Genomic DNA, 112,543 nt, shown 5'->3' on the forward strand with positions numbered 1-112,543 from the left:
ATCCTCGAAGCGCGCGACGATGGCTTCGACCTGACGGTCGTACGGCGCGCCGAACAGGGCGGCGTGCACCAGCAGCGGGTAGAGCTGATAGAGGGCGCGGCGCGTCTCGGCGAAGCCCGGCGGCGGCGGTGCGATCTCGAAATAGCGTCGCAGGAACGAGGGCGGGAAGCCGCCGAAGAGCTGCGTGAAGGCGAGCTCGATCTCGGGATGGCCATAGGCGATCGCCGGGTCGATCAGCGCCACGGCGCGGCCGCCGCGGCAGAGCACGTTGCCGATCCACAGATCGCCGTGCAGCAGCGCCGGCCGCGGCGGCTCGTGCAGCCAGTCGCGCAGGCGCTCGCCCAGGCGCCACAGGCGCTCGTTGAGCTCGGGCGCGATGTGTCCGGCGCGCATCGCCAGCCAGGACGCCACGTCGAGCCGCTTCCAGCGGAAGAAGTCGACCCAGCTCGCGAAACGCTCGTTGATCTGCGGCAGTCCGCCGATCATCACGTCGTAGCCGTGGCCATAGTCCGTCGCGGTGTTGGCGTGCAGCGCGGCCAACGTCTCGGCCAGCGCGCGGCCGCCCTCGTCGGAGAGGCCGAGGCTGTCGGTCTCGATGTAGTCCATGACCACGAGCCGGTCGTCGCCGTAGTGGAGCTGCGGTACCGGTGCGCCCGCCGCGGCGAGGTCGGCCAGCATGCGGCTTTCGCTCAGGAGATACGCCGGCGCTGTCTTGGCGACCAGCCGCTCGCCGCCGACATCGAGGCGCCAGACGGTGGCGCCGTGGCCTCCGGCGATGCGGGTGAGGCGGTCGGGGCGGCGGCCCAGCGCCGACTCGAGGCGATCGGCGAGGTTGTCGGCGCTCACGCCGTCAGCGACGTGGCGCGCAACTGCTCGAACAGGGCGGCGCAGCCGGCCTCGATCACGTCGAGGGCGCGCTCATAGTCGGCGGCATCGCCCATCCACGGATCGGCGACCTCGCGCAGGCCCAGATGCGGCGCGTAGTCGAGGAACAGGCGCGGCTTGGCGGTCAGGCCCTTGGGCGCCAGGCGGCGCAAGGCGGCCAGATGCGTGCGGTCCATGCCCAGCACGTGGTCGAAGCCGACGATGTCCTCGGCTGTCACGGGCCGCGCCCGCAGCCCGGAAAGGTCATAGCCGCGGCGCTTGGCGATGATCATCGCCGGGCCGCTCGGAGGCTCGCCGGCATGGCCGCTGTAGGTGCCGGCGGAATCGATGCGGAAGGCGCCGTCCATGCCGTCGCGCTCGACCATGGTGCGGAAGACCCCCTCGGCCGTGGGTGAGCGGCAGATATTGCCGGTACAGACGAACAGCACGCCGATCATATCGTCCGATCTCCGCGAGGGGGGCTTCCGCAGGGCGGGCGGGTACCGTACACCGGCCGCCGCGGACCGGGTATGGTTGTCGCCTCCACGAGTCAAGCGCGATGCACCAGGAATTCGGCCATCCTCCGATCGTCATCCTGACCGGCGCCGGCATTTCCAAGGAATCCGGCATCGACACCTTCCGCGATATCGGTGGGTTGTGGAGCCGCGTCAACCTGGAGGAGGTCGCCACCATCGAGGCCTGGCACCGCGACCCGGCCAAGGTGCTGGACTTCCACAACGCCGGCCGCGCCTTCTTCGCCGGCCGCAACATCACGCCCAACGCCGCGCATCGCGCGCTGGCCCGGCTGGAGCGGGAATGGCCGGCCGAGGTGCTGGTGGTGACCCAGAACATCGACCTGCTGCACGAGGGCGCCGGCTCGCGGAACGTCCTGCACATGCACGGCCAGGCCGGCAAGCTGCGCTGCATGGCCTGCGAGAGCGTCACCGACTCCGACGCCGAGCTGTCGGTGAAGACCGTCTGCGTCGCCTGCGGCGCGATCGGCCAGACGCGGCCGCATGTCGTGTGGTTCGGCGAGATGCCGCTTTCCATGGACGAGATCATGGCCGCCCTCGATGCCTGCGGCCTGTTCATCTCCATCGGCACATCGGGGGCGGTCTATCCCGCCGCCGGCTTTGTGCAGCATGTCCGCCGGCGGCGGCGTGCGCATACCGTCGAGCTCAACATGGAACGCTCCGACGGCTACCAGATGTTCCATGACGGGATATACGGGCCGGCCACCGAGGTCGTGCCGGCCTTTGTCGACAGACTGCTGAATGGAAGGACACAACATGCCTGACGACAGCGCCCGCTGGCGGCTCGAGGCGGCCAAGCCCTTCGGCGCGCGCCACATCGCGCCCGACTGCCGCGGCCAGAACTTCTATCGCGTCGATTCCTCGTTCCGCGACCTGCTGTCACTCTACATGGACGAGGACTGGCGTCAGCGCATCGAACCGCATTTCGACCGCATGGGCGAGATCGCCGGCGGCAGGCTCGACGAGCTGGCGGATGTCGCCGACAAGCACGGCCCGGTGCTGCACCCGCGCGACCGCTTTGGCCGCGACGAGGAATGGATCGAATATCACCCGAGCTATCGCGCCATGGAGCAGATCGCCTTCGGCGATTTCGGCATGCACGCGATGAGCCATCGCGCCGGCGTGCTCGGCATGCCAGAGCGGGCGCCGCCGCTGGTGAAGTACGGCTTCACCTATCTCTTCGTGCAGGGCGAGTTCGGGCTGATGTGCCCGATCTCCGTCTCCGATACCTCGAACTTCATCATCAGGAAGTACGGCTCGGCCGCCCTGAAGGCCAGGCTGCTCGACCGCCTGCTGTCGACCGACTTCGCGACGATGCTCAAGGGCACGCAGTTCATGACCGAGAAGGCCGGTGGCTCCGATGTCGGCGCGCTGGAGACCGAGGCCGAGTCGCTGGGCATGGGCGCCGACGGTGTCGAGCGCTGGAAGCTGCACGGCGACAAATGGTTCTGCAGCCACGCCGACGCCGATGTCGCCGTCATGCTGGCGCGGCCCCGCGGCGCGGCGTCCGGCACCAGGGGGCTTGGCCTCTTCGCCCTGCCGCGTCATCTCGATGACGGTTCGCGCAACGCGTATCGCATCGTGCGCCTGAAGGACAAGCTCGGCACGCGCTCGATGGCTTCGGGCGAGATCGTGCTCAACGGCGCCACGGCGTACCTGATCGGCGACGTGCGCGCCGGCTTCAAGCAGATGATGGAGCAGGTGAACCTCTCGCGCCTGTCGCACGGCGTGCGCGCCGCGGCGATGATGCGCCGATGCCTCAACGAGGCGCTGATGGTGGCACGCCATCGCCGCGCCTTCGGCAGCACCATCGATGCCTTTCCGCTGATGCGCCGGCAGCTGATGAAGATCATGCTGCCGACCGAGCAGGCGCTGTCCATGGCGATGTGGTCGGCCGCCGCCATGGGCCGCGCCGACAAGGGCGATCGCGGCGCCGCCGAGCTGGTGCGCATCCTCACGCCGGTGTTCAAGTACCGCGCCTGCCGCGACAACATCCGCGTCGCCAGCCATGCGCTCGAGGTGCGCGGCGGCGTCGGCTACATCGAAGAATGGGTCAACGCCCGGCTGGTGCGCGACGCGCAGATCGGCACGATCTGGGAGGGTACCAGCAGCATCAACGCGCTCGACGTGGTCAGCCGTGCCGTCGGCAAGTCCAGGGGCCATCGCGCGCTGCAGGAGGCGCTGGGCGACATGCTGGGCAAGGCCACGGCACTGCCCGGCCAGTTCCGCGGCACGCTCAACGCCGCCATCGGCCGTGCCGCCGACTTCGCCGAGCGCGTCGCCGCCGACCCGGCGCTGGAGAACCGCAGCCGGCTCGCCGCCGGCGGGCTCTATCACGCGGCGACCGCGGCGCTGCTGGCGGCCGAAGGCGCGGCCCTGGGCGCACGCGGCGGCGATGCGCGCCGCCTGCTGCTGGCGCGGCTGGTGATGGAGCATCGCCTGACGGCGCAGGATCCCTTCTCGCTGGCGATGAACGAGTGGGAGGAACAGGCCACCGACCTCCTGCTGTCGGATCGACCGGTGGCGCTGACGCAGGCGCAGGCGCTGGTTGCCTGATGGTGGTCGTGATAGCGTCTCGACGTCACTGACCGTCTCGGGGGGAGATCGACATGGCCATGAGCGATGCGAGGCCAAGCGGCTTCGATTGGAGCGTCGGTTCGGTCATCGGCACCGCGTTCAGCACCGTGTTCGGCAATTTCGTGCCCTTCGTCGGCCTTGCCCTGCTGATCGGCCTGCCCAGCCTGCTGCTCACCCTGATCGGCGTCCCCGAGCTCGTGAAGACCATCGTCGACCTGGTGATGGGTCAGGTGGTCACCATCACCCTGATCTACGGTACGGTGCAATCGTTGCGCGGCAACAAGGTCGGCATCTCGGAGTGCCTGAGCCAGGGCCTCAGCCGCCTGCCGGCGGCCATCGGCGTGGCCATCCTGGCCGGTCTCGGCATCGGCCTGGGCCTGATCCTGCTGATCGTCCCCGGCCTGTTCCTGATGACCATGTGGGCCGTCGCGATTCCCGCCGCCGTGATCGAGAAGACCGGTGTCGGTGCATCCTTCACGCGCAGCTCGACGCTCACCGAAGGCCGCCGCTGGCGCGTCTTCGGCGCGATCGTGGTGTCGTGGATCGTCGTCATGGCGATCACCATGGCCATCGCCTTCGCGCTGGTGGGCGCGGCCGGCGCCGGCAGCCTGTCGTTCGTGTTCGTCGTGATGTGGGTGGTCGGTGCCGTCCTGCAATCCTACATGTCGGCGCTGTCGGGCGTGCTCTACTACTTCCTGCGCCGCGACAAGGAAGGCGCCGACATCGAGAGCATCGCCTCGGTGTTCGATTGATCTTCCATTTACCTTCCCCCGGAGGGGGAAGGTGCCCGAAGGGCGGATGGGGGATGTCGAAGACGAACGCAGGAGTCCGTCATCGACATCCCCCTTCCGTCGCTGCGCGCCACCTTCCCCCTCCGGCGGAAGGGAAGACTCACCGATCGAACTTGTCGCGCTTGCGGCGGCCGAAGGCGAGATCGGTCTCGAGCCGGCCGCGCTGGGCGGCGTAGAACGCCTCGAGGAAGCGCGTGGCGTCGAAGCTGCGCTGGTCCGGCACCTCGTAGCCGATGCGCCGGATGATGCGCTGGGCCACGTCGCGGCGCGCGGCCGACACATCGGCATGCGTCGCGCGCAGCAATTCCTCCAGGACCTGCAATTCCTTGACGCCGTAGACCGCGAGCTGCGCCGGGGTGAAGCCATGGGGCTGCTCCGCCGTCGCGACGCCGCCGGTCATGCGCGCCAGATCGGGCAGCAGCGCCGGCCGCGGCTCGACGATCACCCAGGTGCCCGCCACCATGTCGCCGGCGCGCAGGCGGTCGCGGTTGAACAGCGGCAGACAGGCCAGGGCGGCGACCCAGACGAAGGCGGCGACCATCTCGAGGCGGCCGGTGGCGAAGGCTTGCGGCGTGGCGATGGCGAGCGAGATCGGCGCGAACAGCTCGACCTCGCGCATCAGGTTGCGGGCGATCACCGCCGAAGGCGCCAACGCGCCGCCGCGCCGGTTGACCACGCGCAGCCGCGTGGCGCGCTTGCCGAGCGTCCGGCCGTTCCACGCCAGCTCGAACAGCGTGAAGTAGAAGCAGCGCAGCAGGAACAGGATCAGCGTGGCGAAGGCGATGCCGAGATGGCCGCCGCCCAGCACCACCAGCGCCACCATCACGATGAAGGCCACGATCAGCACGGCGATATCGACCGCCAGCGCGCCCAGCCGCTCGCCGATGCTTGCCAGCTTGACATGCACCTGCACGCCCTCGGGCGTGGTCAGCTCGCGCCGCCGCGGATCGGGCGCCTGGGGATCGAGGATCAGCGCGTCGGTCATCGCGGCCTCTGCCGCCCGGCCGTCAGGATATAGGCGAGCAGCGCGGCGAAGACGCCCCAGCCCACGACGTAGCGCGATGCCGTGTCGACGATCAGCTGCCGGCCGAAGCCTTCGAGGATGCCGGCGAGCAGGAACAGCACGATCGCGCCCATCATCACCAGCGCCGCCGCGCGCCCCTCGCGCGCCAGCCGGACCAGCCTGGGCTCGCGCCCGGCGAAGATCACCGCGCCGGCCAGGCGCAATCCGGCGGCGGCGCTGAGGATCAGGGCGGCGAACTCGGTCGGGCCATGGATCGACAGCCAGCCGCCGGCCTCGACCAGCAGGCCGTGACTGTCGAACAGCGCCACGAAGGCGCCCAGCATGGTGCCGTTGTGCAGCATCAGCACGATGGTCGGCGCGCCGACGACGAAGCCCAGGGCGAAGCTCAGCATGCCGATCTGGGCATTGTGCGAGAACAGCCGCGCGGCGAAGGCCGCCAGCGCGTCGCCGCCGCCGCCGCCCTGCAGGGTGGCGCGCAGCGCCTCGCTCGAGGCGCCGGGCGAGCGGCCCTGCTGCAGCCCCGGCGGCACGAAGGCGTGGTAGTAGGCCGGATCGGCCATGGTCAGCAGATAGGCCGCCAGCGCGCCGCCGAAGACGACGAGCGAGACGATGGCGATCTGCTTCCAGCTTGCTCGCACCGCCTGTGGCAGCTGGCGCGCGAAGAAATGCGCGAACAGCCCGCCGGGATCCTCGCGCACGCCGTAGACGCAGAGATAGGCGCGCGCGCAGAGCGCCTCGAGATAGGCCAAAAGGTTGCGGTCGAGCGAGGTGGCGCGCGCCACCGAGAGGCCCGAGAGCGTGGCGCGGTAGAGCACCGGCAGGCGCGCCAGCGCGCGGCCGTCGAGCGAGCCGATGCCGCCCTTGTCGACGCGATCGATCAGCTCCTCGAGCTCGCGCCAGGCGGCCTCGCGTTCGCGGCGGAACTGCGCGCTTCTCAGCTCCAGCGCCATCTCACAAGAGCTCCCGTCGCTTGATCTCGAGGTAGCGGTTGACCAGCTCGATGCTCAGCTTCGCAGGCTCGGTCTCGAGGCACTGGATGCCCAGCCGCCGCAGGCGCTGCAGCACGATCTCGCGTTCGCCCATCAGGTCCTGCGCCAGCACGGCGCGGGCCAGCACCGGGAAGCTGTCGGGCCGCGCGTCGGCCAGCCCGGTCAGCGCGCGGTCGCGCAGGGCGACGAAGAGCACGAGGTGGCGGCCCGAGAGCCGGCCGAGATTGTCGATCATCAGCTCGGCGGTGACCGAATCGACGAAGTCGGTCATCACGACGATCAGGCTGCGGCGCTTGAGCCGGCCCATCAGGTCCATCAGCGCCAGCGTGTAGTTGCTCTCCTCGGCGCGATACTCCAGCCGCGCCATCTGGCGCTGGATATGGGCGAAATTGGCGACGTTGCCGACCGGCTCGGCATAGTGGCGAACGCGCGCGTCGAAGCCGAACACGCCCACCCGGTCGCCGGCGCGCAGCGACATGTAGGCCATCTGCAGGCCGGCGTTGATGGCGTGGTCGAGCCGCGGCACGCCGCCGAGCGGCTGGCTCATCAGATGGCCGGTGTCGAAGGCGAAGACGACCTGCTGGTTGCGCTCGGTATAGAACTCCTTGCACATCAGCTTGCGGTGCTTGGCCGAGGTCTTCCAGTCCATGGCGCGATGGTCGAAGCCCGGCATGTACTCGCGCAGCGCCCGGTACTCGCTGCCGTCGCCCTGCTGGCGCATCGGCTTCTGCCCGAAGAAGGCGTCGCGCTGCGCGAATTTCAGCGCCAGCTGGCGCACCGCGGCGATGTCGGGCACCGCGGCGATGACGCGGCCGACCTCGACGCGGTGATGGATCGCCATCAGCCCCAGGGGCCCGGTCCACAGCAACCAGATGCGCTCCAGCCGGCCCTCGCCGCGCCGCGTCGCCGACAGCTTCCAGTCGACCGCCGCCTCGGCATCGGCGCTCCACTCGACGATCGCCGCCGAGAGGTCGCGCAGCGGTCCCGACGTCTCGGGCAGCACGGTGCAGCGTCCGCCGCCGACATTGCCGGCCGGCGCGGCGACGCGCACCGACAATGGTCCGTCGGTGCCGACATAGAGCAGCTCGGGTGTGCTGGCCTCGACCCGCACGCCGCGCGTCGCCGGGGCGAGCGCCGCGTCGAGCGCCAGCGCCAGCAAGGCGGTGAGGGGCAATGCCAGCGCGGTCTCCCACCACGCCTCGAGGATCAGCGCCCACGGCAGCGCGATCGCCGCCGCGATGGCGACAATCGTGAGCGCGCGCGAGGTCGGACGCATCAGCAGGCCAATCGCTGAGGGATAAGCAGAGTCCCCTTCTCCCCGCGAAGGCGGGGAGAAGGTGCCCGAAGGGCGGATGAGGGGCTTCGCGGAAGTTCAGCAATGACGGCCTTCGTTGCTCGGCGAGGAAGCCCCTCATCCGCCTCGCTGACGCTCGGCACCTTCTCCCCGCCTTCGCGGGGAGAAGGAGTGAACGCCATATGCGATGGCCTCGGGCGCATCAGCGCGGCGCCGCCTGGCGCTCGATGATCTGGCCGAGCACGCCGTCGACGTTCTGGCCCTCGATCTCGGCGCTGGGCGACAGCACCAGGCGATGGCGCAACGCCGGCCGCGCCAGGCGCTTCACGTCGTCGGGAATCACGAAGTCGCGGCCCTCGAAGGCTGCCAGCGCGCGCGCCGAGGAGGCCAACATCGCCGCGGCGCGCGGCGAGGCGCCGAACTGAAGCGTCGGTTGCTGGCGCGTGGCGCGCACCAGGTCGACGACATAGGCGACGATGTCGTCGTTCAGCCGTACGCCGTCGACCAGCGCGCCCAGCGTCTGCAGCCCCGCCGTGTCGATCACCGGGCTGACGCCCAGGTTCCTGGGGTCGGCCATCGCCGCGCCCGATCCGTGGCGCGCCACCACGGCCAGCTCGTCCTCGCGCGAGGGATAGTCCAGCGTGTGTTTGAACAGGAAGCGATCGAGCTGCGCCTCGGGCAGCGGATAGGTGCCCTGCTGCTCGATCGGGTTCTGCGTCGCGATCACCATGAAGGGCGGGCCCAGCCCGTGGCCGCGGCCATCGATGGTGACCGAGCGCTCCTGCATCGCCTCGAGCAGGGCGGCCTGGGTCTTGGGCGGCGTGCGGTTGATCTCGTCGGCCAGCAGCAGCTGGGTGAAGATCGGCCCGTGGGTGAGCACGAAGGCGTTGGTCTGGAAGTTGAAGATGTTGGCGCCGATCACGTCGCCGGGCATCAGGTCGGGCGTGAACTGCACGCGGCTGAACTTCAGCGACAGGCAGGCGGCGAAGCTGCGCGCCAGCAGCGTCTTGGCGACGCCGGGCACGCCTTCCAGCAGGATGTGACCGTCGGCCATCAGCGCCACCAGCATCAGGTCGATCGCCTCGCGCTGGCCGACCACGACCTTGCCGATCTCCTCCGTCACCCGGGTGCGCAGGCTGACGAGCGGTTCAACGTCCATGCAGGGAATCCTCCCACCAACGGAACAGGCGGCCGGCCACCCCGACGATGGCGGTCGAATCGGGCTTCGGCGCGCGATCGACCTGGTCGACCTGGCGCATCAGCTCGGCGTAGCCCGGCCCCGGGGCGCGGCGGCGGCGCGACGCGTCGAGCCAGGTGCCGATCTCGGCCGGGCTGGTCGTGGCGCGCGGCGCGTGCAGGCGGCGGCCGAGGTCGAGCGCCTGCAGCTCGGCGTAGCGGCGCAGCACGCGTCCGCCATGGCTGCGCGCGTGCAGCAGCCCGGCCCCGACATCGATCAGGGTGAAGATGCCGGCCGGCGGACCTTCGGTCTCCCTGGCCGGCGGACCGAAGCGCAGCGCCGCCATCCACAGCGCCACGGCGGCCGCGATCGCGAACGCGATGGTGATGGCGAGGAAGGGCGGCGTGAGCATGAGCTTCCAGATGCTGCGCGACGCCGCGGCGGCGGCGGCATCCGACTCCAGCGCGAGGATCTGCCCGCCCGAGCCTCGGATGCGATCGATCATGCTCATCGCCACGCTGGCGTTCTGCCCGCGCCACAAGCCGTGGTTGGCGAGCAGATCGGGGTCGGCGAGCACGATCACGTCGGGACGCGCGCAGAGCCGGCCGATCAGGATCCCTTCCGGGCTCGACAGCAGCGGGCAGAGCAGGCGCGAGCGCACGAGCTGCGGCTGGCCGAGCTCGGGCGCGCCGCGGATCTCCGAGGCGCGCCACGCCGTGACCGACGGGGGCCGCACGATCTCGATGTCGCCGGCGACTTCGCGCGCCAGCTGGCGCACCGACTCCGGGGCCAGCAGCCGCGCGGCGCGCACGCGGTCGGAAAGCCCGTCGCGCCGGGTGCGCCATTTCGGCAGCACGATCAGCGCCGGTCCGGCGCGCGTGGCGACCACGTAGCGCACCTCGGGCGGGTCGGCCGGCGCCAGCAGCAGGCGCAGCGCGGCGCGGCTGTCGCTGCGCGACAGGCGAGAGGCGACCGCGGGCTCGAACTGGCGCAACAGCTCGATGAAGGCGCGGTAGCCGACGGCGGAGCGCGAGGCGCTGGTCGTGCCGGCGGACTCGTTGCCGGCGCGCGGCGCGTCGTCGTCGATGGCGAGATAGGCCATGGCGACGAAGGCGGCCGCCGCGACGCCCAGCAGCACCAGCAGGGTGCGCCGCCGGAAGGGGTGGGTCTGCGTCCCGCTCACGCCGCCGCCTGCGGAGCGATCTGCCACAGCCGCTCGTAGTGCATGCGCACGCGCGCGTAGAGCGCGCCGTCGGCCGACCGGCCGCCGAAATGGCACAGCTCGGCGGCACCGACCAGGGCGGCGAGATCGCCGCGCGCCTGGTCGGGAAGCCTCATGTGGTGGATCAGCTCGCGCGCGGTGAGCGCCACCGGCACGCCCTGGCCGGTCAGCCTGCGCAGCCGCTCGATGCTGGTCAGCAGCAGGATATGGATGGCCCTGGCCCAGTCGCCGTCGGCCGCCGCCTGGTCGGCGTCGTCGAGGCGGGCGATGACCTCGACTTGCTGGCGGGTATGGGCCGCGCCCGGCGCCTCGCCCGCATCCGCACGGTCGGCCGGCGCCGATAGCCGCCAGCCGCCGCCCAGCAGGCGCACGGCGATCATCGCCAGCACGATCACCAGCGCGCCGGCCAGCAGGAAGGTCACGATGCCGTTGCCGGCAGGAACGCTCACCTCATCGGGCGGACGACGCGGCGGCGGCAGCGGCGCCGCCTGCACGTCGGGCAACTCGCGCTGGTAGCTCGAGGCGCCGTAGATCCGTTCGACGGCGCGCTGGATCGTCTCGCCGGACGGCGCGGGCGCCGCCGCCGCGCCGCAGGCGAGCGCCGCCGCGAGGCCGAGGAGCGCGACGAGAGTTCGGATCATGCCGCGCGATGCTAGGGTGCCACACGAGCCCACCGCAAGGTCGCCGGCCGACCACCGCGGGATGCGCTGCCCGGGGCCATGTCGAGCCATTTGATTCGGTCACGTCCGGGGCCCGGACTCGGCGGCGTCCTGTTTCTGCGGCACTATCAGGCTCCGGCGGGCCGGGCGCATGCGGGCGCCGCGCGACGAGGGTTGGCCGACGGGGGCGAGGTGATCCGTGCCGCGGGCATCAAGGAGGAGCGAGGCGCCGCCGGCGCATCTGGTGCCCGACGTGCTCGGCCCGGACCTCGATCTCGTGTTCTGCGGCACGGCGCCGAGCCCGATCTCGTTCAGGCGCCGGGCCTACTACGCCAATCCCGGCAACTCCTTCTGGTCGACCCTGCATCGCGTTGGCCTGTTGCCGGAGCGCCTCGAGCCGGAGCGCTACCGTGAGGTGCTGCGTCATGGCATCGGACTCACCGATCTCAACAAGACCGAATACGGCAGCGACCACGAATTGACGCCGGCGGCGCTCGACGCCGCCGCGATGCGCGCCAAGCTGCTGGCGCACAGGCCCGCCGGCGTCGCCTTCACCAGCAAGAACGCCGGCGGGCTGTTCTTCGGCGTACGCGGCATCGGCTACGGCCGCCAGCCGCCCGCGCTGGTGTCGACCCTGGAAGCCGGCTTGCGCGATATCGCCTATTTCGTCCTTGCCTCGCCCTCGGGCCGCGCGCGCTCCTGGTGGCGGATCGAGCCCTGGCAGGAGGTCGCCGCCTTCGTCGAGGCGCGGCGGCGCGGGCGCGCATGATCTCGCGGCGCGCGGCGATCGCCGGCGTCGCCGCCGCGACGCTGGCGCGGCCAGCGCTGGGCCGATCGGGGCTGCGGGCGCTCACCGATCTGGCGCGCCGCGCGGCGATCTACGCCGTGCCGATCTACCAGATCTATCGCCGGCGCTGGCGCGAGACCGTCGATTCCGCCAATCCCCGGTTGCTCATGCTCAACCGGCTCGACCACGCGACGATGCCATCGCCGGCGGCGCCTGACATGCTGGCATCCGACGCCTGGCTCGATCTGACGGACGAGCCGATGTTCCTCAGCCTGCCCGACATGGGCGGGCGCGCCTATTGCTTCGCCGTTGTCGACATGTTCGGCGACACGATCGACCAGGTGTCGCGCCGCCACTATGGCGGACGATCGCCGCCGCATGTGCTGTTTGGCCCGGCGTGGACCAATCCGCCGCCATGGGATGTGCGGGCGATCCACGCGACGAGCAATCTGGTGCGGCTGATCGGGCGCATCGCGATCGACGACACCGGCGACATCGTCGCAGCGCGCGCCCTGCAGGCCAAGGTGTTGCTCGAGACCCCGGGGCGGCGCAACGAGCGGCGCATGCTGGAATCGCGCGAGCTGATGCCTGCGGGCACCGCGGTGCAGGAGGAGTTGATTGCGAGCTGGCCCCAGCCTTCCGTTCGCGATCCGTGGGATCTTCTGGCGGTGGCCGCGCGCGTGCTGGGCGAGGGTCCGGTGCCAGCCCGCGACACGGCGCTGGTGGCGAACCTCGCCGGGCTGAGGCTGCGACCGGGACGGCGCTTCGATCTGCTTGGCTTCACGCCGGTGGAGCGGACGGCGATGCTCGAGGGGATCCATGCCGCGCATGCCGAGATCGATGAGGCGGCGCGCGGCAACCGTCGCGCGCGGACCTGGCGTCTTCCGCCGCGCCATCCGGGCGATTTCGGCGGCGACCGATTACAGCGCGCCGTCGTCGCGACGATCGATCCGTTCATGCCGCAGAGCGAGGAGGCCATGACCCTGGTTGCGACTGCCGACGACAGCGGCGCGCCGCTCGACGGCGCGCGGCGCTACGAGGTTCGCTTCAACGCCGCACCGCCCACCCGCGCCTTCTGGTCGCTGTCAAGCGACGGGCGGTTGATTGGCGGGTTGCGGCGCAACGGCGACCGGCCGGTCGAGATATCGGTACGTGTTCGGCCGGGTCCGTTTGTGCTCGAGCTGCGCATCTTCCAGCCGGAGGGTGGATTGCTCGACGGGACGTGGCACCCACCTGACATAGTGCATATTCAATGAATATTCTGATTGCGCTCGCACTGCGGCTTTTTGGCCGCGACGGCTGCCACAATCGCAAACAATGGGACAATCACGAGAGATTGACGATATATTGACACCTACCTCGTGTCCAACGGGCCCGTGAGTTGGGGATCGCGGCGATTGCGGATGGAAGCGGGACAGTAAGCGTTTCGCGCAGCCGGAGACCTTGGGGAAAGGGTGTCCGACAAACCGTCGCGGGCCTCATCGCAGGCTCCATCCACAACGAGCCACCCGTGATCGACGAGCGTCGGCGGGTCGAGGCGTTGCGCGCCTATCGCATCCTCGACACGGATCGCGAGCCGGTCTTCGACGATGTCGTCGAGCGCGCCTGCGAGTTGTTCGGTGCGCCGATTGCGCTGGTCGCCTTCATCGATGCGCAGCGTCTGTGGATCAAGGCAAGCCGCGGCATCTCGTTCACCGAACTGGCGCGCGGCACCAGCATCTGCGAGCACGTCCTGGAGCAGCCCGGCCCCCTGCTGGTCGGCGACCTGTCGCGCGACGAGCGCTTCGCCGGCAATCCGCTGGTGAGTGGCGCACCGCAACTGCGCTTCTACGCCGGCGCTCCGATCATCTCGGCCGAGGGCCACTATGTCGGCGTCGTCTGCGTCATGGACGCGACGACGCGAGAGACAATCGAGGTCGCCGCGGTCACCGGGCTCGGCGCCCTGGCTCGGCTTTGCCGCAACGAGCTTGAGCATCGCCGTGAGATGCGAATCCTGGCCGCCTCCGAATCGCGGCTGCGCGACCTGGCGATGGTCTCGACCGACTGGTTCTGGGAAACAGACGCGGAGCACCGTTTCGTCGACGTCGAGCGGGATGGAACGCACCGCTATCCGTCGCCCGACAGCGTCGTCGGCAAGACGCGCTGGGAGCTGGCCAACGCCGACCTCGCGCATCCCTACTGGCAGGCGCACCTGGCGATCCTGGCGCGGCGCGCCGAGTTCCGTCACTTCGAATACCGGTTGCCACACGCCGACGGCACGCTGCACTGGATCCGCGTCAGCGGCCAGCCGGTGTTCGAGGACGGCGTCTTTCGCGGGTATCGCGGCGGCGGCACCGACATCACGGCGCAGCGCGACATCGAGGAGCGGTTGCGCGATCTCGCCAGCCTGTCGACCGACTGGACATGGGAGACCGATTCCGAGCACCGCTTCGTGCGTCTCGACATGCTGATGCCGACGGCGCCGTTCGACTTCAACTACATCTCGGGCGTCACCCGCTGGCAGATCGCAGGCGCGGACACCAGCACGGAGCCGTGGCGCAGCCATATCGCCCAGCTCAACGCGCGCGAGGAATTCCGCGACTTCGAGTACGAGATGGCCCGCCCGGACGGCGCGCGGATGACCGTGCGCATCAGCGGCCGGCCGATCTTCGAGGGTGGCGTCTTCCGCGGCTATCGCGGCGCGGCGCGAGACATCACGGCGCAGCGGCGCGCCGAGGAGAAGCTCAGCGAGCGGGAGACCGCCTTCGCCACGCTGTTCCGCCGCCACCCTCAGCCGATGTGGATTCACGAGCCGGGCACGCTGCGCTTCCTCGACGTCAACGACGCGATGTGCACGACCTACGGCTACACCCGCGAGGAACTCGCCCGGCTGACCGCGCAGGAACTGCGCGTGCCCGAGCAGCGCGCGTCGCTGGCCGAGCTGGTGGCCAGCATTCCGCGCGACGCCGGCTACCAGGCCGAACGCCAGCACATCACCAAGGACGGCCGGCGCATCGACGTCATCGTCAACGTCGCGCCGACCGAGTTCGACGGCAGGCCGGCGCGTTTCGTCATGGTGCGCGACGTCACCCAGCAGCGCGCCGCCGAGACCCGCGCCGCCGAGGCCGAACGCACGCTCCGGCAGAACCAGCAGATCGAGGCGCTCGCCAAGCTGGCCGGCGGCATGGCGCACGAGTTCAACAACCTGCTGACCGTGATCATCTCGGCCAACGAGATGCTGAGCGACGGCCTGCCCGAGGGCGGCGAGGAGCGCCAGCTCGCGGGCATGGCGCTCGAGGCGGCGCAGCGCGGCGCGCAGCTCGCCGATTCGCTGATGACCATCTCGCGCCGCCAGGATCTCTCGGTGCTGCGCATCGACGTCGGCGCCGTGGTGCGCCGCATGGATGAGCCCCTGCGCCGCCTGCTGGGCGGCGCCATCGCGTTGGAGAGCGACATCGCCACCGCGCCGTTGCTGTGCGAGCTCGACGAGGGCCAGCTCGAGGCCGCGATCGGCAATCTCGCCAGCAACGCGCGCGACGCCATGCGCGAGGGCGGCATCGTGCGCCTGCGCGCCCTGCCGCGCGAGGTGACGCAGGCCGAGGCGCTGGCCGATGCCCGCCTGCAGCCGGGTTCGTGGGTCGTCGTGTCGATGCAGGACAGCGGTCTGGGCATGGCGCCGGCCGTGGCCGCCAAGGCGTTCGAGCCTTATTTCACCACCAAGCCGGTCGGCCAGGGTATGGGGCTGGGCCTGAGCATGGTGCACGGCTTCGTGCATCAGTCCGGCGGCTTCGCCACCATCGACAGCCGCGTCGGGTCGGGCACGACGGTGAGCCTGTTCTTCCCGGCGGTGCGTACGCGCCGCGACTTCGCCTCGACCTGATCTCAGCCTCATCCTTCCTTCTCCCCGCGAAGGCGGGGAGAAGGTGGCCGAAGGCCGGATGAGGGGCTTCGCGGTGCTGCGACAACGACAGTCGATGTTGCTGCGCGAGAAGCCCCTCATCCGCCTCGCTGGCGCTCGGCACCTTCTCCCCGCCTTCGCGGGGAGAAGGAAGCTCAGCCGCCGGCGCGCTGCTCGGCCTGCGCCTCGATGGCTTCCATGTCCTCGTCGCTCAGACCGAAATGGTGGCCGATCTCGTGGATCAGCACGTGGCGCACGACGTGGACGAGATCCTCGCCGGTCTCGCACCAGTAATCGAGGATCGGCCTTCGGTAGAGGAAGATGCGGTCGAGGTCGTTGGCCACGTGATCGACGCTGCGCTCGGCCATCGACACGCCCTGGTACAGGCCGAGGATGTCGAACGGGCTCTCCAGCCCCATGGTCTGCTCGACGTCCTCGCTGGGGAAATCGTCGACATGGATGTGCACGTTGGCGGTGTGGCGGCGGAAGTCCTCCGGAATCGACGCCAACGCCTCGCCGGCGATCTCCTCGATCTCCTCGAGGGTGGGTGCCGTCGTGAAGCTGCGCGCAGGCGGTCGACTGCGGTAAGGTACCATGCGCTTTTCCTAGCGGCGCGCCGGTCGGCGCACAAGCGCACGATGGATCAAGCGCGGCGCGCGGCCTAGGCCGGCGCGGCGCTCCGGTCAAGGGAGAAGACGATGGCAGCGAAGCTCGACGGCGCGCGACGCGCCGAGGCACTGGGTGAGCTGAAGGGCTGGAGCGAGGTCGCCGGCCGCGACGCGATATCGAGATCGTTCAAGTTCACGGACTTCAACGCCGCCTTCGCCTTCATGACGCGCGTGGCCCTGGCGGCGGAGAAGGCGGACCATCATCCCGAATGGTTCAACGTCTACAACCGCGTTGACATCACGCTCTCGACGCACGACGCGGGCGGCCTCAGCGAGCGCGACGTCGCGCTCGCCCGGTTCATCGACTCGGTGGCGTAAGCCCCCGCTGTCGTCCTGAGCGCAGCGAAGGACCTTGCGGTATCGCGGTCACGCACTTGGGCCGTGTCCGTTCGCCCGACCGCGAGATCCTTCGCTGTCGCTCAGGATGACGAGGTGCGCTTAACGCGGCGCCATGCGGATGGCGCCGTCGAGGCGAATCACCTCGCCGTTGAGCATGCGGTTGGCGACGATGTGCGTGGCCAGCTGCGCATACTCCTTGGGATCGCCCAGGCGCGAGGGGAACGGCACCTGCGCGCCCAGGCTCTTCTGCGCCTCGGCCGACAGGCCCATCATCATCGGCGTCAGGAACAGGCCGGGCGCGATGGTGCAGACGCGCACGCCGACGGAGGCGAGATCGCGCGCGATCGGCAGGGTCATGCCGACGACGCCGCCCTTCGACGCGGAGTAGGCGGCCTGGCCGATCTGGCCGTCGAAGGCGGCGACCGAGGCGGTGTTGACGATCACGCCGCGCTCGCCGTCGTCCATCGGCTCGGCCTGCGACATCGCCCAGGCGGCGACGCGGATGACGTTGAAGGTGCCGATCAGGTTGACGTTGATGACCTGCGCGAACATGTCGAGCGCGTGCGGGCCGGTCTTCGAGATGGTGCGCGCGGCGCGGCCGATGCCGGCGCAGTTCACCGCCACGCGCGGCGTGCCCAGCTTGGCGACCACCTCGGCGACGGCGGCCTCGACATTGGCCGCGTCGGCGACGTTGCACTTCACGTACAGCCCGCCCAGCTCGGCCGCCTTGGCCTTGCCCAGCTCGTCCTGCACGTCGAAGATCGCGACCTTGGCGCCCGATGCGGCCAGCGCGCTGGCGGTGGCGCCGCCCAGTCCCGATGCGCCGCCGGTGACGATGACGGCCTGACCCTTGACGTCCATGGGGTTCCCCTTCCCGTTGGTTCGGATGCGAAACGCGGTGGCAAAGCCAGCGCGAGCGACGGCGCTTGTAGCAGAGGCCCACGGGAGAGGCGACCTCTTGCGCCGGCGGCCGGCGGGGCCATATGCCACGTCATGGAGACTGTCCAGACCGAGCAGCAGCGGCACGACACGGCCACGGTCCAGACCGGGTTCTGGCCCAAGATCAAGCTGGTCGCCCGCCGCGTGCCCTTCGCCGAGGACGCCATCGCCGGCTGGTACGCCGCCAACGATCCGGCGACGCCCAGCTGGGTGCGCGCCACCCTGATCGGCGCGCTGGCCTATTTCGTGATCCCCTTCGACGCCGTGCCCGACTTCTTGGCCGTGCTGGGCTATGCCGACGATGCCGCGGTGCTGATGGCCGCGATCAAGGCGGTCGGCAGCCACATCACCCAGGGCCATCGCGGCCGGGCGCGGCGCTGGCTGGATTCAACCGACCTGGGCTAGCCGAAGCGGTTTGAACCGCCGGCCGCGATCTGCGATTCTGGACTGCCGAACGGACCTCCAGAGTTCCGCCGATGCCCCCGCTCGAGACCCTTCTTCCCGTCGTCATCGCCGCGCTCGTCCTGGGCCTGGCGATCGGCTGGCTGGCGCGCAGCGGCCAGGTACGCCGCCATACCGACGATGCGCATTCCACCAGGCTGCAGCTCGCCGGGGCGCAGACGACGGCTGCGCGCGTGCCCGAGCTGGAGCAGCGGCTCGTCGATGCCGAACGCGAGAGCGATGCGCTGCTGTCCGAGAAGTCGCGGCTGCAGACCCTGGCCGAGCGGCTGAAGCCGGCGGAGGACGAGCTGGCCTTTCTGCGCGCCCGCGTCGATGCGCTGTCCTCGGCCAAGACCAAGCTGGAGGAGAACCAGCGCAACATGGAGGCCGCGCACGCCGAGAAGACCGCGGCGCTGACGGCGCTGCGCGAGGACATCGACGCGCGGCTCAAGGCGATGGCCGATGCCGCGCTCGGCCAGAGCCAGAGCAGGTTGATCGAGCTCGCCGAGCAGTTGCTGAAGAACCATCACGCGTCGAGCGAAGCCGACCTCGCCAAGCGGCAGGTGGCGATCGATCAGCTGGTCAAGCCGGTGGCCGAGACGCTGGAGGCGTACCAGAAGCGGCTGGCCGAGCTGGAGCAGCGCAACGCCCAGACCTATGGTGCGCTGTCGGCCGAGCTGAAGAACGTCGTCGCCGGTCAGGAATCGGTGCGCGGCGAGGCGGCGCGGCTCACGCAGGCGCTGCGCGCTGCGCCCAAGACGCGTGGCCGCTGGGGTGAGCAGCAACTGCGCCGGGTGATGGAGCTCGCCGGCATGAGCGAGCATGTCGACTTCGTGCTCGAGCACAGCGTCGCCACCGAGAGCGGCCGGCTGCGGCCCGACGCGATCATCCGCCTGCCCGGCGGGCGCAGCATCGTGGTCGACGCCAAGACCTCGCTGTCGGCCTATCTCGAGGCGATCGATGCGGCGGATGAAGCGGTGCGCGACGGCAAGCTGGTCGAGCACGCACGGCAGATCCGCCAGCACGTGGCACTGCTGGCGGCCAAGGACTACTGGTCGCAGTTCGAGGATGCGCCCGACTTCGTGGCGATGTTCGTGCCCGGCGAGAACTTCTACAGCGCCGCCGCCGAGCGCGACCCCGACCTGTTCGAGTTCGCCATCTCGCGCCGCGTGCTGGTGTGCACGCCGACGACCCTCGTGGCCCTGGCCAAGGCGGTAGCCTATGGCTGGGGCCAGGTGAAGGCCAACGAGAACGCTGCTGAGATCGCGCGGCTGGGCAACGAGCTTTACGGCCGCCTCGCGGTGATGGCCGAGCCGATCGTGTCGCTGGGCAAGAGCCTGGAGGGCGCCGCGGCGCACTACAACAGGTTCATCGGCAGCATGGAGGGGCGCGTCTTCCCGACGGCGCGGCAGATCCGCCAGCTCTCGCCGGGCGACAGCCCGCGGCCGTTGCCCGATCTCAAGGAGATCGAGACGGCCGTGCGTCAGCCGCGCACCGACGGCGATCTGTTGCCGCCGGTCGATCCCGGCTGAAACGAGAGCGCCCCCGACTTGGCGGGGGCGCTTCGTCGATCGTCCGATCAGTAGCAGTAATTGCCGCCGTAGTCGCAGCGTGCCGGAGGCGGCGGATAGCCGTAAGGCTGCTGCGGTGGCGGATATGCCGCAGGATATCCCGCAGGCGGCGGTGGATAGCCGTAGGGCTGCTGCGGTGGCGGATAGTCGTAACGCTGCGGCGGCGGCGAGGGCGTTGTCGCCGCGCCGAGCACGGCGCCGCCGATGCCGCCGATCACCACGCCCGGCACGATGCCCAGACCCGTCGTGGCACCCAGTGCCGCGCCGCCGCCGGCGCCGATCAGGCCACCGGTCTTCACCACGGCCGCGCCCTAGTAGCGGCAGTAGTTGTTGTAGTAATCGCAGCGTGGCTGCGGCGTCGTCGCCGCGCCGATCGCGGCGCCGCCCAGGCCGCCGACCACGGCGCCCGGCACCACGCCGAGGCCCGTCGCCGAGCCGACCACCGCACCGCCGCCCGCGCCGATCAGGCCGCCGGTGACGGCACGCTCGCCGGGGGTCTCGCCGCAGGCGGCAACCGCCAGCACCAGCGGCAGGCTCATCACGCCAAGACGCAGGGACTTCAACATGACACGCTCCTATGACGGCCGGCCTGACGCCGGCGGAGATAAAGGATGAACGCCTGGGAGAACGTGCGTGAGCGCCGGCCCCCATGCGCGGTCACATCGTCAACGGTGGCGCCGGACGTACGGTTCCCGCCAGCGTAGGGGAACCGGCGCCGAACGGATTGTGGTCAAGCTGTGGCGCGCCTGCCGCGCCCGGCTTCACGGCGGGCCACACAGAGCGTCGAGCAGGCGATGGACCGCGCACCAACCGCGGTCTGCTTCGAAGGCTGCACCAACGTCACGCAGATGCCGCGACGCTCTCGGCACGGGCCTTCAGGGCCTCGTTCATCGCCACGAATCCGCGGCGCGTTGTGGGAAGCGTGCCCCGCAGCAGACCGGACAGCAGCCCGGTGAAGATCTCGCCGTGATCGAGCCGACAGCCACCGTCAGCCGGGGTGAGGCGGAAGACATGCTCGCCGTCGAACAGGCCGGGCATCAGCAGACGGCCGCGCCAGCGCAGCTCGACCTCGGGCGTCGCCGCCAGCACCACCGGGCGGAACATCATCGCCCTGCGGCCGGGCGGCTGGATGGTGACCACCAGGCGATCGCCGACGACGGGGAGCCCGGCGACACGGGTGATGAACGGGTTCCAGGCGGGATAGGACGCGAAATCCGTCAGCACCGACCAGACGCGCGCCGGCGACGCCGCGATGTCGATCGATGTGTCGATCGAAGGCATCGGCCGATGGTCAGGCCGCGACCTTGATGCCGATGGTGAGCTTGGCCTTGGTCTTGGCCTTGACCTCCTCGACCGTGACATCGTCGGCGAGCTCGACCAGGGTGACGCCGCCGGAGCCCTTCTTGTCGACGCTGAACACGCCCAGCTCGGTGATCACCATGTCGACGACGCGCTGGCCGGTGAGCGGCAGCGAGCATTGGGCGAGCAGCTTCGAGGCGCCGTCCTTCGAGACGTGCTCCATCACCACGACGACGCGGCGCACGCCGGCGACGAGATCCATCGCGCCGCCCATGCCCTTGACCATCTTGCCCGGCACCATCCAGTTGGCGAGGTCGCCGTTCTCCGCCACCTCCATCGCGCCCAGGATCGACAGGTCGATGTGCCCGCCGCGGATCATCCCGAAGGAATCGGCCGAGGAGAAATACGACGTGCCCTTGACCTCGGTGACGGTCTGCTTGCCGGCGTTGATGATGTCGGCGTCGACCTCGTTCTCGAGCGGGAAGGGGCCCACCCCCATCATGCCGTTCTCGGACTGCAGGGTGACGTCCATCGTCTCGGGCACGTAGTTCGACACCAGCGTGGGAATGCCGATGCCGAGATTGACGTAGAACCCGTCCTGCAATTCCTTGGCGGCGCGGGCGGCGATCTGGTCGCGGGTCCAGGGCATTGGTGGTTGCTCCTTAAGCCTTGCGAATCGTGCGCTGCTCGATGCGCTTCTCGTGCGGCGAGCCGTCGATGATGCGCTTCACGAAGATACCGGGCGTGTGGATGTGGTCGGGGTCCAAGGTGCCGGCGGGCACGAGCTGCTCGACCTCGGCGACGGTGACCTTGCCGGCCGTGGCCATCATCGGGTTGAAGTTCCTGGCGGTCTTTCGATAGATCAGATTGCCGGCGGTATCGCCCTTCCACGCCTTGACGATGGCGAGGTCGCCGACGATGCCGCGCTCCATCACGTAGCGCTCGCCGTCGAACTCGCGGATCTCCTTGCCCTCCGACACCAGGGTGCCGACGCCGGTCCGGGTGAAGAAGGCCGGGATGCCCGCGCCGCCGGCGCGGATGCGTTCGGCCAGCGTGCCCTGCGGATTGAACTCGAGCTGCAGCTCGCCCGAGAGGTATTGCTGGGCGAACAGCTTGTTCTCGCCGACATAGGACGAGACCATCTTGGCGATCTGCTTGGTCTCCAGCAGCAGGCCCAGGCCGAAGCCGTCGACGCCGGCATTGTTGCTGACGCAGGTCAGGCCCTTGACGCCGGAATCCTTGATGGCGGCGATCAGCTTCTCGGGGATGCCGCACAGCCCGAAGCCGCCGGCCAGCACGGTGATGTTGTCGCGCAGCAGCCCGTCGAGCGCCGACTTCGCGTCCTTGTAGACCTTGTTGACCATGGCTTCCCCGACCTAGCCGATTGCTGCGGTGCACAAGGATAGGCTGATATCGGCGGCTACAGGAAGCGTCAATCGGGCGAGCCGCCGTCGTGCCGGCGGACCGCGCGGGTTCATGACATGTCGGCGACGCTACGTCATGCGCACGATCGCCCAGCCGAGCGCGGCGGCGGCGAGGACAATGCCCGACAGCGCAACCAGCCACGGTGCGCGGGCGCGGTGATCGGTGCGAGGCACGCGGGCCTCCTGTCGCCGTGCTTCGCTCCACGCCTCGGGCGGCGTCGGCGTGCCGGCGGCTTCCTCGTCCGTGCCCAGCGGCGCGGCGGCAGGATCGAAGGCCGGCACCTTGTCGCCGGTGCGTCCGGCGTTGATGTCGTCCTTCAGCTGGGCGCTGGTCGAGGGGCGGGAATTGCGATCATTTTCCGTCATCCATCGAGAACGGGCGCGCCGGGCGCGGGTTGCCGGCCGGTCAAGGTCGCTGGAACCGCCCGCCGGCAGCGCATAGGCTCATCCCGTCGCAGGGAGTGACGCGCCATGAACGCACCGTCGAACTATTCACTCACGCCCACGGTGGGCCGCGGCATGGTCGCGGGCCGGCCCGACATCGCCGGCACGCGCCACATGGCGTCGGCCGGCCACTACCTCGCCTCGCTCGCCGCCTTCCATGTGCTGGAGGACGGCGGCAACGCGATCGACGCCGGCGTCGCCGCCGGCCTGGCGCTGGGCGTGGTGCAGAGCGACCTGGTGAACGTCGCCGGCGTCGCGCCGATCATGATCAGGCTGGGCAAGACCGGCGAGGTGGTGACGATCTCCGGGCTGGGCTGGTGGCCCAGAGCGCTCGACCCGACCTTGTTCCAGCGCGAGCACGACGGCCACGTGCCGCGCGGCATCCTGCGCCAGATCATTCCCGCCGCGCCCGACGCCTGGCTGCTGGCGCTGGAACGCTACGGCACGATGAGCTTCGGCGAGGTCGCGACCTCGGCGATCCGTCTCGCCGAGGGCTTCGTGATGTATCCGCTGATGGCCGACTACATCGAGACCTTCAGGAAGGACTATGCCGAGTGGTCGGCCAACGCCGCGGTCTACCTGCCCGGCGGCGCGCCGCCCAAGGCGGGCGAGGTGTTCGTGCAGCGCGATCTGGCGCGCACCCTGCGCTTCATGGCCGACGAGGAGCACAAAGCCTCGGTCACCGGCGGCCGCATCGCCGGGCTGAAGGCGGCGCGCGCGGCGTTCTACGAAGGCGACATCGCGCGCGCCATCACCAGGCACCACGAGGAGAATGGCGGCCTGCTGCGCATGGAGGATTTCGCCGGCTACCGCAGCGCCATCGAGGCGCCGGTGTCGCTGACGTTCAACCAGCACACGGTCTATGCCTGCGGACCGTGGTGCCAGGGCCCGGCGCTGCTGCAGGCGCTGTCGCTGCTCGATCCCGACTCGCTGAGGGAAATGGGCCACAACAGCACGGCCTACCTGCACAGCGTCACCGAGGCGCTGAAGCTCGCCTTCGCCGATCGCGAGCGCTTCTACGGCGATCCGCGCTTCATCGACGTGCCGATCGAGCGCCTGCTGTCGGCCGAGTATGCCGCCGAGCGCCGCCGCATGATCCGGCCCGACGAGGCGTGGCAGGAGATGCCGCCGGGTGGCGCGGTCGACGGCTATCCACGACCCATGGCGTCGACAGGCGATCCGCAGCTGCCGCTCGACACCAGCTATGCCTGCGTCACCGATCGCTGGGGCAACGTCTTCTCGGCGACGCCCAGCGACGTGTCGAACTCCTCGCCGATGGTGCCGGGCCTCGGCATCGTGCCGTCCTCGCGCGGCTCGCAATCCTGGGGCGATCCAAAGCATCCGTCGGCCGCCGCGCCGGGCAAGCGCCCGCGGCTCACACCCAACCCCGCCATCGCCATCGGCCCCAACGGTGAGGCGATACCCTTCGGCACGCCGGGCGGGGACGTGCAGAGCCAGGCGATGCTTCAGGTGTTCCTGAACCGCACCGTCTTCGGCATGACCCTGCAGGAGTCAGTCGAGGCGCCGCGGCTGGCGAGCTTCAGCTTCCCCGATTCCTTCGAGCCGCACACCTACCTGCCGGGCAAGCTGATGCTCGAGGCGCGGCTGGCGAAGTCGGCAATGGGCCCGCTGCGCCAGCTCGGCCACGACGTCGACGAATGGCAGGACGGCACCTGGCGCGCCGGCGCGGTGTGCATCATCGAGGCCGACGCGAAGAAGGGCTTGCACATCGGCGCCGCCGATCCGCGGCGGGCGTGCTACGCGGTGGGGTGGTAGCGACTTCACCTTCCCCCGGAGGGGGAAGGTGGCGCGCAGCGCCGGAAGGGGGATGTCTCAACGCACGCGGTGTCCGTCGTCGACATCCCCCTTCCGCCCTTCGGGCACCTTCCCCCTCCGGGGGAAGGAAGGGGAGACTCTAGGCCTTTCTCGGCAGCTCCACGACGCCCGTGCCCAGGATCGACAGCTCGTCGTCCTGGTTGCGCGCTTCCTGCTCGATGGCCACGAGATGGCGGCCGTTCTCGACGTATCTGCGTGTCACCCTGCCGTTGATGAACAGCATGTCGCCGGCCGGGTTGTGGCGGCGGATCTTGCAGCTGGCGTTGCGCAGGAAGCCGTCGTCGCCCATCCAGTTGGTCATGTGATGGGTCAGCCACGAGGCGCGCTCCGGGCCGTAATCGTAGGCGCCGGGCGCGCCGACCTCGTGCGCGAACTCCTCCTCCCAGTGCACGCGCTCCGGACAGTCGGGGATGCCGAACTTGTTGGCGATGCCGGTACCGGGATGCGCGTCGATCAGGCGCCAGGCCAGCTTGTTGGCGCGGATGTAGAGGCCGCCCCAGCCTTGCGCGTAGGCGATGAAGCCGGTCACCGTCATCGGCCCCTTCAGCATGGTCGGCAGCGCCTCGCCTTCCTTCACATCGTCCCAGTAGCGCGGCGTGGCGCCCCTGATGGTCTCCTCGCGATAGAGGCTGTAGGCGTCGGCCAGCTCCTTCTCCGTGTAGCGGTGCGGTGCGCGCGCCTTCACCTCGGTGTACTTGGTGCCCTTCTCGCGCGCGTGGTCGCGCTCGGTGCGGAAGCACCAGCTGTCGGCCGAGGCCACCATGTCGCCGTGCTGGTTGAAGAAATCGACGTGGTAGATCTGCTGGATGGCGCGTCCCGCGAACTTGGTCTGATGTTCGACGATGTCCTTGAGCCAGGCCTCGGTCGTGATCTCGTCGTTGCGCTGCACGATCTTGTGCCACTGCCAGTCCGAGCCCGACCACATCGCATGCACGCCTGGCAGGCCGCCGACGTAACCCGAGATGATCCGGCTGGTGGCGAACAGGAAGCTGGGCAGGGCGACGATGCCGCCGAACTTCGTTCTCGCCGCGTACTCCGGCACGCACCACAGCGGGTTGTCGTCGCCGATGCCGTGGGCGTAGTGCCTGATGTTGTCGCGCGTGGCCTCGTGGCACCACGGCTCGGCGGTCTGGCCGATCTTCACGCCGATGCGGCCGCGCAGGACGTCGAGGCCCTGCTCGGTGATCTTGGGGAAGCTGCGTTCGCGTGTGGCTGTCGACATCACACTCTCTCTAGTGGCTCGATTCACCCTGTCATCCCGAGCAGGGATCTTTCGGACGTTCAAGATCCCTCGCTGCGCTCGGGACGACAGAGGAGCGGCGCTCGCGCAGGACCTTGCGGTTGACCTTGCCGGCGGGCGTCTTGGGCAGTTCGGATACGAAGGCGACCAGGCGCGGGTACTCGTGCTGGCTCAATCGGCTGCGCACGAGATCCTGGATCTCCTGCGCGAAGCGCTCGTCGCCGGCACGCGGCGAGACGACGAAGGCCTTGACGACCTGGCCGCGCAACGGATCGGGCACGCCGATGGCCGCGGCCTCGCGCACGTCGGCGTGCTTGAGGATCGCATCCTCGATCTCGACCGCGCTCATCGTCCAGCCGGCCGAGATGATCACGTCGTCGGCGCGGCCGGCGTGAAAGAAGTAGCCGTCTTCGTCGATGCGGCCGAGATCCTTGGTCGCGATCCAGGCGTTGCGCCGCCAGACCTTGAGTTCGCCGGTGATTCCGGGCGGGCAGGGCTGGCCGGATGCGTCGTGCACCTCGACCCGGCAGCCCGGCACTGGCTTGCCCAGCGAGCCCGGCTTGACCGCGAAGTCCGGCGCGCCGGGATAGGAGGCGAGGATCACGCCGATCTCGGTCGTGCCGTACATGCTGCAGACCGGATGGCCGAACTGCGCTTCGGCAAAGGCGGCGGTCTCGCCGTCGATCGGCTCGCCGGTGAAGGAGAGCTTCTCCAGATGACTGCGATAGCGCGCCGCCGCGCTTGATACGCGCATCATGCGGTAATGCGTCGCCGCCGCCGACAGGTTGGTGAAGCGATGATCCTGCAGCGCCTGCAACAGCCGCTCGGCATCGAACTTGCCGGCATAGGCGCCGATGGTGACGCCCAGCGCCAGCGGCGCCAGCGTGCCGTGCCACAGGCCATGACCCCAGGCCGGCGAGGAGGGACAGAAGAAGCGGTCGCCCGGGCGGATGCCGGTGCCGTACAGCGCCGCCACCATCAAGGTGACCACGGCGCGATGCGGGTGCTTCACCGCCTCCGGCAGCTCGCGCGTGGTGCCCGAGGTGTACTGGAAGATCGCCATGTCGTCGGCGCGCGTATCGGGCGTGAAGCGCGGCGCGAAGCGTTCGAGATCGGCGATGAACGCGTCGTCGGCGACGATGCTGCCCGTCACCATCGCCGCCTTCTCGGCATTGGTGACGAACAGTCTGGGCTTGCAGTCCTCGACGCGCAGCCGCACGCCGTCGGGTCCGAACAGCGTGAACAGCGGCACGGCGATGGCGCCCGCCTTCATCGCGCCGAACACCGCCATGTAGAAGGCGCGCGACGGCTCCAGCATGATCGCCACGCGATCGCCGGCGCCGACGCCGCGTTCCTTCAGGTAGTGGGCGAAGCGCGCCGAGTCCTCGGCGATCTGGCGGAAGCTCAGCACCTCATCGCCGCCGCCGGCGTGCACGACGATCACCGCAATGCGCTCGCCCTCGACATGCCGGTCGATGCATTCGTGGGCGATGTTCAGCGCCTGCCGGTCGCCGTCGAACAGCTCCCACAGTTTCTCGCTGGAGAAGTTCGCCTGGGCGTCGGCGTAGCGCGTGTACTCGGTGAGCCTGGCCATCGGCCCAAGGCTAGCGGCCTTTGCCTGGAGTTGTAAAATGGATTCTCTAGTTGTATAAGTACAACTATGTCCGTGCCCAGGATCCGTCCCGTCCCCGCCGTCAGCCGCGCCATTGCCATCCTGCGGCTGCTGGGCCGCGTGCGCAGGCCGATGGGGGTGAAGGCGATCGCGCGCGAGCTCGATCTCGTGCCGAGCACGGCGCTGCACATCCTGCGCGCGCTGGTCACCGACGGGCTGGTTCAGGTCGATGCCGCCAAGGCATACAGCCTGGGCACCGGCATGCTCTCGCTGGCCCGTTCGGTCCTCGAGACCAGCGGCTTCGTCGATCTCGTGCAGCCCGAGCTCGACCGGCTGTCGAGAGATCACGCCGTCACCGCCATCGGCGTCGAGGCCGCCGGCGTCGAGCACATGGTCGTGCTGGCGCTGTCGCGCACGCGCACGCCGATCCGCCTGCATGTCGATGTCGGCAGCCGCTTCCCGGCGCTGATCAGCGCCACCGGCCGCTGCGTCGCCGCCTTCGGCGGCCTGACGCTTGCCGAGCTGAAGCCACGCTTCGACGCCTTGCGCTGGCAGAGCGCGCCGCCGTGGAAGACGTGGTGCGCCGAGGTCGAGACCGTGCGCCGCCACGGCTTCGCCGTCGATCGCGGCAACTACATAGCGGGTATCACCATCGTCGCCGTGCCGGTGCTCGATTCGCGCCAGCGCATCTCGCACACCCTGGTCGGCATCGGGCTCACCGGCCAGCTCACTCGCGCACCGCTCGCCGCGCTGGCACGCGACATGCGCGAGACGGCGGCGAGGCTGTCGGCCAACCTGGTTTCAGCGGCCCGGCCTTAGCCGAGCCGCCATGAGCCATAGCGAGGCGGCACCGATCAGCGCCGCGCCTGCCCACTCCCCTTGTGAGAGCGCGGGCGCGCTCGTCCAGCCCAGCCCGGCACCGGCGAATTCGAAGCCGATGGTGAACAGCGGCATCAGCGTGAGCGCGATCAGGTAGCCCTGGGTGCCGGCAAGGCGCAGGGCGTAGAAGCCGAACCACTGGCCCGGCCCGCGGAACAGCAGGCCCATGCCGATGCCCCAGGCCCACAGCGCCGGATCGCCGAACGCCCGCCTGCTGGAATCCCACGGCGAATGCGTGAGCCCGACAAGACCGGTGGCGCTCCAGGCGAGGATCAGGATCAGCGAGGTGACGATCAGCGTGTCGCCGGCGAAGCGGCTGCGCTCGGCGATGTCCTCGCTGCGGTTGCGCGGATGGCGCTCGACGGCGAGCGCGGCGACCACCACCACCGTCTCCGAGCCGAGCAGCCACAGCACCCCGGGATAGGCCGAGGCGGGCGACAGGAAGATCGTCATGGTGGCGATACCGATGGCGAGCAGCCCCAGCGCCAGGCGCTCGCGCGCCGGCGCGGCGATGCCATGCACCAGCCAGACGGCGGTCGCGCCGACCAGCACGTTGACGGTCGACAGCAGCGTGCTTTGGGTGGCGGCGAGGAAGACCAACGCCGCCGACGATGCGCCGGTGATCCACACGCGCAGCACGCCGTAGCCGATCATCCAGGGCGTCAGCAGCCCGCGCCAATCGGCCGGCGCACCGCGCCCCAGCCCCAGCAGCACGAGGCCACCGATCAGCAGCTGCACCAGGGTATAGGCCCAGGGGTCGAAGCCGGCATCGCCCAGAAGATGGCGCGAGATCACCAGGTACAGCGCCCAGAGGGCGGCCGTGCCGAGCGCGATGGCGAAGCCGGGAGACATCACACCATCTTAATCTTACCTTCCCCCGGAGGGGGAAGGTGGCGCGCAGCGCCGGAAGGGGGATGCCTCAACACATCAGGTGTCCGTCTTCGACATCCCCATCCGCCCTTCGGGAGTCTTTCCCCTCCGAGGGAAGGCAGGATCGAGAATGGGATTCACCCCGCGATTCGACACGCATAAGCGGAGGCAGAATCCCCTGTCTCGCAGCGATCGGAATGCTGCGGACGACAATCGTAGAGGTTGAAATCGCACTCCCCGCGCCACAGGCGTACACCCGCTCCAGTACCAACCGCTGGAGTCTCCGATGCCCCGTGCCCGTCTGATCCCGCCCGAATTCTGGACCACGGAGGCGGTCGTCGACTGCACGCCGATGGCCCGCCTGCTGCTGCTCGGGCTCAGCAACTTCGCCGACGATTTCGGCGTGCTGCCGCTGCGGCCGCGCACCTTGCGCCTGCAGGTCTTCCCCGGCGACGCGCTCGACGACGAGGCCGTGCGCGTCCTGATCGAGGAGCTGGCGGCGCGCGGCCTGGTGCGCCGCTACTCGGTCGAGGGCGTGGAGTATCTGTCGATCGTCGACTGGACGGTCCACCAGCGCGTCGGCAAGCGCGCGCGCCGCCGCTACCCGGCGCCCGACCATGGCGAACCCCATAGCAAACCATGGCAAGGCCCCGACCCGGTCGCCGCCGAACCGCCGCCGCCCGCGCCCGAAGCCGCCGCGTGCGATGCAGCCGACCAGAGCAGTCCATCGCAAAGCTCCGAGCCGGTCGCAGCCGATCCGCCCTCTGCGCCCGAAGCCGCCGCGTGCGATGCAGCCGACCATAGCAATTCATTGCATTGCCCCGAGCCGGTGAACGACGACGCGGCCGACGCCGCCTGGCACCACGCCGTCGCCTCGGCGGTGCGGCGCAGCTGGGGCGCCGACCTGCCCGCCGACCTGCCGCTGCATGCCGCGCGCTGGCGCGCCGAAGGCCGCGACCTCGCGCGCGACGTGCTGCCGGCGGTCCGCAGGGTCGTGCGCGCCGCCGTCGAGCTCAACCGCCCGCTGCACCTCGCCCTGGCCGACGCCGCCATGGCAAACCATGTCAAGCGGGCCCCGGCGTAGTCGCCGGTCACCAGTTTCATACCTTCCCCCGGAGGGGGAAGGTGCCCGCAGGGCGGAAGGGGGATGTCGAAGACCGACATCGGTGTCGTTGAGGCAACCCCCTTCCGTCGCGCTGCGCGCGCCACCTTCCCCCTCCGGGGGAAGGCAAATCGCGAAATCAGCGGCCGGGCCGGAACCGCAGCAGGATGTGGTTGATGCCGTTGAGCACGACGTAGAGGTGATCGAACTGGGTACGGAACTCCTCCCACAGCGGCTGCGAGCCGTAGGCGCCCATGGCGGTGTAGATTTCGGCGATGGTCCGGCGACCGTCGATCAGCGCCACGATCTGGCTGGCCAGCGGCGGCAGCGTGGCGCGCCAGGGGAAGCCGTCGAGATTGGCGACCAGCGGCATGCCGGGCTTCAGGCCCTGGGCCAGCTGCGCCGCCTCCAGCTCGCGCAGCATGGGAATCGCCAGCGTGTCCTCGGGCCGCGCCACCGTGTCGTAGCCCGCCTTGGTGGCGTAGAAGACGTGGGTGCGCAGGTTGCTGGCGAGGCGCTCGGCGAAGGCGGCGCGCTCGAGGAACGGCATGTCGGCGAAGCGCCGCGCGATTTGCGGGTCGCTCATGTAGGTCGCCGGCTCGTAGCGCAGCGGCTCGGCGAAGCCGACCAGGCGCAGGCCGGCGCCCTTCGTCATCTCGGCGATCTGCGGCACGGTGTAGGCGCGGTCGCGGCTGTGCAGCAGCAGGTCGTAGAGCGCACCGTCATTGCCCGAGACATGGTCGTTGAGGAACGGGTTGCGGCGAAACAGGTTGGTCGGCGGCAGGAAGCGGATCAGCCGCTTGGCCATGGCGACGCGCCCGGCCGCGTCGGAATCCTCCGGCGCCAGCACGCGCAGCATCTCCTGCATGGCATAGACGCCGGCGCGGCCATACTCGCCGTAAAGCATCACGCCCATGCCGCCTTCCGGTTCCAGCGCGTCGGCCAGGGTCTTCATGCCGCCGGCCGGGTCGTCGAGGTGGTGCAGCACACCGGTGCAGTCGATGTAGTCGAACCGGCCAAGCCCGAGCGACGGCAGGTCCATCAGCGAGCCCGTCACGCAACGCACATTGCGCAGCTCGCGCGCCGCCAGCCGCGCCTCGCACACCGCGCGCGAGGCGGCGGAGATGTCGAGGTAGACGATCTCGGCCGGGCAGCGCTGGTCGGCGAGCTGCTGGGCCAGCATCACACAGGCATCGCCCGTGCCGCCGCCGGCGATCAGGGCGCGGAACGGCAGGCGGAAGTCGCGCCGGCCGGCGAACAGGTAGTGGTTGATCTCCAGCCAGTGGCTGGGCGAGCCGACGATCAGCCGGCGCGCCTCGTCGGCCGGATCGCGCGGCGGATAGGGCATTGCCTCGTACTGCGCCCGCACGCGCGCATCGGCCGCCGCGGTCGGGCCGGCGGCTTGGGACGGAACGTCGCTCATGAGGCGAGGGAGCTTCGGGGCAAGGGTGGCGGCGCGACTGTCGCGCGTGCCCAGGACATGCTAAGCGCCGCGCTGCGGAAAGTATCGTTTGTTTTGCCCCATCTAGGGTGGCGATGAAAGGCTATTTCGGCATCGGCGTCGACGGCGTCAGCAAGGCGATGAACGTCGGGACCCTGTTCCGCACGGCGCATGCCTTCGGCGCCAGCTTCGTGTTCACGGTCAACGCCCAGTACCGCCGCCGCGAGGGCGCGCTGTCGGATACCTCCGACACGCCGGGTGCCGTGCCGACCTATCACTTCGCCGACGCCCGGGCGCTGGCCCTGCCGCAGGGCTGCGCCCTGGTCGGCATCGAGATCACCGACGAGGCGGTCGCGCTGCCGAGCTTCCGCCACCCGCGCCAGGCGGCCTATGTGCTGGGCTCGGAGCGCGAGGGCCTGTCCAGGGAGGTCCAGGCGCTGTGCGACCACATCGTGCGCATCCCGGCGCGCTTCTCGGTCAATCTCGGCATCGCCGGCGCCATCGTCATGTATGACCGCATGCTGACCTTGGGCCGCTTCGCGATGCGGCCGGTGGCGCCGGGCGGCCCGACGGCGCCGCCTCCGGTCCACGTCTTCGGCGAGCCGATGTGGAAAAAGAAGGAGCGCCGGCGCCAGGCCAAAGCCCGGGAAGGCGCCGGCGTGGCGCGCTAGAGATGTGGATTGTAGATTGATCGGCATGAGGAATTCGGGTCTTTGGCGGATCCTGCTGGGCGGGCTGGTTCTCGGCGCCGGCTCGGTCGCGGCCGTCGGTCAGGAGAGCCAGCCCAGACAGATCGCCGCCTATTTCCACTGGCGCGCGCTGGTGGCGGGCACGCCTGACAACCCGGTCTGCTATGTGACCCACCAGGCCGAGGGCGCCGTCGAGGCCGGCCGGCGCGCCGGGCCGCGGCCGATGCTGATGGTCGCCTGGCGGCCGGCCAGGGCCAGCGCCAACGTGGTGACGGTCTTCGCCGCCTACCGGTTCAAGCCCGGGACCGAGGCGATCCTGGAATTCGCGCCGCGGATCTCCTTCAACCTCTACACCACGCGCGACACCGCCTGGGCGTGGAGCAGCGAGGACGACGCAGCCATCGTCCAGGCCATGCGCGACGGCGCGACGGTCACCGTTCGCGGCACATCGGAGGCCGACGCGGCCGTCGCCGACACCTTCTCCCTGACCGGCTTCACCGCCGCCACGGCCCGCGCGATGCGGGCCTGCCGGCCGCGATGAGGGCGTTCCGTCCGCAGCCCGAAGAGGCCGAACTTCGCTACCATGACGTGCCTGGCGGCGGCGTGCCGCTGCTCTTCGTCCATGGTCTGGGCTGCGCGTCGTCGTGCGATTATCCGACGGTCGCCGGCGATGCGGCGCTGGCGGGCCGCCGGATGCTGCTGGTCGATCTGCTGGGTTCGGGCTTCAGCGACCGTCCGGGCGATTTCGCCTACACGATCGACGCCCAGGCGCGGACCGTCGCGGCGCTGGTCCGCCATCACGGCTTCGACGCCATCGATCTCTTCGGCCACAGCATGGGCGGCTCGATCGCCATCGTGGTCGCCCACCTGCTGGGCGATCAGGTGCGGCGGCTGGTGGTGGGCGAGCCCAACCTCGATCCCGGTGGCGGCTTGGCCAGCAGAAGGATCGCGGCCATGCCGGAGGCCGACTACGTCGCGCACGGCCACGACGCCCTGGTGCGCGCCGCGCGGGCCGAAGGCAATGCCACCTGGGCGTCGTCTCTGGCGCTGAGCGCGCCCTGGGCCGTGCATCGCGGCGCGACCTCCCTGGTCGCCGGCGGATCACCGACCTGGCGCGAGATGCTTCTTGCGCGGCGCGGACCCAGGACGCTGCTGGTCGGCAGCCAATCGCTGCCCGATCCGGACACTGAGCGCCTGCCGCTGGGCGGCGTGAGCGTGGGAGTCGTGTCCGATGCCGGCCACGCCATGGCCTGGCAGAACCCGTCCGGACTGGCGGCGGCGATCGCACGGGCGCTGGCCTGAGACGTCGCGGCCGGTTGCGCGGCGGGCCGCCCGAGACTATCTGTCCGGCCATGTCCCTCCTGCCCACCGAACCGCTGCAGATCGCCGAGCCGCTGCGTCGCAACGACACGCGCCGCAACCTGGTGGGGCTGAGCCGCGCCGAGCTCAAGGCGGCCCTGGCCGGGCACGGGCTGGAGGCCTTCCGCGCCGGGCAGATCTGGCACTGGATCTACTGGCACGGCGCGCGGGACTTCACGGCGATGAGCACCATCGCGCGCAAGACGCGCGAGCGGCTGGAGGAGCTCTTCGTCATCGACCGGCCGCAGATCGCCACCGAGCAGCGCTCGAGCGACGGCACGCGCAAATGGCTGCTGCGCCTGGCCGACGGCAACGAGGTCGAGTGCGTCAACATCCCGGAGGATGATCGCGGCTCGGTCTGCGTCTCGAGCCAGGTCGGCTGCACCTTGACCTGCAGCTTCTGCCACACCGGCACGCAGGCCCTGGTGCGCAACCTCTCGGCGGCCGAGATCGTCGGCCAGTTCATGGTGGCGCGCGACAGCTACGGCGAGTGGCCGACGCCGACCGAGACCACGCGCATGCTCAGCAACATCGTCATGATGGGCATGGGCGAGCCGCTGTACAATTTCGACAACGTCGCCGCGGCGCTGCGGATCGTCATGGACGACCAGGGCATTGCGCTCAGCCGCCGGCGTATCACGCTGTCGACCTCGGGCGTCGTGCCGATGATGCCGAAGGTGGCCGAGCTGCTCGACGTCAACCTCGCGGTCTCGCTGCACGCGGTGAGCGACGAGGTGCGCGACGTGCTGGTGCCGCTCAATCGCAAATGGCCGATCGCCGAGCTGCTCAGGGCCTGCCGCGAGTTCCCGAGCGCGAAGAACAGCCGGCGCATCACCTTCGAGTACGTGATGCTCAAGGGCATCAACGACAGCGACGCCGACGCGCGCGAGCTGGTGCGCCTGCTCAAGCCGATCCACGCCAAGGTGAACTTGATCCCGTTCAACCCGTGGCCCGGCGCGCCCTACGAGTGCTCGTCCAACAACCGCATCCACCGCTTCGCCCAGATCGTCAACGACGGCGGCCTGTCGGCGCCGGTGCGCACGCCGCGCGGCCGCGACATCCTGGCCGCCTGTGGCCAGCTCAAGAGCGCCAGCGAACGCGACCGCAAGACGAAGGTGCGCGACCTCGAGGCCCGCGTGGGCGCCTGAGCGTTCGCATCAGGGCGACGTCGATCACGGGAACGCCGCGCTGACTGCGCCGGCGATCGCTTCCTCCCAATCCGTCTTGCGCGAGTCCTCGAACTTCCAGTGAATATGGATGTGGGTCTCGTGCTTCTTGTCGCTGTACTGCGTGTCGGTCGACCAGCCGTTGGTGCCGTTGCATTCCTTGTGATTGTACTTGGCCGAGACGAACTGCATTACCTTCATGTTGTCGAAGAAGACCTTGTAGAGCTTCTCGCCCATGGCCTTCTCGTCCGGGAAGCGCGGATCGCTCGCGCGCAGGATGATGTCGAGCGCCAGGCCGTTGTCGTGCGGATCGCCCTCCGCCTTGTGCGGGCCGGCGGCTGCCTGCAGCCGCGGCAGCGGACCCGGCGGCAGCTTCCTGAGCTGGCCGGTGGTCGGATCCTTCTCCATGCGGTTCTCTTCGATATAGGTACCGCTCAGGATCGGCGGACCGTACTCCTTCAGGATGAAGATCAGGCTTTCGATGGCGGGACAGGCCATGACGATCTCCCTTGGCAGTCATTGGGGAAGACTCGCGTCCCTGTGAGCCTACACCGCGTTGGCTGAGGCCAATATGACAACGGCGCGACGGTTGCCCATCGCGCCGCTGTCTGCGTGCCACCCGGAAGTAATCAGACGCCGAGCTGGGTGATGAACTTGGTGTTGAGGTAGGCCTCGATCGCCTCGCTGCCGCCCTCCGAGCCGTAGCCCGAATCCTTCACGCCGCCGAACGGCACTTCGGGCAGCGCGAGGCCGTGGTGGTTGATCGACACCATGCCGCTTTCGAACGCCGCACCGATCGCCGCCGCGGTCTTGGCCGATCTGGTGTAGGCGTAGGCGGCGAGGCCCCAGGGCAGGCGGTTGGCCTCGGCGACCACCGAGTCGAAGTCCTTGAACGGCGCGATCGGCGCGATCGGGCCGAACGGCTCCTCGTTCATGATGCGCGCGGTCATCGGCACGTCGGTCAGCACCGTGGGCTCGTAGAAGTAGCCCTTGTTGCCCTGGCGCTTGCCGCCGGTGCGCACCTTGGCGCCCTTGGCGACGGCATCGCCGACGAAGGCGTCCATCGCCTGCAGGCGTCGGTCGTTGGCCAGCGGGCCCATGCGCGTGGCCGGATCCATGCCGTCGCCGACCTTGGTCGCCTTGGCCGCCTCGGTGAAGCCGTCGACGAAGCGCGCGTAGTGGCTCTCGTGGACAAGGAACCGCGTCGGTGAAACGCAGACCTGGCCGGCGTTGCGGAACTTGTTGGCGCTCAGAAGCTTGATCGCGCTCTCGACGTCGGCGTCCTCGAAGACGATGGCCGGCGCGTGGCCGCCCAGCTCCATGGTGACGCGCTTCATGTGCTGGCCCGCCAGCGCCGCCAGGTGCTTGCCCACCGGCGTCGAGCCGGTGAAGGTCACCTTCTTGATGATCGGATGCGGGATCAGGTACTCGCTGATCTCCGCCGGCACGCCGTAGACCAGGTTGATCACGCCCGCCGGCACGCCGGCATCGACGAAGGCCTGCAACAGCGCGGCGCAGGCGGCCGGCGTCTCCTCGGGGCCCTTGACGATGATCGAGCAGCCCGCGGCCAGCGCGCCCGAGACCTTGCGCACCACCTGGTTGATCGGGAAGTTCCACGGCGTGAAGGCGGCGACCGGGCCGACCGGCTCCTTGACCACGAGCTGGTAGACGCCCTCGGCGCGCGCCGGCACGACGCGGCCATAGGCGCGCCGCGCCTCCTCGGCGAACCAGTCGATGACGTCGGCGCCGGCCATCGTCTCGCCCTTGGCCTCGATCAGCGGCTTGCCCTGCTCGGCGGTCATGATCGGGCCGATCGTGTCGACCCGGCTGCGCAGGATGTCGGCCGCCTTGCGCATGATCTTGTAGCGGTCGAAGGGCGAGACCTTGCGCCACTGCCTGAAGCCCTTGTCGGCCGCCGCCAGCGCGCGGTCGAGATCGGCCTTCTCGGCATGCGCCACCTGGCCGATGACTTCCTCGGTCGCCGGGTTGAGCACGGGGATGGTGCGGCCGCCGGCGGCCTTCGACCACGCGCCGTCGATCAGCAAATCGGTGTTGGGGTACATGGAATCTCTCCGGGTCCTACGGATCAGGCGCGCACCCTAGCCGGCGGCGCGCGGGAAATGAACCGCGATGGTCGTAAGGTTATGTCTCGGTTGTGCGAGTGCCGCGCGCGGCGGGAGATTCTCGTCGAAGAGCAGCTTCACTCGGCAGCGAGAAGCTTGACGTGCCGCTCGCTGTCGGCGGCGTAGGCATAGATCGCCCGGAAATCCTCGCGCTCGAGTTCTGGCCACTCGGCAAGGATCGAGTCTTCCGTATCTCCGGCAGCGAGATACGACAGGATGTCTTCCACGGCGATGCGCATGCCACGGATGCACGGCTTGCCAAAGCGCTTGCCGGGCTCGAAGGTGATTCGTTCGCGCCAATCCATGGGATACCTCAATAGCGCTGCATTATGCGCTCGCTCGACCTGGTCCGCAAACTACCGCTGGTTGCATAGCCTACTTTGCGAACGTCATCACGCGCGACAGGAAGGCGACTTCGGTCTCGATGTGCCGCATGCCGTGCGCGGCGAACAGCGCCTCGGGATCGCTCGCCACCCAGTCGGCGAAATAGGGTTCGTGGAAATAGTACGGGAAAACGTCGAGCAGGCCCTTCCACTGCGGCCGGTCGGCCTCGGTGAACGAATCGATGACGATGGCGCGGCCGCCGGGCTTCAGCACGCGCGCCATCTCGGCGACGACCTGCTCGCGCACCGTCTTCGGCAGCTCGTGGAACAGGAACACCGCGCTGACGATGTCGAGCGAGGCGTCGGCGAAGGGCAGGCGCTCGGCGGCGCCCTCGAGCCACTTCAGGCGCTTCGACGCGCCGATATGGCGGCGGGCGTAGTCGAGATAGGCGGGGCTGAGATCCAGGCCGCTCAGCCGCATGCCGGGCCAGGCGTGCGAGACGAAGCCCAGCAGCCGGCCGGTGCCGCAGGCGATGTCGAGCAGGCGCACGGCGCGCTGGTCGCGGCCCTCGAGATAGGCGGCGATGGGTCTTAGCGCGCGGCGGCGCATGACGTCGGCGGCGCCGGTGAACAGCGTCTCGACCTGGGTGTCGTAGAGCTTCGCCGATTCGTCCGTCAGCCATCCCCCGGACTGGTAGTGGAAATTCTGCCGGTAGTAACGCGGCAGGCCTTCATGCGCCGGGTCCTGGAACGGCTCGTCGTTGACCCTGGCATGGCGGCGCGCATCGACCTCGGGCAGGTCGCGGAAATAGGCGACGCTGCGCTCGATCAGGTCGAAGGGATCGGCGTCGAGCCGCGGCGGCGCCGGATAGAGCCCGGCCTCGACCTCGGCCCACTCGCGCTGAAACAGCGCGCGCATCTCGCGCATGAGCTCGGCGCGGTCGGGGAAGCGGCCGACCGGGAATGCCGGGTCGGGCATCGGCTTGAGCCGTCGCCGTCCGGCGACGTAATGCGCCAGGTACCAGCCGACCCGCGCGGTCTGCTGGGCGGCGTAGGCGATGCGGTCCAACGCGCTCGGCATGCCGGCATGATACGCCCGCCATTGTGGCGGTCACGCGGCCTCTCGACGCGGGCAAACGCCGCTTGCCGGGCGGGGGGCGGCGCCTATACTCCGCGCGCTTTGCCGGACCCCCGCTTTTTCGGTCCGGCCTCCCAACGAGGCTTCAATGGCTGTCTCCGTGCAATACACCGGGCCGCACAAGCGCGGCGACATCAAGAAGGTGGTGCTCGCCTATTCCGGCGGTCTCGACACCTCGGTCATCCTCAAGTGGCTGCAGACGACCTACAATTGCGAGGTCATCACCTTCACCGCCGATCTCGGCCAGGGCGAGGAGCTCGGGCCGGCGCGCCAGAAGGCGGAGATGCTGGGCATCAAGCCCGAGAACATCCACATGGACGACGTGCGCGAGGAGTTCGTGCGCGATTTCGTGTTCCCGATGTTCCGCGCCAACGCGCTGTACGAGGGCCAGTACCTGCTCGGCACCTCGATCGCCCGGCCGCTGATCGCCAAGCGCCAGATCGAAATCGCCCGCGAGTACGGCGCCGACGCCGTCTGTCACGGCTCGACCGGCAAGGGCAACGACCAGGTGCGCTTCGAGCTCAGCTACTACGCGCTGCAACCCGACATCAAGGTGATCGCGCCGTGGCGCGAGTGGGAGCTGACGTCGCGCACCAAGCTGCTGGAGTTCGCCGAGAAGCACCAGATCCCGATCGCCAAGGACAAGCGCGGCGAGGCGCCGTTCTCGGTCGATGCCAACCTCCTGCACTCCTCCAGCGAGGGCAAGATCCTCGAGGATCCCTGGGAGGAGGCCGACGAGATGGTCTACCAGCGCACCATTTCGCCGGAGGCCGCGCCCGACAAGGCGAGCTACATCACCATCGACTTCGAGAAGGGCGACGCCGTCGCCGTCGACGGCGTGAGGATGTCGCCGGCCACCCTGCTGACGAAGCTCAACGAGCTGGGCAAGGCCAACGGCATCGGCCGCCTCGACCTGGTCGAGAACCGCTTCGTCGGCATGAAGAGCCGCGGCATCTACGAGACGCCCGGCGGCACCATCCTGCACGCGGCACACCGCGGCATCGAATCGATCACGCTGGATCGCGGCGCCGGGCACCTCAAGGACGAGCTGATGCCGCGCTACGCCGAGCTGATCTATTTCGGCTTCTGGTACAGCCCGGAGCGCGAGATGCTGCAGGCCGCGATCGACCGCAGCCAGGAGAACGTCACCGGCACGGTGCGGATGAAGCTCTACAAAGGCCATGCGCTGGTGGTCGGCCGCAAGTCGCCCAAGTCGCTGTACTCGATGCAGCACGTCACCTTCGAGGAGGACGCCGGCGCCTACAACCAGCGCGACGCCGAGGGCTTCATCAAGCTCAACGCGCTGCGCCTGCGGCTGCGCGGCATCGGCCAGGGCGGGCCGAAGAAGGCCTGACGGGACGGCGGGCGGGGAAGCGCGGCATGCCGTTCGACCATCGCGACTTCCCCGGCGCGCCGCCGCCGCGCGAGCCGGCGATCAACCTGCCGCCGGTCACGCTGGCGCTGATCGTCTTCATGCTGGTGCTGCACGGGCTGCGCCAGCTGTTGTCGGACAAGCTCGACACCGAGCTGATCTTCACCTTCTCGATGATCCCCGCGCGCTTCACCGGCGCGGTGCCGACCGACATCGAATCGGTGGTCCTGGCACCGCTCACCCACATGGTGCTGCACGCCGACTGGCTGCATGTCGGCGTCAACGTCGCCACGCTCGCCGCCTTCGGCTCGCCGGTAGAGCGACTGCTCGGCACCTGGCGCTATGTGCTGCTGTTCGTCCTCGCCGGGCTGATCGGCGCGGCGCTGCACGTCGCCTTCTACCCGGCCGACATTTCGCCGATGCTGGGCGCGTCGGGCGCGATCAGCGGCTTGTTCGGCGCGCTGCTGATCGTGCTGCGCGCCGCCGGGCGGCTGACCGCCATGGTGCCCTTCACCATCCTGTGGCTCGCCCTGCAGGTCGGGCTCGGCCTGTTCACCACGACGCCCAGCGGCGACACCATCGCCTGGGCCGGCCATATCGGCGGCTTCCTCGCCGGGCTGCTGCTCTTCGTGCCGATCTCGCGGCTGCGCATCTGATCCAGGGAGCGCGGTCCCGACGGGTTGAGTCGCCATTGTCAGCTACCGCGGGGTGATCGCGCACCACCGCACTCTTTCTCGCCGCACCTCTACGCCGCCGCCTGCCTCGCCCATCTTGGCCGCATGTGAGGCGCTGGAAAGCGCGAGGGCACAATTCGGCTAGCAGATCGCCCGGCTGCAGAAGCGGCCACCATGGTGAGAGTGAAGGATTGGGCGATCTAGACGCAGGGGTTGAGGTTGGCGGCTGGAAGGGCGAAATAGCGTCACCCTCAAGTCTCAGGTGTACAACCTGACAACTGTGGATAAGGTCCACCAGAAGCGTGGCTATGTGTGTCGTGTTGCTTCAAAGGTCTCGATAGACTGGCGGCCAAGGTATTGAGCATGAGCGCGAGGACAGTCTGCATCGTTAGTTGCACGGCGCATAAGCGCGATGCACCAATGCGCGCAGAGAATCTCTATTCATCAGAGCTGTTTTATAAGTCACGCAGGTACGCCCAAGCGAACTTCGACGCATGGATGATTCTGTCGGCAAAGCACGGATTGGTCCGGCCGTCGGAAGTCATCGCTCCGTACGATCTCAAGCTCACAACGCTTTCCCGACCCGAGCGAGCGGTACTTGCCCAGCGCGTGTCCTCCCAAGTGGCAACTCTTCTTGATCCTAGCGATCGAGTCACCTCGATCTGCGGCGAGGAGTATGACGAGCTATTGTGCGATGCAGGTGTCCGATTTGAACGAAAGTGCGAGTTTGCCCTCCCTATCGGTAAAAAGCTGCAGGCTCTCGATACGGCTACAGATCCGGAAAAAAGTCAGCGAGTGCTCGATGCTGCCTATAAGATTATCGGGCGTCTCTCGAAAAACATGGAAGGAAGGCGGCTCCGAAATATTGTCGGCGGCGAGATGCCCCCGTCGGGTATCTATCTTTTTCTCGACGAAGCTGAGCCACGACTGAAGCAGATAGATCAGCTGCGCATTGTAAGAGTCGGGACTCATGGTGTCGCAGCTGGCTCCAAAGCCTCTCTCAAAAACCGCATGAGGACCCATTACGGAACTGCGATGGGAGAAGGAAACCATCGCAGCTCAATCTTTCGATTACACACCGGTCAAAGCCTAATGAATGCGAGTCGAGCTCCTTCTGTTAGCACTTGGGGCACGCCGACCGCCGACAAAGAGGCGCTTGCTGCTGAACGTGATCTTGAGAGGGCCGTTTCTAACTATCTTGCCAACTTGTGCGTTCTCCTCGTTGCAGTGCCCGGAGAGGCCGACAAAGGCAACGATCGCGCTTACCTCGAACAAAATCTCATCGCTTTGTTGTCGAATGGATGCAGACCTCTTGATCCACCCAGCAGCGAATGGCTGGGCCTTCGGTCCGCAAAACGGCAGATTCGAAAGAGCGGGTTGTGGAACGTTAATCACGTTGATCAGCAGTTTGATCCAGGCTTCCTTGACGTACTCGACCATTATGTCTCTGTGACCATAGGGGCGAAGGCCATTCCAGAGAAGCAATTGGCGCCACTCGATTGGCAGTCCCGTTTGCGCCACAGTGCAAGGCAGCTGGCCTTACTATGAGTGTGATCGCTAGTTCAGGGATGGCTCCCCTAGTTGCCCGATACGCGAAGGCACTTTGCCACCTTAACTACGCCCGTCGTATCGGGCGATTGGGGCTGATTCTCGGCTCGGGGGTTAGCGATGAGCTGGAGATTCCTAAGTGGAAGGATCTCATCGAGGGAATCGAGCAAAGATTGAATTATAGCGGTGCCGGGGCGCCAGAGGCACATCGCGCCGAGCAGCTCTTTCAGCACTACAAGAAGTTGCGCAAGGAGGAGCTTGGTTGGGCGGGTGGCGCGCGGCTCGATGCAGCGGTTTCGGTTGGTTGGCGTGATGTCGTCGCTCAATGTCTTTACAAGTGCTTTCTTAACGTTGACGGGGAGTTTGATGAGAGCGCGTATGTCCAAAAAATCAGGGATCATCCCTACCTACTTAACTTGGGCCGACTAGCCCATAACATCGGAACACAGTTGGCGGGGTTTCAAGGCACCGGAGCGCCGAGCGCTGGATTGGTGGTTAGTCACAATTTTGACGATGCTCTTGAGGCCGCAATCGAGTTGAACCCGTCCCAAGAGCCCCCTAGTCGTCGATACCATTCATTTTGGCGTCCTGAGCCATTCTTGCGGCGCGGAGTGGTGAATATTTATCATCCAAACGGATACACGCCCTTACGGCGAGGCCTGCGTGGGAGTGAAAGTCTTGTCCTGACGGAGGCCACCTTTGCCGATCATCTCGCCAACACCAACACGGAGGAGTCCAACTTCTTACTTCGACACCTTGCCGACAAAACTTGCCTTATAATTGGTCACTCATTGGCTGATGGCACTTTAAAGAACGCGTTGAGGCAACACGCTAATCAGCGACCTGCACATGTGAACTATTACGTGCATTGGGTTCGGAATGGCGAGAGCGAACTCAACGACGATCAGCGACGAGCAATTCGAGAGGCAAATTTCGAGACCTACAATCTGGTGACCATCTTCGCAAGCTCGGCAGAGGTTAGCGAACTTCTTTTGACTGTTATGATGACAGAGGATGATTTTGAGGGACATCTGAAGAAGCATTCCCAGATTGCTAGGTATGTCTATTACGTTGTTGGGGCAGTTTCCTCGGGAAAGAGCACAACTCTGAGGCATCTTCGAGATCTTGCGACGGTGGAAGAGTGGCCGAACAAAATGCCGCCGATCATGAACCGGCAATCTATTGGCTTAAAGAAGACAGAAGAAGAAGAGATTGACGAAGGGCTTGAAGACGCGATTTGGAAGAAGAATACCGAGATCCGGTCCATGAAGGTTGGCATTGTTGCGGTAGATCGAGCGCCGCTCGACTTTATTGCGTTTCCCGCAACGGATGATGAGCCAATGCGCGAAACTGCGACCAGGAGAGCGAAAGCAGTTTTGGGGCGGTTGCTGAGGGACGACATGCGTGATTTTTGCGCAGGGCAGGTCATCTTGGTGCGAGCAGAAACAGAAGCGTTAGTGCAACGCCAGATGCAACGGGGCGGCCGTACGAAGCCTGAGGAGGTCGCTAATGGTAGCACCGCTAGCTATCTCAGCAATCAGAAGGCGCGCCTCGACGACATCTATAAGGACGCGAGTGTCATTGATAGCGATCGATGCTCGGTCGGGACGTCTGTAAAGGCTGCAGCACGCATCATTCATTTTGATGACTATGTACCGTTTGATTTCGCCGGTCGGCTGCGCGCGATACAAGGAGACAATTGAGTGTTCCCTCGAAAGAATGTCTACTTGGCTAGTCCTCTCTTTTCTGAGGCTGAGCGGACCTACAATGAGCACCTCTGTAAGACGCTGCAAAGGTGGTGCGATGTTTTTTTGCCTCAACGAGACGGCGAATTAGTTCCGCACCTTGTTAAGCAAGGGTTATCACCCAGCGATGCGTATCGTGTGGTTTTTGAGAGGGATATACGAGCCATTCGGGCTTGCGATGCGCTCGTGATAAATTTGGATGGTCGCGCAGTGGATGAGGGGGCCGCGTTCGAGTTGGGCGTTGCTCATGCTTTAGGTAAGCGCTGCGTCGGCATACGCACAGATCCGCGTGTTCTATTGCAATGGGGATTGAACCCTATGATTGCCGTTCCCTTGTCTGAGACATTTAGCTGTTTGGAGATGTTGGAAGATTGGGCGAAGGCCTTTGGTGAAGGCAGTTTTGAACGACCTCGTCTCGTGAGGTAGATTGATAGGCTAGGTTCGTCGCATATTGCTCGATGCGCTCATCATTGCCTTGATCCGCTCGACGTAGGGGCGTGTATCAGGCCTGTGTCCATTGACACTATTGCGCCACCCCAGCACGCGTAGAGGCGGAAATAGGAGTTCGCGCGGTCCGGGCGTACACACCGGTTCCAGTTTTCACCCTGGAGTGCGTCCCATATCCCGCGCCCGTCTGATCTCGCCCGAGTTCTGGACCTTGGAGGCGGTCGTCGACGGCGCGCCGATGACCCGCCTGCTGTTGCTCGGGCTGGCGAATCTCGTCGACGATTTCGGCGGAGGAGTCCGTCTTCGACATCCCCCTTCCGCCCTTCGGGCACCTTCCCCCCCCCGGGGGAAGGGAAGTCCGAGCTCGCCGCCCGCCGCTCACCACACCGGCAACGCGCTGCGGCCGATGACCCAGCCGTGGCCGAACAGCAGCACGAAATACACCACGATCGCGATCGCCAGCCGGCGCGGGCCGACCTTCGCGAAATTGAACCGCGTGCGGCCGTCGAGCATCGCGGCGAAAGGGATGTTCGAGGTGTGCGCGACGAAGGCCGGGTAGGTCTCGGGAAAGCTGCGGCTCTTGCGTGCGTCGATGCCGAGCATGCCGCCGAAGGCGAGCAGCGCGATGCCGCCGGTCAGGATCACCGTGGCGGCATCGCCGTTGGCGATCATGTGGCCCAGCGCCCACAGGCCGAAGCCCCACAGCCCGGGATGGCGCACGATGGCGTGGATGCCCAGGCCGTCGGCATAGTCGAACGGCTTGTTCTCGGCGCCGGCGACGCCCGGGCTGGGCGTGCCGTTGCCGATCACCACCAGCAGGGTCGAGGGGATCATGATCAGCAGCAGCAGGTGGCGCGCCCAGATCGGATCGCCCCACAGCGCGACATAGGGCGCGCGGCTATGGGCGAAGATCATCCAGGCCAGGCCGATGCCGACGACCACGGCGTAGATCGCCGGGAAGGCCCTGGCGCCGGCCAGGCGCTGCAGCGGACTGCGCAGCGGATGCGACATCAGGAAGTGCCCGCCGACGAAGAAGGCCGTCGCCAGGGCCATCGCCAGGATCGAGCCCGCCACCAGGTTCATCGTTGTTTCTCCTGCGATTCTTCGTCAGTGAACGTCGTTAATGTAACATGATCAGCGACCGATGCGCCAACTGGCGTAGGCTCGGTCCAACAACCGCCGGGGAGGGCACGATGGAGATGCGCACGCTGGGCCGCACGGGCCTGAAGACCTCGGTGCTCGGTTTCGGCTGCGGTGCCGTGGGCGGCCTGATGACCAAGGGCGACGCGGCCGACCAGGAGCGCGCCGTGGCGCGCGCGCTGGAGGCGGGCATCAACTATTTCGACACGGCGGCGCTCTACGGCGATGGCGAATCGGAGCGCAATCTCGGCCGCGTGCTGGCCCGGCTGAAGCCGAACGTCGTGGTCGGCACCAAGGTGCGGCTGGCGCCCGGCGACATGTCGCGCATCGGCGCGGCGATCGGCGAGGCGCTCGACGCCAGCCTCGGGCGCCTGGGCCTGGAGTCGGTCGACCTGTTCCAGCTGCACAACCCGATCGAGACCAGCGGCCGGCCGGGCTCGATCAAGGTCGAGGCGGTGCTCGACGAGGTCGTGCCGGCCTTCGAGCGGCTGCGCCGCGCCGGCAAGATGCGCTTCGCCGGCATCACCGCCACCGGCGAGTCGGGCGCGCTGCGCCGCGTCGTCGACGCGCAGGCCTTCGACACCGCGCAGGTGATGTACAACATGCTCAACCCCAGCGCCGGCGGGCCGATGCCGGCCAATGCGCCGGGCCAGGATTACGGCCGCCTGCTGGAGCACACCAGGAAGGCGCGCATGGGCGTGATCGGCATCCGCGCGCTGGCCGGCGGCGCGCTCTCGGGCAGCGAGGCGCGCCATCCGCTGGCCATGCAGGTGGTCGACCCGATCGGCTCGGGCCGCGACTTCCGCTCCGACGTCGAGCGCGCGCGCCGCTTCGAGATGCTGATCCGCGAGGGCTTCGCGTCGAGCCTCACCGAGGCGGCGATGCGCTTCGCCATCGCCCACGAGGGCATGACGACCATGATCATCGGCTACTCGACGCTCGATCACCTCGAGCAGGCGATCGCGGCGGTCGGCAAGGGGCCGCTGCCGCGCGCCGCGCTCGATCGCGTGGCGGCGCTCGCCGCGCAGCGATGAGCTTCAAGATTCCCGAATCGGTGCTGGTGGTGATCCACACCGCCGAGCTGAAGGTGCTGATGCTGGAGCGGCTCGACTGGCCGGGCTGGTGGCAGTCGGTCACCGGCTCGCGCGAGGCGGCCGACGCGTCGCTGGCCGACACCGCGCGGCGCGAGGTGCGGGAGGAGACCGGCCTCGACGTCGGCGCGGCACTGAGCGACTGGGGCGTGGTCAACCGCTACGCCATCTACGGACGCTGGCGGCCGCGCTACGCGCCCGACGTCACGCACAATGTCGAGCACACCTTCGGCGTCGAGGTGCCGGCACCCTTCGCCGCGACCTTGCATCCTCAGGAGCACGCCCGCTACCTCTGGCTGCCCTGGCGCGACGCGCTTGGCCGCTGCTACTCCGCCACCAACCGCGCCGCCCTGGTCAGATTGGCAGAGAGAGCGAGATTGGTCTGAGGAGGGGGAAGGTGGCGCGCAGCGACGGAAGGGGGATGTCGAAGACGGACTCCGGCGTTCGTCTTCAACATCCCCCTTCCGCCCTTCGGGCACCTTCCCCCTCCGGGGGAAGGAAGTACCTTGGCGACTCAAGCCGGCCGGCGCACGCGGCGTGACCACAGCAGGCTGACGATGACCAGCAGGGCGCCGCCGCCCAGCATGCCGAGCGCGACCTGGCCGCCGTAGTCGGCGAAGAAATCCTCCTCGTCGGGATTGCGCGGCTTGAACAGCGGCGGCGGCCTGCGCGGCGTCGGGGCGGGCTGGGTGAGGATCGGCGGCCGCGCGCCGTCGAAGCGCCGCGCGCGCTCGCCATTGGCCGACAGCAGCCGGTCGACATGGTCGCGCTGGTCCGTCTGCATCCAGTCGAGCGCCGCGCCGTCGCCGTCGTAGGGCGCCACGACCTCGATCACGATCGACTGGCCGGCGGCGACGGTCCAGGCGCGCAGCGAGGCCATCTCGTGCTGCCGGCCGTCGATCGCCACGACCACCGCATCGGCCGACATCAGCGCGCGATCGGTGCGCTCCATCAAGCCGATGTGGCCGTAGCGATAGGCGCCCGTGCCGTCGGGCGGGCCGTCGGCGGCCTTCTTCAGGGTCGCATCGCGGCCGGCAACCGGACGGCCGGCGACGATGCCGTTGAGGTAGGCGATGCGGCCGCGCTCGACCGGGCCGGCGGCCGGATCGTGCAGCATCTGCATGACCTCGATCGGCTCGGCGTCCCTGTCCTGGCGCCACAGCTTCAGCTCGTCGCAGGGCGACATGCGCCGCAGCACCTTGCGATCGCCCGGCAGCCGGTCGAGCGCGTCGATCAGCAGCTTGTCGCGCGCATCCGCCGCGTCGAGGTCGCAATACTGGAACGGCGCCGGGATCGCCATCTCGCGATCGCCGACGCGCATGCGCTCGGTCTTGGGCGAGTCCTGCTGGGCGCCCGCGGACTGGCTCCACAGGGCGCCCAGCACGAGCAATGCGCACCAGCGACAAAGGCGACCGAAGGACATGACGCCAATATAGTCGCGCGCCCGGTCGAGCGCGATCCTCATGTCGTCTTCGACCCCGACTGGTGAATCTCAGCTTTCACTGCGATAGCGACCAGGCGGCTGCGGAGAACCGGGTATTTCCCGGATGGCTGGAATGGCGATCCCGCCGTAACATCCCTCGTTGCGGTGGTCGGCGCTCAGTCCGCTTCTCCGACTCCTTCCCCGGCTCGAGGTGATCCATGGATCTCGGCCAATTGACCGACCTGCCGGAAGCGAAGTTCGCCCGCTCCGGAGAGGTCAGCATCGCCTATCAGGTACTGGGTGCCGGTCCGGTCGACATGGTTTTCGTGCCTGGCCTGATCTTCCACATCGAAGGCGTCCACATGCTTCCGGGCGCCACGGATTTCTTCCGGCGATTGGCGCAGTTCAGCCGGTTGGCGATCTTCGACAAGCGGGGCCAGGGCCTGTCCGACCGCGTCCCGGGTGCGGCAACGCTCGAGGAGCGCGTGGACGACGTGAGGGCCGTGATGGACGCGCTCGGCATGCAGCGCATCGCCCTGTGCGGCTACTCCGAAGGCGCGCTGATGTCGGCTTTCTTTGCTGCCAGCTATCCCGAGCGCGTGAGCCACCTCATTCTCCTCGCCGGCCTGGCCAAGTTCAGCCGATCGCCGGACTATCCCTACGGCTTCACCGACGAGCAGATCCGCAAGTCAGCGGGCTACTATGGCGACGGTCGGCTGTTCAAGCTGATCGCGCCCTCCTGGAGCAACGAACCGATCATGGCACAGGGGCCGCGCATCGAACGTCTCTCCTGCAGTCCCGGAAACTATCGGGCCCTCACCGAGATGAACCTGAAGCTCGACGTTCGGCAGGTCCTGTCCGACATCCGGGTTCCGACCCTGGTCCTGCATCGCAAGACCGACATCATGGCCCCGGTCGAAGGCGGCCGCTATTTCGCGGCGCAGATACCGGGAGCGAAATACATCGAGTATGCGACAGGCGACCATTGGCCCACGGCCGGCGACGGCAACGCCGTGTGCGCGGATATCGAGGAGTTCGTCACCGGTGAGCGGGGCCATGTGGCGGAAGCGGTCGACCGCGTCCTCGCGACAGTGCTGTTTACCGACATTGTCGATTCGACAAATCATGCCGCCCGTCTAGGCGATGCGGCCTGGCGCAGGACACTGGATGAGCACGACCGCATTGCCCGGCGGTTGATCGAGCAGCATCGCGGCCGCCTGATCAAGTCGACCGGAGATGGCGTTCTCGCCGTCTTCGACGGCCCGGGACGAGCGATCCGCTGCGCCCTGGCCATGGAACCGTCGCTGGCGCGCCTGCAGCTGTCGGTTCGCGCCGGCCTTCACACCGGCGAGGTCGAGGATCGTGGCGCCGATATCGGCGGCATTGCCGTGCATGTTGCCGCCAGGGTCATGGCCAGGGCACAGGCCGGCGAGGTGCTGGTGTCGCGCGTCGTCGCCGATCTTGTGGCCGGATCCGGCATCGGCTTTCATGAACATGGGAACGCCGAGCTGAAAGGGCTCCCCGGTCAATGGGCGCTGTTCTCCGTCGATCTCTGATCATCCGCCCGTGTGCGGACCAGCGCACCCGGCGGTTTCGCTCCTAGTTCTTCGCCATGCCGGCGACCAGCGCGGCGACGTTGTGGCGGAACATCTTCTCGTAGGTGTCCGCCGGTCCGCCGGCCGGCGAGAGCGCATCGACGTAGAGCGCCGGGCCGACCACGCCGCCGGCCTCGCGGGCGATCTGCTCGATCAGCTTGGGGTTGGCCATGTTCTCGATGAAGATCGCGCGGATGCCCTCGCGGCGGATCTGCTGGATCAGGGTGGCGACGTCGCGCGCCGAGGCTTCCTGCGCCGTGCTCAGCCCCTGCGGTGCGCGGAAGGTCACGCCGTAGGCGCGCGCGAAATAGCGGAAGGCGTCGTGGCCGGTGATGACGCGGCGCTTGGCCTTGGGCACGGTGTCGATCTGCTGGCGCACCCAGGCATCGAGTTCGGCCAGGCGCTGGTCGTAGGCCGTGGCGCGCTGGCGGTAGCCCTCGGCGCCGGCCGGGTCGGCCTCGGCGAGTCCCTGGGCGATGGCGGCGACGTAGCGGCGGGCCAGCGCCACGTCCTGCCACATATGCGGGTCGGCGCCGGCGGGCTTGCCGTGGCCGTGGCCGTGGCCGTGGCCAGGACCGTGGTGATGGCCCGCGATGTGGCGCTCGCGCGGCACGCCCGCGGTGGCGACGATGCGCCGTCCCTTGAACGGCGCGGCGCCGGCCAGGCGGTCGGCCCAGGCCTCGAAGCCCAGGCCGTTGCTCACCAGCACCTGCGCGCCGGCGACGGTGCGGCTGTCGCCGGTGGTCGGCTGATAGGTGTGCGCATCCTTGTCGGCGCCCACCAGGGTGACCAGCTCGATGCGCTCGCCGCCGACCGCGGCGACGAGATCGGCCAGGATGGTGAAGCTGGCGACGACCTTCGGCTTCTTCTGCTGGCCGAGGGCCGGCAGCGCCGCCAGCGCGCCGCTGATCGCGAGGAGGGCACAGGCCTGCCGCCGGGTCGTCGGTTTCATGGCCGGACAGTAGTGTTATGTTATAACGTCAGTCAAGCGTCAGGATGGTCGGCGCATGGCCTGTATGGCCGAAGAAGCGGCCGAGATCGGCGCCGCTCAGGCCCACGGTCATGGTGTTGACCAGGGGATGCGCCCAGGCGCGCGGCGCCTCGAGGATCACCCGGTCGACCGCCAGGCGCACGGCATGCGCGCCGTCGTTGACCAGCGCGAAGGGCGTCACCGAGCCCGGCCGCACGCCGAGGTGTTTCATCAGCCGCTCGGCGCTGCCGAACGAGGCGCGGCCCAGGCCGATGCGCTCGCCGAGCCGCTTGAGGTCGATCGGCCGGTGCGCCTCGGCCACCACCAGCCACATCTCCTCGCGCTTGTTGCGCAGGAAGAGGTTCTTGATGTGCACGCCACCGGTCAGCGCCGGATGCTGCGCGTTGACGCGGCTCGACTGCTCGACGGTGAAGACCGCCTCGTGCGCCACGGTCTCGTGCGGGATGCCGAGCGTGGCGAGCAGCGCCAGCAGCGCCTGCGGCGTGGTCGGCAGGTCGTGGCCGTCGGGCAGGGTGGCGGTGTCCATGGGTCGCTGCTTAGCAAGCTTGCCAAGCCGATGGAAAGCCGGTATCTCCCGCCCCCACCGCGAGGAGCGCGGGCGTAGCTCAGGGGTAGAGCACGACCTTGCCAAGGTCGGGGTCGAGGGTTCGAATCCCTTCGCCCGCTCCAGTTTTCCTAAATAAAATCAAGTATTTGAGAACGGCCCCTCGGGGCCGTTTTTGCTTGGAGAGCTCTCCAGAAGCAGCTTTCTGAGCGAAATCTATGCATCCAGTCGAAAGTCGCCGGATGCTGTGGCGTGTTTGCGGCGAACCTACGAACCTAGGGTGGTCAAGTTGATCAATCTGGCCAGTCGTCAGGGGCGGTGCTTGTCGTTCGGGATCCATCGCGTTACGTGGATCGTCCTGGTGGGAGCCGCCATTTTGGTTCGCAGTTTCGTTCAGAACTGGCTCCCCGGGATCGACGAAAATGAGAAATTCGAGTTCGCCATTCCGCTACGCCAAGGCACGCCGGTGGGGCCGAAAATCCGCAAGCGCGACCGGGATCGCGCGGAACGGCTACGCCTTGCGGGTGGCCCGAAACCTTCCTTGCGCGACAGGGCCGTTGCATTGGCGAGCGAGCGTGGAGTTGAAGGACGCGTGAACTGACGGAGATTGGCGTTCCGCGCTGCTACTTGGCCCGGATGTGCGAAGAGGGTCTGCTCGCAAAGGTCGGCTACCGGCTCTACCGCGCTGCAGGTCGCAGGGCTGCTTGACTTTCGAGGAATAGACGCTGGTCCGACGCCTCTGTCGAGGCGCGATCGGGCGATGTGTAGCTGCTGAACACCTAGCGATTGCAACTTGGTGGCACCGCAAGGATATCGCATTCGAAATGCCGAAGCGCAGCGTCGGCGACGCTTCCAAGCAACATCTTCTTCAACCCGCCATGACCCCGTGTACCGATGATCAGAAGATCGGGCTGAAACTGATGAACCCCAGCCTCAATGGCTTCGAACGGTGCACCCTTCTCGATGAGAAGCAACTTCGACATCTCTTCGAACCCTTCGTTGCGAAGAAAGGCCGCAATAGCGGCGCGTGCCTGGCTGGCGCTCACAGACACATGCTCGTTCACCTGTTCACGCTCAACTCCAGCGTAGTACATCATGCTCTCGCCTAGCGGGAGAAAGCCGTGCACCACCCCGGCCTGGGAAGGGCTCAGAAGACCAAGTCCTTGTGCCGAGCGAAGGGCGTGAGCCGAAGCTTCGGACAAATCGACCGCGGCAAGCACATCGCCATATGGGGTGTCATCGTCACGGTTGACCATGAGTACCGGTCGGCCTCCGAGGCGCATCACACGCTCGATGGTCGTCCCGGTGAAGACATCACCGAGCAGACGCTTCCTGTGCGAGCCCATAACGACGAGGTCGGCGTCAATCCTCTGGGCCTCGTCCACGATCACCCGGAACGGATCGCCCACCAAAGCCGTAATTCTTGGGGTCGATTGGAAGCCATCTCGCCCCAACTGTTCTAGGAGGCGCGAAAGCGCTTTCTCGGCACCTCTGCATTCCTCATCGATCAGTGCCTGCGGCTTGTCGTCGTCCACGACGTGGAGAATCGAGAGCTGGGAGGCGAACTGCCGAGCCAGAGTAATCGCCCGTCGCAGGGCGCGCTCCGATCGTTCCGATAGGTCCGACGCAATGAGAATCTGCTTCATGGGCCGCTCCGGGTGTGGAGTTCCGGATCATAGTAAGGCTATCGTCGCCAGGAACCAGCCTTTTATCAATCTTGGCCGCGAGATATGCCCGATCAGATGATGCGACTTTTGCGCCCCCTCATGCAGAATGCTCGGGACCTCGCGCCGATCATCCTGGTTGTTTCCTTTTTCCAGTTCGTCATTTTGCAGGAGTCGGTGACCGATCTCGGAGAGAAATTCATGGGATTGGCATTCGTTCTTCTCGGGCTGACACTGTTTCTCGCCGGATTATCCATGAGTCTGTTCCCGTTGGGCGAGCGCCTGGCAGAAGAATTCGCGGAAAAGGCCAATCTCTGGCTTCTCCTATCTTTCGCCTTCGCTGTGGGCTTCGGCAGTACCGTCGCCGAGCCGGCTCTCATCGCGGTCGCGGAGCAGGCAGCTACGGCGATGACTTCGATGGAAGAGAAGGGGGAGATCGCACGAATTGCGTTGGGCCTGCGGCTGGCGACATCTGCGGCTGTTGGTCTCGCAGTCGTCCTGAGTTGTGTCCGGATTATCAGGGGCTGGCCAGCTCATGCTCCAGTCCTTGCCGTCTATGCCATCGCCCTCATTGTCGTGCTGGTGCAGCCAACCTCCATGGCCGGAATCGCATTTGATGCAGGCGCGGCGGCGACGTCGGCCATCAACATCCCGCTGATCGCGGCTTTAGGGATCGGCCTCGCAACAGTGCTAGAGGGGCGTTCGCCGCTGGCGGATGGATTCGGCGCGGTCGCGCTGGCCTCGGCCATGCCGATGATCACGATCCTCCTCGGCGCCTCGCTTCTGGGATAGCGCCGTGAGCGATGTGACCGCCCTCCTTATCGACAGCCTGGTCCAGACCGCGCTGGACGTGCTGCCGATCGCCGTTGTGATCTCCGTTTTCCAGACATTGGCCTTTCGGAGCGCGCCGCCTCAGTTCGGACGGATCCTCGTCGGGCTGGCGTCCATCATACTCGGAATATCCTTCTTTCGGGCGGGGTTGAATTTATCTTTCATACCCATGGGAGACAGTCTGGCGCTGCAGCTGGCTCAACGGGTTGCGTCACCTGGCCATTCAACCTTTTTCAATGCCTTGTGGCTTGTCGCCTTTGCTGCGGCGCTGGGATTGGCGGCAACGTTGATCGAGCCAACCTTGACCGGCGTAGCGGATCGTGTGCGTGATCTAACCGGAGGAGGGCTGCATCCGTTCAGCTTCCGACTGGTGGTCGCCGTTGGCGTTGCCGCTGGCCTCGCCCTTGGGACGGTTCGAATCCTGGTTGGGTTTCCCTATATCTATGTTCTGGTTCCGCTGGTCTTGCTCATTGGCGTCTTGGCGGCCTGGGCTCCGAGGCAGTTCGTACCGCTTGCGCTCGACAGTGGACCGATGGCGACGTCGGTCGTGACGGTGCCGATCATTGCAGCCTTTGGCGCGAGTCTTGCGCGCCACCTGCCTGGTCGGGACCCCTTGGCCGACGGCTTCGGCTTGGTGCTCCTCGCTTTGCTCATGCCGATCAGCTGTCTCTTGGTTTTCGCACAGGTCAGACTAATGTCGGACCGTAGACGCAATGGAGGAAAATAGTGCGATTCAAGTTGATATTGGCGTTAGCTGAGGAAGGTCGGGTTGAACCCCTCCTAAAGGCCGCAAGGGAAGCCGGCGCAACAGGCATGACAGTCATTCGCAGCGCTCGCGGCGAAGGCATGGTCCCGAAGAAGACCTTTCTTGGCCTAAATTTGACTGCCGTCCACGACATCGTGTTGTTCATAGTCGAAGAGAGCCTGTGTTCCAGCATTCTGGATCGGATTGCAGCGGCCGGAGAGTTCGAGACCAAACCTGGAAGTGGCTTGGCCGTTCAGCTTGCCGTCGAGGATGCCGTGGGTCTGTCGGGGCAGATCCGCGAGCTTTCCAAGAAGATCGAGGAGGAGTTATGAAGAAGGGAGCGGACTTGCGCGTCGAAGAGGTCATGACGGCCGAACCCATGACGATCGACGGCATGGCGCCCGTAACGGAAGCGCTGGCGCTGATGCAGGAAAGGAACATCAGCTCGCTGGTCGTGACGCGGAGGGACGCAGATGATGAGTACGGTCTCCTGCTTGTCGCCGATATTGCCCGAGGCATATCGACAAGCAACCGGCCGGTCTCACGAATTCAGGTCTACGAGGTGATGCAGAAACCTGCGCCCGCGGTCGATGCTGAGATGAAGCTGAAGTACGCGGTCCGTTTCATGACACGCTTCGGCATCAGCCACTGTGTGGTCCTGCGCGGGCGAGATTTGGCGGGTATTGTGTCTCTTCGTGACATCACCATCAGGTTCCTTGAACAGGGTGCGGCGCCGGACGCTCCGTCACCCTGAATGCTGCTATTGCGACGGCAACCCGCTTTTCAGCCTCAACGATCAACAACAAAGCGACCCCGACTGCCACGATGATAACACCGTCGGCGACGGACACCGGGCCGCTTCCAAAAACAGTCTGCATCGGCGGTAGATAGGTAAAGGCGAGCTGTGCGGCGACGACGGTCGCCACTCCGATGAGGACCGCGCGGGTCCCGAGCACTCCCTGCCACGTCAGCGACGTGCCGTGAACATAGCGAACGCTGAAGAGATAGAAGATCTCCATCACGACCATCGTATTGACCGCCATGGCGCGGGCCGTCTCGAGCGGCAGGCCCCGCTCTGTCGCCCAAGTGTAGATACCGAAGGTGCCAGCGACCATCAGGGCGGAGACGAAGAGGATCCGCCACAGCAACCGGCCCGACAGGATTTGCTGATCGGCGGGGCGTGCGGGGCGACGCATGGCGTCCGGCTCCGTCGGCTCGAATGCCAGGGTCAGGCCGAGAGCAACGGCCGTGATCATGTTGATCCACAGGATCTGCACCGGCGTTATGGGCAAAGTGAGACCGAACAGAATGGCAAGGATGATGGTGAAGGCCTCGCCGCCATTGGTCGGCAATGTCCAGGAAATCACCTTGGTGAGATTGTCATAAACGGTCCGGCCCTCGCGGACGGCCGCGACGATGGACGCGAAGTTGTCGTCGGCGAGCACCATTTCGCTCGCCTCCTTGGCGGCCTCGGTACCCTTGCCACCCATGGCCACGCCCACATCCGCGCGCTTCAGTGCCGGCGCGTCATTCACGCCGTCGCCTGTCATGGCGATGACGGAACCATCCGCCTGCAGTGTCTCGACGAGCCGCAGCTTGTGCTCGGGGCTGGTCCGGGCGAAGACGATCGCCTCATCGGCGTTCTTTCGGAACCCCGCATCCTCCAGCGCATCGAGGTCCTGGCCGGTCACGGCCTTGGGATCATCGGCAAGTCCAAGCTGGATGGCGATCGCGCGAGCGGTGGCGGCGTGGTCGCCAGTGATCATTTTGACGCGGATGCCAGCCGCCTTGCACTCCGCAATCGCCTCAATTGCCTCTGGCCGAGGAGGGTCGATCAGCCCCACCAGGCCGAGCAGTGTGAGACCGTGCTCGACATCGGACGGCGTGATCTGCCGGTCACCGCCGTTCATGGTGCGACGTGCCAGTGCGATCACACGCTGCCCGCGGGTCGCGAGCTGATCGATTTGTCTGTGCCAGGCTTCCGGATCGAGCATGCGCTCGCCATCCAGCGTCGCGACATGGGTGCACATTCCCAAGATGCGCTCCGGTGCACCCTTGACGTAGGCGACAGGTGCATGATCGCCACGCGCGTTGAGCGTGGTCATGTAGCGATGGCGCGAGTCGAACGGAATTTCGTCGAGGCGAGGGAAATTTGCCCGGGCGGCAGCCGCATCATGTCCGGCCTTGATGGCGAGCGAGACCATTGCTCCTTCCATCGGATCGCCATCAACCATCCAATCTTCGCCCGATTGCCGCAGCCCTGCGTCGTTGCAGAGGAGCGCTGCGAGCGAGAGTTCCTCGAGAACAGGATCGGCGGCGGGATCGAGAGGCTCCCCGGCCTCGCCGCGAAAATGGCCCTCTGGCCTGTAACCGGAGCCTTCGACCTCAATGGTCCGATCGGCGGTGGCGATGGCGCTCACCATCATTTCGTTGCGTGTGAGCGTGCCGGTTTTGTCGGAACAGATCACGGAGACCGAGCCCAACGTCTCGACGGCGGGAAGGCGCCGGATGATCGCGTTGCGGCGCGCCATGCGCTGGACGCCAACCGCGAGGGTGATGGTCATCACGGCCGGCAGCCCCTCGGGGATCGCCGCAACGGCCAGTCCGACGACAGCCATGAAGGCATCATCGAGGCCGTAGGCCTGCACGAGCACGGCATATGAGAACACGAGCGCCGAGACAGCCAACACTGCGAAAGTGACCTGCCGCGCGAACTGGTCCATCTGCCGGACGAGCGGTGTCGCAAGCCGCTCCACCGCGCCGATCAAGGCGCTGATGCGTCCGAGCTCGGTGGCGGCGCCCGTTGCCACGACGACGCCAGTCCCCTGGCCGGCAGTGATGAACGTCCCGGAGAATGCCATCGGGAAGCGGTCACCCAGGGGAGCGCCCGCATCCACGGCCTTCACCGTCTTGTCGACGGGTACGGACTCGCCCGTGAGGATCGCTTCGTCGGCTCGGAGCTTGCGTGCCTTGATGAGTCGCAGGTCTGCCGGCACCCGGTCCCCGGCTTCGAGCAACACGATGTCGCCCGGCACGACTCTGTCCGCCGCGATTGTGATGCGTCGGCCATCGCGAATGACCGAGGCGCTTGGATCGATCATTGCGCGTATGGCATCAAGCGCCTTCTCCGCGCGGCCCTCCTGGATGAAGCCAATGATCGCGTTGACGAGTACCACGGCAAATATGACCAACGCGTCGGTCCCATGGCCGATCGCTGCGGCAAGCACGCCTGCTGCCAGAAGGACATAGATGAGCAGGTTGTGAAATTGCAGAAGGAACCGCGTCAGCGTGTTGCGGCGCGGTCCTTGGGGCAACCGGTTCGGGCCGTGTGTCTCCAGGCGGTGTGCCGCTTCATGTTCGGAGAGGCCGTCGAGATTTGTCCGAAGCGCATCGAGAGCGGCGTCCGGAGTGAGAGCATGCCATGCCAAATCGGGAGCGCCTGACGAAGAGCTGGTTTCGTGCGATACAGTTCTCGCGGCCGGTGCCGCGGATGCCGTGTTGCGCATAAGTCTTGCCTCCGTCAGTCGGTCTTGCGGCACGGCACTGCCCTTGCTGGAGGCTTGGGCCGACCAAGCGGTTGTCACGGTGTGATTGCTACCTTGAGGACACCGTCTCGCTGGTTGGCGAAGAGATCATATGCCTCCTCGATCTGGTCGAGCTTGAATCGGTGTGTCACCAGCGGCCGCGTGTCGAGGCGGTTAGATGCGATCACCTCCATCAGCCGCTGCATGCGCTCCTTCCCGCCCGGGCAGAGTGTCGTGACAATGGTGTGATCGCCGAGCCCCGCAAGAAACGGACCGACCGGAATTTTCAGGTCGTTCGAATAGACGCCCAGCGAGGATAGCGTTCCGCCGGGACGCAGGACACGCAGCGCCGCCTCAAACGTCTCCTGTCGCCCCAACGCCTCAATGGCGACGTCGACGCCGCGGCCATCGGTGAGGTGCATGATATCGTCGACCGGATCGACCTTGGTGAAATCGACGACGTGGTCCGCGCCCATCTTGCGGGCGATTTCCATCCGTGGCTGCACTGTATCGACGCCAATGATCGTCGTTGCGCCCATCAGGCGTGCGCCCGCCGTGGCGCACAAGCCGATCGGCCCTTGTGCGAAAACCGCGACCGTGTCGCCGATCCTGACCTTGCCCCTCTCGGCTCCGGAAAAGCCCGTCGACATGATGTCAGGGCACATCAGCACCTGCTCGTCACTGAGAGCATCCGGGATCGGGGCGAGATTGGCCATTGCGTCGGGCACGAGGAGATATTCCGCTTGCGCGCCATCGATCGTGTTGCCGAATCGCCAGCCTCCCATGGGCTTGAAGCCGTGCTTTGTACCTGCGCCGTCTTGCGAGTGGCAGCCGCACAGGCAGGCGGCGCTATGTCCGCTCGGAGTGATGGCGCCCGCGATGACGCGCTGCCCCTCGCAATAGCCTTTGACTGCCGATCCGAGCTTCTCGATGATGCCGACTGGCTCATGGCCGATGGTGAGGCCACGCGCTACCGGATATTCCCCCTTCAGGATATGGACATCCGTTCCGCAGATCGTCGTAGTGGTGACGCGGATCAGTGCGTCGAGAGGCCCGACATCCGGGATCGGCTTCTCATCGAGGACGATTCGGTTTGGTTCGACGAAAATCGCCGCTTTCATCTTCGCCATGCTCACTTCTCCTGTGGTACTTCCGGGGGACACACATCGTCGGGCGGACGATTGGCATGCCGTCGCAGATAGTTTTCGAGATCCGACGGTGCGATCCGCCATTCGCGCCCCAGGTCCACAGCGCGGAGGTCGCCCGATTTGATCCACGAGCGCACCGCAACCTCGCCCACCTTCAAAAGGTCGGCGACGTCCTTCACTGACAGGAATTGGCGGCTTAGCATTTGAACGCCTCTGATCGTCGATCAATGCAGTTGAACGTAGCTGATACCGCGCTTAAGTCATTTGATCGAGATCAACGCCTATTATGATCTGGCGGGGCCATATAATTCTGGTGGCAGGATGCGCGTTGCCAAACCGGTTACGATTGGAGGAGAAGGTGGACCATGCAACGAATACTCATCGCGACCGACTTCTCGACCCGCTCGGACCGAGCCTTGCGTCGAGCGACTCTGCTGGCGCGGGAGGCTGCCGCCGAGATCGTTCTTGTTCACGGGGTGGATAACGACCAGCCGCCGCGGCTAGTAAAGGCGGAGGAGCGCGCAGCAAAAGACCTGCTGAGCGATCTTGCTGCCACTCTGCGCGAAGTCGACGGTGTGCGTAGCGAGACGCGCGTTGTCCTTGGCGAACCATTTCAGGTGATCGCCGAGGCGGCGGAACGCGCCGATGCAGATGTCATCGTGATGGGGCCTCACCGGCGGCAAGCCCTGCGGGATGTTTTCATCGGCACCACGATCGAGCGGACGATTCGACGAAGCCCGCGCCCAGTCATCATGGCGAACGCTGTTCCGGCGGGAAATTATGATCGTGTTCTCATCGCTACCGACTTTTTGGACTCTTCGGCGCTCGCGGTAAGGAAGGCACGGAAGCTCGGTCTTCTCGACCACGCCGAAGTCCTCGTCCTGCATGCGTTCGATGCTCCTGCCCGGAGCATGATTACCCGCTCGGTGATGTCGACGGATGAGTTGAAGGACTATATCGCCGAAGAAGAGGAACGCGCCGGCAACGAGCTTTCCGAGTTCCTCCGAAGGGTCGATCTGCGACCGAGCCGCAGCTTCGTTCAACTGATCGAGGCCCCCATTGCCGAGATTATCCGGGACTGTGTTCGCAAACAGAAGGTGGACCTTGTCGTCATCGGAACCCACGGCAGGTCGGGACCGGCCAAGTTCTTTCTGGGAAGCGTGGCGGAGGAAGTGCTCCGCGACTCCGATGTTGACGTGTTGGTCGTTCCGGGCGATCGAGAATCGGTTCCGGGGCAGTCATAATCGAGCCGTCGCAGCGGTTCACGTCGTTTATCGTGAAGAGTCCCTGACATTGTGAAGCAGGAGACATCATTCTCGTTCTCCGTTGCACACCGAACGCTATGTGACATAGTTCCCATCGCGCGAATGTAGCTCGCTGGCACGGAACTGTGCGCGGGCACAAATATGCCCGCGCACAATCGCTTCATTTGGGGCTAACGGCCCAGATAAGCCAAAATACGAGGCCGGCTGGCACTGCAACGAATATTGCGAACTTCAGGTAATCGCGAAAACCCAGCGCGAACGCGCGGCGATGCTCGCGGCGAAAGGCTTCGACGTTCTCCCGCAACTCGGGAATCGACGTGACCCGACCAATTTCAATGATCTTCCCGTGTTTGAGAAATGTGATGAGTTCGCGGGTTTCCTCGGCAGAAATGGCGGGGTAGCATCGAAGGATGTCTTCCGCTCGCTGAGTCTCGGCGGTGGCGCCGGAATCGGTATTTGTCTTTGTGTCCATAGAAAATTCCCAAGGCAATTAAGCCCCGATAAATGAGGTAATGGGGATGGTGCCGGACACCATCTTCAATGGTGTCCACGGATGCTTGTGTCAGATGATTATCTGAGGTGGAGCTCGGGCAGAATAGGGCGATGTTTCGGCACCGGCGAATAATAGATCCGAGCGTCCGACACTGCTGCACCGCAAGGCATTGCACGGCATGACGTCAGACGAGGAGGCAAGGACCGAATCAAACCCGTGGGAGACTTTGCGGTCATTGTCCCAATTGCGAGAGACCGGGGCGATTTCTGCCTTGCCGGCACGGACGAACTGCACATGGTTGCCGATCGCCATATCAAGGAACGACTGATGGAACGGCCGATCCAGATGCGGCATCTTCTGCCCCGTCGCCGTCCAGACGAAAGAGCAAAGCAGCAGCCAGGGTAGAAGCTTGACGATATACGGGCGCACTCTAACCGGCGGTGTTGCCGCCTCAGGGCCCCGAGGCTCCTCTCGGGGTGCAAGAGCTCCCCGCTGCGTCAATCGATCCGCCGTGTTTCGTAGACCTGCAGCTTGCTTCTGACTAGCTTCGCTCCACGACCGTGACCGAGCGACTCGAGCGCGCCTGCCAATGAATCGGCCAAACGAACCTCATTGATGAGCACGTGCCCTGGGCGGGAAGAAAGATGCCGCTTGAGGACGTATGAGCCGCGTGCGGTTCTATAAACCTCAATGAAGCCCGTGTCATGATGGTCCTCCTTAAGGAGCAACTCTCCGTTGAATTCCAAATCAGGGCCATTTGGATCGTGAACGATATAGTGGTTCATTGTTCAACTCTTTACCGGCATAGCGGTGATCCGGCCCCTATCGGCCACCAATGACGACATTCGCGCAGCGATCTCCCGCTCTCCCATCACGACTTCGGAAACACCAAGCTGTTCGAGATGCTCGACCTCCGCATCGGAATGTGCCCGCGCGATCACGCGGATTTCCGGGTTGAGCTCACGCGCATGCGCAGCGATCGCTCCCGCCTCGAAGCCTTCGGGAATCGCGATCAACAGCTTGCCCGCCTGCGTGATGCCAGCAGCTTCGAGCGTTCGTGGATCTAGTGCGTCGCCGTTCAAGATCTCCACGCCGTCGGCTTCTGCCTGCCGGACCGTGTCCGGCTGATCCTCGATGACGATGAAGGGCCTTCCCCGGTTCTTCAGTTCCCGGGCGATCAGATGACCAACCCGACCATAGCCGACGAGGATGACGTGGCCTTGGGTGGCGGGCTGCTGCGGTGGCTGCTCGTCTGCCGCCGCTTCCTCTGGTCGGCTCACGATGAGCGAAAAGAGGAAGGGGTTGAGGAAGATCGATATGATCGCGCCTGCCAGGATCAGGTCGCGACCTTCGGATGGTAGCATGCCGAGTTGCGTTCCCAGTGCGGCCAGGATGAACGAAAATTCGCCGATCTGCGCGAGGCTGGCGGCGATCGTAAGCGCTTTGCCACTCGAATAGCCGAAGGCGCGGACGATGACGAAGGCCGCGATCGATTTGCCAATGATGATGATCCCGACCGTTGCCAGCAGCGGAAGCGGCTGCTCGATCACCACCGCCGGATCGAACAGCATGCCGACGGATACGAAGAACAGGACCGCAAAGGCATCGCGCAGCGGCAACGTCTCTTCCGTCGCCCGGCGGCTGAGCGGAGTCTCGCCCAGGATCATGCCCGCAAAAAAAGCGCCAAGTGCGAACGAGACATCGAACACGAAGGCTGCACCGAACGCGACTCCCAATGCGATGGCCAGAACGGCCAGGCGGAACAGTTCGCGCGAACCGGTATGCGCCACCCAATGGAGGGCGACGGGGATCAACCGGCGGCCGACGATCAGCATGAGCGCAATGAAGCCCGCCACCTTGAAAAGCGTGCCGGCCAGCGGCGCAACGAACGACGAGACACCGCTTTCGGCAGTTCCGTCGCCAATCTCGCCTATGTGAGGGTCCGCACCGGCGGCTTCATGGAGCAGGGCGGGGCGGCTGCGCTGACCAGCCCGGCCGCGACGACGGATGTGATCTTCACCACGCTGGGCCTGCGCGCCTCGACGACGTTCGACGTCAAGGGTGCGACCGTCACGGCGACCGGTACGCTCGGCTGGCGTCATGCCTTCGGCGATGTGACGCCGCTCTCGACGATGCGCCTTGCCGGCGGCGGCAATGCCTTCCCGATCGGCGGCGTTCCGATCGCCCGCGACGCGGCCGTGGTCGAAGCCGGCGTCAATGTGGCGCTGACGTCAGCCACGACGCTCGGCATCTCCTATGGCGGCCAGTTCGGCTTAGGAATGTCCGACCACGCCGCCAAGGCCAGCTTCAGCGTCAAGTTCTGAGCGTTCGGCAGTTGAGCATTCCGGCCAGCAGTGGTAGATCGTGCCCCCGATGACGTTCGCCGCCACCCGGACCACGCCGAAACCGACCACCACAGGTGGGGCGGTGAAGGTGCGCGCGCGGTAGACGGCAGACAGCGAGCAACACTTTCCAGGCCCCGCCGCTCGACGGGGCCTTTGTCGTTCCAGGGCGCCCGTCTCCGGCCCTACAGGAGAAGCGTCCATGTCCTATGCAGTCGGTATCGTCGGCGCGACCGGGTTGGTCGGCGGGCTGATGCGCGCGATCCTCGCGGAGCGCGACTTCCCGGTCGCCTCGCTGCGCCTCTTCGCCTCGGCGCGCTCGGCCGGCACGTCCATCCGGTGGAAGGACCGCGACATCGTCGTCGACGACGCGGCGAGCGCCGACTATGCCGGCCTCGACTTTGTCTTCTTCTCGGCCGGCGGCGCGACCTCGAAGCAGCTGGCGCCGAAGGTGGCCGCGGCGGGCGCGATCGTCATCGACAACTCCTCGGCCTGGCGCGCCGATCCCGACGTGCCGCTGGTCGTCTCCGAGGTCAATCCGCACGCGCTTGACTCGATCCCCCGGGGCATCATCGCCAATCCCAACTGCACGACCATGGCGGCCATGCCGGTGCTCAAGCCGCTGCACGAGGCGGCCGGCCTGCGCCGCCTGATCGCCAGCACCTACCAGGCGGTGTCGGGCGCCGGCATCGCCGGGGTGCGCGAGCTGGAGGAGCAGGTCGGCGCCACCGCATCCGGCTCCGGCGCGCTGGCGCATGACGGGCGCGCGCTCGACTTCCCGGCGCCGCACAAGTGGGCGGTGCCGATCGCGCACAACGTCGTGCCGCTGAACTACCGCATCGTCGAGGATGGCTACACCGAGGAGGAGATCAAGCTGCGCGACGAGAGCCGCAAGATCCTCGAGATCCCTGACTTGCTCGTATCAGGCACCTGCGTGCGTGTGCCGGTCTATACCGGCCATTCGCTGTCGATGAATGTCGAGTTCGAGCGGCCGATCTCGGTGCAGCAGGCCACGCAGCTGCTGAGCCGCGCGCCCGGCGTGGTGCTGAGCGAGGTGCCCAATCCGTTGGAGGCGACGGGCCGCGACGCGGTCTATGTCGGCCGCATCCGGCGCGACCCCACCGTGGCGCACGGCCTGGTGCTGTTCTGCACCGGCGACAACCTGCGCAAGGGCGCGGCGCTCAACGCGGTGCAGATCGCCGAGGTGCTCACGCAGCGAGCGGCCGCGCGGCCTGCGCCGCGCCGCGCGTCGGGCGAAAGGTGAGCATGATCGCCACGGCGCCCAGGCCGACGCCGAAGGAGCCGACATAGAGCCAGTTGTAGGACTGGAAGCTATCGAACACCCAGCCGCCGGCGACCGGCCCGAGCGCCATGCCGAGGCTGGCCAGCGCCGAGACGCCGCCGAACATGGTGCCCATGATGTGCGGGCCGAAATAGTTGCGCACCAGCACGGCGTAGAGCGGCATGACACCGCCATAGGCGATGCCGAAGACGACGGAGAGCGCGTAGAACTCGCCCAGCGCGCCGACGAAGAGATAGGTGCCGGCTGCGGCGGCCTGCACCAGCAGGCCGACGACCAGGGTCGGCTTGACACCGACGCGGTCGGCGGTGACGCCCAGCAGCAGCCGGCCGGCGAGCCCGGAAAGGCCGGCGACGCTGTAGACCGTGACCGCGGTCATGGCGCCGATGCCGCACACCATGGCGTAGCTCACCATGTGGAAGATCGGACCGGAGTGCGCGGCGCAGCAGAAGAAATGCGTAAGCGCAATGGCGAAGAACTGCGGCGTGCGCAGCGCCCGGCCGGCGCTCATCGTGTAGCCGTCGCTCGGCGCGCCGCCGCCGCCGGCGGGGGTGAGCGCCAGCGTCACCGGCGGGCGGCGGATCAGCAGCGCCGCCGGGATCATCAGCACCCACAGCGCGATGCCGACGATCAGCATGGCGGTGCGCCAGTCATAGACGGTGATCAGATGGCGCACCGTCGGCGCGACGATCAGTGGTGCGGCGCCCATGCCGGCGGAGATCAGCGCCACGGCGAGGCTGCGGTTGTTCTCGAACCAGCCCGAGGCGGTGGCCATCAAGGGCGCGTAGAAGGCGCCGACGGCGATGCCGACGACGCCGCCGAAATAGACCTGGAACTCCAGCAGCGAGGACGCCTGGCTCGCCAGCACCGTGCCGATGCCCTGCAGGATGCTGCCCGCCAGCACCACGGCGCGCGTGCCGAAGCGGTCCGACAGCGCGCCCCAGAAGAAAGCGGCCAGCCCCATGCACAGGAAGTCGATGGTCATCGCGCCGGAGATGCCGGTCTTCGACCAGCCCGTGTCGGCCGCCATCGGCGGCATGTACACCGCCAGCGCGAACATGCTGCCCATGCTGAGGCAGCTCAGCACCATGCCGGCGCCGACCACGGCCCAGCCATAGGACAATCGCATTGTCCGCACTCCGATCCCTTGTTCGTTGCGGCCAGACTACGGGTTCGCGCGCGCCGCGAGTCAAGCCGGGCGGACGGATCGACACCAGCCATGCGCCGGTGTCATGATCGGGCCGTGTCGCCCCGGTCATGGAGGCAGGAATGCGTGGATCGTTCTTGGTCTGGCTGCTCGTCATCATCCCGCCGGTGGCCGTCGGCGGCTACTACATGTGGCGCCGCTATCGCCACTGGTTCAGGTAGGCGACTCCCTTCCCCCGGAGGGGGAAGGTGGCGCGCAGCGCCGGATGGGGGATGTCGAAGACGAAGGCGGTGTCCGTCTTCGACATCCCCCTTCCGCCCTTCGGGCACCTTCCCCCTCCGGGGGAAGGAAGTTCACGGCGTGGGCGCGAAGCTGTCGGCGCGGGCGACGCGCCAGGGCTCGGTGAAGCGCGGATCGTTGGTGCCGCGCAGGATCTCGCCCGGCTCGAGGAAGCGGTACAGCCGGTCGAAGCTCTTGACCTTGTTGGGCGCGATGCGCTGCGAGAAATGCCTCGGCTGCAGCTGGCTGGGATGGTCGAGCCCGGCCGAGGCCACGACCTCGGCCAGCGCCTTGAGCGTCGAGGCGTGGAAGCGATAGACGCGCTCGGCCTTGTCGGGCACGTCGAGCGCGCGCTGGCGCCACGGATCCTGCGTCGCCACGCCGGTCGGGCAGCGATCGGTGTGGCAGCTCTGCGACTGGATGCAGCCCACCGCCATCATGAATCCGCGCGCCGCGTTGCACCAGTCGGCGCCCAGCGCCATGGCGCGCGCGATGTCGAAGGCCGACGTGATCTTGCCGGCCACGCCGATGCGGATGCGGTCGCGGATGTTCAGGCCGACCAGCGCGTTGTGCACGAACAGCAGGCCTTCGCGTAAAGGCATGCCGATATGGTCGAGGAACTCCAGCGGCGCCGCGCCGGTGCCGCCCTCGGCGCCGTCGACGACGATGAAATCCGGATAGATCCCGGTCTCGAGCATCGCCTTGCACATGCCGAGGAATTCCCAGGGATGGCCGATGCACAGCTTGAAGCCCACCGGCCGCCCGTCGCTCAGCGCCCGCAGCTTGGCGATGAACGCCATCATCTCCAGCGGCGTGGCGAAGGCCGAATGGAACGGCGGCGAGATGCAGTCCTCGCCCTGCGGCACGCCACGCGTCAGCGAGATCTCGGGCGACACCTTGGCCGCCGGCAGCACGCCGCCATGGCCCGGCTTGGCGCCCTGCGACAGCTTGATCTCGATCATCTTGATCTGCGGCGCGGCCACCGTTTCGCGGAAGCGTTCCTCGCTGAACGTGCCGTCGGGGTTGCGGCAGCCGAAATAGCCGCTGCCGATCTCCCACACGATGTCGCCGCCGTTCTCCCTGTGATAGGGGCTGAAGCCGCCCTCGCCGGTGTCGTGATAGAAGCCGCCGCGCTTCGCGCCGGTGTTCAGCGCGCGCACCGCGTTGGCGCTGAGCGAGCCGAAGCTCATCGCCGAGATGTTGAACACCGAGGCCGAGTAGGGCTGCGTGCAGTCCGGTCCGCCGATCGAGACGCGGAACGGCTCGCTCGAAGGATGGCGCGCGACGATCGAGTGGTGCATCCATTCGAAGGCATTGCCGTAGACGTCGAGCTGGGTGCCGAACGGCTTCTTGTCGAGCTGGCCCTTGGCGCGCTGGTAGACGATCGAGCGCTTCTCGCGGTTGAACGGCGTGCCGTCGGTGTCGCTCTCCAGGAAATACTGGCGGATCTCGGGGCGGAACGCCTCGAGCAGGAAGCGGATATGGGCGGTGATCGGGTAGTTGCGCAGGATGCTGCTCTTCTTCTGCATCACGTCGTAGACGCCGAGGCCGACCAGCGCCGCGGCGATCAGGAACAGCACCAGGAAGCCGGCATAGACGAAGGACAGCACCAGCAGCACGATCGCCGCCACGATCGACAGCGTGAACGCCGCGTAGCGCGGCATGAAGGCGAGCGCGATCGTGCCCATGCAGGCGTTCCCCCCGATTGGATTTCTGTCTTCCTGGGACCGCCGGCGTCCCGCCGGCATCTTGAAGAGCCGGCGGGACGCCGGCGGTCCCACATGACAGTCAGCACCCGATTGTGAAGCGCCGCCGCCCACGACGGAAGACCCGCCATCCTCTTCCTTCCCCCGGAGGGGGAAGGTGGCGCGGAGCGACGGAAGGGGGATGTCTCAACCAGGCCGCTGTCCGTCTTCGACATCCCCCTTCCGCCCTTCGGGCACCTTCCCCCTCCGGGGGAAGGGATTGAATGGGTGGACGGCCGCGTCAAGGTCGGGAAGGATGCGCCACCACGGCCCGCGGGCAGACGGGCACAGGGAGGCAGAACACAATGAGCGTAGATTTCACCAGGCGGCCGCTGCGCCGCCGTACCCTTCTGGGCACCGCCGCGGCGCTGGGCGTCGCCGCGCCGGCCGTGCTGCGCGCGCAGACCGGCGACTGGCCCAAGGGCCAGATCCGCCTGGTCGTGCCCTTCCCGCCGGGCGGTTCGACCGACCCGATCGCGCGCCTGCTGGGCGCGCAGCTGACGGCCAACAACGGCTGGAGCATCATCGTCGACAACAAGCCGGGCGGCACCGGCGTGGTCGGCGCCGGCATCGTCGCCAAGGCGCCGCCCGACGGCCTGACCTGGCTGGTCGCCTTCGACAACCACATCCTCAATCCGCTGTTCACGCCGAACCTGTCCTACAAGGACGAGGAGCTGGCCAACGTCATGCTGATCGGCCGCGCGCCGCAGGGCATCGGCGTGCATCCCGACCGACCCTACAAGACCTTCGCCGAGGTCATCGCCGACGCCAAGAAGAAGCCCGGCAAGCTGGCCTTCAGCGTGCTGGCGGCGAGCCAGGCGCTGGTGCTGCTGCACCAGATGCAGGCCGACAACGGCTATGACATGAACGTCATCCCCTATAAAGGCGGCGGCCCGCTGCTCGCCGACGCGCTGGCCGGCCACACCGACATGGCGATCTCCAGCCTGGCGGCGCTGTCGCCGCACTTCCGCTCCAACAAGCTGCGGCCGGTGGCGGTGACCAGCGAGAAGCGCGCCGGCACGCTGCCCGACGTCTCGACCCTGATGGAGCAGGGCGTCAAGGCGCCGGCGTCCTATTCCTGGTGGGGCGTCTACGCGCCGGCGGCCACGCCCAAGCCGATCGTCGACCGCATGAACGCCGAGCTCGCCAGGGCGGCGCGCAGCGCGGAGATCACGGCGAAGTTCGTCGACCAGTTCAACATGGAGATCGTCGCCGGCTCGCCGCAGGAGTTCGCCGAGTTCCAGCGCAAGGAACAGGCGATCTGGGGCAAGACGATCCGCGAGAAGGGGCTGAAGCCGGAGTGATCGCCTCGGTCCCAGGCCGAGGCCATCGCCCGCAAGTCCGGAAGAAGCACTCTGCGCCGTCGCCCTGAGCGAAGCGGAGCGTGATCGAAGGGCCTTGCCACGACAAGCGCGCTGGTCTTGTCGATGGAAGGTCCTTCGACCTCGCGAAGGAGCGGCGCAGACGCCCCGCCTGGGCTTCGTTCAGGACGACGGACGCTTGAGCATTCGAAGTCCGGTCGAAGCGAGCTCATGCGCCACGGCGGAGCGACCCGCCATCCGCGCCACGCGATGCGGCCGGGGCGTCTTGCCAAGCGATGGTGGCCCATGCATCATCGATGCAGGCGGGTACCAGTCGTGACCATAGTCGTGTCGCCGAAGTGGACAATCGCCGCACATCTCTCTCTGTTGACGCGCTCGCGAGACTTCGGGCTTCGCGCCATCAAGTCATCGACCGATGCCCAGGAAGCGGGAGGTGACCATGCTGCTCAAGCAGTCAATGCTGATCGCCGCAAGCGCGGCACTCTTGTGGTCGACACCGGTCGTTGCCCAACCGCGATCCGGCAACACGGACCTCGGCAACGTCGAGTTCAAGACGTCATGCAATGCCGAGGCGCAGGCGAAGTTCAATCTCGCGATGGCCTACCAGCATTCGTTCTGGTACCGCGCTGCCACCGACACCTTCAACGAGGTGCTGAAGCTCGATTCCTCGTGTGCCATCGCGTATTGGGGCCTGGCCATGGCCAACCTGCGCAACCCCTATGCTCCGCCGCTGGCGGCGTGGCTGAAGGACGGCCTGGCCATGATCGACAAGGGCCTGGCGCTCGTCCCCAGGAGCGAGCGCGAAAAGGCCTATCTCGAGGCGCTCGGCAGCTTCTACCGCGACCACGACAAGCTGACGCACGGCGCGCGCCAGGTTGCCTATGCCAAGGCGATGGAGGCGCTGGCAGCGCGCTATCCCGATGACCAGGAAGCGCGAATCTACTGGGCACTGGCACTGGCGGCGTCTGCCTCGCCGGCCGACAAGACCTATGCCAATCAGCTCAAGGCGGCGAAAATCCTTGAGCCGATCTTTCAGGCGCAGCCGAAGCATCCCGGCGTCGCGCACTACCTGATCCACGCCTACGACTATCCACCGATCGCCAAGCACGGCGTCGAGGCGGCGAAGCGCTATGCCACCATTGCGCCGGACTCGCCGCACGCCCTGCATATGCCGTCGCACATCTTCACGCGCCTGGGCTATTGGCAGGACTCGATCGACGCCAATGCCGCTGCGGCGCGTGTCGCCAAGGCGCAGAACGAGGCGCAGGACGAGGCGCATGCGCTGGACTACCTCGTCTACGCCTTCCTGCAGACCGGCCGCGATACGTTGGCTGCCAGGGCGTTGGACGAGTTGCGCAAGATCAACCCCGGCAAGGGCCGCTTCGCGGCGCCCTTCGCCATGTCCGCGGCTCCGGCGCGTTACGTGCTGGAACGTGGCCAATGGACCGAGGCCGCATCCCTTGCGCTGCAGCCCGGCGAGTTCGCATACGCCGAGTCGCATCTGCATTTCGCGCGGGCTGTCGGCGCCGGGCACACCGGCAACGCCGCGCAGGCGCGCGAAGAAGCCGCCCGGCTCGCCGCGCTGGCCGACAAGCTGAAGGCGGCGAAGAACGACTACTGGGCCGTGCAGGTCGACATCCAGCACCGCGCGGCGCTGGCCTGGGCGGCCTGGGCCGACAAGCAGTATGATCAGGCGATCGCCGCCATGACGAATGTCGCGGACCGTGAGGATCTCACCGAAAAGCATGTCGTGACGCCGGGCCCGCTGCTGCCGGGACGCGAGATGCTCGGCGAGATGCTGCTGGCGCGCGGCAGGAACGTCGAGGCGCTGGCCGCCTTTGAGGCCGTCCTCGCCAAGGAGCCGAATCGCTTCCGGGCGCTGGCTGGCGCCGGCCGCGCCGCACAGGCGGCGGGCGACATGGCGAAGGCCAAGACGCACTTCCGGTCGCTGCTGGTCATGTGCAAGGAGGCCGATACCGAACGGCCCGAGCTGAAGCTGGCCCGCGACGTGGTCGGCGGCTGAGGATCATCCGCGGATCTCCGCGGCGAGGCATTCTCGACGGATCAACCGCGCCGGGACTGCGCGAGATGATGCGAATTGGTTGCCGTGCCGGCGGCGGATTCCTGCTCCTCCGGTTGGGCTGGAATCCGCCGATGGGCGCCGGCTTCGATTGACCGGCCATCCTTCGGTGGGGGTGCTACACTTGTATGGGTGCAGAGCTCGCCGAGATCTGGGGCAAGACGATCCGGGAGAAGGGGCTGAACCTGAGTGATGACGGTCAGCCTCGTGGCTGCGTCGCGGCCTTCTCGTCGCGCACCGGCCGCAGCAGGAGCCCTGCGGTCGGCGCGCTTCGCATGCGAACCGCGCTCGCGTACAGCCTAGTGCACGCTGACCATCCAGAGCCTGTGCGGACCAGTCAAGAAATAGGGGGGGGGTGCATGAGCTACGCAGAGAACGACGGGGTAAGAATTTACTACGAGATAGAGGGTAGCGGGCCCCCCCTTCTCTTGCAGCATGGCTTCAGCCAGAACCTCAATGACTGGCGCCAATTGGGATATGTCAAAGAACTGGCTTCGAGGTATCAAGTCGTCCTCATGGATGCTCGCGGTCATGGGCAAAGTGACAAGCCGCACGATCCCGAGGACTATTCAATTGACAAGCACGTAGCCGACGTTCTCGCCGTAATGAATGCCGCCGGCATCGAGCGGGCCCATTTCTGGGGCTATTCGATGGGCGGATGGATCGGGTTCGGACTGGTCATCAAATCCCCTGCGCGTCTCAACAAGGCTGTGCTCGGCGGCGTCCAGCCCTATGGCCGGCCAGCGCGACAGGGTGGTCCAGACGGCAGCAATGCAGAGGAGTTCGTGCGAGACTTTTGCAAAAGGATGGGAATCGACTTCGATACTCTGCCTGCCGACTTCCAGAACTACCTGCTGTCATCAGACACGAAGGCTTGGGTTGCTTCGTTGCAGTTGCCACGCGAGTCGCTCGAGAATGCGCTGCCTGGCATCAGCACGCCTTGCCTTCTCTATGCTGGGGACAAGGACGGCCTCTATGCGCAGGCCCAGAAGGCAGCATCCCAAATGCCTAATGCGTCGTTCGTCGGGGTCAGTGGCGCCCACGTACCGGCGTTCCTGGACTCTGCGGCGGTGCTGCCGCATGTCCTAAAATTCCTCGGCTGAACCGACCGAGCACGTTTGCGCGGAGTCCTCGAGAGGTCACAAGCTGGCAGTCTCGCCCAGCGGGCGGATCGAGACGCTCTGGATACGCAATGTGTCTCGCGCGACGCTATATGGGAAGCGCGCTTCGTGAGCGACCAAGCGCGCTGAGACTGAGCGAGATGATGCGAATTTGTCGCCGCGTCCGCGGCGGATTCCTGCTCCTCCGGTAGTGCTGGAATCCGCCGATGGGCGCGGGCTTCGATTGACCGGCGCCATTCCCCCGAGGGGAGCCGCACTTGCATGGGTGCTGCCTGCGAGGTTGTTGCTTGATGCCGCGCGCGGCTTCGGCCTGGCCACGGCGTGTGCGCCAGTCAGGCGGCGTCTCACACGGGCGCGCCCAGGCCGTTCATCGAGCGCATGAACGCCGTGCGCGCCTTCAGGCGTGCGATGCGACGGCGCCTTGAGCCTTTCTCGCGGGCAATCCGGGACCGGCTACATCCTCGACGTAGTAGGTGACGATCGGCTCGCGCTTGCCCTTGACGGGCATCGGCGGCATCGCGCGCAGCCTGAACCGGTCGTCGAGCGTCCTGCGAATATCCTCGGTGATCAGCAGGTCCACCTCGTGGACCGACGTCAATCCTTCGACCCTCGACGCGACATTGATCGGATCGCCGGTCACCGTGAACTTGTTGAGACTGCCAGCACCCATCACGCCGGCCACGACCTCGCCACCATGGATGCCGATGCCGAAGCGCAGCTCCGGCAGGGACTTCGCCCGAAGCTCCTCATTGTAGGCGGCGAGCGCGGCGCGCATGTCGAGCGCCGCCAGCACCGAGTCGCGGCCTTGCCAGGGGTTGTGCTCCAGCGCGCCGAACAGCGCGAGCAATCCGTCGCCCACGAGCTCGTTGATGTGGCCGTGATGGCTGGTGATGACCGCGTTCATGCGCCGGAAATACTCGTTGAGGATGCCCACCGTCACTGCCGGGTCGAGCCGGTCGCTGAGCGCGGTGAAGCCGCGCAGATCGGCGAACAGCATCGTTACCGCGCGTCGCTGCGGAACATAACCGCCGTGTTCCCCGGTCAGCTGCTCGACGACATCCGCCGGGACGAAATGCTCGAACTCGCGCTGGAGCTGCTCGAGCTTCTCGTGCGAGACCGCGACCAGCCTGTGCAGCTGTCTGGACCGGCGGCGCAACACCAGCACGCCTGCGCCAAGTCCAACGATGAGCGCGGCCATCGCCGCCAGCAGCCAGGTCAGCAGATTCTCGCTCATTCCAGCAACATCGCCAGCCTGACGGTGGCATTGGCCAGCGCGGCGACACCGACCGCCTCGAGCAGGGCCGCGTCGCCGATCTCGGCAGCCAGCGCGGCGGTCTGCTTCTGAACCACCGCCGTCTGGTAGTACACGGTGTCGCGCACCCAGGGCAGCAGCAGCGCGTCGCGTTGCGAGAGGCGCGGCGAACGCAGCGTAAGGATCGCGGCATCGATCTCCGCGTCGCTGAAATCCTCCTCGGCGAGCAATGCGCGCGCCTCGGCTTCGCTCCGGCGGCAGCCAAGCGTGCGGGCGACGACCGCGAACATCAGCGCCTTCACCGCTCTGGGCAAGACGGCTGAGGCGAAGGCGCTGTCGAGGCCCGCCCTGAAGATCGTGGCGCCCGGCAGGCCGGCCAGGGTTGCCACGACGCTGCCGAACGGGCCGGCCTGGAGTGTAGCGGCGTCCAGCATTGCCGGCTGCGCGGGCTTCTGCATCGACATGAGTATGCGCACCACCGGCGCCATCAGGCGTCCGGCAAAACTGTTCGCCATGCGCTCGAACGCCCGCTCCGGCGGACAGGCGATGAGAATGCCGATCCGATTGTAGTAGCAACCGAGCGCGATCAGCATCGCCATCTCGCTGACGGCAAGCGGCGAAAATCCCAGCGCGACCAGCGCATCGTAATCCGCCTTCATCGGGCGCGGCCGCGAGCGCGCCAGGCTGCGGCAGAAGGCGATGAAGGCCCGATCCTTCTCGTCGAGCTCGGCGAATGTCGCGTCCTGCTCGATGCGGTTGATGAAGGCTTCCGAATAGCCCAGCACCTTCATGTACGCCCGGTTGGCGCCGTAGCAGTAACGGCAGGAATTCTCCTGCGCTGTGACCAGGGCGCCGATGTTGAACAGCCGGGGCGGCATCGCGGCCGGCCGGTAGGAGGTCATCGATACGCAGACCTCACGCACCCAGGGGCTGAGCGCCACCCGTCGATCGACTTCGCTGACCTGCCCGGCGCGGCGCTTCACCTCGCCTTCCCAGGTCGGATCGGAAACGGGCGAGAGGATCGACTGCCCCCATTCGATCTGGTCCAGAAGCTGGGCCATCGCGGGCCTCCACTGGTTGGACGACCAATCTTACCCGGGCGGGTGCGAGCTTCACCAGAGCGTCGGAACGCTCGAGGTTGCCGCCCCATCCACGGCGCTGCCAGAACCAGTCCTCGTTGAGGCTTTCGGTGCGATCGATTGCGAACGACGGGCGCTGATGCGCCGCTCCACTATGCCGCGTGGGTATCCATGCTGGGCGGCTGCCAGGTCCACCCGCGATCGGTGCTGTGCCACACCGGGCTGCGCATGCCGTCCAGTGCGCGTCAGGGTCCGACGGCAGCCGGCGGAATATCCGGGCCGATCTGCAACGTGAAGAACCCGGCCGCCCCGCCGGCCTGGTCGCGTCCCGCGCCGATGCGCAGGTTGAGATCCGCGCCCCAGCTGGTGCGGCCCTGCACGCTCAACGCGCCGCCCGAGAACAGATACTGCGGCTGCTCCTTCAGGATCGCGTCCTTGTCGGCGAACAGCTGCAGGCTGACATCGAGATCGGTGGCGAAGCGGTACCGCCGCCCCAACCCCACCGACAGGCCGAGCCAGCGCGAATCGAGCGCCGAGCCGGCGACGGTCCCGTCGACGCCGTCGTAGCGCGGGCGCCCGGACGGATCGACGGCACCGATCGAGAACGGCTCGCCGGTGACGACGTTGGTCGCGCCCGGAACCGTGACCGGCCGCCACAGGGCGCCCGGCCCGGCATCGCCGATCAGGCCCGCGAGCTTGTCCCACAGCGGGCTGCCGGCCGAGAGCAGGCTGTTGCGTGCCGATTGCGTCGGCGTCAGGCTCGTGTTGAGACGCAGCGCGTTCGTCATGTTGCCCATCGCCGGCTTCAGCACGTCGTCGAGTCCGGCGAAGAGATTGGTCCCCAGCGGCCTCAGGCCGCCGCCGGGCATGTATCCGCACCAGCCCATCTGCGGCTGCAGCAACGCCGGATCGAGGGTGAGGTGAAAGTCGCCGAGCAGCCCCGTGCGCGGCGGCCGGTAGCCACCCTGCAGGAATGACGACGACAGCTGGAAATCGGACATGTCGGCCTCCCCCGAACTCTGCCCACCACAGAGGCAGCGTGGGCGCGGTTCAAGGCGGAAATGAGGCGACGCTCATTCGCCCTTCGACGCCGTCGAGGGCTGAAGCCGGAGGGGGCCCTCAAGATGAAGAGGCCGTTTGCGATCGCCGCCGGCCGTGCGGTGTGTAGACGGTAAGGAAGAGCTTCCGCTTGCTGGAAAGCGTGTTGGATGCGCGCGGACGACAGTCCGCAGGCTGATGGTCCCGCCCTTGTGGCGGGGCCATCAGCCTTCTTTGCCGTGGTTTCCCTACCGACTTCCCATTGGTAGGCTGCCGACCTGCTGGACTGGCGCGACCACGAGGCCGTGGTTTCCCTACCGACTTCCCATTGGTAGGCTGCCGACCTGCTGGACTGGCGCGACCACGAGGCCGTGGTTTCTCTACCGACTTCCCATTGGTAGGCTCCCAGGGATCGCGCGGGCGTCCACCCGGCGGCCGTGGTTTCCCTACCGACTTCCCATTGGTAGGCTGTCAGCGCCGCCCATCCGCGAATGCTCATGGCCGTGGTTTCCCTACCGACTTCCCATTGGTAGGCTATCGGCACCGCGTTCCTGCCGTGGCGCCGGGCCGTGGTTTCCCTACCGACTTCCCATTGGTAGGCTCAGACCGCCGAAGACGCGCGCGCCTTCGCTGCCGTGGTTTCCCTACCGACTTCCCATTGGTAGGCTCAGACCGCCGAAGACGCGCGCGCCTTCGCTGCCGTGGTTTCCCTACCGACTTCCCATTGGTAGGCTTCTACCTGAAGCACGTTGACAGTCGGGAAGGCCGTGGTTTCCCTACCGACTTCCCATTGGTAGGCTTTGATCTCCGCGATGATCCTGGCGACATCGGCCGTGGTTTCCCTACCGACTTCCCATTGGTAGGCTACCGCTCGGAGAGCGGATACCAGATCGCGGGCCGTGGTTTCCCTACCGACTTCCCATTGGTAGGCTGCGAAGGCGATGTTGCGCGCCGGATCGTGCGCCGTGGTTTCCCTACCGACTTCCCATTGGTAGGCTATCGACGATCTCGTCACGATCGCCGAAGTCGCCGTGGTTTCCCTACCGACTTCCCATTGGTAGGCTCGAAGGCCTGGAGGATCGGCGTCAGCGTGCGCCGTGGTTTCCCTACCGACTTCCCATTGGTAGGCTCTGCTGTCGGTCTGCGGCCGCGCGGTTTGGGCCGTGGTTTCCCTACCGACTTCCCATTGGTAGGCTGTCGTGATGTTCGTCTACCGCGACGAATACGCCGTGGTTTCCCTACCGACTTCCCATTGGTAGGCTTCGCAGGCCATCCTGCCGCTCGAGCTTGAGGCCGTGGTTTCCCTACCGACTTCCCATTGGTAGGCTGAGAATCCGCTCAAGGGCCGCGTCGAGACGGCCGTGGTTTCCCTACCGACTTCCCATTGGTAGGCTGACCAATTGGCGATGTTGACCGGCGCGTCGGCCGTGGTTTCCCTACCGACTTCCCATTGGTAGGCTGGCAACGAGGAATCGCTGACGACATACAGCGCCGTGGTTTCCCTACCGACTTCCCATTGGTAGGCTTTGAGGGGGTTTCTTGCGCGCGCCGGCCGCGCCGTGGTTTCCCTACCGACTTCCCATTGGTAGGCTTCGATCACGTTGGACAGCATGCTTTCGGCCGCCGTGGTTTCCCTACCGACTTCCCATTGGTAGGCTTTTGGAGGGGGTGTCTTGTCCATACGGACCGCCGTGGTTTCCCTACCGACTTCCCATTGGTAGGCTGCGTCGCCGGCCGAGAAGCGCGTGCCGTCAGCCGTGGTTTCCCTACCGACTTCCCATTGGTAGGCTGTCACGGGGATGACGTAGTAGGGCGTGCCGGCCGTGGTTTCCCTACCGACTTCCCATTGGTAGGCTCCTTCGGATCAGTCAGCGTCCAGTGGAGGAGCCGTGGTTTCCCTACCGACTTCCCATTGGTAGGCTATCAAGTGGTCGGAAGCGGCGAGCTTCTGAGCCGTGGTTTCCCTACCGACTTCCCATTGGTAGGCTCGCTTCGCGGCAACGGGTTAAACCTGCTCTGATTTCCGCTCTCATTTGAGAGCCGAAATCAGAGCAGAACCATTTGCTGGGGGGCGACTCGCTCGGTTTTTTTCGCCTCGCCAAGCAGCAGACGCATACGGGCATATTGCTTATCCGTCACCTGGAGCACGCGCACGCTGCCCTTCTTCGGCAGATTCTTCGTCACGCGCTGGACATGCTTCGAGGCCGCATCCTCCCCTCGCGCCACCCGCGCGCAAACGGAAAACTGCAGCATCATATAGCCGTCGTCCTTTAGGAAGTTGCGGAAGCGGGTCGCCGTGCGGCGCTCCGCCTTCGTGCCAACAGGCAGGTCGAAGAAGACGAACATCCACAAGACACGAGTCTCCTCGGCCTTCACTTGGCGAACGCCGGCAGTTCCAGCACGGTGCTGGTGCCACTGTCGATCGCGCGTACAAGTGAGGCCGCCGCCTTCTCGCTCGCCGCGAGCAGGGTCATTGTCTCGTGCGCCATGGCGCAATCGGCCAGCATGACTCCCGCCAACTTGCGGCGCTGGTCGAGCGTTAGTTCATCGCGCGCGGCGCGACCTTCGCCGATCACGCGCCAAGCCAGCACATCGACGAACGGCCGGAACGGCTCCACCATATCGTCGGCGAGATTGAAGGCGTTTGTCGCGCTGGCGTGATTGACACCCAAAGCCGGCAAGAGTCCGGCGGCGACGAGTGCTCGTGCGACGCAGGAGCGAATCACCGCATAGCCGTAATTCAGCATCATGTTCCGAGTGTCGCCCGCATCCTCGCGGCGGAACCCGTCGAACAAGCAACTCCAATACTCCTCGCAGCGCGGGCCTCTACATTGACAGTGTCGCCACTGTCGACCAATCGCGCCATGGCGATCAGGCCGCGTGCGCCGGCGCGGCCGACTTCGCCGAGGGCGGCCGCCTGATTGACGATCTTCGCCTGCACGATCGCCTGCCACAGGCGCTTCTTGAGCGGCGTACTCATGTTCGCCTGCGCCAGCGCGATGCCGCCTTGGCGGAAGTGACGGTGAAAGGGCAGGGTAACGCCGCTCGGCGTATGGGTCGCATCGGTGGCGATCAGTGCAATACCGTTCTCCATACATGCGGAGAGCAGCGTCGAGGTCAATGTCGCGTGTGGCGCGTCGAGCACGATCCAGGCGATATCTTCGAGTGCCAGACGTACCTCGCCGTCGTCTTGTGCGACGACGATCTGACCATCGGCGACGGTCAGGCGCGCGGACTTGCTTATGTGCAGGCCACGCCACGCCATGTGCGGGTTTCTCGCTGGATTTCATGCCGTCGACCGAGGCGGTCGACCTGAAACTTCCGAAAGACCTTCAGGCTGCGCGCACCGATGCCGGTGATCATTGCTTGCAGCGTGTCGTGTGGCGAGATCTTGATCGCGCCCGTGTTCCGATCGAGTGCGCGGAAATACCCATGGATGCATGTGCCGTCTTGCTTCTCAATCTCAAGGAACGACAATTGACTCAAGCTGAATAGGAACTCGTGATCGGCTGTAAGCGGCTCCTCCTCGCCACCGCCCCGCACATATGCGCTTGGAGCTTGGGGGAAGTCCTCTTTGGAGGCGACTTGATGCGGATAAACCGGCACCAGAAAATACTCGGTAGTGCCCCTCCTATTCGGCTTCCGGAACACGTCCACGCGCACCATCTCGCCCCGGTCGGCGGCGCCGTCGCGGATCAGCACATCGGCCTTCTTGTTAGTGGTGAGGCTCACCTTGCGGATGGGATCGCCCTTCGGCGACAGCGGCGGCCTGTCCTTTGGTTTGCCCGCCATGACCCAATCGCGCAGCGCCGACACGACGCGGTGATTACGCTCGGCGTCTTTGATGCGGTCGAGGTCCTTCTCGTTCAGCGTCTCCACCGATTTTCGCTCATGGACAACAGGCCCATTCTCGTCTTTGCCTATGGCACGAATGGTTGCCGCATGAGCTTCTCCGCGCACGCGTCCGCGTTCGGCCCGGCTAACGAAGATGTGTGGGAAGAGCGCATCCACGTCTTCCTTGAAGTTGGGCCACGGCATGGGAAACTTCGCGATGAAGCGGCTGGAGCCGCGTTCCTCCTCGATCTGTGCGGCGCGCGTCAGGCGGTTGAGCGCTCCTTCGGTCGTGGCCGCGACGATGAGCGCATCCAATGCGTGATGCCGGTCGTCGGGAATACGCTTACCGTCCTTGTCCTTTTTCAGACCCTGAACGCCCCAAGCGCGCCGCAACCGGTCGGTCAGCGCGCCTGGGCGCGTGAACACACGGCGAGAACCATCCACGGGATACATGCCTCTCAGCATGTCGGCGAGCAGACGTGTCGCATACTGTGTGTCAGTAAGATTGCGCGGTCGAAATTTTTCTTCGAGAACCTTGGCATCGCGCAGAAGGTAGTTGCGCTTCTTGCGTCCCTTGAATGCCTTGTTCGTCTCGACTCTTGTGGCAAACGCCTCCCATGCCTCTTCTGTTCGCACTTGCTTGAACCATTCGAACGGCGTCAGTCCCTTCTTGTCCTGGTTCTCCTTGGCAATGCACAGCGTCTTGTTGATGAAACTGTCGTCCCCTGATCGACTCCACGGCAGGATGTGATCGACTTGGACGCGGTTGTCCGAGGAGACGATCCAGTCCGGGTGGATCTCGCTATCCGAGTAAAAGCAGCGGCCAGCCTGTTCTTTCCATAGCTCGAAGCGCAGCAGATCCTCGGCGTTCGCGGCTTCGCGTCCAACCGTGCCCCGGTATTCTTCGCGCAGACGGTCTTTGGCCTTGTTGCGCTTCTCGATACCGCTCGTGATCTTGTCACGCTCTTCCTTGCTCTTGCCGACATCGCGCGCCAACTCGATATGAATGGCGCCTGGTAGGCCGTATTCACGTACGATCGCCCGAACTTGCCTCACGGCTTCACCGAGCGCCTTGCGGGCGACGGGATTGCCGATGGCGGAGAGATCGGTTTCGGGGCGGCGCGCGTGGTCATAGCCCGAGGCCGTGCAGGCTTCCGAATAGACGAGCCCTCTCATGAGATGCGGCAGAATATTACGTGCTGCCTTGGCCGAGATGTGACCCGCACCCCTGAAGGTGGCGAAATCGCCCTCGACAACGCCCTTCATCAGTGCCTCTAGGACCAGCGGCTCGAAATCGATTTCCTCGAGGCCCTTGCGGATGGACTCGGGCGCCTCACGGAAGGTGATGATTGCAGCGGCACGGTCGACCTTGTCGGGCTGGTTCAACAGCGTCTTCCAGGCATCGCCCAGCACATTGCGGAATGCCTTGGTGCCGGCGGCCTGATCGCTTGATCGCGACGCGATCTCGCGCTTCCCTTCCTCCTCACGAGGGACATCGAACGAGTCCCCATCGCCGAGCTTTAGCAGCCCGCGCAACCGCTTGTAGGTCAGCTTGATACCCGGCGCGCCGAAGTCGGCCATCGCAAGGGAGATTTCCCCAGCTGTCAGTGTTCGCTCACCACCAGCGTAGCGAACGCTCAGCGTGCATAAGCGCGACGCGAGTCGGAACCGTTCGAAAGATGGGCTGTGCTTCGCGGCGCGGCGCTCGTCAGATTCAAATGGGCAGAATCCGACCCGATCGTCGCTATCCTGCAACGGCCGTTGAAAGAACGCGGTTTCGATGAACTGGCGCTGCAGATCAGGATTCGCGATGGCGTTTCCCATGCGCCGCTGCCGGTCGAATATCAGCACGACCTCGCGCTCCAAATCGTCGCGCAAGATGGAGCGATCAAAGTTGCCGTCGCGATTGCGCTTACGTGCGGCATAGGTCGCATCCTTGGCGAACATTTCGCCGACTGTGCGCCAGTCCTTCAGATGCTCACGCGTCCTCTCGATCGCGCCAAGCATCTTCGATGACTCCTCGTTGGCGTTCTTGCCCCGGTCGCGCTTGCTGTTCGACTTGAAGCCGCGGTGCTTCGCGATATGGCCTAAAGCCACCGCCAGCTCCGGCCCTTCGAGAGGGCGGTTCAGCGCCTCGGCCCGCAATGTCCAGGGGTTCAGGCCCATCGCCAGCACCTTCTTCGAATCGTCGGTCAGCAGTCCGTGGCTCTTGAGCAAAGCCCGTACCCCGTTCATCCGCTGCCTCCGGCGCTTGATGACGCGGCGCATGAGTCGGTTCTGACGTCTGATCTGATTGGTCGGCGTACGCTCCTTGGCGGTTTCCGGAGCATCGAAGCACCGAACGCCCATTGCGATGATGCGGCCGTCTCCGCTGTCGGCACCCTCAATCATCGCCCAGCCGCACGAGGCAATTCCGAGATCAATGCCCAGCGTCAGACTTTCCCGCAATACGGGTTCGAAAGCTGCCGTCATGGAGTCCCCCAACTCGAATTGCTATCTTGACGCAGACGGGCGATGGTGCTCAAGTATTTGTGGGAAGTCGGTTGGGAAACCACGGTAAAGTGGTTATCCACTGAAGGTTCAAACCCCGGACGTGGAAACGCGCTCCGGGGTTTTCCTCATTTGGGGCTGCGATGAGGTGAGCGTTCAGATGCAACGCTCAGTTGCTGACCGTTGCAGCTAATCCGTTGGCCTTTGGAAGGGTATGGTGCGTGCAAGGCTTCGCGCGTTAGGCGTAGAAGCGCGCTGATGTGGCACGCTGCGGGCTGCGAGCGCCAACCACGCATGACCGCGTGAATCGGACCGCGTAACAGACGGCAATTTTGCCGATTCCATCGGCATCGGAATGCCCTGTTCGACACCGCTAGGGGTTTAAATCGCGCCCTCCACGCCACAGGCGTACACCCGCTCCAGCACCAACCGCTGGAGTCCCCGATGCCCCGTGCCCGTCTGATCCCGCCCGAATTCTGGACCACGGAGGCGGTCGTCGACTGCGCGCCGATGGCCCGCCTGCTGCTGCTCGGGCTCAGCAACTTCGCCGACGATTTCGGCGTGCTGCCGCTGCGGCCGCGCACCTTGCGCCTGCAGGTCTTCCCCGGCGATTCGCTCGACGACGAGGCCGTGCGCGTCCTGATCGAGGAGCTGGCGGCGCGCGGCCTGGTGCGCCGCTACACGGTCGAGGACGTGGAATACCTGTCGATCGTCGACTGGGCGGTCCACCAGCGCGTCGGCAAGCGCGCCCGGCGCCGCTACCCGGCGCCCGACCATGGCGAACCCCATAGCAATCCATCGCAAGGCCCCGAGCCGGTCGCCGCCGAACCACCGCCGCCTGCGCCCGAAGCCGCCGCCTGCGATGCCGCGGCCGCGACGCCCGACCATAGCAATCCATTGCAAAGCCCCGAGCTGGCCGCCGAGGATCCGCCGCCCGCGCGCGAAGCCGCCGCCTGCGCTGCGACGGCCACGATGGCAGACCATAGCAATCCATCGCAGAGCCCCGGGCCGGTCGCGGCCGCGAACGACGACGCGGCCGAGGCCGCCTGGCACCAGGCCGTCGCCTCGGCGGTGCGGCGCAGCTGGGGCGCCGACCTGCCCGCCGACCTGCCGCTGCATGCCGCGCGCTGGCGCGCCGAGGGCCGCGACCTCGCGCGCGACGTGCTGCCGGCGGTCCGCAGGGTCGTGCGCGCCGCCGTCGAGCTCAACCGCCCGCTGCACCTCGCCCTGGCCGACGCCGCCATGGCAAACCATGGCAATCGGGCCGCGGCGTGATCATCCTCATGCCTTCCCCCGGAGGGGGAAGGTGCCCGAAGGGCGGAAGGGGGATGTCGAAGACGGACACCGGCTTCGTTGAGGCATCCCCCATCCGGCGCTGCGCGCCACCTTCCCCCTCCGGGGGAAGGTAAGGTTGAAGCCCAAGACCTTGGAACGGCGCGCCGTTGTGCCTGTCGCGCGCGGTTTGTCATGATGGCCGGATAACCGGAAGGACCCCACGCCCATGAAGCTCGCCATCCTCGACGACTACCAGAACATCGCCCTGGGCTATGGCGACTGGGACCGGCTGCGCGCGCGCGGCGTCGAGGTGACGGCCTTCGACCGCCATCTCGGCGAGCCGGACGAGGCGGCCAGGGCGCTGGCGCCGTTCGACCTCGTGCTGCTGATGCGCGAGCGCCAGCCGTTTCCCAAGGCGCTGATCGATCGGCTGCCCAACCTGAAGTTCGTCACGCTCACCGGCTCGCGCGCGCCCAGCATGGATCTCGCGGCGCTCACCGCGCGCGGCATCCCGGTCAGCAACACCGGCGCCGGCGGCTCGAGCGCGCCCACCGCGGAGCTGAGCTGGGCGCTGATCATGGACGCCACGCGCCACGTCACGGCCGGCGACCGGCTGGTGCGCAAGGGCGGCTGGCACAAGGGCCTGCCGATGGGTTTCGCGCTGGAGGGCAAGCGGCTGGGCGTGATCGGCCTGGGCAAACTGGGCTCGCGCGTCGCGCGCTACGCGAAGGCCTTCGACATGGAGGTGGTGGCCTGGAGCCAGAACCTCACGGCGGACAAGGCGGCGGAGGCCGGCGCGACGCTGGTGAGCAAGGACGAGCTGCTGGCGACGTCGGACGTGATCACCATTCATATGATCCTGAGCGGCCGCACGCGCGGGCTGATCGGCGCGGCGGATTTCGCCAGGATGAAGCGGGGCGTGATCTTCGTGAACACCTCGCGCGGGCCGATCGTCGAGGAGGCCGCGCTGGTCGCGGCGCTGAAGAGCGGCCACGTCGCCTCGGCCGGGCTCGACGTCTACGACGTCGAGCCGATGCGGCCGGGCCATGCGCTCGTCGAGCTCGACAACGTCGTGCTGTCGCCGCATCTGGGCTACGTCGTCGAGCCGGCCTTCCGCGCCTTCTACGCCGATGCGATCGAGAACTTCCTCGCCTGGCTCGACGGCAAGCCGATCCGCGTCATGAACCCCGAGACGGTGAAATGATTCCCTTCCCCCGGAGGGGGAAGGTGCCCGAAGGGCGGAAGGGGGATGCCTCAACGACTCCGATGTCCGTCTTCCACATCCCCCTTCCGTCGCTCCGCGCCACCTTCCCCCTCCGGGGGAAGGCAAAACGCAAACAGCCCGGCGGTGTGGCCGGGCTGTCTTCGTCTCGGCGGGCGAGGCGGTCAGTCGCGCAGGTTCTGCGTCCAGCCGTCGTTGTCGCCGGTGTCGACCTGGAAGAACATGCGCCGGTACTTGTCCGGCGGGCAGAGGTCGGAGGTGATGGTGAAGGGCTGGCGGCTGACGCAGATCGGGATGTTGCCCTTCCACTCCTTGTTGACGTTCTTGTTCTGGCCGTAGAGCAGGTAGTAGCGGTACTGGAGCTTGCCGCTCCACAGCACGGCGCATTCGCCCTTGGCGAACTTGTACCAGCCCTCCGAGATGATGATGTGGCCGCCCTGGGCGTTCTTCTTGCCGGTGTTCAGCGCCTTGGCCACCTCGATGTCGACCGAGGACAGATTGCAGAGCCGGAAGCTGTTCTGCGCCTGGGCTCCCCCCGATATCGCCATGGCGCCGATCACGCCGGCGACGATCGCCAGTTTACGAAGCATCGATCCTCTCCCTCTCGACTGTCGCCCTGCCGGTCCGGCAGACCCCGGATGGGGTTCACCCCAATACCCCGATCATACTCGCCTTTGCGCGTATCGCCAGAATCTCGTGATCAGAGACCCGTCAGGCGGTCGACCTCGGCGTCGCTCAGCCCGACCAGACGGGCGGTGTCGCGCAGCTGGCCCCAGGTCGTCTCGTCGACCGGCACGCCCCGGGCCAGCCGGTCGGCGCGCCGGGCGCGCTCGGGCTCGCCCGGGGTCAGCACCTGCTCGACGCCGGGCTGCGGCCTGGCCGACTTCACCCAGGCGATGAAGTCTTGCGAGTCCTTGCGCCAGATGCTCTCGCCGCCGAGCTTCGCGGGGTCGATGATCACCGACAGCATGTTGTTGACGATGTCGCCCGGCGGGCCCTTGGTGGTCTCCGGCGTCGCCGTCATGCCGCCGGTCAGCGCGCCCGAGAGGATGTCGCAGATCACCGCCAGCCCGCCGCCCTTGTGCAGGCCGAAGGGCAGGATGGCGCCGAACGGGCCGTTGCCCCACATCACCCCGGGATCGGCGGTGTGGTTGCCCTCGTGGTCGATCAACAGGCCGGGCTCCATCTCCTCGCGCTTGTTGTAGGCCACGCGCACCTTGCCCATGGCGACCTGGCTGGTGGCGAAGTCGAGCACGATGTGCTGGCCGTTCTCGCCCGGGATGGTGCAGCAATAGGGGTTGGTCGAGAAGCGCGCCTCCGCACCGCCGAACGGCGCGACCAGCGGCTTGTGGCCGTGCACGTTGACGTAGTGCATCGAGACCATGCCGGCATCGGCGCAGCGCTCGCCCCAGGCGCCGATGCGGCCGATGTGATGGCAGTTGCGCAGGCCGACGACGCAGACGCCGAACTGGCGGGCGCGCTCGATGCCGAAATCCATCGCCTCGCCGGCGACCACCTGGCCGTAGCCCTTGCCGCCGTCGACGGTGATCACCGCGCCGTTGTCGACGACGATGCGGGCATGCCAGTTGCGCTTGCAGTTGCCGGCGCGCGCGTTCTCGATGTAGCGCGGGATCATGCCGACGCCGTGGCTGTCGTGGCCGTAGAGATTGGCCAGCACCAGATTCTCGGCGACGATCCTCGCCTCGCCGGGCTCGCTGCCCTCCTTCTCGCAGATCGCCCGGATATACGCCGTCAACCGCTCGGCGTTGACCCTGACCTCGCCGACCTTGCCCGCACTCGCCGCCATCACCCGCTTCCTTCCCTTACGCACTCTTGGCCGCGAGGCTACGCAACGCGATGCCGTTCATGCAATCACTACCTTCCCCCGGAGGGGGAAGGTGGCGCGCGCAGCGCGACGGAAGGGGGATGTCGAAGACGGACTCCTGCGTTCGTCTTCGACATCCCCCATCCGCCCTTCGGGCACCTTCCCCCTCCGGGGGAAGGTAAGCGGTCAACTCGGATACCAGCCGGGCTTGCGCCTCTCGACGAAGCTGGCTAGGCCTTCGGCGGCCTCGTCGGTCTGGCGCTTGGCGGCGTGCTCGCGCACCAGCGTCGCCACGGCCTCGGCGTCGAGCAGCGAGCACGCCACCGCCAGGCTGCGCCGCTTGGTCTGCGCCGTCGCCTCCGGCGCGTTCATCAGGATGGCATCGACGATGCGCGCGCCGGTCGCCTCGAGCTCGGCGACGGGCACGACCTCGTGCACCAGGCCGACGCGGCGCGCCTCGTGCGCGTCGAAGCGCTCGCCGCTGAGCGCGTAGCGCCGCACCTGCCTGACGCCCATGGCGTCGACGAGCTGCGGGATGATGATGCCCGCCATCAGGCCCCAGCGCGTCTCGCTGATGGCGAAGAAGGCGTCCTCGGCGGCGACGACGACGTCGCAGGCGGCGGCGATGCCGGTGCCGCCGCCGATGCAGGCGCCACGGATCAGCGCCACGGTCGGGCAGGGCGCCTCGTTGAGCCGGCGCACCGCCTCGGCGGTCGCCAGCGAGGCCTGCTCGTTCGCCGCCGCGTCCTGCGCGCGCACGCCGCGGATCCACGCCAGGTCGGCGCCGGCCTGGAAGTGCCGGCCGTTGCCGCGCAGCACCGCGGCGCGCAGGCCGGGCGTTCGCTCCAGCGCATCGAGCGCGCGCAACAGGCCCTCGATCAGCGCGCCGTCATAGGCGTTGTTGACCTCGGGCCGGTTGAAGGTGACGGACGCGACGCCACGCCCATCGACCGTCAAAAGGACTGGATTTTCCGCCATCGATACCATCTCCTCACCGGCCATCGTAGCCGCCGCATCTCAGGGGTTGAAGTTCATGCAGCTCTCGCGCGCCCGCCTGCTGGCGTTCGTTTCGCAGGCGCTGCCGATCGCCGGGCTCGGCCTGCCGATCGTGATCTATCTGCCGCCGTTCTACGCCGAGGAGCTCGGCCTGGGGCTGACGGCGGTCGGCTCGATCTTCATGATCACCCGCTTCTTCGACGTCGCCATCGATCCCGCCTTCGGCCTGTTCGCCGACCGTTACGGCACGCGCTGGGGCCGGCGCAAGCCGTGGATCGCCGCGGCGATACCCATCCTCGCCGTCAGCGTGTGGATGATCTTCCTGCCCGCGGGCACGGTGAGCGGCACCTACCTGCTGGTCTGGCTGCTGATCCTCTATGTCGGCTGGACCTGCGCCACGATCTCGATCCTGGCGTGGAGCGCCGAGCTCGCCACCGACTACGACGCGCGTACCCGTCTGCAGGGCGCCTACCAGGCGATGCTGATGGTCGGCCTGATCGCCGTGCTCGCCGTACCGGCGCTCTACGAAGCCGCCGGCGAGGCCTCGCTGCGCGAGAAGATGCGCGGCGTCGGCCTCTTCATCGTCGTGCTGCTGGTCCCGACCTTCCTCGCCGCGCTCGCCTTCGTGCCCGAGGTATCCGTCGCCGAGCGTCCCCATGTCGACTGGCGCGGCGTGCTCTTCGCGCTGTGGCGCAGCCGGCCGCTGCGCCGCCTGCTGCTCGCCGACCTGCTGATCGGCCTGTCGAGCGGCGTGTCGGGCTCGCTGGTGATCTTCGTCATCAAGGACGCCTTCGCGCTCGGCCAGCGCTCCGGCGTGCTGATGCTGGCCTATTTCGTCGCCGGCTGCGTCGCGATCCCGCTCTGGGTGAAGCTCGGCGCGAAGTTCGAGAAGCACTCCACCTTGATCTGGGCGCAGCTCTACAGCGTCGTGCTGCTGCCGGCGTTCTTCCTGCTGGAGCCCGGTAATTTCGCGCTGACACTGCTCGTGCTGGTGCTGTTCGGCCTGCCCTATGCCTCGCACCGCTTCCTGATGAAGGCGATGATGGCCGACATCACCGACGAGGACCAGGTCACCACCGGCCGCATGCAGGCCGGCGTCTACTTCTCGCTGCTCGCCAGCACCGAGAAGATCGGCCTGGCGCTGGCCGTGGGCGTGACCTACGCGCTGCTCGACCTCGTGGGCTTCAAGACCGGCGTGGCCAACGACAAGGCAGCGATCGACGGCCTGCTCTGGGTCTTCGTCGCCCTGCCCACCGCGCTGCACGTGCTGTGCGCGCTCGCGCTGTGGCGCTTCCCGCTCGGCCGCGAACGCCAACGCGCGCTGCGCCGGCAGATCGAGGGGGCGGGGGTGTAGCGACATCTACCTTCCCCCGGAGGGGGAAGGTGCCCGAAGGGCGGATGGGGATGTCGAAGACGGACACCGAGTGCGTTGAGACATCCCCCATCCGTCGCTCCGCGCCACCTTCCCCCTCCGGGGGAAGGTAAGACCGATCAGTGTCCTACCGGATCGCGGCGATTGAGGTAGTACTCGTCGCGCGGGAAGAGGTCGGTGTTGGCGTCGGCGAAGGGCTCGACGCGGCCGTCGTTGAGGATGTCGGGCTTCTTCTCGCCGAACCAGCGGCGCAGCTCGGTGACATCGACGCCGGCGGCTTCGAAATGCCCGCGAATCGCCGGATCGTCGAGCTTGCGCTGGATCGCCGCCGGGTCGTAGGCGATCGGCCGGTCGCTGCCGATCAGCGCCGGGTGCACCATCGTCACGTAGGGGAAGACGCTGCGGAAGGTCGCGACGCTGCGATCGGTCGGCGCCCATTGCACGTAGAGCCCGCCGGGCTCGAGGCGTGCTTTCACCTGCTGGAAGAACTCGACCGAGTAGAGCAGGCCTGACAGCGAGCTCTTGGGCAGAATCGCGTCGGCCTCGATCACGTGGTAGCGCGTGGTGTCGACGGCGAGCGCATGGCGGCCGTCGCCGATGTGGAAGTCGAAGCGCTTGGCGGACAGCAATCGGTCGATGCCGATGCGCCCGCCCGAGGCGACGAAGATCCGCAGCGAGTCGACCACCGGCTCGACGATCTCGATGGCGCGCACGCGCTCGGTGGCGGGATTGACGCCGGCGCTGTAGGGCGTGCCGCCGCTGCCGCTGCCGATCACCAGCACGCGCTTGGGGTCGGTGTGCGCCAGCGGCCCGATCGCGCCGAGGAAGGCGTGCACGGTGCAGAACGGCAGGCAGCTCTGCGAGTGGCCGGCGATGTACATGCGGCCGCGCTCGGCCTCGGTCAGGCGGATCATCACCACGCCGGTGCGATCCTCGGCGACGATGGCGCGCTCGGCGGTCTTCAGCCCGTGCAGCCTCGTCCAGAAGCCGTGCGTCGCGGGCAGCAGCGCGATGCAGGCGCCCAGCGCCACGGCGGCGCCGGCGATGCGCAGGCGCGTGGCGCTGCGGTCGCGCAGCATCTCGATCAGCGCGAAGGCCAGGCCGATCACGGCGATCAGCTTCAGCGTTCCCGACGTGCCCAGCCAGTGCAGCAGCGCCAGGCCGGCGACCAGGCTGCCGGCGCTGTTGCCGACGATGTTGGCGAGCTGCACGTAGCCGACGCGACGGCCGACCGCGGCGAGATCGCGCTGCACGGCCTTCTGCACGACGGGAAACGAGAAGCCCATGACGAAGCTGGCGGGCAGCACGACCAGCGCCAGCAGCACGGCGATCAGCCAGGGCCGCGCGTCGGCGCCGGCGACGATGTCCTTGTCGACCATGTCGTCGGGCAGCACGCCCCAGCCGATCAGCCACCAGGTCAGCAGCGCGCCGCCGATGCCCAGCAGGGCGGCGATCGCCTGCATGCGGAAGAAGAAGCCCCGTGGATCGGCGATGCGGTCGATCACCCTGGCGCCGGCCAGCAGGCCGACTGCGTCGCCGACCAGGAACACGCCCAGCACCAGCGAGAAGCCGTAGGCGTTGGACTGCAGGGTGACGCCGATCAGCCGGTACCAGACGATCTGCAGCGCCACGATCGAGAAGCCGGAGACGAAGACCAGGAAGCACCAGCGGCCCACGGGCGCATCGCCGCCCGCGATCGTTCTGGCCGATGACGCGGCCCCACAGTCGGCACGCAGGCCCCGCGTCACGGCAAGCGACACACCGCCAGCGGCGATGGCGACGTTGATGGCGGCGGCGAGATAGATCGCGCCGTCGTAGCCGAGATGGCCGATGACCACCCAGCCGGCGACGAGGGCGCCGATGCCGGCGCCCAGGGTGTTGAGCCCGTAGAGCCAGCCGATCTGCCGCGCCGAGGCGGCGATGTCCTGCACGATCGCCTTCGACAGCAGCGGCAGCGAGCAGCCCATCAGGAAGGTCGGCCACAGAAGGCAGGCGAAGACGATCAGGAACATCGTCAGGCGCGAGGACGACAGCGGCGCCAGCCTGGCGAATACCACCTCGTGGAACAGCCACGGGCTCAGCGCGGCGAACAGCGCGATGCCCAGCTCGCAGGCGGCGAAGAGCAGCAGCGCCGCGCGCCGCGACAGCCGGTCGGCGCGCAGCCCGGCGACCAGGCTGCCGATGCCCAGGCCGAGCAGAAAGGCGCCGACGACGATGGCGGCGGAGATGCTGTCGGCGCCGCCGAACAGGCCGAGCAGGCGATGCCACGCCGTCTGGTAGACCAGGGCGCTGAAACCGCTGAAGAAGAAGAGCGCGAACAGAAAGGCGAGCGCGGTGCGCGGCGTCGTGCTGGAGGTCATGGGCCTATGGAAGCTCGCCCGCGAAGGTCAGCGCGATCGCATGTGGAGTTCGGCCCTACCTTCCCCCGGAGGGGGAAGGTGGCGCGCGAAGCGCCGGATGGGGGATGCCTCAACGAAACCGGTGTCCGGCTTCGACATCCCCCTTCCGCCCTTCGGGCACCTTCCCCCTCCGGGGGAAGGTAAGACCAAGTCAGGTCCGCCACATGTCATAGCCCCGACTGCGCGGGGAGAAGGAAAGGCGATGATGCTCATGCAGCCGTCGACTCGTCTTCCCATGGCGGCGGGTCGAACTTGGTGGTCAGGAAGTCGACCAGTGCCGTGACCTTGGGCGGCAGCAGGCGGCGGTGCGGATAGACCGCCTGGATCGGGATGGTGTCGCGCGGCGTGAAGGGCTGCAGGATCTCGACCAGGCTGCCGTCGCGCACCGCGCGCGCCACGGTCAGCCTGGTGAGTCGCACGATGCCGACGCCCTCGACCGCGAGCTGGTAGAGCACGTCGCCGTCGTCGGTGCGGCAATTGCCGCGCACCATCACCTCGCGCGCCACGCCCTCGACGATGAACGGCCAGCGGTTCATCGGCGTGCGGTCGCGGAAGCCCATGCAGTTGTGGCGCGTGAGCTCGTCGGGATGCTGCGGCTCGCCGTGCTTCTTCAGATAGGCGGGCGCGGCGACGACGACTCGCCGGTCCTCGCCGATCTTGCGCGCGACGAAGCTGGAATCGGCCAGGCGGCCGATGCGGAAGGCGACATCGAAGCCCTCCTGCACGAGGTCGACCACGCGGTCGGTGAAGGAGAGATCGAGCTCGATGCCGGGATGGCTGTCGAGGAACTCCGGCACCAGCGGCAGGATCTGGTGCGCGCCGAAGGCCAGCGAGGTGGTGACCTTGACCAGGCCGCGCGCCTCATGCCCGCGCCGGCCGATCGCCGCCTCGACCTCGTCGACCTCGCCGATGATGCGCGCGGCGTCGCGGTAGAAATTCTCGCCTGCCTCGGTCAGCGCCAGCTTGCGCGTGGTGCGGTTGAACAGCCGCACGCCCAGCCGCTCCTCCAGCCGGGTCACGAGCTTGCTGACCGCCGATGGCGTCAGGCCGAGCTGCGGCGCGGCGGCCGAGAAGCCGTTGGCTTCCACCACCTTGACGAACGCCGCCATGTCGCCGATCCGGTCCACGCTGCCCCTGTCTTTGCTTATTGATGAACCGAATTCATCATGGAGCGAGCATTGGACGATCTTCAGCCAAGATCAATCGAGAACTATCCTTCGCAGATGCGAAACGCTGCGCTCTGGGCCCAGTTCGCCCGCTACAACACCGTGGCGAATGACCGGCTGTACGCCGCGGCGGCCGCGTTTGCCGACGCCGACCGCAAACGTGACGTCGGCGCCTTCTTCGGCAGCCTGCACGGTACCCTGAACCATCTGCTGGTCGGCGACGGCATCTGGATGGCCCGCTTCGAGGGCCGCGCGGCGCCATCGACCGGGCTGGATGCGATCCTGCACGAATCGTTCGACGACCTGCGCGCGGCCCGCACCGTGATGGATGCGCGCATCGAGGCGTTCTTCGTCGCCTTGCCGGACGGTTTCCTCGAACGGCCGGTCCGCTACGGCAACAACGAGGGCCGCGTCTTCGAGGACCCGCCCTCGCTGATCCTGCCGCACTTCTTCAACCACCAGACCCATCACCGCGGCCAGGCGCACGCCATCCTCTCGCAGCTCGGCATGGGCCGCCGCACGCCGGTCCTCGACCTGCACCGCGTGCTCAAGCCAGATCCTTGACCGTAGCTTCCCTTCCCCCGGAGGGGGAAGGTGGCGCGCGCAGCGCGACGGAAGGGGGATGTCGAAGACGAACGCAGGAGTCCGTCTTCGACATCCCCCTTCCGCCCTTCGGGCACCTTCCCCCTCCGGGGAAAGGGAAGCTACACCGGCGATGGCGGTGGTGGTGGCGGCGGCGGCGCTGGCGGCGGTGCGGTGCCGGCGATGCCGATGCCGGCGGCGGCGAGATTGTCGAGCACCGCGTGGTTGAGCTGGCTGCGCGCCACCGGCGTCGTGGCGATGTTGCGCAGGAAGCAGCGCAGCTCCCATTCCAGCCCGTTGGGCGCGATCCTGTTGAACACGGTGAACGGCTTGGGCGTGGTCGCCACCAGCGGATTGTCGGTCGCCGCCTGCATCAGTGCGGCCTGGACCCGGGCGAGGTCGCTGCCGTGCGCGACGCTGACCGTGATGTCCACGCGCGCCATGTTGTCGGCGTAGGTCCAGTTGATCACCGCGGTCTGCAGGAACTGCGAGTTCGGCACGATCACCGAGGCGCGTTGCGCGGTCTGCAGCTCGGTGGCGCGGATGTTGATGCGCTTCACCGATCCCTCGTGAGCGCCGACGGTCACCCAGTCGCCGACCTTGATCGGCCGCTCGACGAGCAGGACGATTCCCGAGATCGTGTTATTGGCCAGGCCCTGCAGGCCAAGGCCGATGCCGACCGAGAGCGCGCCGACGATCAGCGCCAGGTTGGAGAACTCGACGCCCAGCGCCGTGATGCCCAGCAGCGCGGCGGCGACGATGCCGACATAGTTCAGGCCGGCATCGATGGTGTACTGCACCGTCCGATTGATCTCCATCGACGGCAGCACGCGCTCGCGCACGGTGCGGCGCAGCAGCTGCAGCGCCGCCAGCGCCACCACGAACACCGCGACGCCGATCAGGATCGCCACCAGCGAGATGGTGTGGCCGCCGACCTTCAGGCCGGTGAGCAGACGCCACGTCCAGTCGACGATGTCGTCGGACGGCACGCCCCAGATCGCCGGCAGCACCACCGACAGCGCGGCGAACAGGATGATGTCGAGCGCCAGCAGCAGCAGCAATCGGCCCTTGAGCGGCGACTCGGGCGCAAGGCCCATCGCCTGGCGCATCCAGCGGCCGCTGGGCGTGTCGGGTGCCGAGGCGGCCTCGACCACGTCGTGCACCACCTGGCGCACCACGATGGCCAGGACGATGGCGATCAGGCTGAACAGCAGCGATTCGTAGAGATGGCTGGCAAGGTTGCTGTAACCCAGCACCGCCGCGCCCAGCGACAAGAGCGCGATCAGCGTGATCAGGTGCCGCGCGGCCGCCCAGACGCGGCCGCCGAGCGGCCGGTGCGAGCCATCGTCGTCGGCTTTGCCGCGGCGCCACGCCTCGGCGCGGAACACCGGGATGGTGAGCGGCACGGCGAGGGCCACGAAGAGCAGGATGGTCAGGGCCTGGAGTGCCGGCCGGTCGGGGAAGGGCGGTATCAGCAAGCCCTGCAGCGACATCAGGATCGCGTAGGCCCAGACCAGCCGCCGCAGGCGGTTCGAGAGGATGCGCGCGGCGCCATCGTCGAACGGCGCGATGCGCCAAGTCGGCCGCATCGGCGCCAGCGCCGATTCGCCGATGCCCGAGGCGAGCAGCGCGATGGCCAGGCCGATCGCCGTCCTGGTGACGAACCAGGTGGTCGCCGCACCGGGATTGCCGCTGTGGAACACCACCACCAGGAAGAGCAGCGCCAGCACCGGCGCGGCGACCGAGCCCACGCCGTCGAGCGCCGCGGCGACGACACGCTGGCGATAGGTCGGCTCGGCGATGCCGCTGTCGCGGCCGTGGCGCTCGCGCAGGCGTCGGAGCCACCACCACAGCCCGACGGTGACGAAGGCGCCGATCAGCGCGACCGGCGCGGCGGAGAGCGGTCCGTCCGCCGGGTCGGCGGCGAACCACACCGCGGCCGTGGCGCGCTGCTGCACGATCACGTCGCCGAGGTCGACGGAGGCCTGTTCCCAGGTCGCCGGCGCGAAGGGCGAGGCCGCCTTGCGTAGCAGGGTGCGCACGAAGGTCTCGCCGCGCAGCCGCCCGAGCTGCTGGACCAGGCGTTCGGCGCGCGCGTTGGCGAGCTCGGCCTGGCGTACGCGGCCCTCGATCAGCGCCACCTGGGCGCGCAGACGCTCGCGTTCCTGCCGCACATCGTCGGGCTCGTCGACCCGGGCGTCGTCCGGCTTGCGATCCGGCTTGGCGTCGGGCTGTGCCGCCGGCTCGAGCTTGCCCAGCAGGGCGCGCAGCGAGGCCAGCTCGTCCCGTGCCGCCGCCGCCGCACCGGCCGACGAATCGCGGATCTCGGCGGCTTCGTGACGCAGCTGCTCGATCTCCGCCCGGACCAGGTTGGGCCGGCTCGCGACATCGGCGATGCGATCCAGCGTGCGGGTCCAGCCGGCCAGCATGGTGGTGAAGGGCCGCTCGGGCGCTCCGGGCTGCGCTGTCTGTGCGAAGGCCGCCGATGCGAGCACACCGAGCGCCACGAAGGTCAGCAGAAGACGGCGCGCGGCGGAGGCCAGGGAACCCATGACCGTTTCGCTACCGCGTCGCGCCGCACGGCGCAACGGCGAGTCCAATGCCTTCCCCCGCCAGGCCAGCGGGGGAAGGTAGAAGAGACCTCTACGCCACCGGCCCGCCTGTCCCCGCCGGCGCGGCGGCCAGGCGCGCGGCGCGGCGGCGCTTGGCCAGCATGATCATGCCGACCGTGCCCCCGACACCGACCACCAGCACGGCGATGCCGACTACAGGGCGGTAGTACAGCCAGGCGATGGCGATGGTGGTCGTCGCCACCAGCAGGGTGAGCACGAAGGCGATGACGCCGGTGCCCATGCGGATGACGTCGCCGAGAATCGGCAGCACGTCGCCCAGCACGCCCAGCGGACGGAAGAACAGGCCGAAGCCGATGAACATCGCCAGCGCGCCGCCGCCGCGCAGGATCCAGGTCAGCGTCACGTTGGCCGCCTGCGCCTCGCTGAACAGCTGCGCCGCCGGCACCACGCCCTTGGCGACGATCAGCAGCGCATCGCCCGCCTGGGTCTGGTAGCGGCCGAAGCCCGAGCCGGCCTGGCGCGCGATGACAGTGAGCTGCTGCGCCGTGACCTGCTCGAAGCTGACGCGCAGATCGCCGATGCGCGGCGAGCCCGGATCGACGCCCATGTAGATCGTGCCGTCACTGACATGGAGGTTGCCGCCCAGACGCTGGCGCAGCGCCTGGAGCTGCGCCTGGTCGACCGGCAGGCGTTCGCCGCCGCCGACCTGACCCAGCGTCTCGGCGGTGAGCTGGAAAGCGCCCATACTCGCCGACGGGGCGACGAAGTCGCGGCCGCTGTAGCGCATCTCGGGATTCGAATGACCGCCGGGCTGCTTGAAGCGCGAGGAGTCGATGCGCCGGTCGGACCAGGCCCTGACATAGGTATAGGTTGTCACCGTCTCCTGGCTGCCGCCGACATTGGTGCGTTTCTCCTGCTTGGTCTCCTCCTTCCACTGGTACATCTCGACCTTGCGCACCAGCCTGACCGCCGTCACCGACATGCCGAACTCGGGGTCGGCCACCGGGCCGGCGAGCTTGAGGTCGGCGGAGACATGCACCAGCTTGCCCTCGTTGGCGGCGTCGACGCGCTCGGACGGCACGCTGATGACGGCGGCGGCACCCTCGCTCAGCGAGCGCGCGGTGGTGACGGCGCGGCCCTCGTTCCAGAACAGCACGCCGATGGAGACGGCGACCAGCACGATGCCGGTCAGCACGCCGGTGATGGCCTGCTTCATGCGATCGAACCACGAAACCCGCGTCGTCTCGGTGAAGCTGTCGCTGCTGCCTTGGTTCTCGTCCGACATGGCCTCTCCCCCCTTGTCAGGTTCCCGCCAGTGTACTTGCAGCGTGCGCGCCTTGCACCTACGGTTCGCCTGGTACGCCACCTCACGAGGGAGAACCGGGATGAAGCGCGCCCCAGGCGGAGCGCAAGCAGCCACGGCGATGGAGCGCGTCTGATGGACCGCCCCGCGCCCATGCCGGTCACGTTCCGGCTGGGCGAGATCACCGTGTTCAGGATCAAGGAGACCCTTGGCCGGGCGTTCTCGCCGCTCTTCCTGCTGCCCGCGATGGATCGCGACGTGCTGCGGGAACACGCAGGCTGGCTGGTGCCGAGCCACTACGACGCCGAGGTCGACCGCTTCGTCATGGGCACGCATTCCTGGGTGCTGAAGACCAAGCGCCACACGATCCTGGTCGACACCTGCATCGGCAACCAGAAGTTCCGGCCGGAAAGCCCGAACTTCCACATGCTCGACATGCCCTACCTGCAGCGGCTGGTCGATGCCGGGCTGTCGGTCGAGGACATCGACATCGTCTTCTGCACCCATATGCATGTCGACCATGTCGGCTGGAACACGCGGCTGCTCAACGGCCGCTGGGTGCCGACGTTTCCCAACGCGAAGTACCTCTACTCCCGGCGCGAGTTCGAGTGGGTGAAGAACCGCGCCGGTCTGCAGCCCGACTCCGAGGAGGCCGCGATCTACAACGATTCGATCGGTCCCATCGCCGCCGCCGGCCTGGCGGTGATCGTCGACGACGGCTACGAGATCGAGCCGGGCATCACGCTGGAGCTGGCGTCGGGCCACACACCGGGCTCGATGGTGATGCGCGTGCAGTCGGGCCAGGGCCGCGCCGCCCTGGTCGGCGACGTCTGCCACCACCCGCTGCAGGTGTTTTTTCCTGAATGGAACAGCGCCTTCTGCGAGGACGAGGACGGCGCACGTGCCACGCGCCGGCGCGTGCTGGGCAGCGTGGCCTCCGACGGCAGCCTGCTGATGCCCGCCCATTTCGGCGCCCCGCACGCCGTGCGCGTCAAGGCCAAGGGCGACCGCTTCGAGATTCCGTTTTGACACACCGTCGTCCTGAGCGCAGCGAAGGACCTCGCGGTATCGCGGCCACACACGAGCGTCGTGGCCGATCGCTCCACCGCGAGGTCCTTCGCTGCGCTCAGGACGACAGCGTGCCTCAGCGTCCGAACACCCTACGGTGGCAGGCGGCGAAGATCGACTGGAACTGGCGCAGCCTGGGCGTGAGGTAGCCGGCGCGCGAATCGGCCTTCATGCGGGCGTGGTCGGCGGCGGTGAACTGCCGCTCGTCCTCGTCGATCACGCAGTCGCAGTAGGTCGGGCAGGCGCCGCGCCGCGCCGGGTGGATGCGATCGTCGCTGCGGCAGGAAGAGACGCAGCGGCCCATGAAGGCAGCGCGCTGGCCGGGCGAGATGCGTGGCGGCTGTGCCGCGCGGCGGCGCGCATCCTCCTCCTCGATCTGCGCGCGCAGGCGGCGCGCCTGCTCGGTCGCCGCGACGCGGCGTTCCTCTTCCTCGCGGCGCGCGCGGTCTTCCTGCCGTGCCCGATCGGCGGCGGCGCGGCGTTCCAGCTCGGCGGCCTGGCGGCGCGTGTTCTCGGCCGTCGCCCGCGCGCGCAGCTCGGCGATGCGCGCTTTGGCGATGCCGGCATAGACGCCGTCGGGGAAGCGCTTGAGGAAGGCCTCGAACACTGCCGGATCGGTGCTGCGCGACACGGTGTTCCAGGCCGCCAGCTCCATCGCCTCCTTCGACACCGGCGGTGGTTCCGGTGGCGGCGGCCTGGCCCATTTGTGCGCGTTGAGCCGCTCGGGCGAGGCGATGACGGCGGCGACCAGCGCCAGCCTGAATCCCACCGTGGGCACGCGCCGCGGGCCCTGATCGTCGAAGGGCGCGATCTCCTGGCGGTAGGACGAGCGGATATTGGCCTCGACCGTCTGGTAGTTGCCGCCCTTCACGACATAGCCGCCGCTCTGGCCGCGCGCGCCGCCGGCGCGGTAGAGGCGGAAGGACTCGAGCACGATCTCGTCGGCGTTGCCGAGGATGTCGTGCAGCCCCAGCGGGTTGGGCGCGAGCGAACCCGCGATCTGCAACTCGCCGTTCGACGAGCGCGTGCTGCGGAACCAGACATACTTCTCGATGCCCTCCTTCATCGGGAAGGTGGTGGCTTCGAACTCCCGGGGCGTGACCTCGCCGCCGCCGCGCGCGGCGAACTCCCACTCCGCCTCGGTCGGCAGGCGCAGAAAGCCGAGCGTGCCGTCCTCGCGCGGCAGCTTGTCCCGCGCGTTCTTCAGCAGCCACTCGGAATAGAGCTGGGCGGCCTGCACCGCGTCGAACCACGTCGTGCGCACCGCCGGCTTCATCAGCGCGCGGTCGGGCGTCTCGCAATCCTCGTTGATCGCCGCCAGCTGCAGCGCGGTGATCTCGTACTTGGCGATGTAGTAGTAGCGGCGATGCCGATCGGCACGGTCGGTGAAGGCGCCCTCGACGTACTCCTCGCGGCTCGCTTCGGCGTACTGGAAGCGCGGATCCTCGCCGCCGATGACGATGCGCCGCCGCGGCGAGCCCTCGCGCGGCACGTCGACCCGCCGGAACACCATCGCGCCGCCGCACGGCATCGGCAGGGTGAAATCGTCGGCCAGCGGCTGCGGATTGTAGAAGCGCTCAGGCCAAGGCTCGGCCGGCTGCGCCGGCGCGCCGCCCGCCAGCACGCCGCCCGCCAGCACGCCGCACAGCAGCGCCAACATGGCTCTCGATGTCAATCGCCGACGCAATGCTCGTTCCCGCCCACCGGGGCAGCCCATTCGAACCGACGGCGGGTAACGCCGACAGGCCGATTCGGTTTCGCCGCGTTACACCGCGATTGTGGCGTCGGCCGGGCGCGCGGCTACGCTCTGCGGCTACTGGCCGAAGGCCTGCTGGTTGCAGGCCGGCACGAGGCCGTGGAATTGCTGTGTCTTGGGATGATCGCGCCCGGCGCGCGCCGCCTCGTCCATGTCCTCGAAGTCCTGCGACGAGAAGATCTTCTCGCCCTCGTTGGCGAGGCAGTTGCAGAACATGCCGCATTGCGGCTTCTTCGAGACGTGGACGTTGGGATTGTTCTCGCAGGCGGGGATGCAATCGTTCAGGAACTTGCCGCGCTGGCTCATGCTCCACTGCGCCTGCGCCTGCGCCGGCAGGACGAAGGCGAAAGCGACGAGGGTGGTGGTGAGAAGCAGGCGTTTCATGGGTCACTCCGCCGCGCGCGCGAAACGGTGGTCGGGCAGGTCGACGGCGCGGTCGATCTCCTCCCCGACGTCGATCTTCTGCACCTCGGGCATCACCTCGCGCGCGAACTGGGTCATGTTGCGCACCGCCTCCTCGTGCGGCATGCCGGCGTAGGAGAACACGCCGACAAAGGCCTTGTTGGCGGTCTGCTGGTGGATCTTCACGATCTTGGCGTGCGCCTGCTCGGGCGTGCCGTAGACCTGCAGGTCGGCAAAGAACTCGATCGCCTTCGCGTCACCGTAGGTGTGCAGCTTCTCGTTCATCTTGACGTAGTACTCGTAGCCCCTGGTCGCGCGGATGTGCTCGCCGGCAAACTGGTAGTGGTCGAGCACGGTGCGATAGTAGCCGCCGATGTACGTCATCGCCATCTCGCGCGCGCGCTCGGCGCTGGGATCGACGAAGATCCAGCCGGCAGAGACCGGCTTGGGCGGTTCGCTGCCGTTGATCTCCTGGAACAGCCTGCGGTACTCGGTGAGCTCCTTCTCGACCTCGCGCCACGGCTTCTGCGGAATGATCAGCAGGCCCACCCCGAGCCGCGCCATGATCATCGCGCTCTCGGGCGAGACGGCGGCGGCATAGGTGCGGCCGCGGAAGCTTCTGAACGGCGCCGGCCGGATCGCCGTGGGCGGCTGCCGATAGTGCTTGCCGTCGTAGCGCATGATGCCGCTCTCGAGGCCATCGAGCATCGCCTCGGCATACTCGATGAAGCGCTCGCGGCTCTCGCCCATGTCCAGCCGGAAGCCGTCGAACTCGACCTTGCCGGCGCCGCGGCCGAGGCCCAGGATCATGCGGCCGTCGGAGAGGTTGTCGAGCATCGAGATCTGCTCGGCTGCGCGCATCGGATCGTGCCACGGCAGCACGACGACCATCGAGCCCAGCTTCACCGTGCGCGTGCGGCCGGCCATGTAGGACAGGAACTGCACGACGTCCGGGCACATCGTGTAGTCGGTGAAATGGTGCTCGACCGACCAGATCGATTCGAATCCCAGCGGCTCGGCCATCTCCGCCAGCAGCAGCTCGTTGCGATAGACCTGCCGGTCGGTGACCTGCCGGCCGGTGTTCTGGAAGATCGCGGCCATCCCGACATGCATGGCGAGGCTCCATGTGCTGACGGACTGCCGGCCCGAGCTCGGCGAGGGATTGCTGCGCCCGGGATGACAGCGGGGTCCAGTCCCATGCTAAACGCTGGTTCAGCGCATTGACCAGCACGGTTTGCGGCGCATCTGCCGTACTTCCGCCGCAGGTCGCGGGCATCGTCGCGCGATGCTTGCGCGTCGCCGCCTCCTCGCCACCGCCGCAGCGCTCGCCGGTGGCCTGTCATCGGCGCGTGCGCAGAGCCTGTCGCGCGAACGCCTGACCGATCGCTTCGATCCGCCGCCGGGCCATCGCCGCCTCGCCGTTCCCGATGGCCATTTCGGCGCCTGGCTGCGCGCGCTGCCGCTGCACCAGGCCGATGCGCCGATCCTGCTGCATACCGGCCGGCCGCGCGCCGCGCAGGGCGGCGCGGTGGCGATCGTCGACATCGATGTCGGCCGCGCCGATCTGCAGCAATGCGCCGACGCCATCATTCGCCTGCGCGCCGAGTACCTGCGCGCGCAGGGACGGCGCGACGCGCTCGCCTTCCGCTTCACCAACGGCGAGCGCTACGCCTATGCCGAGTATCTCGCCGGACGCCGGCCGGTGCCGCGCGGCAATTCGATCACCTGGGTCGCGGCGCGCCCCTCGCCCGATTCGCGCGCTGCGTTCCGCGCCTGGCTCGACGTGATCTTCACCTATGCCGGCACGATCTCGCTGGCGCGCGAGCTGCAACGTGTGGGCGATCCGGCGGCGATCGAGCCGGGCGACGTGCTGATCCAGCCCGGCTCGCCGGGCCACGCCATCGTCGCCGTCGATGTCGCCGAGCGCGAGGGCCGGCGCGTGGCGCAGTTCGCGCAGAGCTTCATGCCGGCGCAGAGCATCCACGTGCTGCGCGGGCCGGTCGCCGGCGCCTGGTACGCGGCGTCGCGCGAGGCGGTGTTCGACACGCCCGACTGGCGCTTCGCCGCCGCCGACCTCAGGCGCTTTCCGCCAGTATGAGGCTGTCTTTGGGCGCGCCGGCGTCCCGCCGGCTCATGGTGGCGGCGCAAAGCGCCGCCTGCCGGCGGGACGCCGGCGCTCCCAGGAACTCAATCTCTAAGCGATCTTGAGGCGGCGCGGGCCCTCGACCTTGTCGCGCGCCAGCTCGTCGAGCAGCCAGCTGCGGAAGGCGACGATCTTGGGCCGCTGCGCCATGTGCGCCGGGCAGACGAACCACCACGCCTTGCCGCTGGCCACGACATCGGGGAAGGGCTGCACCAGCCGGCCCTCGCGCAGATCCTCGACGAAGAGATCGGGCGGGCCGATGGCCACGCCGGCGCCTTCGAGCGCCGCCTCGACGGCGATCTTGGTCGAGTCGAAGGCCAGCACACGGCGCGGCTTGAAATCGTCGAGCCCCATGGCGCGCAGCCAGATCGGCCACTCGGGCTCGTAGTGCGTGTCGATCAGCGGCGCCTTGCGCAGATCGTCGGGCGTCTTGAGCATGGCGGCGAATTTCGGACTGGTGAGCGGCGTCAGCACGTCGGCGAACAGCTTGGTGGCGTGCAGATCCTCGGCCGGCTGGCCGGCGAAACGGATCGCGCAGTCGACGTTCTCGCGCTCGAAATCGACGCTGCGCTGCGTCGTCGTCATGCGCACCTCGATGTCGGGATGCGCGGTCTGGAAGCGATGCAGGCGCGGCACCAGCCAGGCGAGCGCGAAGGTGGTGACGAGGCTCAGGGTCAGCACCTTGGTGCCGCTGCGCTGCTCGAGCTTCTGCAGCGCCGCGGCCATGCGGTCGAAGGCGTCGCGCAGGTCGGGCAGCAGCGCCTCGGCGTCCTCGGTCAGCAACAGCCCGCGCGGCAGGCGGCGGAACAGTGCCACGCCCAGCCGCTCCTCCAGCCCTTTCACCTGATGGCTGACGGCGGCCGGCGTCACCGCCAGCTCGTCGGCGGCGGCGACGAAGCTCCTGTGTCGTGCGGCGGCCTCGAAGGCGCGCAAGGCATTGAGCGGCAGCGGGCCCCGGGACATGGGCAGGCTTATACCAGCTAAGTCTGAGGGCGAGAAGACATCCGTTGTGGGGAATGGCCGAACGCCCACATATCGCGTGTTAGCAACGTCTGGACGGGCACTTGTATCGACACAATGCCCAAATGGAGTTGAGCCATGGCGCTCGTGACCGACAGCCTCATCCACGCCCCGGCGCCCAAGGCGTCCTTCGTCGGGCAGCTCACCGTCGCCGCCACCGCGGCCTTCGACTGGCTGTTCCGTCGTCTCGAGCTGGCTCGCTCGCGTGCCGATCTGCTGGAGATGGACGATCGCATGCTGGCCGATATCGGCCTCGACCGGGCGACCGCCAAGAGCGAAGGCCAGCGCGGGTTCTGGGGTTAAGTCGTGCCTGTCATCCCGAGCGAGCGAGGGATCCAGGACCACTCTAGATCCCTCGCTGCGCTCGGGATGACAAAGCTAGCGGAAATCGGGAACGCGGATCGCGTTGGGCAGGACGGTGACGGTCGCCGGCAGGCGGCCGACCGTCTCGCCGTCGACATCGACCAGCGTCTCGGCGCCGTCGCTTTCCAGCCGGATCGACCGCATGCCCTGGCGCAGGCTCACCGCCGGATGGCCGATATGGCCGCCGTCGTACAGCCTGGGCATGACTTGCAGCAGCGCCTGCAGGCGGCCCAGCCTGCCGAGCTCGACCATGTCGAGCAGGCCGTCATCGACCAGCGCCGGCGGCACAAGTTTCATGCCGCCGCCGCCCGAGGGCAGGCCGGCGATCATGCCGCCGAACAACGCTCGTTCCTCCGCGGGTGATTCGTCGATCGCGATGCGTGTCGTGCGCGCGGCGTAGCGCAGCACGACCGGCGGCGTGGCGAGGTAATAGGCGATGCGCCCCAGCCGCTTCATCCAGCGTGACGTCGAGGCGTCGCGGCTGATCGTGGCCGGCGCGCCGAAGCTGACCAGGATCAGGCCGTGACGCGTGTGCGGCGTGCCCTCGAGTCCCTGCAGTTCGATGCGCATGGCGTCGATCAGGCGCGTGCGGCGGTTGGCCAGCGCGTCGATCGCCTCGGCCGGATCGAGCGGCACGCCCAGCCCGCGGCAGGAATCGTTGCCGGTGCCGGCGGGCATCGGCGCCAGCGTGAGCCTCGAGGCGTCGACGCCCGACGCCAGCATGCCGTTGAGCACCTCGTTGACCGAGCCGTCGCCGCCCAGCACGACGAAGCGCTCGCAGCCCTTCAGCGCCGCCGCGCGCGTCCAGCGCGTCGCATCGCCCGGCCGCAGGGTGAAGCTCACATCGAGCGGCCCGAGCACCGCCGCCATGCGCTCGCGGAACCACGGCCAGCGCTTCGCCATCCGGCCCTTGGCCGCCATCGGGTTGACGATGACCTTGGTGCGCATGCCGCTCCCGGTAAGCGCGCTTCTGCGGCGCGCCGTTGCAGCACTCTATCGCCACTGTCATTCCGAGCGCAGCGAGGAATCCGGGCCGCCCGCCGGATTCCTCGCTTCGCTCGGAATGACAGCGTGCTCTAGACTGCCGCCGACCTTTGCATCCGGAGTAGTCATGACCATCGATCCCGCGATCGCCGCCTTCGCGACCGACCTCACCGCCTGGCGCCGCGACATCCACGCCCATCCCGAGCTCGGCTTCGAGGAGGAGCGCACCAGCGCCATCGTCGCGGCGAAGCTCAAGGAGTTCGGCTGCGAGGTCACCACGGGCATCGGCAAGACCGGCGTCGTCGGCACCATCCGCGTCGGCAATAACCCGCGCGCCGTCGGCCTGCGCGCCGACATGGACGCGCTGCCGATGGACGAGATGAACACGTTCGAGCATGCCTCGAAGCACAAGGGCCGCATGCATGCCTGCGGCCATGACGGCCACACCACGATGCTGCTGGGCGCGGCGCGCCATCTGGCGGCGACGCGCAACTTCGACGGCACGGTGCACTTCATCTTCCAGCCCGCCGAGGAAGGCCGCGGCGGCGCCGAGGCGATGGTCAGGGACGGGCTGTTCGAGAAGTTCCCCTGCGAGGTCGTGTTCGGCATGCACAACCGGCCGAAGCTCGATGTCGGGCGCTTCCAGATCCGCTCCGGCCCGATGATGGCCGGCGGCGGGCTGTTCGACATCCACATCAAGGGCAAGGGCGCGCATGGCGCGCGGCCCGAGAGCGGCGTCGATCCCGTGGTGATCGGCGGCCATATCATCACCGCGCTGCAGACCGTGATCTCGCGCACCCTGGCGCCGATCGATTCGGGCGTGATCAGCATCACCCAGATGCATGCCGGCGACGCCTACAACGTGATCCCCGAGACCGCCGTGCTGCGCGGCACCGTGCGCGCCTTCCGCAAGGAGGTGATGGCGACGATCAAGGAGAAGATCGAGCGCATCGCCTCGGGCATCGCGCACACGCTGGGCGGCGAGGCGAAGGCCGACGTGCGCATCGTCTTCCCGCCGCTGGTCAACAACCCCGACGAGGCGAAGTGGATCGGCGACGTCGCCGCCTCGATCGTCGGCGAGGACAAGGTCAACCGCGAAGGTGCCTACGTGATGGCCTCGGAGGATTTCTCCTACATGCTGGAGAAGGTGCCGGGCGCCTTCATCCTGATCGGCAACGGCGGCGGCGAGGGCGGCTGCGAGGTGCACAATCCCGGCTACGACTTCAACGACGAGGCGCTGCCGCTGGGCGCCACGCTGTGGGCGCGGGTCGTCGAGACGCGGCTGGCGAAGCGCGATTGACCGACGACGGCAAGCCGCAGGTCGGCCGCCCCGGCCTCCTCGCTGTGGACGACAGCGAGTTCCTCAAGCGCGACGAACTGCGCGGCATACGCTTCGCGCTGGAGTACGAGCGCGCCGAGCTGGCGCTGCGCGGCTGGGGCGTGCGATCGACCGTGATCGCGTTCGGCAGCGCCCGCATCCCCTCGCCCGAGATGCTGCGCGCCGCCGGCGAAGGCGGCGTGCAGGGCCGTGATGCGCGGCAGCTCGACAGGCTGGCCCCTCTCGCGCGCTACTACGACGTGGCGCGCGAGTTCGGCCGCATCGTCTCGCAGCGCGGCGGCGCGCTCGATCGCACCATGGAGGGGCGCCACAACGTCATCGCCACCGGCGGCGGACCGGGCATCATGGAGGCGGCGAATCGCGGTGCGGCCGATGTCGGCGCGCCGTCGATCGGCTTCAACATCGCCCTGCCGCACGAGCAGGCGCCGAACCCGTATTCGACGCCGGAGCTGACTTTCCATTTCCACTACTTCGCCATGCGCAAGATGCATCTGGCGATGCGTGCCCGGGCGCTGGCGGTGTTTCCCGGCGGCTTCGGCACCTTCGACGAGCTGTTCGAGATCCTGACCTTGCAGCAAACCGGCAAGGGCCATCAGGCGATCGTCGTGCTGATCGGCGGCGAATTCTGGCGCGACACGGTCGGCTTCGACGCGCTGGCTTCACGCGGCCTGATCGATGCCGGCGACCTGGCGCTGTTTCGCATCGTCGATACCGCCGAGGAGGCCTGGGCCTATCTGGTCGAGCGCGGCCTGCTCGAGCAGGCGGCGTCGGACATCACCCCGCTGCCGACCGACGAGCCGTGAGAGCGCGGTAGCGCCGTCTCGCCATCGTATGCGATCGCGCTTCCCCCGGAGGGCAGGGCGATCGCGTATAGCCTTCTTTCCTTCTCCCCGCGAAGGCGGGGAGAAGGTGCCCGAAGGGCGGATGAGGGGCTTCGCGGAGTCTCGACACCACCGATATGTGGCGTTGCGCGAGAAGCCCCTCATCCGCCTCGCTGGCGCTCGGCACCTTCTCCCCGCCGTCGCGGGGAGAAGGAACTGGAGCAAAGCCATATGCGATCGCCCTGCCCTCCGGGGGAAGGAAGATCGCGTCGCTGCCATCCCTCGAGGGTGCGCAAAATGGCGCCGCTCAGCGTTCGGGCGGCAGGATCTCGGCGGGTGCCACGACGACGGCGCTGGCCGGCTCGTCGCGGGCGATCTCGCCCATCGTCGGCTCCGGCGCGCGCCATTGCAGCGTGCCGAAGGCGCCGCAGGAATCGCATACCGCCTGCCAGCGCTCGTGCACCGCGCCGCAGGCGGTGCAGCGCCAGTGCCGGTCGCCGGGCGCGTCGGCGGCGCGCGCCAGCCAGTGGCGCACCTTCTCGCCATCGGCGAACTCGGCCTCCTCGAGATCGGCCATCAGGCGGCAGACGCGCACCACCGGACGCTTGCCGCCGGCGGCCGTCAGATGACGCCGCGCCTCGCCCCAGAGATTGGCCTCCAGGCATTCGCGCGCCAGCGCGATATGGCTTTCCAGCTCGTTCGGGTTGGTCGCCGTCAGCCGCGTCAGCGCCTGCACACGCTTGACCGGATCCTTCTCGCCCTGCGCCGAGAGATAGAGCTGCGCCAGATCGGGATGCGGCGCCGTCGCCCAGACCTTCTCGATCGCCTTGGTCGCCTTGCGTGTCTCGTCGCGCTTGAGCAGCAGCTCGGCGTAGCGATAGGCCACCGGGATGCGCTCGGGCGCCAGGCCGAATGCGGCCCGGGCGTTCTCCATCGCGTCCATGTCACCGCCCGAACGCTCGGCGGCGCGGCTGCGCTCGACCAGCAGCAGCGCGTCGAGCGTGCGGCCGCGCTCGGGATCGACCAGGCGGCTCTTCAGGCCGGACTGCAGCGTCTTCTGCGCGTCGAGCCACTTGCCGGCGCGCGCCTGCATGTCGAACAGCGTGCGCACCACCCAGGGCGTGTCGGGGCGCAGCGCGAAGGCGCGCTCGGCGTAGCCGAGCGCCTTGGCCGAATCGCCGTCGCGCAAGGCCTGCATCAGCAGACCGCGCAGGCCGAGGAAGGCGAGTTCCTCGTCCTCCAGCATCTCGTTGAAATAGCGCCGCGCCGCCTCGCGGTCGCCGGAGAGCTGCGCCGCCTGCGCCGACAGCAGCAGGGTCAGCCCCGGCTCGTCGAGCAGGCGTTCGGCCTGGCGCGCCAGCTTCTGTGCCTCGCCGGAATCGCCCGCGGCGACCGCGACCATGCCCTGGCTCAGCGCGCGATAGCCCTTGCGGCGGCGGCCCTCGCCCCAGCTGCCGATCAGCGAGCCCGGTGCGTGCTTCAGCCAGCGCACGACGCCGTAGAGCGCGGTGCACAGGGCGGCGAACAGCACCACCACCAGCAGCAGCACGCCGACGCTGGTGTCCATGCGCCAGCCGTGCCACTCGATGGTGACGTCGCCCGGGCGTTCGGCAAGCCACACCGCGGCGACCATCGCGGCCGCGGCGAGCGCGAACCACAGCAGCGTACGGAATGTCGTCATTTCGCAGCGCCGCGCGACAGCAGGGAGACGCCGTGCAGGCTCAGCCGGTCGACCACGCGCTCAGCCGCCAGGTGGGTCTCGGCGCTGATCAGCCAGGTCGCGGCGGGCGTGGCGGCGGCGCCCTTGAGCTGCTTCACCTCGCCGACGGCGCGGCCGAGATCACCGGCGTTCACCGCCGCCTCGGCGCGCGCGAGGATCGCATCGGCCTCCATGCCCTTGGTGCTCTCGCCGACGCGGCGGATCGAGACGATGCTCTTTAGCTTGCCCAGCACGCGCTGCCAGAACGAATCGTCGGCGAGATCGGCGGCGATCACCGCGCGCGCCACCGTCGGGAACTCGCCGGCCAGCACGCGCACCGGCACGACGCCCGTGGGTGCCACCTTGACGAGCTCCTCGCGCATCGCGGCGACCTGCGGATCCAGGGCCGCCAGCGGCGTCAGCATCTCGAGGCTCGAGGTGAAGGGTCCGCCGGCCTCGAGCGCCTGGCGCAGGCGCGCGGCGACGCCGATCACCGCGGCGCCGCGGCTGCTGGTCAGCGCGCGCTCGTCGCCGCCGGCCCGCGCGGCGAGATCGCGATTGAGGCCTTCGATCTTGGTCGCCGTTTCCCGCGTGACGGCATCGAGGCGCGCGGCAATCTCCTTCTCGATCGCGTCGGCGCGCGCGCGCGCCTGGGCGGCGGCGTCGCGTGCGCCGCTGTCCGTGCTGGCACCGCGCGCGATCTCGGCGCGCAGCCGCGCCTCGAGCTCGGCGAGCTGGCGCACCACTTCGGCCTTCTCGGCGAGATTGGCCGTCGTGCCGGCGGCCTGCGCGTCGCGCTTCTCCAGCCGGTCGAGGCGCTCGACCAGCACCGCGATCTGGCGCGCGGCGTCGCCGGTGTCGGCGCTCGTTGCGGTGCCCGGCGTGGTCGGCGCATCGGCCGGCCGCGCCGCCAGCGCCTTCAGCGTGGTCTGCGCGCTCTGCAGCTCGCTCTTCAGTACTGCCAGTTCAGACCGGAGCTGGCCGAGGGCGCTTTCCAGACGCGCGGCGTCTGGCGACGGGCCGGCAGCGGTGGGCGGCCGATTGGCCATGGTCTCGACCCGCTGTGTCAGCGCGTCGAGCTTGCTGGAGAGCTCCTGGATGGCCGCGGTCCGGCGCTCCTGCGCCTCGACGCGCTGCTCGACGCGGCCGATCGACTCGCGCAGCGCCGGCGACGGATCGGAAGGCGCCGGCTTTGCCTCGAGCGCGACGATGCGGTCCTGCAGCGGCTTGAGCCGATCGGCGGCGCTCGGCGGTGGCGTCTGCCCGGTCAGCGCATAGGCGGCGTCGCGCATGGCCTCGGGATTGGCGAGATAGAGGACGGTGATGGCCGCCAGCACGACGATGGTGGCGACGATGCCGGTGATAAAGGCGCCGATGACGCCGAGGCCGCGGCGCGGCTGGCGGGTCGGTTCGGGCTTGGCGGCAGGCTTGGGCGCGGGCTCGGGTGGTGGAGGCGGATCGCTGGCGGCAGGCGTCGGCTTCGCAGGCGCGTCGCTCATGTCAGGTTCTCCTGGGTCCGCCGCTGCCGCCGGGGGAGGCGACAGGCGGTCGATGGCCAGCAACATCTCGTCCTGCGTCGGCCGCCCGGCGACCGCCACGCTGCGCCAGGGCAGCGTCGCGATCCGGTCGGCCACCGCCGGGCTCATCGCCACCGCGTCCGTCTTGGCGAGGCCGCGCGCGATCTCCGGTCGGGAGGCGAGCTTAACAAAGGCCTCGGCGGTACGCGGCGAAAAAAGCGTCACGACATCGACAGTTCCCTCGCTCAGCGCGTGCTCGACGTCGAAGGGCAGCGTGTCGGCCAGCCGCGTCTCGTAGAGCGCGACATGGGAGATGGCGTAGCCGCTCGCGGTCAGCTGGCCCACGAGGTCACCCGCCGTCGCCGTGCCGCCGGCGTGCAGCAGCGGGCCGGCATCGGCGCGCACCTGCTTGCGCACCAGCACGGCAAGCGCCGTGACGTCGCCTGCGGCCGACAGCGTGTCGTGGAAGCCCAGTGCCTCGGCCGCCGCGGCGGTGGCGTCGCCGACAACCAGCAGGCGCAGGTCGCGCCTGGACGTGGCCTCGGCCAGCGCGCGCGCGCCATTGACGCTGGTCAGCAGCACCGCCTGCGCCGCCTCGAGGCGCGCATCGAGATCGTCGGGCGGCGTCAGGCTCTGGTGGCTGAGCAGCGGCGCCTTCAGCGCGTCGTGGCCGTGGGCGGCGAGCGCCTCGGCAAAGCCGCTGGCCTCGGGTTCGGCACGAGTGATCAGCACGCGCATCGCCATCACCCCTCGAAGAAATGCGGACCGGCGCGGCCGCGCAGCTCTCGGCCGGCGTCCTCGCCCAGGGCGATGGCGTCGCGCGCCGCGCCGCGCCGCTCGGCGGCGATCACCTCGGACCCGTCGGGCCGCGCCACCAGCGCGCGCAGCCACAGGCCGCCCTCGGCGGGCACGGCGTAACCGGCGATCGGCGTGCGGCACGAGCCTTCGAGCACCGCCTGCATGGCGAACTCCGCGCGCACGCAGGTCTCGGTCGCCGTGTGGTTGATCGCCGCCAGCAGATCGCGCGTCGCGCCGTCGGCGGCGCGGCACTCGACGCAGATCGCGCCCTGGCCGGCGGCGGGCAGCATGTCCTCGACCGGCACCGGCACACCGACATCGCCGCGGCCCAGCCGGTTCAGCCCGGCGCGCGCCAGCAGCATCGCCTGGGCCAGGCCCTCGTCGAGCTTGCGCAGGCGGGTGTCGACATTGCCGCGCACCGGCACGATCGTCAGGTCGGGCCTGAGGTGCAGAAGCAGCGCCTTGCGGCGCAGCGCCACCGTGGCCACGGTGGCCCCTTCCGGCAGGTCGGCGATGCGCGCGATGCGGCCGGGCGAGATCAGCGCGTCGCGCGGATCCTCGCGCTCGGCGAAGGCCGCCAGCATCAGGCCCTCGGGCAGCACCGGCAGCATGTCCTTGGCGCTGTGCACGGCGATGTCGAGCGCGCCGCCCAGCAGCCCGTCCTCGATCTCGCGCGTGAACAGACCCTTGCCGCCGATCTCCGACAGCGGCCGGTCCTGCACCTTGTCGCCGGTGGTGCGGATGGTGACGATCTCGACCTCGAGCCCGGGATGCGCCGTCCTCAGGGCATCGCGCATCTGGTTGGCCTGGATCAACGCCAGCGGGCTGCCGCGCGTGCCGAGGCGCAGGACGGGCTTGCTCATGGCCACCCCTGTAGCGGGCAAGGCGGCGGCGGAAAAGCCCCATCGTGCCGCACTTATGGGCTACAAGGCGGCCATGATCGTCCTGGGCATCGAGACCAGCTGCGACGAGACGGCGGCCGCCGTGGTCGAAGCCCGCTCCGCGCCGGTCGGCCGGCTGCGCTCCAACGTCGTGCGCGCCCAGCTGGCCGAGCACGCGCGCTTCGGCGGCGTCGTGCCGGAGCTGGCGGCGCGTGCCCATGTCGAGGTGATCGACGCCGTGGTGCAGCGCGCCATGGACGAGGCGGGGCTGTCGTTCGACCAGCTCGACGGCGTGGCCGCCACCGGCGGGCCGGGGCTGATCGGCGGCGTGATCGTCGGCGTCACCACGGCCAAGGCGATCGCCCTGGCGTCGGGCAAGCCGTTCCTCGCCGTCAACCATCTCGAGGCGCATGCGCTGACCGCGCGCCTGGTCGAGCCGGTGGCGTTTCCCTTCCTGCTGCTGCTGGTCTCCGGCGGCCATTGCCAGCTGCTCTCGGTCGAAGGCGTCGGCCGCTATGTCCGGCTGGGCACGACCATCGACGACGCCGTCGGCGAGTCGTTCGACAAGACCGCCAAGCTGCTCGGTCTGGGCTTCCCCGGCGGACCCGCGGTCGAGCGCGCGGCGAAGGACGGCGATGCCCGCCGCTTCGACCTGCCGCGGCCGATGTGGCGCAAGCCGGGCTGCGACTTCTCGTTCTCCGGCCTGAAGACCGCGGTGCGCGTGGTGGCGCAGTCGCTGACGCCCAGTGATGTGCAGGGCATCGCCGACCTCGCCGCCAGCTTCCAGCGTACGGTGGGCGACGTGCTGGCCGATCGCTGCACCAACGCGCTTTCGATGTTCCGCGACCGTTGTGGCGCGACAACGCCGCAGCCGGTGCCGCTGGTCGTCGCCGGCGGCGTCGCCGCCAACGCCTACCTGCGCGCGCGCCTGGGCGATCTCGCCGCCGAGCGCGACGCCGTGCTGGTGGCGCCGCCGCCGGCGCTGTGCACCGACAACGGCGCGATGGTCGCCTGGGCCGGGCTGGAGCGGCTGCTGCTGGGCCAGCGCGACAGCCTCGACTTCGCGCCACGCC

At 67.7% G+C, this 112,543-nt stretch carries 101 protein-coding genes, 1 tRNA gene, 2 pseudogenes and 1 CRISPR repeat array (1 of these 105 cut by a window edge); of the genes and pseudogenes, 46 read left to right on the forward strand and 58 right to left on the reverse strand.

The annotated features are described in order from the left end of the window. Both KF889_00005 and KF889_00010 read right to left on the reverse strand, forming a co-directional pair. A partial coding sequence (locus KF889_00005) for a fructosamine kinase family protein (GenBank protein MBX3497799.1) occupies window positions 1-846 on the reverse strand: 846 nt, incomplete at its 3' end. Further along, a complete protein-coding gene (locus tag KF889_00010; GenBank protein MBX3497800.1) occupies window positions 843-1,322 on the reverse strand; it encodes a low molecular weight phosphotyrosine protein phosphatase in 480 nt (159 codons plus the stop codon). The genes KF889_00005 and KF889_00010, both read right to left, overlap by 4 nt. Before the next feature lie 101 nt (window positions 1,323-1,423). On the opposite strand from KF889_00010, the gene KF889_00015 reads away from it, so the two are divergent. Genes KF889_00015 through KF889_00025 form a run of 3 tightly spaced genes read left to right on the forward strand, consistent with a single transcriptional unit; the run spans window position 1,424 to window position 4,726 of the window. After that, window positions 1,424-2,161 carry an NAD-dependent deacylase gene (locus tag KF889_00015; protein MBX3497801.1) on the forward strand — a complete coding sequence of 246 codons (738 nt, stop codon included), beginning with the start codon at window positions 1,424-1,426 and terminating at the stop codon, window positions 2,159-2,161. Beyond that, complete coding sequence (locus KF889_00020; GenBank protein MBX3497802.1) at window positions 2,154-3,953, forward strand: acyl-CoA dehydrogenase family protein; 1,800 nt, start codon at window positions 2,154-2,156, stop codon at window positions 3,951-3,953. The genes KF889_00015 and KF889_00020 overlap by 8 nt, the downstream gene beginning before the upstream one ends. Before the next feature lie 53 nt (window positions 3,954-4,006). Continuing rightward, window positions 4,007-4,726 (forward strand): hypothetical protein, encoded by a 720-nt coding sequence (locus KF889_00025; GenBank protein ID MBX3497803.1) that lies wholly within the window; start codon window positions 4,007-4,009, stop codon window positions 4,724-4,726. Window positions 4,727-4,865: 139 nt separating this feature from the next. Here the strand turns inward: KF889_00025 and KF889_00030 are convergent, their stop codons facing one another. From KF889_00030 to KF889_00055, 6 genes are all read right to left on the reverse strand, one after another. After that, entirely contained in the window at window positions 4,866-5,750 is an 885-nt protein-coding gene (locus KF889_00030) for an RDD family protein (GenBank protein ID MBX3497804.1), read from the reverse strand. Further along, window positions 5,747-6,739: a stage II sporulation protein M gene (locus tag KF889_00035; GenBank protein ID MBX3497805.1), complete on the reverse strand. Its 993-nt coding sequence runs from the start codon at window positions 6,737-6,739 to the stop codon at window positions 5,747-5,749. The genes KF889_00030 and KF889_00035 overlap by 4 nt, the downstream gene beginning before the upstream one ends. A gap of 1 nt (window position 6,740) precedes the next feature. Continuing rightward, complete coding sequence (locus KF889_00040) at window positions 6,741-8,054, reverse strand: DUF58 domain-containing protein (protein MBX3497806.1); 1,314 nt, start codon at window positions 8,052-8,054, stop codon at window positions 6,741-6,743. A gap of 220 nt (window positions 8,055-8,274) precedes the next feature. Beyond that, a complete protein-coding gene (locus tag KF889_00045; protein MBX3497807.1) occupies window positions 8,275-9,231 on the reverse strand; it encodes a MoxR family ATPase in 957 nt (318 codons plus the stop codon). Beyond that, a complete protein-coding gene (locus tag KF889_00050; GenBank protein ID MBX3497808.1) occupies window positions 9,221-10,432 on the reverse strand; it encodes a hypothetical protein in 1,212 nt (403 codons plus the stop codon). The genes KF889_00045 and KF889_00050 overlap by 11 nt, the downstream gene beginning before the upstream one ends. Then, complete coding sequence (locus tag KF889_00055; GenBank protein MBX3497809.1) at window positions 10,429-11,112, reverse strand: hypothetical protein; 684 nt, start codon at window positions 11,110-11,112, stop codon at window positions 10,429-10,431. The genes KF889_00050 and KF889_00055 overlap by 4 nt, the downstream gene beginning before the upstream one ends. A gap of 217 nt (window positions 11,113-11,329) precedes the next feature. On the opposite strand from KF889_00055, the gene KF889_00060 reads away from it, so the two are divergent. The 3 genes from KF889_00060 (at window position 11,330) to KF889_00070 (ending at window position 15,776) form a co-directional block, all read left to right on the forward strand. Next, window positions 11,330-11,899 carry a mismatch-specific DNA-glycosylase gene (locus KF889_00060; protein ID MBX3497810.1) on the forward strand — a complete coding sequence of 190 codons (570 nt, stop codon included), beginning with the start codon at window positions 11,330-11,332 and terminating at the stop codon, window positions 11,897-11,899. Next, entirely contained in the window at window positions 11,896-13,173 is a 1,278-nt protein-coding gene (locus tag KF889_00065) for a DUF1254 domain-containing protein (GenBank protein ID MBX3497811.1), read from the forward strand. Before KF889_00060 ends, KF889_00065 begins: the two co-directional genes overlap by 4 nt. 254 nt (window positions 13,174-13,427) lie before the next feature. Continuing rightward, window positions 13,428-15,776 (forward strand): PAS domain S-box protein, encoded by a 2,349-nt coding sequence (locus KF889_00070; protein MBX3497812.1) that lies wholly within the window; start codon window positions 13,428-13,430, stop codon window positions 15,774-15,776. Between the two features lie 173 nt (window positions 15,777-15,949). Here KF889_00070 and KF889_00075 read toward each other — a convergent pair whose 3' ends face one another. Further along, window positions 15,950-16,390, reverse strand: a complete 441-nt coding sequence (locus tag KF889_00075; protein MBX3497813.1) for a metallopeptidase family protein — start codon at window positions 16,388-16,390, stop codon at window positions 15,950-15,952. Window positions 16,391-16,492: 102 nt separating this feature from the next. Here KF889_00075 and KF889_00080 point away from each other — a divergent pair, with 102 nt between their 5' ends. Further along, the gene (locus KF889_00080; protein MBX3497814.1) at window positions 16,493-16,780 is read left to right on the forward strand and encodes a 4a-hydroxytetrahydrobiopterin dehydratase; all 288 of its coding nucleotides are present in this window, start codon (window positions 16,493-16,495) and stop codon (window positions 16,778-16,780) included. 120 nt (window positions 16,781-16,900) lie between these two features. Here KF889_00080 and KF889_00085 read toward each other — a convergent pair whose 3' ends face one another. After that, the gene (locus tag KF889_00085) at window positions 16,901-17,662 is read right to left on the reverse strand and encodes an SDR family NAD(P)-dependent oxidoreductase (protein MBX3497815.1); all 762 of its coding nucleotides are present in this window, start codon (window positions 17,660-17,662) and stop codon (window positions 16,901-16,903) included. 132 nt (window positions 17,663-17,794) lie between these two features. Between KF889_00085 and KF889_00090 the strand changes: the two genes are divergently transcribed. Both KF889_00090 and rmuC read left to right on the forward strand, forming a co-directional pair. Continuing rightward, the gene (locus KF889_00090) at window positions 17,795-18,145 is read left to right on the forward strand and encodes a DUF1232 domain-containing protein (GenBank protein ID MBX3497816.1); all 351 of its coding nucleotides are present in this window, start codon (window positions 17,795-17,797) and stop codon (window positions 18,143-18,145) included. Between the two features lie 71 nt (window positions 18,146-18,216). After that, complete coding sequence (gene rmuC / locus KF889_00095) at window positions 18,217-19,713, forward strand: DNA recombination protein RmuC (GenBank protein MBX3497817.1); 1,497 nt, start codon at window positions 18,217-18,219, stop codon at window positions 19,711-19,713. Window positions 19,714-19,760: 47 nt separating this feature from the next. Here rmuC and KF889_00100 read toward each other — a convergent pair whose 3' ends face one another. The 6 genes from KF889_00100 to KF889_00125 all read right to left on the reverse strand — a co-directional run bounded on the left by KF889_00100 (window position 19,761) and on the right by KF889_00125 (window position 22,841). Then, window positions 19,761-20,054 (reverse strand): hypothetical protein, encoded by a 294-nt coding sequence (locus KF889_00100; GenBank protein MBX3497818.1) that lies wholly within the window; start codon window positions 20,052-20,054, stop codon window positions 19,761-19,763. A gap of 9 nt (window positions 20,055-20,063) precedes the next feature. Continuing rightward, the gene (locus tag KF889_00105; GenBank protein MBX3497819.1) at window positions 20,064-20,318 is read right to left on the reverse strand and encodes a hypothetical protein; all 255 of its coding nucleotides are present in this window, start codon (window positions 20,316-20,318) and stop codon (window positions 20,064-20,066) included. 274 nt (window positions 20,319-20,592) lie between these two features. Next, window positions 20,593-21,033 (reverse strand): SRPBCC domain-containing protein, encoded by a 441-nt coding sequence (locus KF889_00110; GenBank protein ID MBX3497820.1) that lies wholly within the window; start codon window positions 21,031-21,033, stop codon window positions 20,593-20,595. Window positions 21,034-21,043: 10 nt separating this feature from the next. Continuing rightward, on the reverse strand, window positions 21,044-21,700 hold the full coding sequence (locus KF889_00115) for a CoA transferase subunit B (protein ID MBX3497821.1): 657 nt from the start codon (window positions 21,698-21,700) through the stop codon (window positions 21,044-21,046). Between the two features lie 13 nt (window positions 21,701-21,713). Next, complete coding sequence (locus tag KF889_00120) at window positions 21,714-22,415, reverse strand: CoA transferase subunit A (protein MBX3497822.1); 702 nt, start codon at window positions 22,413-22,415, stop codon at window positions 21,714-21,716. Between the two features lie 129 nt (window positions 22,416-22,544). Beyond that, window positions 22,545-22,841 (reverse strand): hypothetical protein, encoded by a 297-nt coding sequence (locus KF889_00125; protein ID MBX3497823.1) that lies wholly within the window; start codon window positions 22,839-22,841, stop codon window positions 22,545-22,547. 153 nt (window positions 22,842-22,994) lie between these two features. Here KF889_00125 and KF889_00130 point away from each other — a divergent pair, with 153 nt between their 5' ends. After that, on the forward strand, window positions 22,995-24,695 hold the full coding sequence (locus tag KF889_00130) for a gamma-glutamyltransferase (protein MBX3497824.1): 1,701 nt from the start codon (window positions 22,995-22,997) through the stop codon (window positions 24,693-24,695). A gap of 139 nt (window positions 24,696-24,834) precedes the next feature. Here the strand turns inward: KF889_00130 and KF889_00135 are convergent, their stop codons facing one another. Together KF889_00135 and KF889_00140 are read right to left on the reverse strand one after the other, a co-directional pair. Then, the gene (locus tag KF889_00135) at window positions 24,835-25,977 is read right to left on the reverse strand and encodes a MaoC family dehydratase N-terminal domain-containing protein (protein ID MBX3497825.1); all 1,143 of its coding nucleotides are present in this window, start codon (window positions 25,975-25,977) and stop codon (window positions 24,835-24,837) included. Window positions 25,978-26,008: 31 nt separating this feature from the next. Continuing rightward, window positions 26,009-27,589, reverse strand: coding sequence for an AMP-binding protein (locus KF889_00140; protein ID MBX3497826.1), 1,581 nt, complete (start codon window positions 27,587-27,589; stop codon window positions 26,009-26,011). 66 nt (window positions 27,590-27,655) lie between these two features. Here KF889_00140 and KF889_00145 point away from each other — a divergent pair, with 66 nt between their 5' ends. Continuing rightward, window positions 27,656-28,426, forward strand: coding sequence for a helix-turn-helix domain-containing protein (locus KF889_00145; protein MBX3497827.1), 771 nt, complete (start codon window positions 27,656-27,658; stop codon window positions 28,424-28,426). On the opposite strand, the gene KF889_00150 is transcribed toward KF889_00145, so the two are convergent. Further along, window positions 28,409-29,338: a hypothetical protein gene (locus KF889_00150; GenBank protein MBX3497828.1), complete on the reverse strand. Its 930-nt coding sequence runs from the start codon at window positions 29,336-29,338 to the stop codon at window positions 28,409-28,411. The two genes, KF889_00145 and KF889_00150, sit on opposite strands and share 18 nt — an antisense overlap. A gap of 304 nt (window positions 29,339-29,642) precedes the next feature. On the opposite strand from KF889_00150, the gene KF889_00155 reads away from it, so the two are divergent. Next, window positions 29,643-30,440: a hypothetical protein gene (locus tag KF889_00155; protein MBX3497829.1), complete on the forward strand. Its 798-nt coding sequence runs from the start codon at window positions 29,643-29,645 to the stop codon at window positions 30,438-30,440. Window positions 30,441-30,597: 157 nt separating this feature from the next. On the opposite strand, the gene KF889_00160 is transcribed toward KF889_00155, so the two are convergent. Further along, window positions 30,598-31,881, reverse strand: coding sequence for a methyltransferase (locus KF889_00160; GenBank protein ID MBX3497830.1), 1,284 nt, complete (start codon window positions 31,879-31,881; stop codon window positions 30,598-30,600). 113 nt (window positions 31,882-31,994) lie between these two features. Here KF889_00160 and KF889_00165 point away from each other — a divergent pair, with 113 nt between their 5' ends. From KF889_00165 to rlmN, 4 genes are read left to right on the forward strand one after another with little or no spacing between them, the layout of a single operon-like run. Further along, window positions 31,995-32,570 (forward strand): RNA methyltransferase, encoded by a 576-nt coding sequence (locus KF889_00165; GenBank protein MBX3497831.1) that lies wholly within the window; start codon window positions 31,995-31,997, stop codon window positions 32,568-32,570. A gap of 25 nt (window positions 32,571-32,595) precedes the next feature. After that, a complete protein-coding gene (locus tag KF889_00170) occupies window positions 32,596-33,129 on the forward strand; it encodes a hypothetical protein (protein MBX3497832.1) in 534 nt (177 codons plus the stop codon). After that, window positions 33,126-33,890, forward strand: coding sequence for an alpha/beta hydrolase (locus KF889_00175; protein MBX3497833.1), 765 nt, complete (start codon window positions 33,126-33,128; stop codon window positions 33,888-33,890). The genes KF889_00170 and KF889_00175 overlap by 4 nt, the downstream gene beginning before the upstream one ends. Before the next feature lie 50 nt (window positions 33,891-33,940). Continuing rightward, a complete protein-coding gene (gene rlmN, locus KF889_00180; protein MBX3497834.1) occupies window positions 33,941-35,095 on the forward strand; it encodes a 23S rRNA (adenine(2503)-C(2))-methyltransferase RlmN in 1,155 nt (384 codons plus the stop codon). 24 nt (window positions 35,096-35,119) lie between these two features. Here the strand turns inward: rlmN and KF889_00185 are convergent, their stop codons facing one another. From KF889_00185 to KF889_00200, 4 genes are all read right to left on the reverse strand, one after another. Beyond that, on the reverse strand, window positions 35,120-35,611 hold the full coding sequence (locus tag KF889_00185; GenBank protein ID MBX3497835.1) for a hypothetical protein: 492 nt from the start codon (window positions 35,609-35,611) through the stop codon (window positions 35,120-35,122). Window positions 35,612-35,742: 131 nt separating this feature from the next. After that, entirely contained in the window at window positions 35,743-37,176 is a 1,434-nt protein-coding gene (locus KF889_00190; GenBank protein ID MBX3497836.1) for an NAD-dependent succinate-semialdehyde dehydrogenase, read from the reverse strand. Between the two features lie 137 nt (window positions 37,177-37,313). Further along, complete coding sequence (locus KF889_00195; GenBank protein MBX3497837.1) at window positions 37,314-37,541, reverse strand: DUF433 domain-containing protein; 228 nt, start codon at window positions 37,539-37,541, stop codon at window positions 37,314-37,316. A gap of 70 nt (window positions 37,542-37,611) precedes the next feature. Then, window positions 37,612-38,640: a methyltransferase domain-containing protein gene (locus KF889_00200; GenBank protein MBX3497838.1), complete on the reverse strand. Its 1,029-nt coding sequence runs from the start codon at window positions 38,638-38,640 to the stop codon at window positions 37,612-37,614. Between the two features lie 145 nt (window positions 38,641-38,785). Between KF889_00200 and KF889_00205 the strand changes: the two genes are divergently transcribed. The 5 genes from KF889_00205 to KF889_00225 all read left to right on the forward strand — a co-directional run bounded on the left by KF889_00205 (window position 38,786) and on the right by KF889_00225 (window position 44,462). Further along, entirely contained in the window at window positions 38,786-40,051 is a 1,266-nt protein-coding gene (locus tag KF889_00205; protein ID MBX3497839.1) for an argininosuccinate synthase, read from the forward strand. 26 nt (window positions 40,052-40,077) lie between these two features. Beyond that, window positions 40,078-40,725 (forward strand): rhomboid family intramembrane serine protease, encoded by a 648-nt coding sequence (locus KF889_00210; GenBank protein ID MBX3497840.1) that lies wholly within the window; start codon window positions 40,078-40,080, stop codon window positions 40,723-40,725. A 438-nt stretch (window positions 40,726-41,163) separates the two neighbouring features. Then, window positions 41,164-42,291: a hypothetical protein gene (locus KF889_00215; GenBank protein ID MBX3497841.1), complete on the forward strand. Its 1,128-nt coding sequence runs from the start codon at window positions 41,164-41,166 to the stop codon at window positions 42,289-42,291. Further along, a complete protein-coding gene (locus KF889_00220; protein ID MBX3497842.1) occupies window positions 42,288-43,994 on the forward strand; it encodes an SIR2 family protein in 1,707 nt (568 codons plus the stop codon). Before KF889_00215 ends, KF889_00220 begins: the two co-directional genes overlap by 4 nt. Then, window positions 43,995-44,462: a nucleoside 2-deoxyribosyltransferase gene (locus KF889_00225; protein ID MBX3497843.1), complete on the forward strand. Its 468-nt coding sequence runs from the start codon at window positions 43,995-43,997 to the stop codon at window positions 44,460-44,462. Window positions 44,463-44,861: 399 nt separating this feature from the next. On the opposite strand, the gene KF889_00230 is transcribed toward KF889_00225, so the two are convergent. Further along, on the reverse strand, window positions 44,862-45,566 hold the full coding sequence (locus tag KF889_00230) for an NnrU family protein (protein MBX3497844.1): 705 nt from the start codon (window positions 45,564-45,566) through the stop codon (window positions 44,862-44,864). A 110-nt stretch (window positions 45,567-45,676) separates the two neighbouring features. Between KF889_00230 and KF889_00235 the strand changes: the two genes are divergently transcribed. Together KF889_00235 and nudB are read left to right on the forward strand one after the other, a co-directional pair. Then, entirely contained in the window at window positions 45,677-46,657 is a 981-nt protein-coding gene (locus KF889_00235; GenBank protein MBX3497845.1) for an aldo/keto reductase, read from the forward strand. Then, window positions 46,654-47,100, forward strand: a complete 447-nt coding sequence (nudB, locus tag KF889_00240; GenBank protein MBX3497846.1) for a dihydroneopterin triphosphate diphosphatase — start codon at window positions 46,654-46,656, stop codon at window positions 47,098-47,100. Before KF889_00235 ends, nudB begins: the two co-directional genes overlap by 4 nt. A gap of 128 nt (window positions 47,101-47,228) precedes the next feature. On the opposite strand, the gene KF889_00245 is transcribed toward nudB, so the two are convergent. Continuing rightward, complete coding sequence (locus KF889_00245) at window positions 47,229-48,179, reverse strand: hypothetical protein (GenBank protein MBX3497847.1); 951 nt, start codon at window positions 48,177-48,179, stop codon at window positions 47,229-47,231. 176 nt (window positions 48,180-48,355) lie between these two features. Between KF889_00245 and KF889_00250 the strand changes: the two genes are divergently transcribed. Continuing rightward, on the forward strand, window positions 48,356-49,693 hold the full coding sequence (locus tag KF889_00250) for an alpha/beta fold hydrolase (protein MBX3497848.1): 1,338 nt from the start codon (window positions 48,356-48,358) through the stop codon (window positions 49,691-49,693). Between the two features lie 43 nt (window positions 49,694-49,736). On the opposite strand, the gene KF889_00255 is transcribed toward KF889_00250, so the two are convergent. Both KF889_00255 and KF889_00260 read right to left on the reverse strand, forming a co-directional pair. Further along, window positions 49,737-50,684 carry a zinc ABC transporter substrate-binding protein gene (locus tag KF889_00255; GenBank protein ID MBX3497849.1) on the reverse strand — a complete coding sequence of 316 codons (948 nt, stop codon included), beginning with the start codon at window positions 50,682-50,684 and terminating at the stop codon, window positions 49,737-49,739. A 28-nt stretch (window positions 50,685-50,712) separates the two neighbouring features. Further along, window positions 50,713-51,249: a prolyl-tRNA synthetase associated domain-containing protein gene (locus KF889_00260; protein ID MBX3497850.1), complete on the reverse strand. Its 537-nt coding sequence runs from the start codon at window positions 51,247-51,249 to the stop codon at window positions 50,713-50,715. A gap of 68 nt (window positions 51,250-51,317) precedes the next feature. Between KF889_00260 and KF889_00265 the strand changes: the two genes are divergently transcribed. After that, window positions 51,318-51,392: transfer RNA gene (locus tag KF889_00265), tRNA-Gly, on the forward strand. A 317-nt stretch (window positions 51,393-51,709) separates the two neighbouring features. Continuing rightward, a pseudogene (locus tag KF889_00270) lies at window positions 51,710-51,975 on the forward strand (type IV toxin-antitoxin system AbiEi family antitoxin domain-containing protein). A gap of 71 nt (window positions 51,976-52,046) precedes the next feature. On the opposite strand, the gene KF889_00275 reads toward KF889_00270, so the two are convergent. Beyond that, window positions 52,047-52,913: a universal stress protein gene (locus KF889_00275; GenBank protein ID MBX3497851.1), complete on the reverse strand. Its 867-nt coding sequence runs from the start codon at window positions 52,911-52,913 to the stop codon at window positions 52,047-52,049. A gap of 84 nt (window positions 52,914-52,997) precedes the next feature. Here KF889_00275 and KF889_00280 point away from each other — a divergent pair, with 84 nt between their 5' ends. Genes KF889_00280 through KF889_00295 form a run of 4 tightly spaced genes read left to right on the forward strand, consistent with a single transcriptional unit; the run spans window position 52,998 to window position 55,261 of the window. After that, complete coding sequence (locus KF889_00280) at window positions 52,998-53,723, forward strand: DUF1538 domain-containing protein (protein MBX3497852.1); 726 nt, start codon at window positions 52,998-53,000, stop codon at window positions 53,721-53,723. A 4-nt stretch (window positions 53,724-53,727) separates the two neighbouring features. After that, on the forward strand, window positions 53,728-54,489 hold the full coding sequence (locus tag KF889_00285) for a DUF1538 family protein (GenBank protein MBX3497853.1): 762 nt from the start codon (window positions 53,728-53,730) through the stop codon (window positions 54,487-54,489). Next, window positions 54,489-54,839, forward strand: coding sequence for a P-II family nitrogen regulator (locus tag KF889_00290; GenBank protein MBX3497854.1), 351 nt, complete (start codon window positions 54,489-54,491; stop codon window positions 54,837-54,839). Before KF889_00285 ends, KF889_00290 begins: the two co-directional genes overlap by 1 nt. Further along, window positions 54,836-55,261, forward strand: coding sequence for a CBS domain-containing protein (locus KF889_00295; GenBank protein ID MBX3497855.1), 426 nt, complete (start codon window positions 54,836-54,838; stop codon window positions 55,259-55,261). The genes KF889_00290 and KF889_00295 overlap by 4 nt, the downstream gene beginning before the upstream one ends. Here KF889_00295 and KF889_00300 read toward each other — a convergent pair. The 3 genes from KF889_00300 to KF889_00310 all read right to left on the reverse strand — a co-directional run bounded on the left by KF889_00300 (window position 55,215) and on the right by KF889_00310 (window position 59,382). Further along, the gene (locus KF889_00300) at window positions 55,215-58,013 is read right to left on the reverse strand and encodes a cation-transporting P-type ATPase (protein MBX3497856.1); all 2,799 of its coding nucleotides are present in this window, start codon (window positions 58,011-58,013) and stop codon (window positions 55,215-55,217) included. The genes KF889_00295 and KF889_00300 overlap by 47 nt on opposite strands. Before the next feature lie 74 nt (window positions 58,014-58,087). After that, a complete protein-coding gene (locus KF889_00305) occupies window positions 58,088-59,161 on the reverse strand; it encodes an NAD(P)-dependent alcohol dehydrogenase (protein ID MBX3497857.1) in 1,074 nt (357 codons plus the stop codon). Window positions 59,162-59,163: 2 nt separating this feature from the next. Further along, entirely contained in the window at window positions 59,164-59,382 is a 219-nt protein-coding gene (locus KF889_00310; protein MBX3497858.1) for a helix-turn-helix domain-containing protein, read from the reverse strand. Window positions 59,383-59,544: 162 nt separating this feature from the next. Here KF889_00310 and KF889_00315 point away from each other — a divergent pair, with 162 nt between their 5' ends. After that, window positions 59,545-60,423: a universal stress protein gene (locus KF889_00315; protein MBX3497859.1), complete on the forward strand. Its 879-nt coding sequence runs from the start codon at window positions 59,545-59,547 to the stop codon at window positions 60,421-60,423. A 181-nt stretch (window positions 60,424-60,604) separates the two neighbouring features. On the opposite strand, the gene KF889_00320 is transcribed toward KF889_00315, so the two are convergent. The 3 genes from KF889_00320 to KF889_00330 form a co-directional block, all read right to left on the reverse strand. Continuing rightward, window positions 60,605-60,916 (reverse strand): hypothetical protein, encoded by a 312-nt coding sequence (locus KF889_00320; GenBank protein ID MBX3497860.1) that lies wholly within the window; start codon window positions 60,914-60,916, stop codon window positions 60,605-60,607. Window positions 60,917-61,434: 518 nt separating this feature from the next. Continuing rightward, entirely contained in the window at window positions 61,435-61,722 is a 288-nt protein-coding gene (locus tag KF889_00325) for a hypothetical protein (GenBank protein MBX3497861.1), read from the reverse strand. Between the two features lie 3 nt (window positions 61,723-61,725). Further along, window positions 61,726-62,772 carry a cation:proton antiporter gene (locus tag KF889_00330; protein MBX3497862.1) on the reverse strand — a complete coding sequence of 349 codons (1,047 nt, stop codon included), beginning with the start codon at window positions 62,770-62,772 and terminating at the stop codon, window positions 61,726-61,728. Between KF889_00330 and KF889_00335 the strand changes: the two genes are divergently transcribed. Both KF889_00335 and KF889_00340 read left to right on the forward strand, forming a co-directional pair. Further along, the gene (locus tag KF889_00335; GenBank protein ID MBX3497863.1) at window positions 62,719-63,261 is read left to right on the forward strand and encodes an autotransporter domain-containing protein; all 543 of its coding nucleotides are present in this window, start codon (window positions 62,719-62,721) and stop codon (window positions 63,259-63,261) included. The two genes, KF889_00330 and KF889_00335, sit on opposite strands and share 54 nt — an antisense overlap. Before the next feature lie 220 nt (window positions 63,262-63,481). Next, a complete protein-coding gene (locus KF889_00340; protein ID MBX3497864.1) occupies window positions 63,482-64,543 on the forward strand; it encodes an aspartate-semialdehyde dehydrogenase in 1,062 nt (353 codons plus the stop codon). Here KF889_00340 and KF889_00345 read toward each other — a convergent pair. After that, the gene (locus KF889_00345) at window positions 64,488-65,708 is read right to left on the reverse strand and encodes an MFS transporter (GenBank protein MBX3497865.1); all 1,221 of its coding nucleotides are present in this window, start codon (window positions 65,706-65,708) and stop codon (window positions 64,488-64,490) included. The two genes, KF889_00340 and KF889_00345, sit on opposite strands and share 56 nt — an antisense overlap. Window positions 65,709-66,079: 371 nt before the next feature. Continuing rightward, the gene (locus KF889_00350; protein ID MBX3497866.1) at window positions 66,080-67,693 is read right to left on the reverse strand and encodes an FMN-binding glutamate synthase family protein; all 1,614 of its coding nucleotides are present in this window, start codon (window positions 67,691-67,693) and stop codon (window positions 66,080-66,082) included. Window positions 67,694-68,055: 362 nt separating this feature from the next. Here KF889_00350 and KF889_00355 point away from each other — a divergent pair, with 362 nt between their 5' ends. The 3 genes from KF889_00355 to KF889_00365 all read left to right on the forward strand — a co-directional run bounded on the left by KF889_00355 (window position 68,056) and on the right by KF889_00365 (window position 72,255). Then, the gene (locus KF889_00355) at window positions 68,056-69,054 is read left to right on the forward strand and encodes a hypothetical protein (protein MBX3497867.1); all 999 of its coding nucleotides are present in this window, start codon (window positions 68,056-68,058) and stop codon (window positions 69,052-69,054) included. 613 nt (window positions 69,055-69,667) lie between these two features. Continuing rightward, the gene (locus KF889_00360) at window positions 69,668-71,095 is read left to right on the forward strand and encodes a hypothetical protein (GenBank protein MBX3497868.1); all 1,428 of its coding nucleotides are present in this window, start codon (window positions 69,668-69,670) and stop codon (window positions 71,093-71,095) included. A 416-nt stretch (window positions 71,096-71,511) separates the two neighbouring features. After that, window positions 71,512-72,255: an alpha/beta fold hydrolase gene (locus KF889_00365; protein MBX3497869.1), complete on the forward strand. Its 744-nt coding sequence runs from the start codon at window positions 71,512-71,514 to the stop codon at window positions 72,253-72,255. Window positions 72,256-72,670: 415 nt separating this feature from the next. Here KF889_00365 and KF889_00370 read toward each other — a convergent pair whose 3' ends face one another. From KF889_00370 to cas9, 6 genes and pseudogenes are all read right to left on the reverse strand, one after another. After that, the gene (locus KF889_00370; protein ID MBX3497870.1) at window positions 72,671-73,507 is read right to left on the reverse strand and encodes a hypothetical protein; all 837 of its coding nucleotides are present in this window, start codon (window positions 73,505-73,507) and stop codon (window positions 72,671-72,673) included. After that, entirely contained in the window at window positions 73,504-74,586 is a 1,083-nt protein-coding gene (locus tag KF889_00375; protein ID MBX3497871.1) for a hypothetical protein, read from the reverse strand. The genes KF889_00370 and KF889_00375 overlap by 4 nt, the downstream gene beginning before the upstream one ends. A 263-nt stretch (window positions 74,587-74,849) precedes the next feature. Next, window positions 74,850-75,605 carry a hypothetical protein gene (locus tag KF889_00380; protein MBX3497872.1) on the reverse strand — a complete coding sequence of 252 codons (756 nt, stop codon included), beginning with the start codon at window positions 75,603-75,605 and terminating at the stop codon, window positions 74,850-74,852. A gap of 273 nt (window positions 75,606-75,878) precedes the next feature. Continuing rightward, window positions 75,879-77,630: direct repeats of the CRISPR family, unit length 36 nt; unit sequence GCCGTGGTTTCCCTACCGACTTCCCATTGGTAGGCT. A gap of 58 nt (window positions 77,631-77,688) precedes the next feature. Beyond that, window positions 77,689-77,988, reverse strand: coding sequence for a CRISPR-associated endonuclease Cas2 (gene cas2 / locus KF889_00385; protein ID MBX3497873.1), 300 nt, complete (start codon window positions 77,986-77,988; stop codon window positions 77,689-77,691). A 26-nt stretch (window positions 77,989-78,014) separates the two neighbouring features. Then, window positions 78,015-78,907, reverse strand: a pseudogene (cas1, locus tag KF889_00390) (type II CRISPR-associated endonuclease Cas1). Continuing rightward, window positions 78,883-81,948, reverse strand: coding sequence for a type II CRISPR RNA-guided endonuclease Cas9 (gene cas9 / locus KF889_00395; protein ID MBX3497874.1), 3,066 nt, complete (start codon window positions 81,946-81,948; stop codon window positions 78,883-78,885). Before cas9 ends, cas1 begins: the two are co-directional and overlap by 25 nt. Before the next feature lie 462 nt (window positions 81,949-82,410). On the opposite strand from cas9, the gene KF889_00400 reads away from it, so the two are divergent. Both KF889_00400 and KF889_00405 read left to right on the forward strand, forming a co-directional pair. Next, the gene (locus KF889_00400; GenBank protein MBX3497875.1) at window positions 82,411-83,241 is read left to right on the forward strand and encodes a hypothetical protein; all 831 of its coding nucleotides are present in this window, start codon (window positions 82,411-82,413) and stop codon (window positions 83,239-83,241) included. Window positions 83,242-83,467: 226 nt separating this feature from the next. After that, window positions 83,468-84,445: a D-2-hydroxyacid dehydrogenase family protein gene (locus KF889_00405; GenBank protein ID MBX3497876.1), complete on the forward strand. Its 978-nt coding sequence runs from the start codon at window positions 83,468-83,470 to the stop codon at window positions 84,443-84,445. Between the two features lie 182 nt (window positions 84,446-84,627). On the opposite strand, the gene KF889_00410 is transcribed toward KF889_00405, so the two are convergent. The 3 genes from KF889_00410 to KF889_00420 all read right to left on the reverse strand — a co-directional run bounded on the left by KF889_00410 (window position 84,628) and on the right by KF889_00420 (window position 87,266). Further along, a complete protein-coding gene (locus KF889_00410) occupies window positions 84,628-85,053 on the reverse strand; it encodes a DUF1036 domain-containing protein (GenBank protein MBX3497877.1) in 426 nt (141 codons plus the stop codon). 110 nt (window positions 85,054-85,163) lie between these two features. Continuing rightward, on the reverse strand, window positions 85,164-86,270 hold the full coding sequence (locus KF889_00415; GenBank protein MBX3497878.1) for a malate/lactate/ureidoglycolate dehydrogenase: 1,107 nt from the start codon (window positions 86,268-86,270) through the stop codon (window positions 85,164-85,166). 204 nt (window positions 86,271-86,474) lie between these two features. Continuing rightward, the gene (locus tag KF889_00420; GenBank protein ID MBX3497879.1) at window positions 86,475-87,266 is read right to left on the reverse strand and encodes an enoyl-CoA hydratase/isomerase family protein; all 792 of its coding nucleotides are present in this window, start codon (window positions 87,264-87,266) and stop codon (window positions 86,475-86,477) included. A gap of 55 nt (window positions 87,267-87,321) precedes the next feature. Here KF889_00420 and KF889_00425 point away from each other — a divergent pair, with 55 nt between their 5' ends. Beyond that, window positions 87,322-88,638 carry an MFS transporter gene (locus KF889_00425; protein ID MBX3497880.1) on the forward strand — a complete coding sequence of 439 codons (1,317 nt, stop codon included), beginning with the start codon at window positions 87,322-87,324 and terminating at the stop codon, window positions 88,636-88,638. A 137-nt stretch (window positions 88,639-88,775) separates the two neighbouring features. Here the strand turns inward: KF889_00425 and KF889_00430 are convergent, their stop codons facing one another. After that, on the reverse strand, window positions 88,776-91,016 hold the full coding sequence (locus KF889_00430; protein ID MBX3497881.1) for a fused MFS/spermidine synthase: 2,241 nt from the start codon (window positions 91,014-91,016) through the stop codon (window positions 88,776-88,778). A 248-nt stretch (window positions 91,017-91,264) separates the two neighbouring features. Further along, the gene (locus KF889_00435) at window positions 91,265-92,164 is read right to left on the reverse strand and encodes a LysR family transcriptional regulator (protein MBX3497882.1); all 900 of its coding nucleotides are present in this window, start codon (window positions 92,162-92,164) and stop codon (window positions 91,265-91,267) included. 114 nt (window positions 92,165-92,278) lie between these two features. On the opposite strand from KF889_00435, the gene KF889_00440 reads away from it, so the two are divergent. Further along, window positions 92,279-92,785, forward strand: a complete 507-nt coding sequence (locus tag KF889_00440) for a DinB family protein (GenBank protein MBX3497883.1) — start codon at window positions 92,279-92,281, stop codon at window positions 92,783-92,785. Between the two features lie 140 nt (window positions 92,786-92,925). Here KF889_00440 and KF889_00445 read toward each other — a convergent pair whose 3' ends face one another. Both KF889_00445 and KF889_00450 read right to left on the reverse strand, forming a co-directional pair. After that, window positions 92,926-95,355: a mechanosensitive ion channel family protein gene (locus KF889_00445; GenBank protein ID MBX3497884.1), complete on the reverse strand. Its 2,430-nt coding sequence runs from the start codon at window positions 95,353-95,355 to the stop codon at window positions 92,926-92,928. A gap of 91 nt (window positions 95,356-95,446) precedes the next feature. Further along, complete coding sequence (locus tag KF889_00450) at window positions 95,447-96,661, reverse strand: TMEM43 family protein (GenBank protein ID MBX3497885.1); 1,215 nt, start codon at window positions 96,659-96,661, stop codon at window positions 95,447-95,449. A 153-nt stretch (window positions 96,662-96,814) separates the two neighbouring features. On the opposite strand from KF889_00450, the gene KF889_00455 reads away from it, so the two are divergent. Next, entirely contained in the window at window positions 96,815-97,708 is an 894-nt protein-coding gene (locus tag KF889_00455; protein ID MBX3497886.1) for an MBL fold metallo-hydrolase, read from the forward strand. A 115-nt stretch (window positions 97,709-97,823) separates the two neighbouring features. On the opposite strand, the gene KF889_00460 is transcribed toward KF889_00455, so the two are convergent. From KF889_00460 to KF889_00470, 3 genes are all read right to left on the reverse strand, one after another. Further along, a complete protein-coding gene (locus KF889_00460) occupies window positions 97,824-99,407 on the reverse strand; it encodes an SUMF1/EgtB/PvdO family nonheme iron enzyme (protein MBX3497887.1) in 1,584 nt (527 codons plus the stop codon). A gap of 153 nt (window positions 99,408-99,560) precedes the next feature. After that, window positions 99,561-99,887, reverse strand: a complete 327-nt coding sequence (locus KF889_00465) for a hypothetical protein (GenBank protein ID MBX3497888.1) — start codon at window positions 99,885-99,887, stop codon at window positions 99,561-99,563. Between the two features lie 3 nt (window positions 99,888-99,890). Next, the gene (locus KF889_00470; GenBank protein MBX3497889.1) at window positions 99,891-101,018 is read right to left on the reverse strand and encodes an LLM class flavin-dependent oxidoreductase; all 1,128 of its coding nucleotides are present in this window, start codon (window positions 101,016-101,018) and stop codon (window positions 99,891-99,893) included. A gap of 172 nt (window positions 101,019-101,190) precedes the next feature. Here KF889_00470 and KF889_00475 point away from each other — a divergent pair, with 172 nt between their 5' ends. After that, window positions 101,191-102,003, forward strand: a complete 813-nt coding sequence (locus KF889_00475) for a hypothetical protein (GenBank protein ID MBX3497890.1) — start codon at window positions 101,191-101,193, stop codon at window positions 102,001-102,003. 96 nt (window positions 102,004-102,099) lie between these two features. Here the strand turns inward: KF889_00475 and gcvA are convergent, their stop codons facing one another. After that, the gene (gene gcvA / locus KF889_00480) at window positions 102,100-103,011 is read right to left on the reverse strand and encodes a transcriptional regulator GcvA (GenBank protein ID MBX3497891.1); all 912 of its coding nucleotides are present in this window, start codon (window positions 103,009-103,011) and stop codon (window positions 102,100-102,102) included. Window positions 103,012-103,146: 135 nt separating this feature from the next. Between gcvA and KF889_00485 the strand changes: the two genes are divergently transcribed. Further along, window positions 103,147-103,371, forward strand: a complete 225-nt coding sequence (locus tag KF889_00485) for a DUF1127 domain-containing protein (GenBank protein ID MBX3497892.1) — start codon at window positions 103,147-103,149, stop codon at window positions 103,369-103,371. A 75-nt stretch (window positions 103,372-103,446) separates the two neighbouring features. On the opposite strand, the gene KF889_00490 is transcribed toward KF889_00485, so the two are convergent. Continuing rightward, the gene (locus tag KF889_00490) at window positions 103,447-104,379 is read right to left on the reverse strand and encodes a diacylglycerol kinase family lipid kinase (GenBank protein MBX3497893.1); all 933 of its coding nucleotides are present in this window, start codon (window positions 104,377-104,379) and stop codon (window positions 103,447-103,449) included. A gap of 163 nt (window positions 104,380-104,542) precedes the next feature. Here KF889_00490 and KF889_00495 point away from each other — a divergent pair, with 163 nt between their 5' ends. Then, window positions 104,543-105,715, forward strand: coding sequence for an amidohydrolase (locus KF889_00495; protein MBX3497894.1), 1,173 nt, complete (start codon window positions 104,543-104,545; stop codon window positions 105,713-105,715). Beyond that, on the forward strand, window positions 105,712-106,557 hold the full coding sequence (locus tag KF889_00500) for an LOG family protein (GenBank protein MBX3497895.1): 846 nt from the start codon (window positions 105,712-105,714) through the stop codon (window positions 106,555-106,557). Before KF889_00495 ends, KF889_00500 begins: the two co-directional genes overlap by 4 nt. 325 nt (window positions 106,558-106,882) lie before the next feature. On the opposite strand, the gene KF889_00505 is transcribed toward KF889_00500, so the two are convergent. From KF889_00505 to hemC, 3 genes are read right to left on the reverse strand one after another with little or no spacing between them, the layout of a single operon-like run. Continuing rightward, on the reverse strand, window positions 106,883-108,256 hold the full coding sequence (locus tag KF889_00505) for a heme biosynthesis protein HemY (GenBank protein MBX3497896.1): 1,374 nt from the start codon (window positions 108,254-108,256) through the stop codon (window positions 106,883-106,885). Next, a complete protein-coding gene (locus KF889_00510) occupies window positions 108,253-110,523 on the reverse strand; it encodes a uroporphyrinogen-III synthase (protein MBX3497897.1) in 2,271 nt (756 codons plus the stop codon). The genes KF889_00505 and KF889_00510 overlap by 4 nt, the downstream gene beginning before the upstream one ends. 11 nt (window positions 110,524-110,534) lie before the next feature. After that, window positions 110,535-111,452 (reverse strand): hydroxymethylbilane synthase, encoded by a 918-nt coding sequence (hemC, locus tag KF889_00515; GenBank protein ID MBX3497898.1) that lies wholly within the window; start codon window positions 111,450-111,452, stop codon window positions 110,535-110,537. Window positions 111,453-111,525: 73 nt separating this feature from the next. Between hemC and tsaD the strand changes: the two genes are divergently transcribed. After that, window positions 111,526-112,543, forward strand: the 5' portion of a protein-coding gene (gene tsaD / locus KF889_00520) for a tRNA (adenosine(37)-N6)-threonylcarbamoyltransferase complex transferase subunit TsaD (protein MBX3497899.1). 74 nt of this gene lie beyond the right edge of the window; 1,018 of the gene's 1,092 nt are visible here — the first part of the coding sequence; it begins with the start codon at window positions 111,526-111,528; its stop codon lies off the right edge, out of view.

The organism is Alphaproteobacteria bacterium (assembly GCA_019635875.1).
Classification (GTDB): domain Bacteria; phylum Pseudomonadota; class Alphaproteobacteria; order Reyranellales; family Reyranellaceae; genus JAFAZJ01.

What these genes read in the sequence shown, in the direction of transcription:
- KF889_00075 (MBX3497813.1), bottom strand. Translation starts at nt 16,390, where the DNA reads ATGGTACCTTACCGCAGTCGACCGCCTGCGCGCAGCTTCACGACGGCA.
- KF889_00315 (MBX3497859.1), top strand. Translation starts at nt 59,545, where the DNA reads ATGCAACGAATACTCATCGCGACCGACTTCTCGACCCGCTCGGACCGA.
- KF889_00440 (MBX3497883.1), top strand. Translation starts at nt 92,279, where the DNA reads ATGCGAAACGCTGCGCTCTGGGCCCAGTTCGCCCGCTACAACACCGTG.
- KF889_00190 (MBX3497836.1), bottom strand. Translation starts at nt 37,176, where the DNA reads ATGTACCCCAACACCGATTTGCTGATCGACGGCGCGTGGTCGAAGGCC.
- KF889_00200 (MBX3497838.1), bottom strand. Translation starts at nt 38,640, where the DNA reads ATGCCGAGCGCGTTGGACCGCATCGCCTACGCCGCCCAGCAGACCGCG.
- KF889_00375 (MBX3497871.1), bottom strand. Translation starts at nt 74,586, where the DNA reads ATGGCCCAGCTTCTGGACCAGATCGAATGGGGGCAGTCGATCCTCTCG.
- KF889_00465 (MBX3497888.1), bottom strand. Translation starts at nt 99,887, where the DNA reads ATGAAACGCCTGCTTCTCACCACCACCCTCGTCGCTTTCGCCTTCGTC.
- KF889_00125 (MBX3497823.1), bottom strand. Translation starts at nt 22,841, where the DNA reads ATGACGGAAAATGATCGCAATTCCCGCCCCTCGACCAGCGCCCAGCTG.
- gcvA (MBX3497891.1), bottom strand. Translation starts at nt 103,011, where the DNA reads ATGTCCCGGGGCCCGCTGCCGCTCAATGCCTTGCGCGCCTTCGAGGCC.
- KF889_00305 (MBX3497857.1), bottom strand. Translation starts at nt 59,161, where the DNA reads ATGGCGAAGATGAAAGCGGCGATTTTCGTCGAACCAAACCGAATCGTC.
- KF889_00010 (MBX3497800.1), bottom strand. Translation starts at nt 1,322, where the DNA reads ATGATCGGCGTGCTGTTCGTCTGTACCGGCAATATCTGCCGCTCACCC.
- KF889_00150 (MBX3497828.1), bottom strand. Translation starts at nt 29,338, where the DNA reads ATGTCTCCCGGCTTCGCCATCGCGCTCGGCACGGCCGCCCTCTGGGCG.
- KF889_00355 (MBX3497867.1), top strand. Translation starts at nt 68,056, where the DNA reads ATGAGCGTAGATTTCACCAGGCGGCCGCTGCGCCGCCGTACCCTTCTG.
- cas9 (MBX3497874.1), bottom strand. Translation starts at nt 81,948, where the DNA reads ATGACGGCAGCTTTCGAACCCGTATTGCGGGAAAGTCTGACGCTGGGC.
- KF889_00425 (MBX3497880.1), top strand. Translation starts at nt 87,322, where the DNA reads ATGCAGCTCTCGCGCGCCCGCCTGCTGGCGTTCGTTTCGCAGGCGCTG.
- KF889_00470 (MBX3497889.1), bottom strand. Translation starts at nt 101,018, where the DNA reads ATGCATGTCGGGATGGCCGCGATCTTCCAGAACACCGGCCGGCAGGTC.
- KF889_00185 (MBX3497835.1), bottom strand. Translation starts at nt 35,611, where the DNA reads ATGGCCTGTCCCGCCATCGAAAGCCTGATCTTCATCCTGAAGGAGTAC.
- KF889_00035 (MBX3497805.1), bottom strand. Translation starts at nt 6,739, where the DNA reads ATGGCGCTGGAGCTGAGAAGCGCGCAGTTCCGCCGCGAACGCGAGGCC.
- KF889_00025 (MBX3497803.1), top strand. Translation starts at nt 4,007, where the DNA reads ATGGCCATGAGCGATGCGAGGCCAAGCGGCTTCGATTGGAGCGTCGGT.
- KF889_00165 (MBX3497831.1), top strand. Translation starts at nt 31,995, where the DNA reads ATGAAAGGCTATTTCGGCATCGGCGTCGACGGCGTCAGCAAGGCGATG.
- cas2 (MBX3497873.1), bottom strand. Translation starts at nt 77,988, where the DNA reads ATGTTCGTCTTCTTCGACCTGCCTGTTGGCACGAAGGCGGAGCGCCGC.
- KF889_00215 (MBX3497841.1), top strand. Translation starts at nt 41,164, where the DNA reads ATGCGCGCAGAGAATCTCTATTCATCAGAGCTGTTTTATAAGTCACGC.
- KF889_00400 (MBX3497875.1), top strand. Translation starts at nt 82,411, where the DNA reads ATGCCCCGTGCCCGTCTGATCCCGCCCGAATTCTGGACCACGGAGGCG.
- KF889_00045 (MBX3497807.1), bottom strand. Translation starts at nt 9,231, where the DNA reads ATGGACGTTGAACCGCTCGTCAGCCTGCGCACCCGGGTGACGGAGGAG.
- KF889_00085 (MBX3497815.1), bottom strand. Translation starts at nt 17,662, where the DNA reads ATGGACGTCAAGGGTCAGGCCGTCATCGTCACCGGCGGCGCATCGGGA.
- KF889_00280 (MBX3497852.1), top strand. Translation starts at nt 52,998, where the DNA reads ATGCCCGATCAGATGATGCGACTTTTGCGCCCCCTCATGCAGAATGCT.
- KF889_00370 (MBX3497870.1), bottom strand. Translation starts at nt 73,507, where the DNA reads ATGAGCGAGAATCTGCTGACCTGGCTGCTGGCGGCGATGGCCGCGCTC.
- KF889_00490 (MBX3497893.1), bottom strand. Translation starts at nt 104,379, where the DNA reads ATGCGCACCAAGGTCATCGTCAACCCGATGGCGGCCAAGGGCCGGATG.
- KF889_00115 (MBX3497821.1), bottom strand. Translation starts at nt 21,700, where the DNA reads ATGCCCTGGACCCGCGACCAGATCGCCGCCCGCGCCGCCAAGGAATTG.
- KF889_00505 (MBX3497896.1), bottom strand. Translation starts at nt 108,256, where the DNA reads ATGACGACATTCCGTACGCTGCTGTGGTTCGCGCTCGCCGCGGCCGCG.
- KF889_00460 (MBX3497887.1), bottom strand. Translation starts at nt 99,407, where the DNA reads ATGTTGGCGCTGCTGTGCGGCGTGCTGGCGGGCGGCGTGCTGGCGGGC.
- KF889_00340 (MBX3497864.1), top strand. Translation starts at nt 63,482, where the DNA reads ATGTCCTATGCAGTCGGTATCGTCGGCGCGACCGGGTTGGTCGGCGGG.
- KF889_00020 (MBX3497802.1), top strand. Translation starts at nt 2,154, where the DNA reads ATGCCTGACGACAGCGCCCGCTGGCGGCTCGAGGCGGCCAAGCCCTTC.
- KF889_00015 (MBX3497801.1), top strand. Translation starts at nt 1,424, where the DNA reads ATGCACCAGGAATTCGGCCATCCTCCGATCGTCATCCTGACCGGCGCC.
- KF889_00245 (MBX3497847.1), bottom strand. Translation starts at nt 48,179, where the DNA reads ATGAGGATCGCGCTCGACCGGGCGCGCGACTATATTGGCGTCATGTCC.
- KF889_00485 (MBX3497892.1), top strand. Translation starts at nt 103,147, where the DNA reads ATGGCGCTCGTGACCGACAGCCTCATCCACGCCCCGGCGCCCAAGGCG.
- KF889_00330 (MBX3497862.1), bottom strand. Translation starts at nt 62,772, where the DNA reads ATGCTGATCGTCGGCCGCCGGTTGATCCCCGTCGCCCTCCATTGGGTG.
- KF889_00110 (MBX3497820.1), bottom strand. Translation starts at nt 21,033, where the DNA reads ATGCCTTCGATCGACACATCGATCGACATCGCGGCGTCGCCGGCGCGC.
- KF889_00120 (MBX3497822.1), bottom strand. Translation starts at nt 22,415, where the DNA reads ATGGTCAACAAGGTCTACAAGGACGCGAAGTCGGCGCTCGACGGGCTG.
- KF889_00030 (MBX3497804.1), bottom strand. Translation starts at nt 5,750, where the DNA reads ATGACCGACGCGCTGATCCTCGATCCCCAGGCGCCCGATCCGCGGCGG.
- KF889_00325 (MBX3497861.1), bottom strand. Translation starts at nt 61,722, where the DNA reads ATGAACCACTATATCGTTCACGATCCAAATGGCCCTGATTTGGAATTC.
- KF889_00175 (MBX3497833.1), top strand. Translation starts at nt 33,126, where the DNA reads ATGAGGGCGTTCCGTCCGCAGCCCGAAGAGGCCGAACTTCGCTACCAT.
- KF889_00360 (MBX3497868.1), top strand. Translation starts at nt 69,668, where the DNA reads ATGGCCTACCAGCATTCGTTCTGGTACCGCGCTGCCACCGACACCTTC.
- KF889_00320 (MBX3497860.1), bottom strand. Translation starts at nt 60,916, where the DNA reads ATGGACACAAAGACAAATACCGATTCCGGCGCCACCGCCGAGACTCAG.
- KF889_00055 (MBX3497809.1), bottom strand. Translation starts at nt 11,112, where the DNA reads ATGATCCGAACTCTCGTCGCGCTCCTCGGCCTCGCGGCGGCGCTCGCC.
- KF889_00160 (MBX3497830.1), bottom strand. Translation starts at nt 31,881, where the DNA reads ATGAGCGACGTTCCGTCCCAAGCCGCCGGCCCGACCGCGGCGGCCGAT.
- KF889_00195 (MBX3497837.1), bottom strand. Translation starts at nt 37,541, where the DNA reads ATGGATTGGCGCGAACGAATCACCTTCGAGCCCGGCAAGCGCTTTGGC.
- KF889_00130 (MBX3497824.1), top strand. Translation starts at nt 22,995, where the DNA reads ATGGTCGCGGGCCGGCCCGACATCGCCGGCACGCGCCACATGGCGTCG.
- KF889_00435 (MBX3497882.1), bottom strand. Translation starts at nt 92,164, where the DNA reads ATGGCGGCGTTCGTCAAGGTGGTGGAAGCCAACGGCTTCTCGGCCGCC.
- KF889_00420 (MBX3497879.1), bottom strand. Translation starts at nt 87,266, where the DNA reads ATGGCGGAAAATCCAGTCCTTTTGACGGTCGATGGGCGTGGCGTCGCG.
- KF889_00445 (MBX3497884.1), bottom strand. Translation starts at nt 95,355, where the DNA reads ATGGGTTCCCTGGCCTCCGCCGCGCGCCGTCTTCTGCTGACCTTCGTG.
- KF889_00415 (MBX3497878.1), bottom strand. Translation starts at nt 86,270, where the DNA reads ATGGCGGCGAGTGCGGGCAAGGTCGGCGAGGTCAGGGTCAACGCCGAG.
- KF889_00430 (MBX3497881.1), bottom strand. Translation starts at nt 91,016, where the DNA reads ATGACCTCCAGCACGACGCCGCGCACCGCGCTCGCCTTTCTGTTCGCG.
- KF889_00455 (MBX3497886.1), top strand. Translation starts at nt 96,815, where the DNA reads ATGGACCGCCCCGCGCCCATGCCGGTCACGTTCCGGCTGGGCGAGATC.
- KF889_00170 (MBX3497832.1), top strand. Translation starts at nt 32,596, where the DNA reads ATGAGGAATTCGGGTCTTTGGCGGATCCTGCTGGGCGGGCTGGTTCTC.
- KF889_00250 (MBX3497848.1), top strand. Translation starts at nt 48,356, where the DNA reads ATGGATCTCGGCCAATTGACCGACCTGCCGGAAGCGAAGTTCGCCCGC.
- KF889_00145 (MBX3497827.1), top strand. Translation starts at nt 27,656, where the DNA reads ATGTCCGTGCCCAGGATCCGTCCCGTCCCCGCCGTCAGCCGCGCCATT.
- rmuC (MBX3497817.1), top strand. Translation starts at nt 18,217, where the DNA reads ATGCCCCCGCTCGAGACCCTTCTTCCCGTCGTCATCGCCGCGCTCGTC.
- KF889_00235 (MBX3497845.1), top strand. Translation starts at nt 45,677, where the DNA reads ATGGAGATGCGCACGCTGGGCCGCACGGGCCTGAAGACCTCGGTGCTC.
- KF889_00140 (MBX3497826.1), bottom strand. Translation starts at nt 27,589, where the DNA reads ATGGCCAGGCTCACCGAGTACACGCGCTACGCCGACGCCCAGGCGAAC.
- KF889_00345 (MBX3497865.1), bottom strand. Translation starts at nt 65,708, where the DNA reads ATGCGATTGTCCTATGGCTGGGCCGTGGTCGGCGCCGGCATGGTGCTG.
- KF889_00105 (MBX3497819.1), bottom strand. Translation starts at nt 20,318, where the DNA reads ATGTTGAAGTCCCTGCGTCTTGGCGTGATGAGCCTGCCGCTGGTGCTG.
- KF889_00065 (MBX3497811.1), top strand. Translation starts at nt 11,896, where the DNA reads ATGATCTCGCGGCGCGCGGCGATCGCCGGCGTCGCCGCCGCGACGCTG.
- hemC (MBX3497898.1), bottom strand. Translation starts at nt 111,452, where the DNA reads ATGAGCAAGCCCGTCCTGCGCCTCGGCACGCGCGGCAGCCCGCTGGCG.
- rlmN (MBX3497834.1), top strand. Translation starts at nt 33,941, where the DNA reads ATGTCCCTCCTGCCCACCGAACCGCTGCAGATCGCCGAGCCGCTGCGT.
- KF889_00230 (MBX3497844.1), bottom strand. Translation starts at nt 45,566, where the DNA reads ATGAACCTGGTGGCGGGCTCGATCCTGGCGATGGCCCTGGCGACGGCC.
- KF889_00365 (MBX3497869.1), top strand. Translation starts at nt 71,512, where the DNA reads ATGAGCTACGCAGAGAACGACGGGGTAAGAATTTACTACGAGATAGAG.
- KF889_00275 (MBX3497851.1), bottom strand. Translation starts at nt 52,913, where the DNA reads ATGAAGCAGATTCTCATTGCGTCGGACCTATCGGAACGATCGGAGCGC.
- KF889_00210 (MBX3497840.1), top strand. Translation starts at nt 40,078, where the DNA reads ATGCCGTTCGACCATCGCGACTTCCCCGGCGCGCCGCCGCCGCGCGAG.
- KF889_00495 (MBX3497894.1), top strand. Translation starts at nt 104,543, where the DNA reads ATGACCATCGATCCCGCGATCGCCGCCTTCGCGACCGACCTCACCGCC.
- KF889_00090 (MBX3497816.1), top strand. Translation starts at nt 17,795, where the DNA reads ATGGAGACTGTCCAGACCGAGCAGCAGCGGCACGACACGGCCACGGTC.
- KF889_00040 (MBX3497806.1), bottom strand. Translation starts at nt 8,054, where the DNA reads ATGCGTCCGACCTCGCGCGCGCTCACGATTGTCGCCATCGCGGCGGCG.
- KF889_00260 (MBX3497850.1), bottom strand. Translation starts at nt 51,249, where the DNA reads ATGGACACCGCCACCCTGCCCGACGGCCACGACCTGCCGACCACGCCG.
- KF889_00335 (MBX3497863.1), top strand. Translation starts at nt 62,719, where the DNA reads ATGCGCCACCCAATGGAGGGCGACGGGGATCAACCGGCGGCCGACGAT.
- KF889_00350 (MBX3497866.1), bottom strand. Translation starts at nt 67,693, where the DNA reads ATGGGCACGATCGCGCTCGCCTTCATGCCGCGCTACGCGGCGTTCACG.
- KF889_00450 (MBX3497885.1), bottom strand. Translation starts at nt 96,661, where the DNA reads ATGTCGGACGAGAACCAAGGCAGCAGCGACAGCTTCACCGAGACGACG.
- KF889_00310 (MBX3497858.1), bottom strand. Translation starts at nt 59,382, where the DNA reads ATGCTAAGCCGCCAATTCCTGTCAGTGAAGGACGTCGCCGACCTTTTG.
- KF889_00300 (MBX3497856.1), bottom strand. Translation starts at nt 58,013, where the DNA reads ATGCGCAACACGGCATCCGCGGCACCGGCCGCGAGAACTGTATCGCAC.
- KF889_00155 (MBX3497829.1), top strand. Translation starts at nt 29,643, where the DNA reads ATGCCCCGTGCCCGTCTGATCCCGCCCGAATTCTGGACCACGGAGGCG.
- KF889_00295 (MBX3497855.1), top strand. Translation starts at nt 54,836, where the DNA reads ATGAAGAAGGGAGCGGACTTGCGCGTCGAAGAGGTCATGACGGCCGAA.
- KF889_00135 (MBX3497825.1), bottom strand. Translation starts at nt 25,977, where the DNA reads ATGTCGACAGCCACACGCGAACGCAGCTTCCCCAAGATCACCGAGCAG.
- nudB (MBX3497846.1), top strand. Translation starts at nt 46,654, where the DNA reads ATGAGCTTCAAGATTCCCGAATCGGTGCTGGTGGTGATCCACACCGCC.
- KF889_00255 (MBX3497849.1), bottom strand. Translation starts at nt 50,684, where the DNA reads ATGAAACCGACGACCCGGCGGCAGGCCTGTGCCCTCCTCGCGATCAGC.
- KF889_00080 (MBX3497814.1), top strand. Translation starts at nt 16,493, where the DNA reads ATGGCAGCGAAGCTCGACGGCGCGCGACGCGCCGAGGCACTGGGTGAG.
- KF889_00410 (MBX3497877.1), bottom strand. Translation starts at nt 85,053, where the DNA reads ATGCTTCGTAAACTGGCGATCGTCGCCGGCGTGATCGGCGCCATGGCG.
- KF889_00220 (MBX3497842.1), top strand. Translation starts at nt 42,288, where the DNA reads ATGAGTGTGATCGCTAGTTCAGGGATGGCTCCCCTAGTTGCCCGATAC.
- KF889_00380 (MBX3497872.1), bottom strand. Translation starts at nt 75,605, where the DNA reads ATGTCCGATTTCCAGCTGTCGTCGTCATTCCTGCAGGGTGGCTACCGG.
- KF889_00475 (MBX3497890.1), top strand. Translation starts at nt 101,191, where the DNA reads ATGCTTGCGCGTCGCCGCCTCCTCGCCACCGCCGCAGCGCTCGCCGGT.
- KF889_00405 (MBX3497876.1), top strand. Translation starts at nt 83,468, where the DNA reads ATGAAGCTCGCCATCCTCGACGACTACCAGAACATCGCCCTGGGCTAT.
- KF889_00205 (MBX3497839.1), top strand. Translation starts at nt 38,786, where the DNA reads ATGGCTGTCTCCGTGCAATACACCGGGCCGCACAAGCGCGGCGACATC.